We start from the raw sequence: 115343 nt of genomic DNA on the forward strand, positions 1-115343 counted from the left end.
GCGGGCGCCCCTGCTCGTCGACGCAATGCAGCAGGATGGGCAGGAGCAGGCCGTGATTGATATTGCCGATGTCTAGTAGTGGCGCCCAGGCCGATAGTCTCAGCCGCATGGCGGCATGGAATCCGCGGCACCACGGCCGCGCGTCGACATCGCCATTCGGCTTGCGTGCATGGATCGGCGTGAGCCGGTGTGGGGCGGTCGAAAGGGTGTTGCCGATCTCGTTGTGACGCAGCGCGACGGCGGAAATCGCGGCGAACTCTGGCGTGCCGCCGTGGTTGAATGCGTCGGTGTCGATGGCGAGTAGCGGGCAGATCCAGTCTGGCGGCCTCATCGACACCGGTCCGGCCACAATTGCGGCGATGTAACCGTCGAGCACGGGGAGACTGGTGGCCGTGGGATGCCGCTCGGCGCGAGCCCGCAGCCAGCGCTCGAGCTCGTCGAGCGGCATCGCGGCTATCGCCATCGAGGATGACGAGGATGATGACGAACGGCGGCGGCGGCTCATGCGGCCACCGGTGCGTTGAGCTCACGGGTAGCCTTCCAGTTCCAGGCCAGAAGCTCGTGCAACTGATGGCTCCTGGTCCGGCCGGAAACGATGCGCTCCAGCACATCGGCCAGATAGGCCTGCGGATCGAGCTCGTGGAGCTTTGCCGTGTTGACCAGCGATGCCAGGATGGCCCAGCTCTCGGCGCCGCCCTCGCTGCCGCTGAACAATGAGTTGCGGCGACCCATTGCAATCGGGCGCATCGAACGCTCGACCGTGTTGGTATCGACCTCGACGCGCCCGTCGTCGAGGAACAGCGTCAGGCCGTCCCAGTGATTGAGCGTATAGTTGATGGCCCCGGCGAGCGGCGACTGCGAGAACAGCTGATCGAGCATCGAGCTCAGTCGCGCCTTGAGCGCCTCCATCAGCGGTGCGGTCCTGGTACGGCGGGCCGCAAGCCGCTGCTCGGCGCTCGAGCCGCGGATCTCGGCCTCGATGGCGTAGACCGCTTGCAGGCGCTCGATCACTTCGTGAGCGAACGGTGACTGCGTCGTCTTGTACACCTCGACGAATTTGCGTCGGGCATGGGCGAGGCAGAAAGCCAGCCGGATCGTGCCGCCATGACCGCGCGCAAGCGCCTTGTAGGCGGCATAGCCGTCCACCTGCAGGATGCCGGAGAAGTCAGTCAGCTGCCCGGCGATCTCGTTGGTGCCGCGGCCGCCGGCGAACACGTAGGCGACCGCCGGCGGCGACGGACCGCCCCATGGTCGATCATCCGTCGCATGCGCCCAGAATTGGCAGGTCCGGGGACGATGCCGTCCGGGATCGAGAACCGGCATCGGTGTCTCGTCGCAGAACAGCCGCGGCGAAGCCTGGATTGTCCGCAGCTGAAGCTCATAGAGGCTTTTGAGCCACCATGCCGCACGCTTCACCCAGCCGGCGAGCGTCGCGCGATCGAGCTGGATGCCGTGGCCGGCCAGGATCTGCACCTGGCGGTAGAGCGGCAGATACCAGGCGAACTTCGAGACCACCACATGGGCCACGAGGGTCGTCGAGGCCATGCCGCCCTCGATCAGGCGCGGTTGCACCTTCGCCTGGACCACGCCGTCGGTGCAGCCGCGGCAGGCATATTTGGGTCGGATCGTGCGCAGCACGCGCAGGATCGCCGGGATCACGTCCAGCACCTCGCTGACGTCCTCGCCGATCCGGTGCAGAAGGCCCCGGCAGCACGGGCATGCCGTCGTGTCCGGCTCGATCACCTGCTCGCAGCGCGGCAGGTGTTTGGGCAGCGCGCCGATGTTACGGCGTGCTTTCTTGCGCGGCTTGCCCAATGACTGCGCTGCGGGAGCGTCGTCGTTGGCTGGTACAGGCAACGTGACGTCGGAGGCGAGATCGTCCAGCTCGAGCGCGAGCTGCTCGGCCACGATCACCGCAAGCCGCTCCGAGCGTTTGCCGAAGATCATCTCCTTCAGCGTCTGCATAGCCAGGCGCAGCTTCTCGTTCTCGGCGTCGAGCGCGAGCACCATCTCGGTGAGAGCCGCCGGATCGGTCGGGAGAGTGTCGGGACGAATCGACATGGTCAAAGACATACATGCACGCGCCAAGGGTTCCAGCCAAATCCTCAGCCGACAACAGCCGGTTGCCTCACAGGCTTTGGCGAGACCCGCGTCCAGTCGAGTCCGTCAAGCAGCATCGCGAGTTGGGTTGCGCTCAGATGCACGACGCCGTCGCGGATTGGCGGCCAAGTGAAACTCCCTTGCTGCAGCCACTTCGTCACCAGCACCATGCCGCTGCCATCCCACGCCAGAAGCTTCACTCTGTCTGCGCGTTTGCTGCGGAATACGAAAACATCGCCGCAATACGGGTTCGCGCGTAGCGCTTCGCTCACCAGCGCCGACAGGGTGTGCACCGATTTGCGGAAGTCGACCGGCTGTGCCGCCACCACGACCTTGAGGTCGGGCCGCAGCGCGATCATCGACCGTCTCTGAGCACCGACAGCACCGTGCAAAGCGTCACAGCATCCGCTCCCGGCTCGACCCGGATGCGTGCCCCGTTCACCTCGATCTCGATCGCACCAGCAGTGTCTGGTCGCGGCACGATTTGCGGCCGTGTCGAGACCGGCGCAGGTCCGACACTGCCGGGCTCGCCTGAAGGTCCGACGCTGTGCTCCGCCTCGATCCGCAACGGCACGAAACTCGGCAGCTTGGCGCCGGACGAGGCAAATTGCCGACGCCACGTCGTCAACAACCCGCGCACCACGCCATGGCGTCGCGCCACCTCGGAAATGTTGGCACCCGCCTCGAAGCTCTCGGCAACGATCCGGGCCTTCTCCTCCGCTGTCCAATGCCGCCGCCGGCGCTGACCCGTGATCACCTCGACACGACGATAGGAGCCGCCTTCATGCCTGGCATCAAGCATGGCTTCATGCATGGCATCTGCCATAGCCCACCTCCAAAAAACAGTTCATGCCTAGCTGTATCGCAGCCCAATCGCGCGATGCCCAGGTGGGGGGCTCGTGCCGCTTACGCTCATTTGCCGCGCGTCCATTTGACGAGCGAGCCGGAAGACACCGGCTGCCCCTGCTGTCAGGTGCCAATGCATGCGATCGGCGAGGAGACTTCGCAGCGGTTGGATGTGATCCCGGCGCAGTTCCGAGTCCTGGTGACGCACCGTGTCAAATACGCCTGCAGGGCTTGTGAGCAGGCGGTGCAACGGGCCGGCGCCCGCGCGGCTGATCAAGGGTAGGCTGCGGATGGAAGCGATGGTGGCTTCCCTGCTGGCAGTTGCCGCTCTATTGGCGAGCCCAGATGCTGGTCGCGCAGGGTCTCGACATCAAGCGGGCCATACTGGCGTTCTGGGTCGCTATACCGCCGCCGAGCTTAAGGCTGTCTATCTTCGCTTGCGCCAGCTCATCCTGGCCTCCGCCAAGGTGACGGTCGATGAGACGATTGCACCCATGCTCGATTCCGGCCGTGGCAGCACCAAGCAGGGCTGCTTTTGGGCGGTTGCCCGTGACGATCGCCCCCGGCGTGGGATCGATCCGCCGGCGATCGCTTTTGCCCCCGGCACGGCGCGGTTCACGGGCTCAAGCTGCTCGAGGGCTATCCGGCATCTCGCAGTGCGACGACTACGCCGCCTACAAGAAGATTGCTGCCACCCCGGGGGGCCAGGCCGTTACACTCGCCGTCTGCAGGACGCATCTGCGCCGCCAGTTCTACGACAGCGCCAGGGGACGACGCGCCGATCGCGAGCGAAGCGCTGGAGCGGATTGCGGCGCTCTATGCAATTGAGAAGACGATCCGCCGGGCGCCGCGTGCGCCAGGACCAGAGCAAGTCGCTGGTGCCATCGCTCAAAATCTGGCTCAAACAACAGCTTGCGTACGTCTCCGCTAAGGCGAAAATCGCTGAGGAGATCCCTTAGGGCCTGAACCACTGGGATGGGCTGACCCGCTTTCCGGACGATAGCCGCATCGAGCTCGATACCAACGTCGTCGAGCGCGCTCGTCGCCGGCGACGATCACAGAGCAGAGAACTGGGCCCGCATTGCTTGCTCATCGAGACCCGCAAGCTAACAGGCGTCGATCCGCAGGCCTATCTCTCCGAGTGCTGGCCCGCCGCTCGCATCAACGAACTCATGCGGTGGGCTGGGGCGCAAAATTCGGCCGCTAAACTCACCGGCTGACGCCTTCCGGCGGGAAATCAGGCCCTCGGCGATGCGCGGCCAGAGGCCGGCTAACCAACTCTCTAGCCAGGACGGCAGTCGACATCAAACGCATCTTATTCCAGGCTATTGATCTTCTGCGCATCGCGAGATGCGATCTCGAGTTTATCGATGAGCACAAGCGGCGGGCCGCGGAGCTTCTAGGGTCGAGTGGTCGCTGATCTGGTCGGTTGAAGGATGGATGGGGTCTCCGATGGCTCTCCAGCGACTTGCTTGCCCAAGGTTGAGCAATGAGCGGAACTCCGGGTCGAGCATTTTTTTGCGCTCATCACCGACAAGAAGATCAGGCCCGGAATCTACCGCAGCGTACCCGGCCTGAGGGCCGACATTGCCTCCTCCATCGAACGACAAGGCCGAGCGCCAGCCCTTCCGGTGGACCAAATCCGCCGATGACATCGTTGCTTCCACCGAGCGCTTTGCGTTTACATGTTCCAGTAACCCCACCCGATGTTGCAAACTTCTAGTTCGGGACGCTAGCTTGAACTCGTCTTGTCCGCCTTGACGATGGTAGCCCAGCAGCAATGCCCAAAGGTAAGATTGATTCATCTCTCCAATCCCGGATGCAGTACGCGTCGCCGCACCGTCGCACGGCCCTGTCGGCCGCCGGTATCGCCGCATCAATGAGCCGCAAAACAAGTGCTACGACAATGCCCTATGGAGAGCTTCTTCCATATCCTGATGGCCGGGCTCGTCCATCATCGCCAATACAACACCCTAGGCCCAGCGTGATGTCTTAGCGGTCATCGAGGGCTTGTAAATCGAACTCGGCTCCATTCCGCCATCGGATATACTGTCTTGATCGACATGGAGCAAAAAGACAGATCAAACCGGTGCGGGTCTTTGAGGCGAAGGTCAAGTTGTACGGCACATAGTCGGATTCCTGAGGAACTTCAGGTATTAAGGGTGCAGAACGCACCTGCAAGGCCGAGGTGATCGTCGTGTCACGAACTCTCGCCCTGAAGCGCGCGCGTTCAGAAAGCCTTCCAGCTCGAGCGGCTCTCCTGGTTGGCGCAACGCGAGCACCTGGCGCGCTTCAAAATCGAGGCCAAAGGATTGATGCGCTGCTGAGACCCGCCGACAGATGTTTGACTAGATCGATCACGCTGTGCTGGCAGCCGCTGCCGGCGGGCGTTCCAACGTGCAGAGAGCCTCAAGCTGAGGGATCCGCCGAGCCGCGCGCGACAATTCGAGACGTTGTGTGAAGCCGGCGTGCCGATCGGCGTCATTCGGCTTGGCGCTCTGCAGAATCGTGGCGGTCCGGCCAGGCTGGCTGCTCGAGTTGAGGCGGTGTTTTGCAACGGCAAGGGACCTTCCTTGCAGTCCATGTTCCCCTTTCAACAACGACAAGTGTCATGTCCGGTTCAAAACAGATCAGATTTTTCGCGGGACAGCGAGTTTTCAAAATATAATCAGTATGTTACGCGATAAGGATAAGGCTGGCACAGCGATTGCTGTAGGGAGCTGCAACGCTGAGTGATGCTATAGTTAGATCCCGACCCTCACACCGGCCGCAGATCGTCGCGATTAGCGCTGATGTCGACGTGATCGCCTGGACCGTGCCACTTCATAACGAAGGGAGGATACCGCTCTCGACCTATCAAAGCTCTGACGTGCAGCTAATCGCCCCTTGGCAATCTATGTAGGAGAAACGTGATGCGACTGCTGATACTCATAAACAGTCTCGATTGCTTAGGTGAAAATGATGCAGCTCTTAGCAGTGCATTCCGTGGCCTCGGTTGGGAAGTGATTCTCGGAGAGATCAATACTATTGCCGCAGATGACTACCGGTATTTCACACGAGGAGTGCTAGTAACTGAATCGTACTCTCCCGGTTCCGTCGCAGCTGGGGCTCGACAGTCATATCTTCTTGACGAATGCCAACTGATCTGGGTCCTAGGTTCGCCGCAGCCTCGCGTGTACCGAGATGTCTGGCGAATGCTGTGGCTAGCTTCCCAGCAGACGCGCTTTGTCAACAGTATTGAAGGGTTGGTGTTTCTAAATAGCAAGCATGCAATGGGCTATCTCGTCCCAAGAGAGAACCGAGCTTGCTCATACGTATCGAATGATTTCTCGTCGCTATGGGAGCGTTATCAGCAAGACCCGAGTCAGTCGTGGGTGGCCAAGCCGCCAAATTCCGGTTGCGGGCAAAACGTCTTCTTACTTCCTCAGAACGGACCAAACGTTCGAGCAATCCTCCAATGTCTTACCGGAAACACTGTCGCGCAAAGCGAGATGGACTATGGCGGACTAGGCGGCTTCAAAGCTGATTATGCAATTCTTCAGAAGTTCATCCCGGAGGTCGCGCAGGGCGAAAAGCGCATCGTCGTTACTTGTGGGAAGGTTGTTGCGTGGCATGGCCGGCAAGGCCATCCAAGTGATCACAGATCAAATATAACACAAGGAGGAAGGGCGATCCAAGTCGATCTCAATACAAATGAAGTGGCCCTTGCTGAGTTGATTGGCCAAAAGCTGATGGCACATGGGATCAATTTCGGTGCGATGGACATGGCTTATCCGTATATCATTGAGTTCGATCTTGGTTTTCCTGGCGGGCTATGGGACGCGAAGCTAGTTTCTGGGGTGGATCGCTCGCATCAGGTTGCGGAGCTAATCATTGCTCGGTTCAAGCAGCATTGATCTTCATGATACGACAGAGCTATCTGATACAGTTCGCCCGTATCGAAAAGATGCGTCATAATCTCAAACAGACGAACAAATAACCTCGGCCGAGAAGTCGTGCCGAGCGACCACAGGACGGGGCGGCGTTCGATGGTAGGTGCTTTGTACGGCAAAGCCCCATTTCTGTCGGAAGCCGTTCTATGGAAGCCATAAGTATCCGAGCTAACGCATGATGTTCGGGTACGCTAAATCGTCGTGCGTGAAGAATTGGCGAGCCATCGAGCGAGAGTCGATTTTCCGGACGAAAGAGATTTTGAGATTGCAAGCTTTGGAGGTCGGTCGCTACCGACGCCTGCAATTTGATTTACGGGATTCCCTCCGATCGCCCCGGCATGATTCGGTGGTTCGCAGGGAGGGGACCACGCGACCGAAGAAGCCGGAAACGACGATAGGGGACCTGTTTTCGGGCAAGGCTCCAGTGATCGAGATTGCCATTGGCAAGGTCGTGCGTGCCGGCGTGGACGTCTACGAGGCCACTTGTAGCGGTCATCCGGGGCGGTCCATTCGGCACGATTCCCCCTGGTGTGAAGGTGTACCTGGCCAGCCATCCAGTCGATTTCCGCAAGGGTATCGATGGGCTTGTTGCGCTGGTGCGCGATGCGGGCTCAGATCCGTTTGACGGTGCGCTTTATGTAAGCGGCAAGGAGACCCGGCGGATTGGGTGAGCGATCGGCTATGGGCTGCTGAGTTTGTAAGCCGATGTGAGCTTCTATGTCTGCGCCTAGTTCTGGAACTAGAACCTTCCATATGATCGAAGCGGTCGCCGACCGTCTTGAGGGAGCGCCGCGGCAGCTTCGTCGACGTTGGTCGGACGAGTTCAAAGCCCAAGTTGTGACAGAGGCGCTGGAGCCTGGCGCCAGCGTATCGGCGATCGCCCGCCGGATCGGCATTCACCCGTCGCAGCTGTTCACCTGGCGACGTGATGCTCGGGCCGAGCGGCATTATCGCTCGCGGCCCTTCGAGTTGCGAGGGCGTGGCGGCATCTGTGGCAGGCGCAGTGATCGAGATTGCCATTGGCGAGGTCGTCGTGCGTGCCGGCGTTGATGTCGACGAGGCGCACTTGCAGCGGGTGATCCGGGCGGTCCGTTCGGCATGATTCCCGCTGGTGTGAAGGTGTTCCTCGCCAGCCATCCAATCGACTTCCGCAAGGGTATCGATGGCCTTGTTGCGCTGGTGCGCGATGCCGGTTCAGATCCGTTCGACGGTGCGCTTTATGTGTTCCGGGCCAAAGAGTCGATAGAATAAAGATCGTATGGTGGGACGGCTCCGGCGTGTGCCTCTATTTAAAACGGCTTGAGAAGGCGAAGTTCTGCTGGCCGCGGATCGGGCATCATCGGGTGCAGCTTAATCCTGCGCAGTTGATGGCCCTGGTGGATGGGATGGACTGGAAGCGGGTCCGGACCGCGGCGGTCAAGCCGCCGGAGATTGTTGGGGAAAAGCACTGCGGCGACGCGCTTATGCCATGGAACTACGCCGCCTGTGGCCTCAACTTGCCGCTTACCGCTTTATGTCTTCCGGGCCAAAAGAGCCGACAGAATAGAGATTTTATGGTGGGATGGCTCCGGCGTGGCCTCTATTTAAAACGGCTTGAGAAGGCGAAGTTCTGCTGGCCGCGGATCGGACATCATCGGGTGCAGCTGAATCCTGGGCAGTTGATGGCCCTGGTGGATGGGATAAACTGGAAGCGGGTCCGGACCGCGGCGCTCAAACCGCCGGAGATTGTTGGGTAAAAGCACTGCGGCGAAGTGACTCAGTGAGCTGAAAGGACAAGAGAAGCGCGGCAAAATGTGCTCTGGTCGGGTCAATGACGCCGCCGGATCCAGCCTCCCGAATGACATAGAGACGCTGAAGGCCATGGTACTTGCCATGGCCGAGAAGGCGGCCCTCGCTGATGCTCTGGAGAGAGGTCGCCGATCTCAAGGCCTGCAACGCCGATGCCGATGCGCGCATCGAGCGGCTGACGCAGATCCTGAAAGCCTTCGACCGCGCTCGGTTCGGCCGACGATCGGAAAAGCTCGGCACTGCGAACGGCGACGATGAACAGCAGCCCTTCGTCTCGAGGAGATCGAGACCGGCATCGCCGCGATCAAGGCCCAGGTCCGCAAGGGCCGCCCGCAAGCGGATGGCAAGCGTGCACAGCGTCGGCGCAAGGGCTTTGCGCCCCATCTGGAACGGATCGAAACTGTCATTGAGCCGGAAGAGCTGGCTGAGCATGCCGGCAAGCAAAAGGTGCTGATCGGCGAGGACGTGTCGGAGCGCCTGGATGTGGTGCCGGCGAAGTTCCGTGTGATCGTCACGCGCCGTCCCAAGTATGCGTTCAGGAACGCGGACGGCGCATCCAGGCCCATATCATTGAAGTACGCATTCCGACGGAAGCGCTTCTAGCCCAGATCGCCGTCGCCAACTATGCCGATGGGCCGCCGCTCGTTGACCGGTTTTAGGCGTAACGTTGATACTGGTGCACGGCGGCCGCCTTGCTCAGTTCTCCATCAGCAACTCTGCGGACCATAGCCTCTCGACCTTTAGGCGTCAGAGGAGCATTCTTATGCGTGTCCATTGGGGTCCCCCCGAATCAATGCGTGTTTGGCGACATCAGCGTTCACGGCCTGGGCCGAATGTGGCGCAGATTGTGCCCATCCCGGGAATGGGCACTAAGCGAGAGGCCACCTCGTCCTGTCTAACCCGCACCCACAGTCCCTCGTTCAGCTCTGCAATCTGCTCCAACAGGCATTCCAGGTGCTTCAACAAACTCTGGCAAAGACCGCGGGCAAGATCGGGCAGGTCCGGATCGTTGCCAGGAGATCATGAAATCGGGGGATATGTCTGTCGCCCTGAGCAACGATTAATCCGTATTCCGCAAGATGTCCGCGCAAAGGATTGATCGTCGATGTGCGCTGTCGACTAGGAGATCACGAAGCCTGAATGCCATGGAAGAGGCTTGCTCCTCGGCGCTCTGACTACGACAAAGCGCATCGTTGGTCGAGACGCGGCTTCGGCGATCGCTTCCGCATCCGCGGCATCATTCTTCTGACGCTTAAAAAAGGGTTTCACGTAAGAGGGATGGATCAGCCGGACCTCGTGACCGAATTTTACCGATCTCCCGCGCCCAATAATCCGCGCTAGCGCAGACCTCCATCGCGACCACACAGCTTGGCAACTTGGCGAAAAACTCGAGCAATCTGCTACGGTTGAGCTTCTTGCGCAGAACGGGCCTTCCGTCCTGCCCAGCGCATGGAGCTGGAATACGTTCTTGGCCAAATCCAAACCATTGATGCTAACCTCGTCCACGAATGCCCTCCTTGCTGGGTTGAAACACCACACTTCGGCACAATCGATGCCGTCGGGGGGCGTCCACTCCATCGGCTACGCCCCCTAACAAGCTCGCGCGATCCGATCGCCGCAGTGATGGCATCACATTGGCCGGCTGCTGGTCACACACTCGCCGCGAGTTCTAAGGTAAGCGCGTAGGTCACCCCACGTAGCGGATGATGTTCGATTGTCAGAGAATCTCCTGGTGATTTGTCCGAGGAGTTCATGAGAGCGAACATATGTCTGATAGCAAGAATTTCGAAGTTGTCATGGCTACAGCTGAGCGGCTTTCGGTCAGTCCTGGGCGGAGCTACCGCACCTGGTCGCGGGAGGAGAAGGAATGGATCGTCGGCGAAACGTTTGCACCGGGAGCGAACGTTTCGGCGATCGCGCGCTCCCACGGGCTCGATCCATCGCAGTTGTTTGCGTGGCGACGCAAGGCGCTGGCCTCGGGGCTGGTTGCGCCGGCGTCTGGGGCGCGAGCGCAGGCGGTCAAGTTCGCGCGGTTTGAAGCCGTGGCGGGCGAAATGCTGGAAATTGTCGTCGGCGATGTTGTGGTGCGCATTGGCGGAGAGGTGGAGGCAGAGCGGCTTGCCACCGTGATCCGGGCGGTTCGGCAGGCATGATCCCGGCGGGTGTTCAGGTTTATGTGGCCAGCACGCCGGTCGACTTCCGCAAGGGAGCGATGGGGCTGATGGCGCTGGTGCGGGATGGTGGCATCGATCCGTTCTCAGGGGCGCTCCAGGTCTTCCGCTCGAAACGAGCGGACAAAATCAAGATCGTGTGGTTTGATGGAACTGGGGTTTGCCTTTTTGCCAAGACGCTTGAGGAAACAAAGTTCTGCTGGCCGAAGATTGCGCCGACCCGAGTGCAGCTGAACCACGCGCAATTGCTTGCTCTGATCGACGGCTGGACTGGACGAAGGTACGTCCGGTGGCGATAAAGCGCCCGGAATCGGTGGGCTGACGAGCTGCGGCGAATTGAATCAGGGTGCTGAAAAGTTTGGGAGATTGGCGGCGACTCTGCTGTGATGGCGGCGATATGACGACGCCTGATGCAGAGCTTCCGACGACCCTTGCCGAAGCCCACGCGCTGATCCTGGCCTTGGCCGCGGAGCGGCAGGCGATCGAAGCCGAGAACAGCCGCATCGCCTCCGAGATTGCAACACTGACTGCGGCCAACGCCGATCTTGCTGCGGTCAACCAGACGGCCGACGCGCGGATCGTGGAGCTGACGGCGATTGTGAAGATGTTGGAGCGCACGCTTTACGGCACGCGCTCGGAACGCTTGCGTAGCGACATGCCGAGCGATGAGCAGATCGCCTTCGTATTTGACGAGATCGCCACCGGCGTGGCGGCCATTGAAGCCGAACTGGCCAAGGCAGGCGGCCCGGACAAGCCGAAACGCGCGCCGCGGCCGCGCAAGGAGTTCGGCGCGCATCTGGAGCGGGTGGAGATCGTCATCGAGCCCGAGGTGCCCCCTGGTTGCGAGGGGTTGGAGAAGGTCCTGATCGGCGAGGACGTGTCGAAGCGCCTGGACGTGACGCCGGCCAAGTTCCGCCTGATTGTGACGCGCCGCCCGAAATACGCGTATCGCACCCGCGATGGCGTGGTTCAGGCGTCAGCGCCGCCGCATCTGATCGAGAGCGGCCTTCCGACCGAAGCGCTTCTCGCCCATATCGCGGTGGCCAAATATGTCGACGGGCTGCCGCTCTACCGGCAAGAGGCGATCTACGCGCGTGACGGCGTCGATCTCGACCGATCATTGATGGCGCAATGGATGGGCAAGGTCGGCTTCGAATTGCAGCCGTTGGCCGACTACGTGCTGGAGAAGATCAAGCAGGGCGAACGGGTCTTCGCCGACGAAACGACCCTGCCGACACTCGCTCCCGGATCCGGCAAGACGCAAACGGCCTGGCTGTGGGCCTAGGCGCGCGACGATCGGCCATTTGGCGGCATCGGTCCACCGATGGTCGCTTATCGCTTCGAGGACAGCCGCAGCGGCGAATGCGTCGAGCGCCATCTGGCGGGCTTTACTGGCATCCTGCAGGTCGACGGCTATCCCGCCTACAATCGGCTCGCCAGGTCAGCGGGTGCCAACGATGAAGTGAGGCTGGCAGCGTGCTTTGCCCACGTCAGGAGACGGTTCTACGAGCTTCACGTCAACGAGAGCTCGCGCCTGGCGACCCAGACCGTCACCACCATGACCGGGCTGTGGGAGATCGAGGCCGACATCCGCGGCCAGGATCCTGAGACGCGGGTGAAAGCGCGCCAGGAAAGGTCCGCCGCGATCGTCGCGGCGCTGTTCGATCTGTGGGACAAGGAGCTGCCGCGCCTGTCGGGCAAATCCAAACTCGCCGAGGCGACCCGCTACGCCACATCCAGACGCGCCGCGCTCGAGCGCTTTCTAAGCGACGGCCGTATCGAGATCGACTCCAACACCGTCGAGCGGGCAATCCGACCGCAAACCATCACAAGAAAAAATGCGCTCTTTGCGGGTAGCCATGGCGGCGGCCGGACCTGGGCGACCATCGCCACGCTTCTGCAGACCGCGAAGATGAATGATGTCGATCCGTACGCCTGGCTCACGCAAACTCTCGAACGGATCGCGCAGGGCTGGCCGATCTCTCAGATCGATGCGCTCATGCCCTGGCACTTCAAAGCCTGAACGACCTCAGCTTCGCGCTTACGTTCTAAGAGCTGCCCGTTGCAGGGCGCTCGAGCGTGGCAACGACGACGCTCGTGCCGACGGCGAAGCTCTGGCAGATCGAAAAGACCGTGCGCAGTCAAAGCGGCCCGACTCCCGCGTTGCCGCGCGCCAGCAAGCCTCGACCGCGCTCGTCTCAGATCTCTTCGATCTCCGGCAGCAGACCTTGGGGCGGATCTTCGACAAATCAAAACTGGCCAAGGCGATCCGCTATGCCGTCTCGCGCCGTGCCATCCTCGAACGCTTTCTGACCGATGGCCGCATCGAGCTCGACTCTAACGTCGTCGAACGCGCCATCAGGCCACAAACGTTTACAAGAAGAGATAGCCTCTTCGCGGGCATCGATGGCGGCGGACGAACCTGGCGACCATCGCTGCACTGCTGCAGGCAGCGAAGATTAACAACGTCGATCCGTTCGCCTGGCCCACCCTAACACTTCAGCGCATCGCCAACGGCTGACCAAGCAGCGAAATCGACGCTCTTATGCCATGGAACCACGCCGCCTGATGGCCTCAGCTTGCCGCTTACAAACGAGAAGCCATGAGGCCGACTCTATCACCGCCCCGGCCGGAGCCGCCTACTCACGATCGTCTAAATTGGGCGCTCATGATTGCGCGAGATCGCTGTGCGGCTCGGCGAGAAGCTGCAGCTTTGGTGGTCGAGAGCTCGAGGGTGTCACACGAGACTGCGCGCTGCGAAGGCGCGATCTCAAGCGGGTTATGGCAAACCACCGTGCAGCCGAAGGCCATCACCCTCCTGCGCGATCGAGCGCGCCTATGGTCGATGGCTATCGCGGCCACAAACTTCATCTCCGGCCAGACGCGGCGCCTTCGGGGTGACCGAATGCGAGTTCCCGCGCTGCCCGTAATTGGTCACATGAACACTGACGGACACCTCGGCTGGTCTCACCTCAAAACGGCCGCGAAGGCCATGCCGCTGCCAGTACCATCTCTCCGGAAATGCTCGGCGAGCGGCTTCGTTCAATCCCGAAAACGATCGCAAGCTTTTGAGGGTTGGCGCCCCAAAATCTTGCAGTTTTAAAATGCCGCTGCATCCGCAAAATCAACTCCCGCCCAGTGGTTTGCCAGGTACTTCATGGCAACTACATACGGCCCTCTGCGCCTAGGGTCTATATCCGACCAATGTCGTGACATGGCCTCGTTCCACGAACGAACCAGATGGTGAATAGGAAAGCAACAACTGACGAATACGTCTCGTAAACTCCTCACGACGAGCTCCAAGAACGTGCGGCGTAGCGAAAGACATTGAGTGGAGATACCCAAGAACGTCATCAACATTGCGGTGACGTTCGAAGTAATGACGAAGCTCTGTGATTTCGCTAAATTCGGAAGCACGAAGGACTTCTCGATCAGAAGCTACCAATGCCGACCGAACTGCTCGACCCGGCGGCAAGCTTCCCTTCCAGAACTCCTCGACGGCGCTCCACATGCCGTCCCGCCAATCTCCAGGTTCTGATTCATCATACTCGCTGTTGACGATTGCAATGCAGCCATCTGGTGTAAGCATTTTTGCTAGCTTTGCCAACACCGTTGGTCGGTCCATCCAGTTGAATGAGTTTGCTATTGTAGCGATATCAAATGACGATGCTGTTTCGATCAGGTCCTCAGATCTTGAGACCAGGAAATCTATGTTCTTGATTCCCAAAATTTCCGCCCTGAGTCTTCCTTCCTGGAGCATTTCGTCGCATGGATCAACGGATAGCACGTTCCCAACCGAGCGCGCCAGGGGAATGCTAAACAATCCCGTGCCTGCCCCAAGATCTAGTGCGCGACTGCTGCCGGCAAGCCTGCAAACGCGAGCTAATGATCGAAAGATTTCGTGTGAAAATGGTGTTATGTGCGTTGCGTAGTACCGCGCGGCGCCACGATATATTTCACCTGCTGCAGTCATACCTGCCTCCGTAGATCCGACCTCAAAGGAAGCGACCACTTAAAGCCGCCAGCGACTGGACGCGAACAACGCCCATCACCGCATTAATTTTCAGCGGTTCATAAATCTTAAGAACAGGCGATACGGCAGGCGATCTGCGCCGAACACCCCAAGCTCTCTTAAATAACAACGCACTCTGGGATCGCGCCGGCGCTCTATTGCGGCGAAGAGGTTGCTTGGAGCAGGCCTGACGAGCGCAGCATCTCCAGCGCCAGAAAGTCGACGCATCGATTAAGGCTGGTCGCGAGGGCAGTTGTTGTCGATCATACATACCGAATGCCATTCAGCGGCAATGGATCAGCGCTGATGCTCATCGATCATTGTCATCGGTTTTCACGTCCGATCAATTACCTACGTTGATAGTTGACTACAGTAAAGATCGTTCAATAAATCAGCCAATCAAGTTCATCTGCTGCATTAGCGCTTGTAGTCTTCCGTTTGTTGTGGTGGCTCCGAGAGCGGTTGCCGGTACTAATACGTGTCACTTGACCCATCTCGAACCGTTCTGCACTGCTGCAGCGACAACGCCCTAGTCTCACTGAGTCAGAGTGTCGCGGCCTTTGCCGAGAAGAATCATATAATTGAGAAGGCTCATCTTTTCGGCACACGGAGAGGCTGAAATGGGCCAGGCAAAATCGGGGGACGTCGCGTCGCGGTTTTCGGCGTATGTTGAGGGTCTTACGAGCGTCATCGGGCACGCGGGTCGAGCTAAACCGCTTCGCGATTACTGCACCGGTCTGATGATGCCTTGCGATCGCAAGAGTGTCGAGCCGATGGCGGCGATCACGGCTCCTGAGCGGACAGGAGCGCAACACCAGTCGTTGTTGCATTTTGTCGGTCAAGGCGACTGGTCGGACCAGCAGGTGTTGACCAAGGTCCGTGAATTAGTGCTGCCGAGCATCGCACGCCACGGACAGATCGAAGCCTGGATCATCGACGATACCGGCTTTCCTAAGAAGGGGCGGCATTCGGTCGGGGTTGCACGGCAATATTGCGGCCAACTGGGTAAGCAAGACAATTGTCAGGTCGCGGTGACCCTTTCGATTGCGAACCATCACGCGAGCCTGCCTGTGGCGTATCGCCTTTATCTACCAAAGGAGTGGGCGACCGACCGTCCGCGTCGGCGCAAAGCCGGTGTGCCCAAGGAGATCACCTTCAAAACCAAGCCGGCCATCGCGCTTGAGCAATTGCGCTGGGCCTGTGCGGCGGGCTTGCCGCGTGGCGTCGTGCTGATGGACGCCGGCTATGGCACTGATACCGATCTGCGTACGAGCATCACAGATCTCGGCTTGAACTATGTGGCCGGCATCCAGCCGCAAACGTCCGTATGGCGCCCTGGCACTGGGCCGCGGGCGCCGAAGAAGTGGTCTGGGAGCGGGCGACCTCCGAAGTTGCTGCGACGTGATGGCAAGTATCAACCGATCTCAGTTAAGAAGCTTGCGCTTGGCCTGCCAATGGATGCTTGGCGCAAGATCACGTGGCGTGAGGGGGCGGCGGAACGCTTATCCTCCCGCTTTGCCCGTGTCCGCATCCGTCCGGCCCATCGAGATTACTGGCTCGCCGAAAGCCGGCCGGAGGAATGGCTGCTGATCGAGTGGCCAGAGGGCGAGGAAGCACCCAGCAAATATTGGTTCTCGACGCTTCCGGCCAACATTGGATTCCGTCAGCTGGTCGACACCGCCAAACTGCGCTGGCGCATTGAGCGCGACTACCACGAACTCAAACAGGAGATCGGCCTTGGCCACTTCGAGGGGGCGAGGCTGGCGCGGCTTCCACCATCACGCAACGCTGTGCATCGCGGCCTACGGATTCCTGGTCTCCGAGCGGGAGACGATTTCCCCCTCAGCAACAGCTTCCACCGGGCTTTTCAAAGAAATTACAATTCCCGAAACTTATCGCCCGAGGGGGGCCGCCATTGCGGCCTGAACGGCACGTTCCAAATTCGATCGCGACCGTTCGGCGAAGATTGAGCGCCGCTCTGGCGTCCACACTATCTCGATGCCCTTGTTGTATCAGGGCAGTCTCAAGTCAAAGTAGCTACCGAAATTTATGACGCAGTAAGACTAGCAGGCTGTTGAAAAAGGCGCTCGCCGCCGACCGGCGACCGTGATTCATTGGTCCGATGAGATTCGGAGATGGTGCGTGCGCGGCGGCGACAATCGAACGGGCGAACTGTTCAGCTACGTCGACCTGGAGGCGCGGGTGCGGCGTAATCATCCGCTGCGAGCGATCCGGACGATTGTGAACGAAGGCCTGTCGGCGCTGGAGCGAGAGTTTGCCGCGCTCTATTCGCCAATTGGGCGGCCGTCGATCCCGCCGGAGAAGCTGCTGCGGGCGATGCTGTTGCAGGCGTTTTATTCGATCCGCTCGGAGCGGCTTCTGATGGAGCGACTGGAATACGACCTGCTGTTCCGCTGGTTCGTCGGAATCGGCGTTGACGACGCAGCCTGGGACCATTCGGTGTTCTCGAAGAACCGCGACCGGCTGCTGGAAGGCGACATCGCGGCCAAGTTCCTGGCGGCGGTGCTGGCGCAGCCCAAGGTGAAGAGGCTTCTGTCGAGCGATCACTTCTCGGTCGACGGTACGCTGATCGAGGCCTGGGCCTCGATGAAGAGCGTCAAGCCGAAGGACAGCTCCGGCGAGCCGCCAGCGCCAGGCGGCGGGCGCAATGCCGAAGCGGACTTCCATGGCCAGAAACGCTCGAATGACACCCATGCTTCAACCACCGATCCGGACGCCAGGCTCTACCGCAAGGGCAAAGGCAAGGAGACGAAGCTGTGCTTCATCGGGCACGGGCTGATGGAGAACCGCCACGGCCTGCTGGTCGACGCCTGCCTGACGCAGGCCGGCGGGCATGCCGAACGGGTGGCCGCGCTGCACATGATCGAGCCTCGTGCCGATCGACCGACAGCGATCACGCTTGGCGCCGACAAAGCCTACGACGCAGAAGACTTCGTCAACGAACTGCGCAGCAGGCTGTTGAAGAACTCAGCCGCGTTCGCAAACGAAGGCTGAATCGTCGCCATTGTGGATGTAGAAGTGGCCGACGAGCCTGCCCGCAGTGCCGATCATAGCCCATCCGCGACCGCAGGACGGATCATTCTCGTCGTGCCCTTCCCATGAGAACTCGGCGCAGGCCGATCCGTCGCGGGCGCCGTAGCGCACGTCCAGGAAGCCCTTGAGAGCCCCAAAGGCGATTTCGCCATCGGACTTGCCCTGGAAGGTGAGATGCGCCTCTTCGGCAAGATCGAGGAACTCGCTGTCCCAGACGTCCATCTCGACGATGCGCCAGCGGCCGACAAAGGCCTTGGCGAAGCCGGGCACCTTGGCCATCAGCCAGTCTCCGCAATCAGCTTGGGCAGCCGCACCAGATTGTAGGCGGCGGCAGCGAAGGTAAAGGCCCATGCGACGCGATCACGGCCACGGAAGCTGGTCTTCTCTTGCCCGGCGACCGTCTTGATCCAGCCGAATGCCTCCTCGATGCGCTTGCGGATGCGCTGACTGATGGCATAGCCGCCGTGCCGGGTCGTTCGTCCGTCAATCGCAGAACTACGGCCGCTGGTGTTCTGTGCAACATGCGGCGTCACGTTCATCGAGCTAGGACGAGAACACGCGGCTGAAGTGGCTGCTGGCGGATGCCATAGTGGACAAAACGAACTGTTTGGAAAGAAGTGGTGACGCCAGCAGCCAAGCGGCAAGCTGTCGCGCATCTCATCGATACCCATGGGATGAACGAACGGCGGGCGTGTAAAGCCATCGGGTATTGCCGCATGATCATCCGATACCAGGCCATCCGGGCGGTGATACCGCCCTGCGCCAACGCATGAGGGCGATCGCCCAGGAGCGCCGTCGGTTCGGCTATCGGCGCCTGCATGTTCTGCTCAAGCGGGAGGGCTATCTGATCAACCACAGAAGCTCTTCCGACTGTACCAGGAAGAGCGGCTCGCGGTTCGTTGCCCCGGCCGCAAGCGCGGCGATTGGACCCGGGGTCGATGAATCTGCCGTTCGTGCCGGACGATCGCTGGTCGCTCGACTTCGTCTCGGACCAGCTCACGGATGGCCGCCGCTTCGGCATCCTGACCGTCGTCGATGATTGCACGCGCGAGTGCCTGGCGCTGGTGGCCGACACCTCGCTCTCGGGCACCCGGATGGCGCGGGAATTGGAGCGGCTGGTCATTGAGCGCGGCAAGGCGAAGATGCTGGTCAGCGATAACGGCAGCGAGTTCACCAGCAACGCCATCCTGACCCTGGGCCGATCAGAGTCGTCTCGCATGACATTACATTGCGCCGAGCAAGCCCATGCAGAACGCCTTCATCGAAACCTTCAACGGGTCGGCTGCGGGATGAGCTGTTGAACGAGAGCTGTTCACGTCGCTGGCTCAGGCCCGCGTCGCACTCGGATTTGGCCGACCGACTACAACAACACACGACGCCAGTCGCAGATCCTATGGGGTGGCGGGTGGTCAGGGGTAAGTTGGGTTTGCGACCACCAACTCACCCTGAGGATCAATCATGCGCGCTAATCACACTGACTCACCCGCCGGAAGGAAGTATGCCACGATTTATGTGGCTTTCGAATTGAGCAAGTCGAAGTGGCAGGCTGGGGATAATGCTCCCGGGCACCGAAAAGCTGAGCCGTTACCGGATTGATGGCGGCGACATGCGACACTGTCTGGTGTGCTTTCGCGGGTTCGAGCGAAGGCAGAGCAGATGGGCAAGCCGGTTCGCGTGCGGTCCTGCTACGAAGCCGGGCTAGTGTCCTGAACCAGAAGTTCGCAACATCTCGTCCTGTTGTGCCGGGGTATTGTAACGGCAGAAGCGCTCGATGGAAGCAAGGATGTCATCGGCGGATTTAGTCCACCGGAACGGCTTGGGATTGGCGTTGTGTCGGTCGATGAACGAAGTGATGTCGGCCCTGAGGGCGGCGACGCTGCGATAGACGCCGCGCCTGATCTTTTTGTCGGTAAGGAGCGCAAAGAAGCGCTCGACCTGATTGAGCCATGACGAACTGGTCGGGGTGAGGTGCACATGCCAACGCGGCCTTTTAGCGAGCCATTTCCGGATCAGCGGGGTCTTGTGCGTGGCGTAGTTATCCACGAGGAGATGGACGTCGAGGTCGCGCGGCACAGCGGCCTCGATCTCGTCCAAGAACTTGCGAAACTCGGCGGCACGATGGCGTCCGTAGCACTTGCCGATGACCCGTCCGGTCGCAATGTCGAGGGCGGCGAACAGCGATGTGGTGCCGTGCCTTTTGTAGTCATGGCTCCTTCGGGCTGGCTGGCCGAGGCGCATCGGCAGCATCGGCTGGCTGCGGTCCAGTGCCTGGATTTGGGACTTCTCATCCACACACAGAACGATAGCGTGCTCTGGCGGCGAGACGTAAAGACCCACGACGTCGCGCACCTTGGCCACGAAGTTCGGATCGCTCGAGAGCTTGAACGTCTCCAGCCGGTGCGGCTGGAGCCCGAAGGCCCGCCAGATGCGTTGTACCGTCGACACCGACAGGCCGCTGGCCTTCGCCATGCCGCGGGAACTCCAATGGGTGGCGTTCTCGGGGCAGTTCTCCAGCGTCCGCACGATCACGGCTTCGATGCGGGCATCATCAATCGTACGCGGCGCTCCGGAGCGCGGCTCGTCATGCAGCCCATCCACGCGCCGCTCCACAAAGCGCCGCCTCCACTTGCCTACGGTCTGCCGGTCCAGCCCCAGCTTGGCTGCCACTTCCGTGTTCTGACCGCCTTCCGCGCAGGTCAGCACGATCCGGGCTCTCAAAGCCAGCGCCTGCGCCGTCTTCCGCCGCATCGTCAGCGACTGCAGTTCGGCACGCTCGTCATCGCTCAATATCAGGGGTGCTAGTTGCTGGGCTGCCATCAGATCCTCCGTCGCTGTTGCAGCCGCCATCTCTGGCACAGCGACGCGAATCTACGGCGAATCTACGATTGCGAACTTGTGACTCGGGACACTAGACGGTCATTGGCTGCATCGCTGGCTGACGAGCAACGGGATCGCCAACTACGAGATCGATGCTTCGAGCATCGAGGTTAACCGAAGAGCGCGGCGAGCCAAGACCGATCGGATCGATCTGGCGCAGCTGATGCGTTCGTTCCTAGCTCATCTGCGCGGCGAGGTGGGCGTCTGTAGCATGGTTCGGGTTCCCACGCCTGCTGGTCACGCGAGTTGTTCGTCTCGCGCTTCAGGTACTATTACGTTCTCCGACTCCTGCCTGTGCATCACTTCCCATTTCGCTTCCGCTTATAGGGTTGCTTGCCCGGTTGCTGGCCGGGACACAGGCAGGTCTCCTGGGGTCACGCATGAATCTTCCGTATCGTGCCGTCAGCAAACACCTTGGTACGATGGGTGAATGAGTAACGCCTTCGCCCCCATAGTGCGGGCTCGACCTCGCCCCATCTTTGGCCAACCTGTTCATCGGTAGGCCGAAGGCTCCGCGCCAGCTCCCGTCGCTCCCACCGCCGAACCGGGCAAATCCAACAGCCGGGGCGAACTCAGGACTGGATAAAACTTGATGTGGTGGAACCGCCCGCTCCAACGCTCCAACAGCATCGAACTGCTAGAACGTGGTCGTTCTTCGAACGCCACAAAGGAGGGACCGTTCCAGTGAAACAGGTTAGCACCATCGGGCTGGATTTGGCCAAGCACGTTGGATGCCGAGGGCTCGCCGGTGTTCAACCGGAAGCTGCGACGCAGCGAAGTTCTGCGTTTTTTCCGCGATGCCTGGTCGGGATGGAAGCCTGCGGTATCGCTCACTATTGGGCGCGCGAGATCGCAGCTCTCGGTCACGAGGTGCGGCTCATTCCGCCGGCTTATGTCAAGCCGTTCGTCAAACGAGGTAAAACGGATGCGGCGGACGCGGAGGCCATCAGCGAAGCGGTGACCCGCAAGACCATGCGTTTCGTGCCGATCAAGACGGCCGAGCAGCAGGCTGCCGCAATGGTGCTGAAGACCCGCGCGCTTCTGGTCCGGCCGCGGACACAAGCGGTCAACGCCCTGCGCGCGCATCTGGCCGAATTGGGCATCATCGCCACCGCCGGCCGGGCAAAGCTCGAGGCGCTGATCGCGATCGTGCGGGACGCAACGGATGCTCGCCTGCCCGCGGCAGCGCGCTTCGCTTTGATGGCTATTGCCGACGAGATCGAAGCCTCAGCCGACCAGATCGACAGGCTCGAGCGCGCAATCATCGCGGAAGCCAAGCGCGACGAGGACATGCGTCGGTTGACCACGATCCCGGGCGTCGGCGCTATTACAGCGGCGACCATCAAGGCGCTTGTGCCGGATCCTGGCGGGTTCAAGTCGGCTCGCCACTTCGCGGCCTGGCTGGGATTGACGCCACGGTCTCATTCAAGCGGAGGCAAAGAGCGGTTGGGGCGGATCTCAAAGATGGGGAATCTGGAACTCCGCTCTCTCCTCGTCGTCGGGGCAACAGCCGTCTTGCGGGTTGCCCGAAACGACGCGCTGAGACGGCCGTGGCTGAGGGCGCTCCTCGCCAGACGGCCCTTCAAGGTTGCAGCGGTCGCGCAGGCCAACAAAACCGCGCGGATCATCTGGGCGCTTCTGAACAAGGGCGGGACGTACCGGCGTCCCGACCCACGAGCCGTTACCGCGGTCGTCGTCCGATCAATGCAGTGACCGCTCAAAGCGGGCGAGTTTGATTTGAATGTCGGCGAGGATTAGCCCGGGAGAATGAGCGTACCCGTCGGACTAAAAACCTCGGTCGAAGCGCGCCGAAGCAGGCGCCCTTCCGTCTCGCAAAGCTCATTCGGAAGTTCGCGCGCAAGCTCACATAGCGAGCGCGGAGGCATTCACCATGCTTCTTTTCCTGCCCACCATTCTTTCCAGGCCAAGCTCAATTTGCCGCCGATAGTCGCAAATGGCTCGGGAGGTATCCGCTTCGGAGACTCGAGATCGGCGAAGATCCGCGTTAGCTCGGAAGTTGTGTGAGTTATCATTTCTGCTACGACAATGCCGTTCGCTGTAGAGTTCGTTGCCCCCACGCCATTACAGCCGACGGCGGCCCATACGCCGCGCTCAACCTCCTCGACCGCCGGAACGCTGTTCCAAGTCAGAGCCATTCCGCCTGCCCAAAGGTATTCCATACCAATTCCTTCCAGGCTGGGGAAACGCAAGCTCAAAATTTTGTCATGCCCGCGGCCCGCGCTGCGCACACTCGCCTCACTAACCGATATGCTCGGGTTATAACTGTAGCGCGAACGGATAAGGACTCGATCGCCCGTTTTCCCCCTGATGCGACGGATCGTCGTGCCTGTATGCAGAGAGGGTGTTGCCCCCCACTCCCGTTCTCCGCCCAACCGGTTCGGCTCGAACTCCCGCGTGAGCGATGCATACGTAAAGACATGCATTAGCTGTCTTTGGAGGAAACCGAAGCTCTGCGCGTGTCCGTTGTTGGCAAGGACGATGCGATCCGCCGAGACTGAACCCGCGGGTGTTTTCACCACCCAGCCTCGTCCGGCCCTCTCGAATGCGACGGCGGGTGAACGTTCGTAAATTCGGACGGGCTCTCGCAGGCTATCAGCGAATGCGCGAATATAGGCTGCCGGCTGAATCACCACCGTGCCTGGCATGAACAGCGCGGAAGTGAAGGCAGAACTGCCTGTGAGCGCTGCCGTCTCGGCAGCACTAAGAAAACGGTGCGCTTCACCGAGACTAGCCAACTCTTGAGCATATTCGACGAGATGACGATCGCTCTTTGGCCCAGTTGCAATGCTGTAGCGTCCGCAAGCATCAAGAATTTCCGGCCCCCACCCATTTTCTTCGGCCATGCTCTTGGCAAGAGCTATCGCGGATCGTTTCTTAAAGATGTCCCGCCTTGCCGGTCCTTGCGGGTCAGTTCCGGCGCCTTTCGATGACAAGTCTCGCGGCAAGTCTATCATAAATCCGGAATTGCGGCCTGCAGCTCCGTGCCCGACATTTGCAGCCTCCAGAATGATGACCCGCAGCCGTCGGTCGATTTGCGAAAGCCGTCGGGCGGCCGCCAGCCCCGCAAATCCTGCGCCCACAATCACGATATCGGCACGGACGGCGCCGATGAGCGGAGGATGTTCCGCTCTCTCGGCTAACATTGCGACCCAGCCAGAAACACCCGTATCGCGAGGAAGCCGTGAGGCCGTAAAGGACGTCCTCCGGGGCATCATGCATTCCTCGCTTCAGCCGCGACCAGGTCATTGAGACTGTCGCGGATCATGGCGAGACGATCTGCCGGCAGGCTACGGAGGGGCTTGCGCGGAGTGCCGGCGCTATAGCCGATCAGCTCTGCGGCCGCATAGACGGATTGGACATAGTTGCCCGAGCACAGCAATCTCATGATGGGGGCAAGCGGCGCCCAAAGCTTGCGCGCTTCATCCCAGCGACCGGAGCGCGCGGCCGCCGCCACTCCAACGCAGGTTTTGGGCGAATAGTTAGCGCCGCCTAATATCAAAGCGCTGCATCCGGCGTAAAGCGAGTACGGAATGAGCAGATCCGACCCATTCATGACAGGAAGCCCAGTCTCAATCAGGGCAGTCTGCCGCCGCAGGTCCCCGCAGCTGTCCTTCACCGACACAAATCCCGGGATCTCGGCCAACTGCCGGAACAGAGAGGGGGTGATTTCCATGCCGATGGAGGGAACATTATATCCGATGACAGGCACGCCAACGCGAGCGATCTCCGCATAGAAGTCTACGATGCTCTGGCTGTCGCTCGGTCCCTCAAAAAAGGGAGGCAACACCATCACGCCGTCAGCGCCTGCGTCCGCGGCGCGTTTCGTTCGCTCGACCACATCCTCAACCATTAACGCGGAGGTTTGAGCGATGACTTTTGCTCGGCCGTTGATCGCCTTCGTCCCGCGCACAATCACCTGATGCGATTCTTTGGGTGTGAGATAGACGTGCATTCCAGTGCCCGAACTCAGCACGAAACCATCGACTCCAACGGAAATATACCGTTCAATGTTTTGGTCGAGCCGGTCAAGATCGATGCGACCGTCTGCGAAAAACGGCGTCGCAATGGCAATGTTAACGCCAGAAAACTGAAAGGTCGTCGCCATGGAATTCCTCTACTTGGGCTTGGTTGGGTGGTCCGGTACCTGAACTGATCATGAGCGTGGCCAGTGTTTCTCCCCTGACGGACTCGAACTCACGCAGAATGGCTTGGTGTTGTCGATCTTCTGGCGTTCGCTATCCATCCCGCACGAATAAAACAACGGCCCCTGCTGGCTTCTCTAAGACTTCAGCAAGACCATGTCGCTTTCGGCCCAGCTAAACGCCACTGGATCACCGGGCTTTGCATCAGCAGCGCCTTGGTCAGAAATTCGCTTTGCATGAAAGAGGCTACCATTAGCCCTGCGCAAGGTAAGCCGAGTCATTCCCCCGAAGAACGATACAAACTCCACCGCTCCACGCACTACGTTGGCTTGGCCGGCTGCTGCCGTGTCTGGCCCAACCGGCCTTAATTTTTCAGGCCGGATCAGAATCTTGAACGGCCCGCCGCCTACAGGTGGCGCTGGAAGGCGGATAAGGACCTCATCACCGGTTCTGAGAAGTCCTTCCGTTCCCGTCGGAGTAGCCTCAAGTATGTTCGATTCCCCGATGAACTCGGCGACGAATTGATGCTTCGGGGCGTAGTACAGCTCTTGCGGCCGTCCGATTTGAACAACCGAACCGTGGTTCATCAGACACACTGTATCGGAAAGATTAAGCGCTTCTTCCTGATCATGCGTCACGTAAATGATGGTCGTGCCCAACTCCTTATGTAGGCGCTTAATCTCTTCCTGCATCTGGTCGCGCATGTTTTTGTCAAGCGCACCAAGCGGCTCGTCCATGAGGATGATCTTCGGGGAATAGACAATGCAGCGCGCTATCCCCACGCGCTGTTGCTGACCTCCCGAAAGCTGCCGAGGCTTGCGGGATTCAAAGCCTTTCAGACCGACCCGCTCAAGAACATCATAAACCTTTGCTTTAATCTCCTTGGAGGGGAGCCGGCGAATGAGCAAGGGATAGGCAACGTTCTCAAATACGGTCATGTGAGGCATGAGCGCATAGTTCTGAAACACCATCCCAATATTGCGATCTCTTGCGGGTTCGTTCGTAACGTTCCTGCCGCCCAGCAAAATGCGGCCGGTTGTCGGGCTTGCAGAACCGGCCGTCAGATTGAGTATCGTCGTTTTTCCTGAACCACTTGGACCTAGCAGCGTCAAGAATTCACCCTTGCGAATCTCGAAGCTTGTCTGCTTCAGCGCGATGAAGTCGCCGTATTTCTTGCACACATTATCAAGAGTGATCATCGCACTCATTATATTGTTCCCTCTGGAAGTACGTTTCTTTTTGCGCGCGACAATCTAATGGATCACGTCGACCGCGCTCGATGAGCGTTGAAGAAAGGCCGCCGGCAAGCAGATGAGAAAAGATAGAACCGTCAGCATGGTCGAGACTGCCGCAATAATCGGCGAGATTTCCCATTGAATGCTACTGAACATTTTAACGGGCAGAGTCATGGTATTAGGCCCGACTAGGAACCACGCCAGAACCACTTCGTCGAAGGAAATCAGAAAGGCGAACAGCCACCCTGAAAGGATCGAGGGTAGGAGTTGCGGCAGCACAACAGTAAAGAACATGCTCCGGCGTGTAGCTCCCATCAACGTTGCAGCGAATTCGAGATTGGGATCGAGCTTCACCACCCCAGCCCGGATCACGATCATGACGAACGGCGTCGCATAGACCACGTGCCCTGCCAGAAGCGCAGTGTTTGTGCCGTCGATCCCAAGTACCGAGAAGTACAGATAGAGGCCAAGCGCGAGAATGATTGAGGGTATAAACAAAGGACTGAGAATCAATCCTCCGACGAAGCGCTTCAAAGGGAAGTCGAATCGAGTTAGGCCATACGCAGCCGGCACTGCAAGAATCATTGAAATCGCGCTGGAACAAATAGCGATCTTCAGGCTTTGCAACAATGGCCCTGTCCAATTGGGATCGCTGAAAAAGGCGCGGTAGAGCTCCAGCGATAGCTCCCGCGGCGGGAAGCGCATGCTGTCAATGGTCCCAAAAGAAATGACCATGACGATCGCGCTCGGCGCGAGAAGAAAGACATATATGAAAAACGCTGAGATCGAGCCAAAGCGCCGATAACCCTTACTCAGTTTATCCTTCTGATCAACCATGACTGGCTACCCCTCGAAGCGCATTGCGATGGCGGATCCAGAGGCTTGGTATGGTCAATAAGAGCACCATGAGCAGCAGCAGGACGCCGATCGCGGCGGCTGCAATCCAATCTAACACCTCTCGCGTGTAGAAGTCGACGAGGTTCGCTAGCATCGAGTCTTTACCGCTACCCAACAGAGACGGGATGATGAACATCCCAAGCGACATAACAACTACACTGAATCCTCCTGCGATAACCCCTGGTAGACTGAGAGGCAGGGTGATTGTCCAGAAGATGCGTGGAGGTTTCGCACCCATGATCTCTGCCGCTTTGTAAAGAGAGGAGTCTATCGCAAGTAGGCTAGCAAGGACTGGAAATACCACAAACGGAATGAATTGATTGATCATGCCGATGATAACGCCGAAGCTATTCAAGATCATTGGCAGAGCGATCGTATGCCCCAAGAGCCAGGATAAGAACGAGTTGATGATTCCCGTGCGTCCAAGAATGACGGTGAACGCAAAGCTCTTTACCAAAACACTGGTCCACATGGGCAAGAGCACTAGAATTGTGTAAATCGCCCGTCGACCCGGTGTTTGTCGTGCGAGATGAAGAGCGATAACCCACCCCAGCATTAGACTTGCGAGCGTTCCTATCAGGCTAATCTTGATGGTCGTTGCTACGGATTGGAGGAACAATGCGCTGCCAAATAATTTGGCATACGCATCAAAAGTAAAGTGCGCGCCTCCCAAACTGATGTAGATGATATACAGCAAAGGGAGGCCTGTAATCGCGACGGATGCCACGACCATTGGCCCTATGAAAGCCACAGCGGCTTTTGAATTCTTCTCTAACATTTACTTTGCGGAGGAAAGAAAGGTGCAACGGTTCTTCAGAGACTTAGAGCAGTACCCACTCCTTGAAGCGCCGGTCGATCGCCTCCAGGTTCTCGCCCCACCAGGCGCCGTTAATCAGCGCGTTCGACGGAGAGTCCACGGGGTGAATCCATTTGCGAGCTTCGGACGATAACATATCGAAACCTTTCTTGCTGACGGGAGCAAGGACGAGCTTCTCCATCGTCGCCGCCTGGATGTCAGGCCGCACCGCCCAAGAGAGAAATTTAAATGCGTTCTCCTTGTTTGGAGCTCCTTTCAGAACCGTGAGGTACTCCTCTTGGCTCAATGTCTGATCGAATGAACATGACATCGGATCGCCGGCAGCCTTCACGCGGCTAGGATAACTGTAGGTGAAATCCGCCTCACCTGTCTGGACGAGTGAGATTGTCTCTGGCGTGGCCGTAACCCATTTCACGACGCTGGGCCGGATAGTTTCGAGCTTCTTGAAGGCGCGATCGATGTCCAATGGATAAAGCTTAGCCGCAGGTACGCCGTCGGCAAGCAGCGCCATCTCAAGCGTCTCCGACGCGCGATTGCGCAGCGTACGGCGTCCAGGAAAGTTTGCGATATCGAAGTACTCGACGAAATTTTTCGGGTGCTTGCCATCAGGTGTACGCTTGGAGTCCCAAGCTACGACACCCATTGCATTATAAAGCGGTGCCGCATCCGGGCGCGCCGGAATGGTGAGATCGGTGGCGTCGAAAAGTGCGGGATCCAGTGGCTCCCATAGACCGTGATTTGAGCCGAAGAACGCTTGCCAATTGATTGCGTCGAACACGTCCCATTGGACGTTGCCTGTCTGCACTTGCGCTTTGATCTTGGCTAGGTCGGGCGTGTCAATAATCTTGACGCTGATTCCCGTTTCGGCGCTAAACGGCTTAACCAGCCCCTCCTCTAGGGCAGTGCGGTAAGTGCCGCCCCAAGTAACAAAGACCAGCTCCTTCGACGCCGCCCTAGCCTGCCGAAGAACAAGCGGCGCAGCGACTGCAGCTGTCGCCGCCGTTGTCAGGAATTGCCGTCGCGAAGCGCGCGTTGAATTAAGAATGCTGTGCTCCTTCATACAGATCTCCCTGTTTGCTCATTTACGCACCCAGCGGAACAGCGTCGGCTGATGGGCTCGTCAATCTCAGTCTTCCGAACGGGCTCGCCTTCGAAGGTTCCGCGAACTAACGAGCGCATGACGCCGGTACTGGTGGGTCGCCCCTCCGAAAGCCCTAGCATCGTTCCATTGAGACGACTTGCAGTATTGGGACACATTCATGTATGTTTGAGCCATGCCCGAAAGCGCTACTTCTACCGAAACCTATGGCTTCATTCTAATTCCTGGCTTCTCGCTGATGTCATTCGCGTCAGCGACAGAGCCGTTGAGAGCGGCTAACCTGATCGCAGGTAGAGAACTTTATCGGACGGTCTTCCTGTCGCCTGACGGTGGTCGCGTCTTGTCGTCAGGTGGACTGTCAGTTGAGTGCAGTCGATATGACGGCGGCACTTCGCTGGATACCGTTTTTGTCTGCGCAGGCGGCAAGCCTTCCGACTGGCCGATCGCCGAAACCACCCCACTGCTGCGCCGATGCGCAAGGCTTGCGGCGAAAGTCGGCGGCATCAGTGGCGGCCCGTACCTGCTGGCCGTGGCAGGCTTGCTCGATGACCGAGACTTCACAATTCATTGGGAACATGCACCAGCGTTAATGGAAGCCTTTCCTCAGCTAAAGCCACGGCAAACGCGTTTCGTCATCGATGGAAACCATATCACTTGCGGCGGCGGTATCGCTCCGCTTGACATGATGCATGCTTTAATTGCCAGCAGGATGGGCCCGGGATTCGCCCGGCGCGTCAGCGACTGGTATCTGCACAGGGAAATCGGCGCGCCAGCGGATCCGCAGACCGCCTCGGTTAGAGACCGTTACGGCGTTACTCACCCGGCCCTGCTGCGAAGTCTGGCGCGAATGGAAACAACCATTGAGCGCCCCTTGAGTCGCTCGGCAATTGCACGTCACGTGGGTGTTAGCCCACGACATCTCGATCGATTGTTCCAGCAGACCGGCACAAGCTTTGTCGAGACTTACCATCAGCTCCGTCTAGCCCGTGCCCGGGTTCTCCTCCAGCAAAGCTCCCTATCTATTTTCGAAGTAGCCCTTGCCGTGGGCTTCTCAAGCGCCGGACATTTCTCTCGGACCTTCAAGCGTCACTTCGGCAGATCGCCCGGAAACCTGCGCAGCGGGACTTGCTCCTGATAGCCCAGGTCTCATGCAGCGTAAACGCCCATTTGCGGTGATTGATGACTGTGCGACGCGGACCCGGGGCGGGTCATCAGCGGACGAGAGACATCGCCTGGATGGACAACGTTGTGTCGCCATGATCGGCGGACGGTAGCCGTCGTTAGTTATTCGCTCATGCTGGCGCGACGGAGCGCCGAGTCGTCCTAGTCGACCAAGTGCGGATCTCCATGGCTGCTCTTGGAGTAATGCGCCGGAGACTTGGGAAACGGCGTATATGGCTATGCACGCGCTGAGCCAACGAGTGCGTGCCACCCTCTAGTTGGGGGATTCCAACGGGAGACAATGATTCGGAGCCCAAGCGGGCCATTACATTAGCCCGGTATCCCCGCATTCCTTGAATTTTGGGACTACATAGTCGACCGTGAAGAACCTCCCAAGCCCTGGAGTAGGGATCGATTTTCCGGGCGCGGCGGCATTTGAGATTGCAAGCTTTTGGGGTGTGAGGCCTCAAAAGCTTGCAATTTGGCTTTCGGGATTCCCTCGAATCGCTGCCCGTGATTCCCTCAGTTGCATCGGAGGGGACGATGCGACCAAAGGAACGACGCGATAGCGGACAGACCGATCTCTTGCGCTCGCGGCTGGACGCGATCATCGACATGGGGCACGCGCTGGTGAAGCTTTCGCGGACGATCGACTGGTCGTTCCTCGAGCAGAAGTTCGGCGCGGTCTACGAGGACAAGCCGGGTCGGCCGCCGCTGCCGACGCGTTTGATGGCGGGACTTGCGATCCTCAAGCACACCTACGACCTCTCCGACGAGGTTCTGTGCGAGCGCTGGCTGGAGAACCCCTATTATCAGTTCTTCTGCGGCGAGGAGTTCTTTCAGCACCGCTTGGTGTTTGACCGCTCCTCATTGACCCGCTGGCGCCAGCGCATGGGCGAGGAGCGGCTGGTTGCCCTGCTCCAGGAGAGCCTTTCGGTCGCTACCAAGACCGAGGCGATCAAACCGTCCGACCTCAACCGAGTCATCGTCGACACCACAGTGCAGCCCAAGAACGTGATGTTCCCGATCGATGCACGGCTTCTGAACCGGGCGCGCGAGATCCTGGTGCGGCTCGCCAAGGGAGCCGGCATCAGGTTGCGCCAGTCCTATGCGCGGCTGGGCAAGTTCGCGCTGATCAAGCACCAGCGCTATGCCCACGCCAAGCAGTTCAAGCGCGCCAACCGGGCATTGAAGACGCTCCGAACCTATCTCGGCCGCATCATCCGCGACATTGCCCGCAAGATCGGAGGCAGCGCCGCCTTGCTCAGTGAGAGCGCCCTTCTGCGCATGCTGGCACTGGCACGACGGGTTCTTGAGCAGAAGCAGCACCAGCGCGGCCCGAAGCTCTACTCGCTGCACGCGCCAGAGGTGGAGTGCTCGGCAAGGGCAAGGCGCACCGGCCCTACGAGTTCGGCGTCAAGGTCTCCGTCGCCACCACGTTGGCGCACGCCTGCGGCGGTCAGTTCGTCACCCATGTGAAGGCGCTGCCCGGCAACCCTTACGATGGTCACACGCTTGCAATCGTGATCCCGGAGATGGAGGCGCTGATCGGCAACATCATCGAGCGCCTCCTCGCGGACAAAGGCTACCGCGGCCACAATGCCCCGGCCGATTACAAGTTCAGAGTGTTCACCTCAGGCCAGAAGCGGCGGGTGACACCGAAGATCAAGCGCGAGCTGCGCAGGCGTTCCGCCGTCGAGCCGGTCATCGGCCACCTGAAGTCCGAACACCGAATGGGCCGCAACTACCTCTGGCACCGCCAAGGCGATGCCACCAACGCGGTCCTCGCCGCCGTCGGTTATAACTTCCGCCGCCTCATTCGGTGGCTCAGCCTCTTGTTGCGGCAAATCCTGGCCAGTCTCTTCCCCGGACCTTCGATCAATCCAGCCTGAAATTAGGCTTCTTCACGGACGACTACATAGCCGAAGAGTTGCGCGTGAAGATCAACGTCATTCGCGCATGGTAGCTTCCTGGATGACCGACGCCACTCAGCGTGCCATTTCGCTTAAAGATCAAGCCGCGCGCTAAGCCACGGTCGCCGTGCGAGCTGGGCGAATCTTTGGCGTAAAGCAGCCGGTCGTTGGCTCGAAACGGACGGTGAAACCACATCGAATGGTCCAGGCTTACCGTCAGTATGCGCCCGCCAGATAGAGCACGCCCATAAGGCGCCACTACCGCATTGAGCAGCGACCAATCCGATGCATAAGCCAGCGCGCACCTATGCAGGGCCGGATCGTCGGATAGTTTCTTAGCCGGCTTTATCCAATAATTAATGCGGGCATCGCGGATCTTCCGACCAATGTAAGGGTCCATTTCCACGGGTCGTAGTTCAATCGGCGGACCGACAAGCGCCATCCGACGATCGGGATAATACCACCGACGAATGCGTTCTGGCATCTCCGCCAACACCGATTGCTTCGATGGTTTCTCGATAGTGAGTTGTTCTGGAGATGGCACATCTGGCATGGCCACCTGATGATCGAAGGCGCCCTCTTCACTCCCGTGAAATGACAGCATAGTGCAGAAGATCGGGTTGCCATGCTGGATCGCGCTGATGCTCCGGATCGAATAGCTTTTCCCATCGCGGAGAGATTCGACCCGATAGAGAATCGGGACCAGCGAGTCGCCTGGCCGGATGAAATAGCCTTGGAGCGAATGCAGCATCCGGCCTTCCACGGTACGCGATGCCGTCACCGCCGAGTGCGCGATCAGCTGTCCGCCAAAACTGATTTCAATCCCCGATACGGACTGTCGCCCCGAAATAGATCCGGCCCGATTGATTCGAGCTCGAGAATCGCGAGCAGGACACTCGCATTGTTATCCATCGTGTGCTGGTTTAGTTACTTCATTGCCAGACAGGCACATCCATGAGAATATTTCCAAATGACGGGCTCATTATTAATCGTGCGCGAACATTCGTGTAGCGAACGTGCCGCCAGGTTCAGTTCACCCTGGTAGCACAGTCGGCCGTTCAATCACCCCACTTTAGATCGCGATGATGTGCTCGGTTGGCGACGCTCGAAACGTCGCATTTGCAGGTCTTGCCGTCTTGTTGCGTGAGGACGCAGAAGCACTGACCTTTGTTCATGACGATGGTGATACACAACGCGCCTGGGATTTCTTGCAGACGGTGCACAAGTCTCAACCTGCGACAGGAGCGGCTCACTCATTACGGATACCACGTAGACGCTCCGAGCGTCGCCGCAGTAGCTCGATCGTGGTCAGCATAATGATTGAAAACAACGTCAGTACGGTCGCAGCCGCGGTGATTGTCGGACTTATCTCCTCGCGGAGGCCGGAAAACATGACTTTCGGCAGAGTGCGCTGCTCGGGGCCAGCAACGAAGAGAGTGACCACGACCTCGTCGAATGACGTAACAAAGGCGAACAGCGAACCGGAGATCATGCCCGGAAGTATGAGTGGCAAGGTGACCTTAACGAAAGTCGTGACCGGCGGCGCACCAAGCCCGGCCGCCGCACGAGTCAGCGAATGATCGAAACCCGTCAGCGTCGCGAGCACCGTAACGACGACGAAAGGCGTGGCCAGAGTCGTATGCGCGAGTATCAGTCCAGCATAGCTGTTGAGCAATCCGGCATCGGCATAAAAGAAATAAACTCCGACCGCTGTGATCACGACGGGCACGACCATGGGCGAGATCAGCACGGTCATTGCCGCCGTGCGCCACGGGAAATTCGGTCGGCTGAGTCCGAGCGCGGCTAGCGTACCCAGGAACGTCGACAGCAGGGTAACCGATAGGGCGACGAAGATCGAATTGTACAGCGCGCCCTGCCACCTGACGGTGAGGAAAAATTCCTGATACCAGCGCAGGGACAAACCGGGTAACGGATAAGTGAAGAAAGGAACAGAATTGAATGAGAGCGGGATGACGACGAAGATCGGCGCCACTAGAAACAATAGCACCAATCCGCAGAGAAGCCGGTGCAGGTAGTACCAGCCCTTCTCCATTGGAGAAGCATAGGCGAACGCAGCCATCGTTCTTACCCCATCTTGATCCGGTCGACGCCGACCAGCTTGTTCAAAGCATAGTAGAGTAGCAGCGTAACAATGAGCAGGATCGCGCCGAGCGCCGAAGCCATGCCCCAATTGAGCTCCTCGTTCGTATAGTGAGCAACGAAAGAGCTGACCATTTGATCGGCCGGCCCCCCGACTAGAGCAGGAGTTATGTAGTAGCCTAGGCACAGTATGAAAGTCAGCAGGCAGCCGGCTGCGATTCCAGCCACCGTCTGGGGGAAGTATATTTTCCAAAAGGCGTAAAAGGGCCCAGCGCCGAGCGAACGAGCAGCGCGGACATAGTTCGGCGAGATCGTTTTCATGACGCTGTAGATCGGTAGAAGCGTGAATGGCAACTGAATATGAGTCATGGCCACGATTGTCCCGACCCGGTTGTATATGAGTTCGGCCGGTTGCGATATGATGTGCAGCGCCATCAACATGTCATTGACGACACCGTGCTGCTGGAGCAGCACGACCCAAGCGGTGGTGCGCACTAGCACTGACGTCCAAAACGGCAGCACGACCATTATCATAACAAGATTGCTGAACTTGCGCGGTAGGATTGCCAACAGATAAGCGACTGGAAAGCCAAGCAGCAGAGTTAGGATGGTTACTCCGAGACTGATGCCGAGCGTGCGGACGAAAACGTCGCGGAAGATTGCGTTCTCCGGTGGGGAGGGGACGATCTGGCTATCTGGCCCATACTGGTAGTCGATAGAACGTAGCAGGTAATAACCTGTATAGGCCGATGTTCCGCGGTTGAGCAGGCTCCACAGAGCATGCTGCCCCCAAAGCGGACTGATTTCGATTAGCTCCTCCTTGTAGGGGCCGTCGGAAAGCATGCTCGCCTTACGCGTGCTAGAGATTACCTCGCTGAGAGCACCGGGGATCTCGTAGTTCAGTCGCTTGCCGATAGCGCCCCCCGTCTTCTGAAGCCAAGCTTTTTTCAGGTCGCTTGTCAGCGCGGCATAGACGACCTCGTTCGGAAGGCCTTTGCCGTCCCACGCGTTTAGCGCCGCCATAGTTTGTGGCATCAGCGACAAAAGCGTATCATCGTGAACAGCGTTGAACATCATCCTGCCGATCGGGAACAAGAAGGCGATGAAGACAAACAGCAGGAGCGGAAGGACCAGGATGAAGGCCTTGAGTTTTTGCCGGCGCTGCACCCGCCGCAGCTTGAGACGCAGAGGCATGCCTTCTGTGTTGCCGGTGTGGACAGCTGTCGTCGCCATCAATACTCTCTGAGTTCGTCTGGTTGAGGATTGAGGCGGACCAAGAGCCCCCCGCCTTTTTATTCTTCCGCGCTACTTAGCGAGCCAGACGGTGAAGCGTTGGCGCATTTCGTCGCCCTTTTCACTCCAAAAGGTTGAGTCACTTCTCACGACATTACCCATGTGCTCGGGAGCGTTTGGAATGTCGGGCAGCATTGCGGGATCGATGAGCGCAATCGCGTCCTTATTCCCAACCCCAGTACCGGTGGCGTTTGCCATCCCGGCCTGCTCCTGGGGTGAAGCGGCGAATGTTATGAACTTGTAGGCCTCTTCTAATCGCGGCGTACCCTTGGGGATCACCCAGGCGTTCCCGCTCAACACCGCGGCGTCCCACATGATGCCAAAATGCTTGCCGGAGTTTTTGTTGGCGTCATAGACGCGGGTGGTCCAAGCGTCAGTCATCACAACCTGACCGTCGGCGAGAAGCTGAGGCGGTTGTGCGCCGGTCGTCCACCAGATGGTGTCCTTCTTGATCGTATCGAGCTTCTTGAAGGCGCGGTCAACGCCGTCCGGCGTGCGGAGAACCTTGTAGACGTCCTTGACTGGCACGCCGTCAGCGATCAGAGCCCATTCGAGAGGAGGATTGACCTTATACAGTCCTCTCTTGCCGGGGAATTTCTTGAGATCGAAAAAATCATCGATGGTCTTCGGGCCGTTCGGCAGCTTGTCCCTGTCATAAATAACAACAGTGGCAGCATCCCCGGCCGGCACTCCGCAATCTGTGTAATTGGCGCCCTCGTACTTATCTCGGTCGAGACCCAACCTCTTCCAGTCGATCGCCTCGATGATTCCTTCAGTGCATAATTCTCGGGTCCCCCTCTCGCTGGCGTAGACCACATCCCAGCTCACGGTCTTCGTTTCTACCATGGCCCGGATTTTGGCGAGGCCATAATCGTACTCGGTATCAGTGATATTGATCCCACTCGCCTTCGAGAAGGGATCGAAAATCACTTTGCGCAGAGCCTTCTGGAAGGACCCTCCCCCGCCGGTGACCGTGAGCTGATCGCCCGCGAGGGTAGCATTTGTTGGCGCGAGCATACCCGTCGTCAAGCCGATTACGGCAAGAGCGCTCATAAGTGACGTCCTCATCGTCCATTCTCTCCCTTTTATGCCGCCCCAGGATTGGAGGCGACGCCGCCGAAGACCCGGACCCAGCCTGCTCCGGCGGAGCTCCTTCATCCTCACCGCGCGTCGAGCGCCCGACAGTCTTCTATTTTCCAGCCGACCGTGATCACAGCACCGGGCTCGGCCTGTACCGAGCTGTCCGAGTTCGGCAGCTTGACCACGAAATCATCGTGGCCGCAGACCGAGATGCGGGCGCGCACGTGGTCACCAAGATAAATCACCTCTGCGACCTGCGCGGCGAAAACGTTGGACAACGAGCCTTGCGGCGGGTTCAGTTTTACTCGCTCCGGCCGCAACGAGAGCACAGTTGGCTGGCCAACCGCCTCAACATTGATAGCTAGCGCGTGTACGACGCCGCCCCCCGAAATTTCAACGCTGCAAGTCGCCCCACTTATCGACACAACCTTGCCGTGCAACCGATTGTTCTCACCGATGAACTGGGCGACGAAAGCGTTCTGCGGTTGCTCGTAAAGCTCGGCCGGTCCCGCGAGCTGCAGGATGGCGCCCTCATTGAACACCGCTATGCGGTCCGACATCGTCAATGCCTCGCCTTGATCATGCGTCACATAGACAACGGTCACGCCGAGATCCTCGTGGATGTGCTTGATCTCAAGCTGCATATGTTCGCGCAATTGCTTGTCCAGCGCGCCGAGCGGCTCGTCCATCAGCACGAGCTTGGGATCGAACACGAGCGCGCGGGCGAGTGCGACACGCTGCTGCTGACCGCCCGAAAGCTGGGCGGGCCGGCGGCTGCCATAGGCGCCGAGCCGGACCATGTCGAGCGCGCGCTTGATCCTGGCCTCCCTCTCCGCCCTGCCTAGCTTGCGAACCTTGAGTGGAAAAGCTAGATTCTCCTCCACAGTCATATGCGGGAAGAGAGCGTAGTTTTGGAATACCATGCCGATGTCACGCTTATGCGGTGGCATGTTTTCGATCGAGCGCCCCCCCAGAAAAATCGAGCCGAGGGTGGGCGCTTCGAAACCGGCGAGCATCATGAGGGTTGTTGTTTTGCCCGAGCCAGACGGCCCCAGCATCGTCAGAAACTCACCTCGTGCGATGTCCAGGTTGAGATTCTTAACAACCAGCGTGTCGCCGTCATAGGTCTTTTGAACGCCGGAAAACTCCACAAAACCATTGTTCGTGCCAGGCATAGACCTGTTTTCCTCCACCGCGTCTGCGGCGCCCGTCGAACATTCGACCTCAATGCCCTTCTTCCGGGATTGCAGATTCATGGGTACGCCGTCGACGCCGCGAGGATAGACCTGCATGACACTACTCAATATTTCCTCCCAACCCTGCGCTCCTTCCCAACAAGAATTTTCGCTCCGCGACCTGCGGGGCGAAGTATTTTTGTCATCGCCTAGTACTATCGGGCTCCTCAAACCGAATTCCATCGATGTGCGCCATCAACCCGCCGAATTCCTGCGTAAACCCGCCTTAATGAGGGGGTTTTTGTCGCGGTATTTCGTGCCGGGACGGCGGATCGAATGATCTATTGGATTGTCCGAGACAAGCCAGCGACTACTTCCGATAGAACTCGAGCACAGATTTCCAACTCAGCTGTTCCATTCCAATCGAAACCGCCCCGCTGATGAGCGGCCAAATATGGCTTCGTCAAGAGGTCGCCGGCTCTGAAGGACTGGCCGGTTGGACTGGGGCACGTCAATGCACTCCGAACCATCCTAGTGTGCAGAATGCTCCCGTCTGCGATCACGAAGATTGACATCGCAGTGACAAAACAGATGAGCGGAGCACGAATTTTTCCGTCAGCTGGCCACGCATTCCGAAAGTGCGATTACACCCACGCTTCCCGCAAGCAGCGCGGCAGGGAGAAACCCCAAGTGGCCAGGTAGGTTCTCCCGCGCTTGGTGCTACAGAGATCGGCTAGCCGACGCATCTTTCGCTTGACCAACTGAAAGTCGTTCTCCGCGATGGCGGTCGCAGAGTTTTCAACATCGCGAGCCCGGCGTGAGCCGCGATGTTATTTCCACGGAGATCTACAAGCCGAGCGCTTGAAGGGCTATACCACTCTCCTGGTGGTAGATCCAATGGGATCGCTCCCGATTTCCGCGTCGTGCTTGACTGGAGCGCGGGCGCTCCGTCGGATATTCGCGTTGCGGAAATCCGAGCGCCAATCGGTGGGCCGTTCATAGGGCGAATCTACGTGAATTTCCGCAGCCCCTTACATGTCTGTAATTCCGGACATCAGAGAAGCACGCCCATACATACCAGCCTCCTTTTTTTGGCGCCACACGATTTACGTCGCACCTGGTTTGGTCGTTTGCTTTCTACGTTCTCGTCTGTAGCGCGATCGGGCGCGTCGTCTTTCCATCGTATTGATCCGAACGGCCGCACGCGAACGGGATTAGGACCAATGTGGAAAGCCGTTGCCTGCCTATCCAGCGCGCGCTCCGACTGCGTCGCCCGGCTTCGCTGGCGTAAGTAGTCAAGCCATGTCGGGCAGTGATAACTGCTTGGTCCACAGTTCGGGATCCGCAATGTCCCGAGCAATCGCCCAACCATAGGCTCCATTGCGCTGACGGAACAATTGGACCTCCTGCATCAAGCTGCGAAAGGACCGAGCATTCCGTCGCGCGACCCGATACTCGATCTCTACGACACGCGCTCCGCTGCGTTCTGTCAATGGCAGCCGTACTTCGGGATCTTCAAGCATGTCACCTTTCTCGCCGCGTGCGCTGACGCGCGGCATGGGCAGCCAGAGACCGAGCAGCGGAGAGGCGACCAACAAGGCTGCCGCCGAGAGGAACGCCACGCTGACCCCAGCAGTATCGGTCACGTGACCCCAGCCCCAACTGCCCATGGCGATGCCGCCAGAACTGGCCCTTGATAAGCGGCGAGTGATCGTCCAGCCACCCAGCGTGGCGACCCACGCCATGATCCACACGGCTCCGGCGAAGACGTGCGCAGCTGCCGTCACAACCGGCTCGCGACTCAGTGCCGCTGCAGCAAATGCCCCGCCCATGGACAGAGCGCATGTGCGGATCGCTACCTCGCCGCGCTCATGCGTTTGCATATTTCCGTGATTTTTAAAGCTCCGATCACCGCGCCAAGACCAAAGGAGCTGAGCATGATGCCGTAGATTTCGGCGCCTCCATGCAGCAGATCACGAGCCACCAGCGGCATTACAGCGACAATCGCGCCGCCGAATACACCCATAACCATGGAGCGGATCAATACGGTCCTAATCGCCGGCGAATGCATGATATAGCGCACGCCTGGTACGATGGCGCGGTGCAGCCTTTCGGGCGGTAAGCGCGCTGGTTCAGTGGTGCGCTTCCACAAAAGGAGAGCGAGCGACAACGGCAGATATAACAGCGCGTTGATTGCGAACGCAGCCACTGCGCCGGCAGCCGCGACGACTATGCCACCAATCGCCGGCCCAACGCTCCGCGCGATGTTGTAGCTGATGCCGTTAAGCGCAACCGGCGCCGGCAAGGCCACCGACAATACCTGCTCGCTCACGAACGATTGCCATGCCGGGTCGAATAGGGCCATACCGATGCCTGCCGCAAAGCAGAAGGCCAACAACAAGTTTGGCGTGATCAGACCAAGCCAAGCGAGCGTGGTCAGCGCGGTCACACCTGCGAACGAGATCGCCAGTGAGCACAGCATCACTATACGCCGATCATACATATCGGCCACCGCTCCGGCGGGGATCGAAATCAGCATTACGGTCAGCATCAGCGCGGTCTGAACCAGGGCGACCATATCGGCCGCCGATGTCATCTGAGTCATCGCCCAAGCGGCGCCGACGCCCTGATCAAGGCGCGGAGGTTAGAGAGCAGGCCTGCGAGCCAGATGCGACGGAGCGCCGCATATCGAAATGGTGCAGTGATTCCGTCGGCCTTGCACGTCTGCGGCTTTAGCTTATCCGTCATATCAATTTCTGTCTTGCCTCGCAGACTGCGTCTCAACTGTAAAGCACAGTTCGATACACGCGCTCTCTCAACCATCCAAGCAGCTTGCGGCCATTCGCCGTGCGGCGCGACTGCTGGCACCGGACACGATCATTTCGCCTGGCTGAACAACAATAAGCCGACGGCTCAGCTTGATCTCAACGATACCGCCATTTGGATGATTCGATGGAGCGCGCCTGCTCTTCGACAAGCTATTGAACGGACGGGTCTTCTCACCTGAAATTTTGGCAAGGCCATAGTATAGAGAAACGACGGTGGGGATTTTGCGCGCAATTTGCGAGTAGACGGTGAAAAAGCGCATAAGCGCGGGGCTACGAGAAGGATTGGGATCACTGCGCCAGCCGCGCCGATAGGACGGAAAGTCGTGTTCACCTTGGCCCACACTTCCGTAAGCCAACTGCCCAGTCTCTATTGGCGTGGGTTGCCGCACCCAGTCCGAGGGCGCACCCAAGAGAGACTGCTTGCTCTTGCAGGTCCACGAAGGATAGGAACGGAAATGCCGGAACGCATCGAGACATCGGGCCTCGCTCGTCATCCGCTATCAGGCATCTCAACGGGAATCGCAAACCCTGTCTTTACCCGATTCATTACGACCATCGTTTTGAAGTTTCTGATCTCTGGGTTCTCATGGAAGAAGCGCCTCGCGAACAGTTCGTAGTCTTCCATGGTGCGCGCAGTAATGTAGAGAGCGAGGTCGGCGTCGCCGGCGATGTAAAATCCGTTGACGACATCAACTGACGCTTTGATCGCTTTGTTCAATTTTTCGATAACATCAGAACGCTTGCGTTCTAGCGTCACCAACACCAGCATTTGGATAGGCCGTCCCACGGCCCTCGCCGAAACGATGGATACGTCGGCCTCGATGATCCCTTTCGAACGAAGGCGTTTCAACCGGCGTTGACACGCGGTTGCAGAAAGTCCGGCGGTCTCGCCGATTACCTCTGAAGTTAGACGGTTATTCCTTTGTACGATCTCAAGGATGCGGGCGTCTGTCCGGTCGTATAGCATATCGAGGCTCCGGTGAACTTCGGACGGTTGGCTCTTTTGTCGCGGTCACGAACTGGGCCGAGGCATAAGTGTCTGAAATAAGCCTGTAACAACAGCATGCGTTCTGCTCGAGGCACTTGCGCTCATTGATCTGCAATACGCCCCGGTTCATGCGTATCAACCCTTGATCCTCGAACCGAATTAAAGCTTGTGTTACCCCAGCCCGGCGCAGCCCCAGCACGGACGAAAGATAGTCATGAGTAACGGGGAGCGACTCAGCGTCAGCGGCATCACTCGCCAGACAGAGCCATGATGCCAGTCTCTTTTCTCGGTCATGTCGAACGCCGCACAACCCCGTCTGAGCGCAATGCAAGTTCAGGGCTTGGCCATGCCGAGCGATGCGTTCTCGGATTTCGGGCCGTTCGTTCATGATCCGACGCAAATCCTCGCTGCGGATCCTGTGTGCTGTTCCGGGAAAGCGGACAACAGCCTGATGCGCAGAAAGATATCCTTCCAAGACCAACAGAGCGCCGACCACACCGCGGTAACCTATCACAGCCATCTCGAGTATGCTCCCCTCAGCAACGATCCTGAGCGAGACGAGGCCCGACTCTATGAAATAGACATAATCAATATGCCTTCTCGGTTCTTGCAGAATCATGCGCTCTCTGAGAGCGATGGGCTCAATGAAACTACCTACGGCAGCGAGGTCTTGTAGCGGAAGACACGCCAAAATCGCGTTCTTGACGAAGGATCGGGTATTAGGGCGGTCGTTGTCAGACCAATCAACCATACGCCGTCTCCCTGGCGCCTGGCCGGCCGACAAGTAGGTAGGCTTTGATGCGCGCCTCGCGCCCCGTATTGGTCTTCGAACGGCCTGTCGATCGGTCCAGGGCCACTCTGCCCGGCTAAATAACCGTCGTTTTGCCCGGCATGCTCTTAGACACTTCAGCGATTGCGTGGAATACCAAATCCAGCTCGCACTTGCCTCTTCGAGAAGTGCGTGTTCCGAGATCCACCCTAGAAATTCAGAGAGATGAGCATGCTGCTTAAGAGCAAGGCAGGTAGCGCGCATCATCCGCATGCTCCATCAGCTGGTGAAGACGACGCATTTTCTTCCGTTGAGCACCACGCGATCCTCGAGGTGATGGCGAACGGCACGGGCGAGTACACGCCGCTCGATATCGCGCCCCTTTCGTACCAAATCGTCAGGCGTATCTCGATGCGAGATCCGCTCGACGTCTTGCTCGATGATCGGCCCCTCGTCGAGATCGGAGGTCACATAATGCGCCGTTGCACCGATCAGCTTGACACCCCGCGCGTGAGCCTGGTGATAGGGCTTCGCTCCTTTAAAGCCCGGCAGGAACGAGTGATGAATGTTGATGCATCGCCCTATCAGCTTGGCCGAAAAGCCCTCAGAAAGGATCTGCATGTAACGGGCGAGAATAACCAGATCGGTATTCGTCTGCTGCACTAGCTCCCAAATCCGAGCCTCCTGCTCCATCTTCGTCTCTTTGGTAATTGGCAAATGGTAGAACGGCAAGTCGGCCAAATCTCTGGATGCCAGATGCTCGCGACCATGGTTCGAGACAATCGCCGTTACCTCCATCGGGAGTTCGCCGATACGCCAACGATACAGCAGGTCTGCCAGACAATGATCGAACTTGGAGACCAGCAACATGACGCGTTTTTTCACGACATTCTGCCGCAGAGTGAACGTCATTGCGAGGCTCTGCGCGAGCTCGCCAATGGCAGCAGTGATGTCTGCTTCTGATTTCGCGTGATCAAGTCGATCGAAGACCACGCGCATAAAGAAGCGTCCCGTCTCGGTATCATCGAATTGCTGCGCATCAAGGATGTTGGAACCGGCTTCGAACAAAAGAGCCGAAATTGCCGACACGATGCCCGGGCGATCCGGACAGGACAAAGTAAGAATCATCGAACGATCGGACATACCAGTCACCGCTAAGTTGCGGCCCCTCGCAAACTGCACTTAGGAAACTAAAGGCGAAAACAGCGCGGCAGCATTGGGTCACCTTTGGGAGATTCTAATGTGACAACCGAACTCAGATGCGGAGGCGGCAAACCAGGACCAAAAGCTGCCAGCCATGCTGCGCGGCGCGAGAATTTCGAAGACTGGACCATCTGGCCCGTCCTCGGTTCGCCACAGCTGCACAAAAATATGGGCGAAGCTCGTCAAAGCGGCCGCACCAACTGGAAAGACTTTTGGGTGAAGATCAATCATCGCTCCCTTGGCGAGAACCTCACGTGCCCGCGCTCCCGACACGCACAGTGCCGCACGAGCATGGCTTTGATCGCTCACGGCAGCTTGGTCTGAAAAGAAGCTGAGGAGATCCGAGAAACCCGCTCGTTGTCGAGCAAGAAGGAGCCACTGCTCCGGTCCAGACCAAATCAGTCCATGTCTCGCCGTGAGCGCGACGGAAGACGCTTGTGGTAGATCGAGATCAATCAGCTGCTTGGCGAGACGCCGCAGACCAGTCGCCTCAGGCTTCGCAATCAATGTTGCAAGCTGCAGGTCCATCGGGATCAGCACGGTGACTCCAGGCTCACCTGCGGCTCCAATCCGGCCAGCCGTGACGATGCCTGCCCAAGCGTTGCGCGCGCACCAAGTGGGAATCGTTTGCTCAACCATGCAGACGAACACCTTCGGGATCCAGAAATACGGGCGAGCAAATCTCGACCTCGATCTCGCTGTCGCGAATCGGATCTACAGCACGAACGCGCTCGCCGATGCGAGCCGGTCCATTCTTAAGTAGGCCCAAGCCGATCCAGTGCCCCAGACTAGGCGAGAAAGCCACAGAGGTCATGTAGCCCTCGTCATTATCCGTATTGGCGGTGCGTCCCGCGGCGATGAAATGCGCGCCGGCCTGCAGCCGCTCACCGGATTTTACTGGCCGGAATCCCGCCAGGGTCGGACGGTCGCCTTCCACAAGAGCCTCTCGTTTCGCCATCAATCGTCCAATGAAATCCTTCTTTGATGACATCATCTTGCCGAGCCCAAGATCGCGGGCCGTCGTCTGTCCGTTGATCTCATTGCCCGCTACATGCCCTTTCTCGATGCGCATGACCCCGAGTGCCTCGGTACCGTAAGGCACGATCCCGAACGGCTCGCCCGCGATCATCAACGCGCGCATCATCGCATGACCGTAGTCAGCAGGTACTGCGAGCTCGTAGGCGAGTTCCCCAGAAAACGAGATCCGGAACAGCCGGGCCGGTATGCCTCCATCAACTGTGATTGCCCTCGCGGACAGATAAGGAAAGCTTTCGTTTGAGACATCATGAGCAGCATCAACTAGGCCGCGCACGACCTCGCGCGATCTCGGACCGGCGATCGCGGCTTGCGCCCACTGTTCGGAGACGGAAACCATCCGAACATCGAGCTCCGGCCAAAGCACCTGATGGCAAAATTCGAGATGCTGCATCACCTTGCCGGCGTTCGCCGTCGTGGTAGTCATGAGGAAATGATTCTCGCAGAGGCGCGACGTAGTGCCATCGTCCATGACGAAGCCATCCTCGCGCAGCATTAGTCCGTACCGCGCCTTGCCTACTGGAAGCGCCTTCCAACTATTGATGTAGACGCGCTCCAAGAATTCGGCGGCATCTCGGCCTTGAATGTCGATTTTGCCGAGCGTCGAGACATCACAGATACCGACCCCGCTGCGAACGGCAAGCACCTCGCGATTGACCGTGGTCAGCCAATCCTGCTCGCCGGACCTTGGATAATATCGAGCTCGCTGCCATTGTCCGGCAGTGACGAAGACTGCACCTTGCTCTCGCGACCAGTCATGGGTCGGTGCCAAACGAACGGGGCGGAAATCCTTGCCCCTATGATGACCAGCGAGAGCACCGATCGCGACCGGAGTATAGGGAGGCCGGAAGACAGTAGTACCAGTGTCGCAGATCGCCCTACCCGTCTGCTCGGCCATGATGGCCAGACCGGCGATGTTCGAGGTCTTACCTTGGTCGGTGGCCATACCAAGAGTCGTGTAGCGCTTGAGATGTTCGACTGAACGGAAGCCTTCCCGCGCTGCAAGCTCAACATCTTTGTCCGTGACGTCGTTCTGGAAATCGACAAAGGCTTTACCTTTACCTCCAGTCACTCGCCAAATCGGCTTGAGGCCAGTCGTCTCGACGTCAGTGGTGGGAACGGAATCGATCGACGCTGGGCTGAAGCCGAGCTCGATCGCTGACTCACAGCCCAGCCGAGCACCATCTCCAAGGGCCTCGGCCAGGGAGAAGCGCCCGGCAGCGCTGCCCGCGACGGCTAAGGTTGGCGGCAATGTTCCAGGCACGAATGCCTGCGCCGTCTCGCTCCACATCGGTTTGCCGCCTTGGTGGGAAGCAATATGAAGCGCCGGATTCCAGCCATTTGAAGTGGCGAGCAGATCACAAGCCAGTGTCGTGCGCTTGCCAGAGCTGTCTCTTACTACAACACTCCGCAGCTGGCGCGTCCCCATGGTTGCCTCAATAGCGCCGCCGACGAAAACTAGCGCACGGGCACGCTCCGCGAGCGCTTTGAACCCCGGATCGATTTCATCGCGGGTATCGACGATCGCTAACAAGCGAACGCCGGCCGCCACCAGATCGCGTACTGTGGTCCAGCCATTGTCACCGGCCGTATAGAGTACAACATCTTTACCGGGTAGGACACCAAATCGATTGACGTATGCGCGCACGCTGCTTGCGAGCATGACACCAGGCCGATCATTGCCGGGAAAAACGATCGATCGTTCGATCGCACCCGAAGCGAGGATCGAGCGCTTCGCATAGATTCGCCAACCGCGCTGACGCGGTTGATGAGCTGGCGGAACGGCAACGTGGTCGTTGACACGTTCGACCGCGCCGAAAATACCGTGGTCGTAGAGCCCGAAGACCGTTGTCCTCGGCATGAGTCGCACTTCGGACAGAGAGGCGAGCTCAGCCAATGTAGCCGCAAGCCAGTCAGCAGCAGGACGCCCGTCGATCTCTCGGTTCTCGGCGAGCAGACGGCCTCCCAACCGAAAGTCCTCATCGCAAAGAATGACGCGCGCGCCACTACGGCCCGCTGCTAGTGCTGCGGAGAGACCCGCCGGCCCACCACCAATGACCAAAATGTCGCAGAAAGCGAAGGCTTTCTCGTAATGGTCAGGGTCCGCAACTCGGGCAGCGCGCCCAAGCCCTGCTGCATGTCGGATCAGCGGCTCGTACAGTTTCTCCCAAAACGACGCTGGCCACATGAAGGTCTTATAGTAGAAGCCAGCGGCCAGAGCTGGCCCAACTAGGTGGTTGATTGACCGGAGATCGAAATCGAGCGAGGGCCAGCGGTTCTGGCTCGTGGCATCGAGTCCATCGAATAGCTCAATGATCGTCGCCCTTGTATTCGCTTCGCGCCTTGCGCCAGTGCGCAATTCGACCAGCGCGTTTGGCTCCTCAGAGCCGGCTGAGAGAACGCCACGTGGACGGTGATATTTGAAGGATCGGCCAAAGAGCCGCAAACCGTTTGCAAGCAGCGCTGAAGCCAGGGTATCGCCAGGATGTCCCTCATAGCTCTTTCCGTCGAAGCGGAAGGACACCGTCTGATTGCGATCCACCAGCCCAGCCTTTGCGAGACGGAATGGCTGTGTCCTCATGCCGCCGCTCCCACTCTCGCGTCCTTGGCCGTTGTCACCGACTCGATCGAATGGGTGAATGTATTACGCCGTACCACAAGCCAACAGTGACATCCGGCGCCGTGATACCAGAACTCTTCATGGAGACCGAGCGGGTTGGCACGCTGATAGACATATTCGAACATCGCAGCTTCCGTTGCAGCGAGCCCACAGGGGCGCTCTGTTCCAGCGGCGCCCAAAAACGCAAATTCCTGGATATCGCGCGCACCACAATGAGGACAGGGAATTAGCATCGGATTTGCTCGACCTCTCAGTGGAGATTGGGCTGGGCGCCAACGCCCTTTTCATCGATTAGACGGCCGGTCGCGAAACGATCCAGCCTGAAAGCAGCGGCCACCGGATGAGGCTCGTCAAAAGCTATGAGATGCGCAAAGCAGAAACCCGACGCCGGCGTCGCCTTGAAGCCGCCATAGCACCAGCCGGCATTGAGATAGAGCCCCTGGATCGCGGTGCGATCAATAATCGGCGAGCCGTCCATCGACATGTCCACAATGCCGCCCCAGTGACGCAACAGCCGCACTCGGCCTAGGCCTGGCCACAGGCCCATTGCCGCTTCCATCACATCTTCGATCATCGGGAGGTTGCCACGCTGAGCATAGGAATTGTAGCCATCAACATCGCCACCGAAGACGAGACCGCCTTTGTCGGATTGACTGATGTAGAGATGTCCCGCGCCGAAGGTCACCACACAATCGATCAAGGGCTTGAGGCCCTCGGAGACAAATGCTTGCAGCACATGGCTTTCAATAGGAAGCCGCATGCCGGCCATTGCGGCCACGCGAGAGGAATTGCCTGCGACCGCAATCGCGACCTTCTTTGCCTTGATTGGGCCGCGGGTCGTCTCGACGGCAGTTACGCTGCCGTTGACGATGTTGATTCCGGTTACTTCACAATTCTGCACAATGTCGACCCCGCGAGTGTCGGCCGCCCGCGCGTACCCCCAAGCGACGGCATCGTGACGTGCCGTGCCACCGCGTCTCTGTAAGAGACCACCCTCGATTGGGAAGCGACTTGTCTCGTAATCGAGGAAAGGCAGCATGGAGCGTACTTGCTCGCGACAGATGAGCTCGGCATCGACCCCGGCGAGGCGCATTGCATTTGCTCGACGAGCGAAGGCATCGCGCTGAACGTCGGAATGAAACAGGTTGAGCACCCCGCGCTGGCTGATCATCGCGTTGTAGTTCAGGTCCTGCTCCAGCCGCTCCCAAAGCTTCATCGAAAATTCGTAAAATGCCGTATTTGCAGGCAGGAGATAGTTCGATCGAATGATCGTTGTATTACGGCCGACATTGCCAGAGCCGATATAGCTCTTTTCAAGCACGGCGACGTTACCAACGTCATGCTGGCTGGCAAGGTAATAAGCGGTCGCGAGTCCATGACCGCCGCCACCGATAATCAGAACGTCATATTCGGCTTTGGGGGCAACATCGCGCCAAGCGGGTTGCCAATCACGATGCCCTTTCAGGGCCTGAGAAATAAGCGAGAAGATGGAATATCGCATCGGCAAGGCGGGCTACTAGCTTCTTCAGAACTTCATATCCAGAGCACATTGAATGGCGCGGGCGGGGTCGCTTGACTACTAGCGACCTCAAATTGTCTGAAAGCGACGCGAAGCGAATAGTAGTGTCGGGGGGCTCCATCCGATTGAGCCACGCTCTCAATGTGTGATTATGGAGCGCGGGAAATCCAGCATCGCGCCACATTCATATATCTATCGATCTAAGATCGGCCGATAATGCTACTGGAGAGAAGGTCGCACGACGGTTTGTGAGTCGAGGTGAGCCGTTAAGAAGCGCAATGGCATGTTGGCTCAGTTAGGAATGCCTGGCATGAATCCAGCACGCTCGACGTGTGTTCTTCAAACGGGTCACCGCGACCTCGTTCGCTCGCTGCGAGCATTAGCAGACGTCCGGTCTGCCAGTGAGTCCTATGAATCTGACGCGTGCAAGTCCGCTCTGAGCAGCAATCGTTAAGGCTGTTGGCACCTTGCAGCGAACCCACGAGCGGACATTTTATGGGAAAAGCCCACGTGTATCCTTTGCTCCGCGTACGCGCTCAACGCCAATGGCCATTGCTGCGGTCCTATTAAACACGCCTTCCCGCTTACTGCGGGCGCTCACTTCGTGGAAGGCTCGATCTAAAACTTGATACTCGCGCCGCATTACCTCATCCTCCTCCCAAAACAATCGTTGGAGGTCTTGTACCCACTCGAAGTAGCTAACTACTACTCCTCCCGAGTTGCACAAAATGTCTGGGACTAAGAAGATTTCCTTCCGACGCTTTCCCAGGATTTGGTCCGCTTCGGGTGTGGTCGGCCCGTTAGCGCCTTCAGCAAGTATACGACAGCGCAGATGGGCGGCCACTCTGGCGTCTATCACGCGCTCGACTGCAGCCGGAACAAGAATGTCGCACGGCAACGAAAGTATCTCCGCCGGATCGAAACCGAGCTCTGTGGAATAACCCTCTAAGCTACCTTTGGAAGCAGCATGTTCAACCAAGTTCGGGATGTTGAGCCCTGCCGGCCGATAGAGTGCACCCGTATGATCGCTCACGGCGATGACTTTGACTCCGCTGTTGTGCAGTTCGAGTGCTGTGATCGAACCGACATTGCCGAATCCTTGGACGACTGCAGTTGCATGACTGAGGTGTATCTGCAGTTCATCCGCGGCGCGTCTAACCAGATGGGCAACGCCCCTACCGGTTGCTTCACGCCTTCCCAGCGTTCCCCCGGCGCTGACCGGTTTGCCTGTGACGATCTCAGCGACTGTCTGCCCCTGATACATGGAGTAAGTATCCATGAACCAGGCCATGATCTGCTCGTTTGTGCCCATGTCAGGCGCCATCACATCCGTGTGCGGCCCAACAAATGGGATCATTTCCTGCATATAGCGACGAGAAAGCGCTTCAAGTTCACGCCGGGACAAGCTTGATGGTTCGACGCTGATGCCACCCTTCGCGCCACCGTAAGGCAATCCGACCAACGCACATTTCCAACTCATCCAGATCGCGAGCGCAGCGACCTCGCCAAGGTCTACGCTCGCAGCGAACCGGGTGCCGCCCTTAGTGGGTCCAAGCGTGAGGTGATGCTGTACCCGGTACCCCTCAAAAACAGCGGTTGTGCCATCGTCACGATGAATGGGGCAGCTCACCGTGACAGCGCGCTTCGGCATCAATAGCCGCGCCCTTGCGTCTTCCGGAATTGATAGATGGTCTGCGATCACCTCGAATTGCTTTACGGCCATGTCAAACACTGGCCCGCTGTACGCGGTCACGTTAGCCCCTTTTCCGGACGTTGATTTGGCAACTGCATATCTGCTTGAACTAGAGATACTCGCGTATCCAGAAGCGAATGAGATACAAGTCTGGCTTGTCTATCCCACATTGAACGGCGTAGTTTCACAGGCATGACCGCTAACGACCGTCGAATGTCTGAAAACGACTGTCCGGACCAGCCGCCCGCTCATGTCGGCTTCCTGCTCATTCCCGACTTTGCAATGCTGCCGTACGTCTCGGTTATTGAGCCTCTACGTGCTGCAAATCGGCTATCGGGACGCACGCTATATCGCTGGAGCCATATCTCAATTGATGGTCAACCGGCTGCAGCTTCCAATGGAGTACGCATTCAGACCGAATTTCGTATCGGAGCGGACGCCCATTTCGACTACGTTTTCGTCTGTGCGGGGGGCAATCCAGCTTTGTTCGCAGATTCCGCGACCCTTGCCTGGCTAAGACAGATCGCTCGGCGCGGCGCAAAAATTGGCGGCGTGTCCGGCGGCCCCTACATTCTTGCGCGGGCGAATTTACTCAAAGGGTACCGGTTCACAATCCATTGGGAGCATGCGCCAGCGTTTTTAGAGGAGTACCCCGAGCTAGATCTGCGGCGCTCTCTCTATGAGATCGATCGTGACCGACTGACATCGGGCGGCGGTACCGCTCCGCTCGATATGATGCACGCCATCATTGCACGCGAACACGGCACCGACTTGGCGATGGCAGTTAGCGAGTGGTTCCTGCAGACGCACGTTCGCGAAGGGACGGGTCCCCAACGGATGCCATTGCGGGCACGGCTCGGTATTGCGCACGCTCCCCTTCTTCGAGCGATCAGCCGGATGGAGCAAACCGTAGAAACTCCAGTTTCTCGGGACGAGTTGGCGCGTGTTGCAAAGGTATCGTTACGGCACCTAGAGAGGCTTTTTCGCCAGCATTTGGGACGTTCGCTGGGCGAGCATTATCTGGCGTTGCGCCTAGATCGTGCACGCGATCTCGTTCGACAAAGCAGTTTATCGGTACTTGAGATCGCGCTAGCTTGCGGTTTTACCAGCGCAAGCCATTTTTCCCGCACCTATCGCGCACGCTTCGGTCAAGCGCCGCGAACAGAGCGATTGAGCGAAACGACCGCTAAACGGCGCTGACGCCTAGAGCCCTGCATTCTCGTGCTGCAAGCTTGCATGTGGAACCTTGCAATGCAATGCGGTGGTTGAGGAACGCGCAATCGAGTCCCTGCCATGAATGGCCAAAGAAGAGGACAACCCTCGACGCGAAATCGTCGCTTCGACGGTATTAGCGAGCAAGTAGGCGACGGTCATGGGACCAACACCGCCTGGCACCGGGGTAACGTAACTCGCACGATCAATCGCTTCGGCGAAAGCTACGTCTCCTACAAGTTTCGCACCGCCCGTCGAGTCTATCGTGCGGTTGATACCGACATCGATTACAATTGCGCCGGGTTTGAGCCAGTGACCCCGAACGAGTTCCGCGGAGCCTGCGGCCGCGACGACAATATCCGCCTTTCGACAAAGGTCTGGCAGGTTTCGAGTCTGGAGCTGCGCGCCTGTGACTGTGCATCCGGCATCGCCAAGCAGAAGTGCCAAAGGCTTTCCAACGATGTTCGAACGACCGATGACAACCACATCGAGTCCCGTCAAATCGCTTACGGCCGTTTTGATGAGATGAACAACCCCCAACGGGGTGCAAGGGGCAAGCGCGGGCTGCCCTACCGTCAATCGTCCAACGTTATAGGGGTGAAAGCCATCCACATCCTTGGCGGGGTCGATAGCTTCCTGGATACGCCCGCGATTGACGTGCTCAGGTAGAGGAAGCTGAACTAGAATGCCATCAACAGAATTGTCCGCATTAAGCGTTTGGATCAGCTCCAATAGCTCGGCGTCGCCAACGCTAATCGGCAACTGATGCTGCTGAGAGTTGATTCCCACATTGCGCGCGTGTTTGGCTTTCATCTTGACGTACACCGAACTCGCCGGATCGCTACCTACTAGAACGACGGCTAAGCCGGGGGTGATGTTGCACTTGGCCTGGAGCATCGCGACATCGCGCGCAACACTGGTCCGAAGGACCTCAGCAATGGTCTTTCCATCGATTAGACTAGCGGTCATCAGTTATTTTCCGAAGACATCAGTTTGCCGAACTCCGTGCTCCCAGAAGATTGAGGCCAGGAAAGACGTTCCTGTTGTTGAATGATGCCGTTGGGAAGGCAACAACTCGCCTAACAGTTCCGTAGATCAATTATCGACGAGCAATGGTTGCCGCGCGGACTGCGTTTCCTTCACGCTACTAGACGATGCAGCCGGGCGGCCTTGACGAGATGCGTCCCTAAGATGACTACATGCGACATTTGATAAGTACGACATCGCTATTCGCGCCGCAAAGAGCGAAGCTGGACGTTAGCGGCCACTGGCAAGTGTATGGATGCTAGGCCAACGGGCGTTGACGGAGCTGCTGGTGTTCGGCCAACCTCGGCTAACCTGCCTAAGCCTTCCTGTGCAGCCGTTTCAGATCTGCCGGGAAGAACACAGAGGGTACGTGAGCCGCAACGTCCTGTGCGGTGTACGATCCTTCGGGATGGAAACCCTCGGTCATCAACATCCTGACCTCTGCTACCTCTTGGCCCGAGACGGCCAGAACCTTGCCGGAATGATCTGCCGCCAACTCGGAGGCCATAAACAGCACGCCAGGAGCCACGTTCTCCGGACGCAGGATAGAATCGAGTTCTTCGTCCCGGATACCTGAAACGTCCGCCCACATCCGAGTGACCGCGTTTGGCGCCACGCCCATTACTCGGATGCCGTATTTTCGGCCCTCGATAGAAAGTACTCGTACCAGGCCGTAGATGCCAGCCTTTGCCGCTCCGTAGTTAGCTTGGCCGAAATTCCCAAAGAGACCCGAGGTTGAGGACGTCATAATGATGACGCCCGGCCGACCGTTGTCCTTGAGCCACTTCCAAACCGGTAGCGTACAGCAGTACGTCCCTTTGAGATGAACCTTGTTAACGAGATCCCAATCCTCCTCCGAGGTGTTGGCAAACGTTCGGTCGCGCAGGATTCCTGCATTGCAGATCAAGATGTCGACTTGGCCGAAGGCGTCGATCGCGCTCCTGAGGATATTCTCTCCGCCAGCCGGGTTGGATACGTCATCGGCATTGGCCACCGCGCGCCCGCCGACCATTACGATCTCGGCCACGACTTTTTCGGCAGCGGCGCTCGTGCCCAAACCATCCACCGTGCTGCCAACATCATTCACGACGACGGACGCCCCCTCTTTCGCAAACAGCTTTGCATAAGCCTCACCGAGCCCGCCGCCAGCCCCGGTAATTATCGCGACCTTGCCATCCAACAATCCCATCGCATCTTCCTCAACCGTCCGCATCGTGGTGCATCGCGGCACTAAAGAAGCACCGCTACTCAATTCTCATTAGTTAAGTATTGCGCAGAGGCAGCGGCTGGCCTAGGGGCGACAAAATAGATCACGCCGAGCTTGCGCCTTGATCTTGGGACTCTTTCTCAGAACGCTGAATGACTAACGCCGAAAGTGAGCTTCGTCCGGTAGTTGCCGTCAATCTGCGATTGCGTCAAGGACAGCGCTATCGCCCGGTTCGCTGCTGCCGCCCTCCTTATGGATACACGACCACTGATTAAGCTTTTATCTGGCGGTGCTTCATTCGAGCGATACGCTCGTCGCGCAACCGAGTGCGGCGCACCTTCCCCGCCTCGTCACGCAAGGGTTCCTCAACGAACTCGATAGTGCGGGGCAGCTTGTAGCTCACTAATCGCTCAGCCAAATGCGTTAGAAGCGCTTCAGCCGTCAGGCCCGGACGCGCTTGAACGATCGCATGGATGGATGAACCCATGTCCTCGTGTGGCAGACCAACCACGGCGCTTGAGATCACCAGCGGATGTTCCTCGATGGCAGCCTCGACCTCGGCTGGATAAACGTTCGCGCCGCCGACCAGGATCATATCGGTGCCTCGGTCTGCCAGATAGAGGTATCCATCGGCATCGAAATAGCCGATATCGCCAAGACTTTCCCAGCCCCCCTCCAGCGTCCGGGCCGTGGCTCCCCGATAGCTGTATGTAGGCTGCTCGCCTTTGGGGCGGCGCATGTAGATCTCGCCCACCTCACCAGGCTGGAGCATGTTTCCGTCATCATCGACGGCCTTCATTTCACCTGCGACCACGCGTCCGACTGAACCACGATGCTTGAGCCATTCGCTTCCACCGATGACGGTCCAAGCTTGGCCTTCGGTGCCGCCGTACATCTCCATTACCACGTCGGGCCCGAACCAACCGATAAAGGCGTCCTTGAGCCAAGGCGGACAAGGCGCAGCCAAGTGCCAGAGAGTCCTTACTGACGAGACATCGTAGCGGGCTCGCACTTCTTCTGGCAGGCGCCAGATCCGGCTCATCATGGTGGGGACTAGATAAATCCAAGTGGCCCTACGCCGTTCAATCTCGCGCAGCACACCCTCCGCGTCGAATTTCTGCATTAGTACCAGATGCCCATCGTGAATAATCGTTTTCATGGCGCAATCGAATGGGCCATTGTGATAAAGAGGCCCAGGAACCAGAGACGTCGGGCTCCGCCCGAAGCGCCAGCCGCCCGGGTAATCAGCCGGCACAGCCGGCGCGATCCCGGACAAGCCGGAGAGGATCAGCTTTGGCCGACCCGTCGAGCCGCCGGACGCCACCGCCTTCAATATCGGCGCCACGCGCGGCTCCAGCGGTCGGCCATCATCGGATAACGCAAGCAGTTCGTCGACGGTGACACGCCTCCGGTTGGCTTCCATGCCTGGCTGAGCGATCACGAGGCGCGAGTCGGCCAGATTGACAATGGCTTGCAGTTCGGCAGCCGGTAGTCGGGAGGATACCGGTTGCGGCGTCGCGCCCAACTTCCAGACGCCCCAACAAGCCTCGATGAAGTTGAAGCCGTTAGCGAGACCGATGGTGACAAGATCGCCGAGTTTGACACCCAGCCCCTGTAGCGCACGAGCAATTCGGTTGGCTCTGACTTCCAACTGGGCACAGGTCAGGGTTTCCTCGCCGCAAGTGACTGCCGGTGCGTTGGGCGTCGCCTTTGCACGGCGGTACAACTTCTCACCTAAGGGAATCATATGTTCAGCCATTTTCGGCGCAGACCTTGCTTTCGTTCAGCTTAACGGCTTGCATGAGGCACTTACTTCACCAAGTGTGGTCCAGGCGCAAAACGTCACAACCGCACCAGCGGCGAGAAGCAGCACCGTTCGGCCGCAGCCGTCGAGCAGTGCTCCGCTTCTTGAATGGCGAGGTCGGCGCCGGCCACGCAGATACGACTTATCGGATGCTAACGCACAACGAAGAGCGGAACGAGGGCTCCTGTAACGGCGGGCTTGAATACCACCTTTACCCTCGTGCCGATCGATAGCTTGTCCGGATCAGCATCGATCACATTGGTCAACATTATTGGCCCCTCGGTGAGCGCCACATAGGCCAGCACGTACGGCTCCTTCATGCGGTTTACAGAGAACGAGTAGATCTCGCCTTCGCCAAGCGACTCCTGCCAATCGATAATCATCGAGAGACAATGCGGGCAGAACCCTCGCGGATACCAGTGGGTTCTGTGACACTGCTGGCAGCGTGGCAGCACGAAACGGCCAGCTGCTGCGGCATCCCAAAAGGGCTTGGTCTCTGGACTGTGCGCGATAAAATCCGTGCCAAACATTGGATTCACTCCCGCTCCAAGATCAGCGTGGCGCAGCTGTGCCGAGCGCCCATCAACCACCCTGTCCCATGCGCTAGTGCCAGCGAGCAATCGTTGACCTGAACGGCCGGATGGGCCTCGCCGCGCAATTGGCGGACGGCCTCGATCACCTTGGTGATTCCGCCCCTCATCGCTGGATGGTTACTGCAAAGGCCACCGCCATCAGTATTGAAGGGCAAGCGACCAATACCGGAGATCAGGTTTCCGTCGGCGACAAAGCGACCCCCCTCTCCCTTTTTACAGAAGCCAAGATCCTCCAAGGCAATGAGCACGGTAATCGTGAAACTGTCGTAAATCGAGGCGTAGCGAATATCGCTCGGCTTCACACCCGCCTCAGCAAACGCAATAGCACCGGACTGTCTAGCCGCTGAGGCGGTCAGCTCGACCCTGCCAGCTGACTGTCCTTGAATGCTCTCGCCCGCCCCGATCACCTTTACTCGCGGTCGCTTGAGACTCTTGGCTATCTCTGGTCGGGCTACCACAACGGCTCCGCCGCCGTCCGAAATCACACAACAGTCAAGCCGGTGCAGGGGTTCGGAAATCATGGGAGAGGCCAGTACATCTTCAGTAGTCACAACCTGGGGTAACATAGCGTATTGATTGTGCTGCGCATGGTGAGACGCAGCCACCTTGATCCAGGCCAGCTGCTCGCTGGTGGTCCCGTACTCATGCATGTGACGGCGCGCGCACAAGGCGTAGCTATCTAGTAGGCTCGTGCGAAGCGGCCACTCCCACAATAAGTCCGGCTCAGTGACATCGGGTGGGGGCTGCACTAATGCGGTGCGTGGGCGTCCAGCCAAGGTAACCAAAGCAACGTTACATTTGCCCGCGGCGATAGCCTGGGCGGCATGAGCAATGTGCTGCAAAGGCGCGGAGCCGCCGATGTCTGTAAAGTCACAATGCCGCACTTTTAAGTTCAAGAAGTCGACTATTGGTGGGGCGCGAAAGCCTCGTTCGTCGCCAGCGGAGAAGTAGCCGTCGACGTCATCTTTGGTTAGCCCGGCGTCGGCCAACGCCCCGGCGGCGCATTCGGCGTGAAGCTGCACCACCGACTTATCAGGCGCTTTTCGCGTGGGATGCTCGTACGCACCGACTATGTAGGATTGTTCACGAGCCATCGCATTGTCCTTTTGTCCGCGTGAATTGTCAGCTTGTGATCACGTTGTTGTCGTTAAACCCGTTGAGTTTATACTCTGCTCAACTCCTTCCTTGACGAGCCCTCCGAGACTTCGCGAGCGATGATCTGCGCCTTCAAACAAGAACATCGATCATGCTGACGGACTTTAAGTAGTGACCGAGCGCCGCATCCCCATCGTCGTGCCGACACGGGTATGCATTTGACCGATTGCTTGAGGATGGCCCTTTGCCGAGTTGACCTATTCGGATTTTCACTGCTGAGAGTGCTCTCGCGCGCTCGATCATATCACCTTCATTCGCTATCTGGCGCGTACATGGCGATGGAGCGTAACTGCTCCGATTCGATGGACATGTCGGTGGCCCGGAGCACTTCGAACCCCACACAACTGTCTCTCCTGCTGGCGGTCTCTCTTCGTAGCGACAGTGACAGACGTAAAGCGGGTCAACGCACAATTGCCGCAAAAATAGCCCAACATCGGAGAATTTATGCGAATTGAGGGCGTTCGTTGCCTCTTTAAGCCGGATGCTTAGATTCCGTTCTTCACCGATTCGATTCTCTGCGCGAAGCGCCCGTGCCCGATGGAGCTTGGCCTGGCACCCTCATCAGGTTAGCTCGACCGCTCGCAAGGCAAGCACGCCTATGGTTGATCCGCTCGCCGTTCGCGGCACCGGACTTTTTCAGATCGCTCGAAAGCGCGGAATCGACGGTCTCGTCAGGCAGTCGCCGCCGTGCATCCTGCTCCGCCATCGTGCGCGCGACAATCTCGATGTGGAACGAAGCAGGCCCAGATGGCGAGTAGAAGCGGTAGCGCGAGGATGGCGATCTTCAATGCCTTGCCGGCGCTCAACCGTGCGGCCGATTCCGCAGCATACGCTTCGAAGCCGCCCGGGCGAGCTATTACGCCTGAAGGGGGCGGTCATGGCGCTGTCGAAGCACCCCGCTCGCGCACGACTGTCCGTTCGGTACGAAGTTTTTACGTCGATGGTCAACCAAACGTGTAAACAAATCGGAGGCGGTACCGTCGCTTCGTTCGCCAGGACAGCTCTAGCAGCTAAGGAGGATCGATGCTTCCAAACCAAGATCCGATCTGGAAGATAGTTGATTCCAAGAGTGCCCCGTTTTTCCATTTGAGTGATAGAATCTGGGATTCGCCGGAGCTTAGTTATCAGGAGTTCATTGCCGCGCGCCTGCACGAGGAAGCCCTCCGGCAGGAAGGCTTTTCGGTTACCCCAGGCATCGCAGGGATTCCCACCGCTATTATGGGCGAAGCGGGCAAGGACGGCCCGGTCATAGCAGTGCTTGGAGAGTACGACGCCCTGCCGGGGCTCAGTCAGGAGGCCGGGGTTGCTCAAGAGCGGCCGATCGTGGCGGGGGGCTTGGGGCACGGCTGCGGCCACAACATGCTAGGTGCGGCGGCCCTTTTGGCCGCCTGTTCAATCAAACAATGGTTGGAGACGAACGGCATTGCGGGCCGGGTGCGCTATTACGGCTGCCCCGCTGAAGAGGCTGGCGCCTCAAAGAGCATAATGGTGAAGCAGGGTGCATTCGATGACGTCGATATCGCAATCTGCTGGCATCCGGCCGCCTTTACCGGCGTGTTCGAGGCGGGATCACTGGCCAGCGTTGGAGCGGAGTTCACCTTCCATGGCCGGGCTTCGCACGCCGCGGTAGCTCCCGAGTTCGGCCGCAGCGCCCTCGATGCTGTCGAGCTGATGAACGTCGGCGTGAATTATATGCGAGAGCATATGCCCTCAACTGCGCGCGTTCACTACGCTTTGATCGATGGCGGTGGTAGCCACCCGAATGTCGTTCAGTCAAAAGCTGTCGTTCATCATCGCGTGCGTGCGGCAACGCTGGGGGAAATGTGGCAGCTCCTGGAGCGCATCAAGAACATCGCACGAGGTGCGGCACTGATGACCGAAACCACTATGCACATGAAGCAACAATCCGGCGTTGCCAATCTCATCGGAAATGCTCCGCTAGAAGAAGCAATGCATCGTAATCTCGTAAAACTCGGCGGACCAGAGTTCGACGATGCTGACAGGCGTTTTGCCAGCGAGATTCAAAAGACCTTCTCGCGCGCAGACATCGTGGCGTTCTACGCCCGCTACGGGTTGCCTGCAAAGGATGAGGCTCTATCCAGCCACATCCTTAACTTTTCACCGGGGCAGCAAAAATGGACGTCGCGTGGCTCGACGGACGTCGGAACTGTAAGCTGGGTTGTGCCAACCGTGCAATGCATTGTGGCGTGCTTCGCTCCCGGAACGCCATTTCATTCTTGGCAGCTCGTTGCGCAAGGAAAGGCGCCGGCGGCGCACAAGGGCACAGTGGTGGCAGCCAAGGCAATGGCGGCACTCGCAAAGGAGCTCTTTACCGATAAAGCCCTCCTATCTGCAGCGAAGTCCGAGCTACAGAGCTTCAGAGCCGAGAACGAATTTAGAAATCCCATCGGTCCGGAGATGGCTACCGTGCCCAACGCGGCGGCACACGGTAAGGGCTAATTTCTGCCAAGAAAGCCGCCTGCGCCAACGCGAGCAACACGTTTGATTTGCAAACGAGCGTCCGGGACGGCTCACGTCCAAAGCTTCAATTGGCCGGCCCCGGCCGGCAGTTTGGCGCCCGGAGCTTTCTAACGTTTGGACGGCCTTCTGATCCAACAAGTCAGTCCCAACGTAGTCAATGGCTTCCACCTTGACCGCGGTGCGCCTCTGGTGTTTTTCGGTGAAAGTCGGGAGCGCGACTTGGAGGGTCGAGATACTGTTGTTCAAGTCGCACGAGATGCGAAATGATTCGTGGCAGTAAGCTCGGGTTCATTTTCGTTGAAGAATATCGGGCAGCCTCCGCATCTTGCTTGAGGTTCGTCCAAGGACGTCTGGTAAGGATCTTGGTCGTGTAAAAACGGCCTTGCAGGGCCGTCAGTCTTGAAGCCAAAACCAGGCCGGCCTCATGCCGCGATCGCGGCGATCAGCGGCCTGATCCCGAGGATATTCATTGCTCGGGTCAGATTATAGGCCAGAACCGAGAGGGCCAACTCGGCGGCTAGCTTTGGGAGAGTTTTGGTCAGGAAGTGCGTCGCTCCCATGCGTGCCTTCATCGTGCCGAACGGATGCTCGACAGTCTCGCGACGAAGGCGCATAGCGAGCGGGTTCGCATCGAGCCGCTGCTGCACGGCGTCGAGCAGATGCTCGTGCTCCCATCGTGTGATCCGCCGCTCTGACCCGGGCGTGCACTGGGGTTTGATCGAACAATTCTTACAGGCGTTGGTCCAGTAGCGCCGCAGCATCTTGTCGGCTTCTTCGTTTGTATAGCGATACGGCAATCGCTCCCCGGCCGGACAACGATAGGCGTCTTCCTCCGGCAAATAGACAAAGTCCTGCTTACCGAAGCGTCCGTCCGACTTGGCGCCCGAAGTCATCGGCTTGGGCAGAGTTACCGTGATGCCGGCCTCGTGACAGGCGAGGATCTCCGGGCTGCTGAAGTAGCCGCGATCGGCAACGGCCTCGAGCGTCTCTGTCTTCAGAACAGCCTTCGCCTGCCTGGCCATATTGGCAAGTTGTGCCCGATCTGAGCCGCTGTTCGTCACCTCATGCGCGATGATCAGGTGATGGTCGGTATCGACGGCGACTTGGACATTGTAGCCGACAACGCCGGATCCGCGGCCACTGGTTGCCATCGAACGGCTATCCGGATCAGTCAGGGAGATTTGCTGATCCGGCGACGCAAGCATCTGCTTCTCGTAGGCAGCAAGCTTGCCCATCTCCCCCTTCAGCTTCGTCAGCTTCTCGGTAAGCCTCGTCACCTTCGCCGCCAGCGCCTCGCTCGGCTCCTGTCGGTCGGCCGTGTCAAGTTGGCTCAGATAGCGCGCGACGCTCTCCTCCAACTGAGCACGCCGCCGCTCCACCTTCGCGCGCGTGAAGTTCCTGTCCCGGTTGTTCACGGCCTTGAACTTGCTCCCATCGATGGCGACGCTCGCCGTCGTGAGAAGACCCATCTCGCGGCAGAGCTCGACAAAGCGCGCACAGACCTTACCCAGCCCCAGGCTGTTGTCCTTGCGGAAGTCCGCGATCGTCTTGTGATCGGGAGCAAGCCGACCCAGCAGCCACATCACCTCGATGTTGCGTCCGGCCTCTCGTTCCAGCCGCCGGCTTGACTGCACCCGGTTCAGATCGCCGTAAATGTAAAGCTTCAGGAGCACCGAGGGGTGATACGACGGCCGGCCAGTCGCCGCCGGCGTAACTCCACCGAAGCTCATTTCGGCCAGATCGAGCGCATCGACAAACTCGTCGATCACCCGAACAGGATTGCTCTCGTCAATGAAATCATCGAGGCATTCAGGCAGCAGCGTCCGCTGCCCACGATCCGCCTCTTCAACGAAGCGCCTCATCGATTCCCCCAAAGAATCACAGGAGAATCATAACAGCAGCCCAGCGTTTTCACACATGGGGTAATTCCGGTCAGAGCCATACTGAGGCTCTGCGAATCAGCTCTCCAAGCCAATCGATGAGGCTCACCCCTCGGGCCTGCAATGAAGGAGAACTGCAATCGAGCATTATGTTGGACTGGACGTTTCGCTGAAGCTAACAACGATCTGCATCGTTGATCGGGCGGGGAAGATTCAACGTGAGGGAGTTGTTGATTCCGACCCGGAGGTGATCGCGGCATTCATCCAGTCAAACGCGCCGTATGTCGCGCGGATCGGGCTCGAAACAGGGGCAACGTCGACATGGCTGTGGACCGAGTTGAATAAGCTGGGGCTGCCCGTCATCTGCATCGATGCCAGGCACGCCAAGGCGGTGTTGAAAATGCAGGTCAACAAGAGCGACCGCAACGATGCCGCAGGCATCGCCCGCATCATGCAATGCGGATGGTATAAAGAGGTGCGCGTCAAAGACCTCGACAGTCATGCGGTGAAGGCTCTGTTGGTCAGCCGGGCTCTGCTCGTCAAGATCAAGCGGGATCTCGAGAACGAAATCCGCGGGCTTCTAAAGAACCTCGGGCTGGTTATTGGCCAAGCAAAGATGAACGTGTTCGCATTGCGTGCTGCGGAGCTCACCAAAGATCGGCCGGAACTCGCCGTGGCGGTAACGCCGCTACTCACCGCGCGAGTTGCCATCGAGCAGCAGATTGCGGATCTCGACCGTAAGGTTATGAAGCTCGCACGCAGCAATGCTCAAGTGCGACAGTTTATGACGGCACCTGGCATCGGACCTGTCACGGCTCTTTGCTTTCTTGCAACGATCGACGACCCTATGCGCTTCAAAAAGTCAAGAAGCGTCGGGGCCTATGTCGGACTAACGACCCGGCGATACTCCTCCGTCGAGATCGACTGGACGGCTCGAATCTCGAAGTGCGGCGACAAAATGTTGCGAAGTTATCTCTTCGAGGCAGCCAATGTGCTGCTCACACGCGTGGCAAAATGGTCAGCGCTCAAAGCCTGGGGCATTCGGCTGGCAAAGCGAAGCGGGCTGCGCAAAGCCAAGGTTGCGGTCGCGCGAAAGCTCGCGGTCATTCTGCATCGGATGTGGATCGATGGTACCGAATTTAGATGGTCGTCAAAGGAGACCGCCATGCAAACAATATAGCAAACCAGCGAATTCCCGCCGACCACCGGCGGAATCCAAGGTCCCTGCCGGGACGCTGGCGTTGGTGCGATCGCCCCTGGCTTTGCGATGCTCAAAAGGCAAGCCCGCTTCACACATTGATCCGCCAGCGTCATCCTACGCCATCATGCGGAGGGCATGCCCCTACCGCGGAGAGAACCATGAACCCGGCAAGGACGTCTTTGGAGAGTCTTGACCGCAGGCCCGGAATTAGAGAACAGCCAGGATCATCTTCAACAATGAGCCGCGCGACCGTGGTGCTCCTCCTTCTCGGCTGCTTGTCGCGTATCGCCCCGCTCTTCGCGTTGTTCGGGTCCAAGCACTTGACAACCTCGCCTGCGGCGATGGTGGCGGCCTTGCACGCGGCCTTCTCATTATATTTGGGTCGCGGGCCGAGGGTCTTGCGCTGGGTCCGCCTCACCCCCGGCTTGGTGAAGAGGAAGACTCGGGTCCGGCGTCGGTAGCGCGCATGCGCAAGGCGACGCCGGGCAGGTTGTCGTCGTGGGAGAGATAATACTGCGCCTTACCCGGCGGCGTTGGATTGCGGATCACCGCATGGGTGGAGTGTTAACTGGTTCCTCCGTCAATGATTCCTTCCCTCTCTCTGTGCCTCGGTGTGCCCCACAAGAAGGGGCGGTCAGCCTCGAACAGAACCGGGTCTCAGACTTGCGCCAAATTCTACGGTGCGCACGACGGGGGCATACAAGTGCAGTAAGTCAGTTAGAGACCTTATGTCGCACAAGACCAAAACTCACATCGATCGCGTTCTGGACATTTTACTGGTGACGGGCAGCCTGGCCTTACTGGACACCAAACCCATCTCGCTATGGAGCGAGTGTGTTATGGTTGCCTTACCGCATGACCATCCGCTCAGCGCGTGAGACGATCTTCTGGACCGACTTGCACGGCGAGACTGTTCTACTCAGCCAATACGATCCCGGAAAGGAGTTGGAGGAACTTTTGGTCTCGAACCTGGTTTCGCCCGCTGATCGCCCCAAAATCGAGCGTCACGACGTCAGTCGAGGTATCATCGAAGAGTCTGATCCGCATGGGCGCGGGCATCAGGTCGTGTTCGAGTCTGACGTTGGCGCCAACGTTTCAGGCCTTGTCCACCGAGAATTGCGGGACGGCGGCGATATAGCCGGTTCAAGTTCTTGGCGTACTGGCGAGTCGAAAGTGAAAACCCCGCGCTAATGCACTCCTTAAAATGCTCTCCGAGCGCCATCCCTCGTTTTGCCGGACTACCTTGTCGGCGGGGCGGTGCAGAAATTCGTCTGAAGAGGCCCTCCAGCGCGCAATTTAGGCGATAGTAACGGGATCGTTGCATTAATTGGCATCGGCAGATCGCTACTGTCTACTGTCGTCCAACCCTGTTTCAGGAGACGAGCCGGGGGGCCGGCAAGCATAATGACGCGGCCAACCTCATCTCAACCTGCTGAAGGCGAACCATCATTGTTGCCTGCGCATGAGTACACATCTCAAGTTGACAGCGAGTCGCATTACGAGATGGGCCGGCGCCCATTTTGCCCGGACACTCGGAGCGCCGCCGCCGCCGGACGAGATGGGCTCTACGGCCTAAACAGACCAGCGGCAAAGCGATTCGCGCGTTCAAGTGCCTGTCGCGCGAAAGCATGATTGTCACTCAGAAGGAAATGAGATGTCCTTGATACAGCGCTCCGAACACCTTTGGCAATTTCAGGACACGTGCAACGTTTACGTGCTGAAGAGTGGCGCGGAATGCCTCCTCATCGATACCGGGTCCGGCGCTATCATGCAACATCTTGCTGCTATCGGTATCCAGCGGGTCGACTGGATTCTACATACCCATCACCACAGGGATCAGTGCTGGGGAACACCTATCTTTCAGAAGACCGGCGCGAAAATTGCCGTGCCAGAATACGAACGGCACCTGTTTGAGAACGTCGAGTCCTATTGGCAGGCGCGGCGCATCTATGACAACTACAACGACAGTAATACGTTTTTCTCGTTGGGAGAAAATATTCAGGTTGATGCTGTTCTCGAAGATTACAGGACCTTTGTGTGGAAGGAGTATGATTTTCGGGTCCTGCCGGCAAAGGGCCACACATACGGCATGGTCGCCCTAATCGCACAAGTGGATGGCAAGAAAGTTGCCTTTACGGGCGATCTGATGACGAGCGGCGGAAAACTCTATCAGCTTCACGCAATGGAGTACAATTACGGCGATCTACTTGGAATTGAATTTACGATGCAGTCGATTCTCGCCTTGAAAAAGGAAGAGGTCGAGATTGCTTTTCCGTCGCATGGAGCGCCAATCGGTGAAGTGAACGCCGATATCACAGCTCTCGAATCGCGCCTCGAGGCACTCGCTAGCATTGGCAGGCTTTTTACATCGGGCCGAAACAGCGGCTTCAGGGATCTGGACACCATCCGTGAGAGCAGGTTGCAAAGAATTACTGAGCATCTGCTGTGGGCAGGGCCCTATACATGTTCTAATTTTTACATCGTTCTAAGCGGAAACGGCCACGCAATGCTGGTCGACTACGGATTTCCCTCCATGGGGCACCTCCATGCGTCCTCCGATCACGAGAGCCGGCAAGCTTTGCGATTCGTTCAGCACCATATCGATCAGCTGCGCGAGGGCTATGGAGTGCGAGAGATCGAACTTGTGCTTCCCACCCATATTCATGACGATCACACCTGCGGAATACCATTCCTGCAACGGCATTTCGGCACGCAATGCTGGGCTCTCGATCGAATAGCCGAGGTTATCGCCGATCCCGCTGCCTGGGCAAGCACGCCTTGCTTATTTGACAAGCCGATCGAAGTGCAACGGATTCTAGGCGATGGCGAGGCATTTCAGTGGAGAGGGTTCGACTTCGAAGTTCACTATGCTCCGGGCCAAACCGAATTCCATGCGATCATCTTAGGCAAAATCGATGGTAAGCGGATTGTATTTGGAGGAGACAATCTGTTTCTCGTCAATCCTCACGCCAGAGGAATTGAACGCGAAATCCTTGTCCAGTCTACGGTCATGCGCAACAGCTTTCAGTTGAACATGCATCAACACTGCGCGAATGGGATAAAGGCGACGATGCCTGATCTCGTATGCCCTGGCCACGGAGAGCTGATTCGCGTGGATCAGTCGAGGATCGCGGAGTACGTGGACTACATCGAACGTAAGGAAGCAGCATTTCGCGATGTAGTAGGTGAGCCTGCAAACCATTTTATAGATCTATTCTGGGCACGAATGCTGCCATACCTTTCCGAAGTCCGACCGAAGAGCACGGTCAAATATACGATCAAGGTTCGCAACAACTTGGAACGCGCAGCTGTCTACACGGCCCGGATCCTACCGGCATTTGGTTGGACATCAGATGGAGAGCCGGAAAGCGTCACGCTTGAGCCGACGCACGAAGGTGAAATGACCATTACGGCGACTGCGCCGTCTCAGCTCGATCCGCGCCGAAGGCTCCTGACTGCCGAGATTCTGATAGACGGTGTATCGCAGGGACCTGTATGTGAAGCTCTCGTCTCTGTTTCTGGTGATCCCAAAACTCGCTCTTAGCCTCGTAGTTGCTTACGCCAACGGCGTTGCGTGTGGGCGCGCCGCCGCACTGGCCGTCATGGCAGGCCAGCCTGGATCTCCAGCGCCTGGTTTTCCGCAACGAGAGCTGGATCAAAGCGAGTTGGCCCCGATACGGAACAGCACGTCCGGCGCGGATGGACGCGCCGAGTTCGAGTGGTCTTTTCATCGGATCTCGCTTGGCCACATGCGCCGCCACGCCGCCCGGCGTGGCAATCCAGACCCGATCCCGGTGCGCGGCGGTATGAGTACGCCGCAATGGCCGCAGTGACGGCTCGACGGATGTTGCGATAGCTCGTCCAGCACTATTGGATTGATGCGCTCCTCACCCAGCTGGTTCGGAGCCTTGCCCAGCTAATTGCAACCGAGATGTGGGACAAATTCGGTGGTGAGCCGGGGTATACTGCTCCCGCACATGCAGCACCTAAAGCGTAAGCATGCGGCGTGGGCCGCTGGCCAACTAGATTATTCTGATTGCCAGCGCTTGAGCCATTCCGGATTTTCTTTGTACATCCGGATGAGCTCGATCAGGTTTTCGATTCCGAAGTCGGTGAACGCCTGGATGCCGTCTTCGCCGACGCCATAGACCCAGATCACACCGCCCTCGATTTCCATTTCGATGGCCGCAACCATTCTTCGTCTTCGCCGAGGTCCTTGGCGACCTGACTGATGGTGGTGACGTGATGGACCTTGTTGACGTGCGTGGTCATGCCGCTCGAGCGGAGATCGTTGCTGTCGCTGGCTTCCAATTCCAGGGCAGCAGCTCGTCCAGCCGATGAGCCGGATGGGAGGCGATGCGGGCGAGGACGTCCGCCAGCCAGGCCTGCGGGTCGACACTGTTCATCTTGCAGGAGATGATCAAGGTATACATGGCTGCGGCACGCCGTCCGCCGCGGTCAGAGCCGCAGAACAGCCAGGATTTTCGCCCAAGAGCTATGCCTCTTAGGCCTCTCTCGGCAGCGTTGTTGGAGAGACAGATACGCCCGTCCTCGAGGAAGAAGGTGAAGCTCGGCCAGCGCTTCAGGACGTAGGTGAACGCCTTCGCCAGGTCGTGCCCGCGAGAGAGCTTGGCAAGCTGCTCCCGCATGTAGATTTGAAGATCCTCGACAATGGGCCGGCTCAGCGTCTGCCGAACCTCCAGGCGCTCTTGTGTGCTCTTGCCATTGATCGAGCGCTCGATCTCGAACAGCGCATCGATCCGGCGCACGACCTCGATCGCGATCGGCGAGATCGGGATTTCCTTTTTGCCAGCGGCCTTGCGCCGCGCATTCTCTTCGATGTCGGCCATGGCGAAGAATGGACGTCGCGCATGCGCCCAGCAAGCAGCCTCCCGGATCGGTCCGGGCTGGCGCCCAGCCAGATAGAGCTGGTTGTACCCGTCAAAGGCATCGGCCTGCAGGATGCCGGCATAACGGGCCAAATGCGCCTGAGGATGCTCGCCCTTGCGGTCGCGTGAGTAGTAGAACATGGCCGCCGCGGACCCGCGCCACCAAAGGGTCGGTCGTCCCGGACGTAAATCCAGCACCGTCCCGTGTCGGTCTTTCCCTTGGCCAGCACCGGCACCGTCGTATCATCGGCATGAAGACGCTCGGCCGCCATGACATGGGCTTCGATGAGGCGCAGCAGAGGATCCAGTACCGTGCAGACCGATCCCACGGCGTCGGCCATGGTCGAGAGCGCGATCGGCACGCCCTCCAGGGCGTAGCGCTCGGCCTGGCGGTTCAACGGCTGATGCTGGCCGAACTTCTCGAACATGATCATGGCCAGCAGGCTCGGACCGGCCCAGCCTCGTGCGACAGCATGGAACGGCGCTGGAGCCTGGCTGATCTTCTCACAGTCGCGGCAGCTAAACTTCTCCCGCACCGTCTCGATCACTTTCCACTGGCGCGGCACGGATTCCAGCGTCCGGGTCACGTCCTCGCCGAGCTTGCGCAGGCGCTTGCTGCCGCAGCACTCGCAAGCCGTCGGTGGATCGATCACCACCCGTTCGCGTGGAAGATGCTCGGGGAAGGTCTGGCGCTCGGCGCGCTTGCGCGTAAATCCGCGCACCGTCGTCGTCTTGGCCACGGCACGTTCGGCTGCCAATTCGTCTTCAGTGGCGTTACTTTCCAGCTCTTCGAACGTCAGCGCTAACTGATCCATCAGGCGGGACGATCGCTCTGACCGTTGGCCGTAGATCTGATGCCTTAGCTTGGCGATCTGCAGCTTCTGCTGGGCGATCAGCGCCTCGTCTTCTGACGCTTTGGCGCGGGCGACCGCAAGTTCGGCCGCGATCACCAAGCCGTTCGCGCGCTCGATCGCCAGCGCCTCTTTCAAGGCGGCGACCTCATCCGGAATCCCGTCGCGACCACCATCCATGCGACGCAATGAATCACAGATTGGACGCGTTGGGACTCCCTAAAATGGAAACGCTCGCAGATTTCTTCGCTCAGCCCGCGCTCTGCGGCCGCCAACTTAGTTGTGGATTTCTCCAGTCGATGCCCTCGAGCATATAGGCCATCTGCGCCGCCGAGATCGACACCGCACCGCCCGATGCCGAGGGCCAGATGAACTTGCCGCGGTCAAGACGCTTGGCATAGAGCGACATGCCTAGCACTACTTTGGCGGATCGTTGATTTTGCCGTGCGTTATAGGATTCCCGAATCAATTTTTCAATGATTCATGGGTGGTCGGCTCTTGGAGGGCTGACCATGGCGGGATGGGAAGACGAACTCGAACGCTGGCTGATGCCGTTCTTGGACCGGCTGGGTCATAAGTCTCGGCAGCAGATGTGTCCCCGTTACGTTGCGGGATTGATCGGTCCTGGCGATCGCAAGAGCGTTCAGCCGATGGCAGAACGCCTCGCAACCGGCAACTACGATCAGCTGCACCATTTCATCGCCGATGGTGTCTGGGACGCGACGCCGCTGGAGACAGAGCTGCTCAGCCAGGCGGACCGGCTGGTCGGCGGCAGGGATGCGGTGCTGGTTATTGATGACACCGCACTGCCGAAGAAAGGTGAACGGTCGGTTGGTGTTGCGGCTCAATATGCGTCGGCTCTCGGCAAAACGGCAAATTGCCAAACACTGGTGTCGTTGACGCTCGCGCGCGGCGAAGTGCCAGTGATGGTCGCGTTACGTCTCTTTCTGCCTGACAGTTGGACAAGCGACGTGTCTCGTTTGAAGCGCGCTCGCGTGCCAGTCGAATATCGAACGCCACGGTCCAAGCCGGAGATTGCTTTGGCCGAGATTGATCGCGCGATGGCAGCCAACGTGCGCTTTGGATGTGTGCTGGCGGATGCGGGATACGGACTTAGCGCACCGTTTCGACAAGGGCTGACAGAGCGCGGGCTGGCCTGGGCTGTCGGTATCCCTCGGCACCTGAAAGTGTATCCGGTCGATGTGAAGCTCATTTGGCCGATTACCAAGGTCCGCGGGAAACCACGAAAGCACCACGTGCCCGATATCTTATCGATTGCGGCAGAACAAATGCTGGCCAGCGCCAAATGGAAAACCGTGAGTTGGCGCAGCGGGACGAAAGGTCGGCTGAAAGCCCGATTTGCTGCTCTCCGTGTCCGCACCGCCGACGGCCCTCCTCAGCGGATCTGGGATAAGGGTCAGCAGCATCTCCCGGGCGACGAAGCCTGGCTCATTGGCGAGCAACGTGCCTCAGGGGAGAAGAAATACTATCTTGCCAATCTCCCGGCGGCGACAGATCTGCGCACACTGGCTGCCACCATCAAGGCACGATGGATTTGTGAGCAGGCGCATCAGCAGTTGAAGGAGGAGCTTGGACTTGATCACTTCGAGGGGCGATCATGGCAGGGCCTTCATCGCCACGCCCTAATGACAATGATTGCCTATGCCTTCCTACAGCATCGTCGCCTCGCACACGCGGGGCGGAAAAAGAATCAACGGACCGCCGCCCCAGCCAACGATGCCCGCCGTACGTCACGCCATCGTCGATCTCATCCTTCGGCCGCCGCCTCAACGGTGCCCATACTGCCGAAGACAAATCCTTGAAAACCACTGGCGCAAACAGATTCTGCCAAAGTAGTGCTAGCCCGTCATGCCATAAAATCTTGACCAGATCGCCGCGGCGGCCCCGGAAGATGTAGAGATCACCGGCATGAGGATCGCGCTTCAAGCTCTCCTGAACCGTAAGAGCCAAGCTTTGCATGCCGCGGCGCATGTCCGTGTGACCCGTGGCGATCCAGACCCTGACGCCGCTCGGGATCGGGATCATCGCCGCCTCAATAGCTCAAGAACCCGCTGCAGCGCCTCGCTGTCTACGTCACGGTCAACCCGCACCCGACAGCCGCCAAGCTCGATCTCGATGATTCCAGCCCTTGCACGCTGCGCAGGAGGCGAACACGACGGTTGCGGCGCGCATGTCGATGCTGAAGCCGGCGTAGAAGTGATCTCCACCGGAACGAGCGCCGGAACGGTCTCGCCGCCTAGGTAGCCCTGGCGTGCCTGTCGGCGCCACGTGAACAGCAGGCTTTGAGCCATTCCATGTCGGCGGGCGACGCCGCAGACCGTCTCGCCAGGTTGCAAGGTCTCCTCAACTAGGCGGACCTTCTCGTCGTAACTCCATCGGCGCCGACGTTCAGCACCTAAGACCTTGACCTGCATTCGCTACATGACCTTAAGGCTAGACTTAAGGTCACATCCTCAGAAAGGCCGCGGAATTGCACAAGGTGGCCGCCGCCGCAGGGATACCCTAAAGCGTATCTCGTCTCATGAAGTCGCCTTCTGATAGCGATATAGATTGCATGTGTCTAGCAAGCTGAATTTCGAGCTCTCACTCGAACATCGAAACTGTTGCTGGCAGCCATCTTCCATAGGCCTCCGGCGTAGGCCGCAGGCTGGTTGAATTATTCGGACGGCCAGCGCTTAAGCAATCCCGGATCTTCTTTGTACATTCGGACGAGTTCGATCAGGCTTTCAATGCCAAGGTCGGTGAACGCCTGGACACCGTCTTCGTCGAGGCCATAGACCCAGATCACGCGGTCCTCGATCTCCATTTCTTGGCAACGTCAGGCAGCCAATCCTCATCTTCGCCGAGGTCTTTCGCGACTGGGTAATGGTGGTGACGTGGTGGGCCTTGTTGAGGTGGATGGTCATGCCGCTCGGGTAGAGATCGGAGACGCAGGGGTCCAAATCCATGGCAAGAGTTCGTTGAGCCTGAGCCGGATGGGCTCCGATGGACATCGGGGAGCCAGACCTGTGGATCGACGCCGTTCATCTTTGCCGTTTATGCCGCCCGCCGAACTATGCCGACCCGGGTCGTTTTCCCCAGATTCTGGCTGACCGGCGTTTGGTCGGTCCGGCATAGTTCGCTCTGTGCCTCAGCTGTCAACGGCGGAGAACAGGAAGATGGAGCTTGAACAGTACTTGGGCGGAAGCCGGCGTACGGTCTGACAAGCGGGACGCACGGGCGGCTCGTCGAGTGCTACGCCGTTCGTTTCGCCAAAGAGAGGCTCGTTCGGCACGGCGTGTGGCGTTGTGTCAACGTAGTTGAATCCCGGCTGTCGCTGTACCCTGATTGATCTCGACGAGCAGAACCGTACGTGACGCTCTCAAGTCATACGGCTCTCAACAAGTAACGAAGCAGAACTCAACATCGAGCGAACAGCTTCGCCCTACGGCGGCGGATGCATCTGAGCCAAGGTGGAGGCGCTGACCTTTTCATTCTTCAGCACTTTGTATTTGCGTCGCGCCCAGCGGTTAAGGGATTCGTCGACGTATCGATACAGGTTGTGCATTTCTGACTGCCAGTATCTGCCGTGGTACTGCATCCAGTTCACGAAGGACGGGGTTCAGTTCCAAGGCGATTGCGTCGATGTCCGTCTCCGAGCGAAGCCTAAGCCGGAGCTGCCGGACCGTCATACGCATAGACTTCATCGGGGCCTGCTGGCCGCTGGCGAGAGCGCACAGAAGTTTTCGTTCTTCTGATGGTTTCTTGGTACGCGTCCGGTGGCGGCCCCTGGTTAGGTCATCTTGAGCAGATGGCTGACCGCGCTTATGCGGCCTGGGCGACGTTCTGAGGTCGCCAATTCCAGGGCATGAGTTCGTGGATGCGCTTGGCAGGGTGATCCGGTAGGCGCGCCAGCACGTCGGCAAGCCAAGCCTGCGGATCGATGTCGTTGAGCTTGGCGGTGGCGATGAGGCTGTAGATGGCGGCCGCACGCCGGCCGCCCTCGTCGGACCCGGCGAAGGTCCAATTTTTCGTCCCACAGCGACCGCCCGTAGCTCGCGCTCGGCAGCATTGTTCGACATGCAAAGCCGTCCGTCATCGAGGAAGCGGCTAAATGCATCCCAGCGGCTGAGGCAGTAATTGATCGCTTTGGTCGTGTCGTTGTTCCTGGAGAGCTTGGCGCGCTGTTCGCGCAACCACGCCTCCAACTCGACGATCAGGTGGCGGCTACGCTCCTGGCGCACACGTAGGCGCTCCTCAGGAGCAAGACCGTTGATCTCACGCTCGATGGCGAACAGGATATCGGATGCGCTTGACCGCCTCAGCCGCGATCGGCGCCTTGGTGAGCCGTGCCAGATCCAAGAACTTGCGTCTGCCGTGCGCCCAGCACGCGGCCTCGATGATCGGGCCGCCCTTACGATTGGCCTCGTAGAGCCTGCCAAAACCGGCGTAGGCGTCGGCCTGCATCAGTCCGGCATAGCCGGCGAGATGCTGCTCCGGATGCGCACCGCCACGATCGGGCGAGTAGAAGAACACGGCCGCCGGCGGATCTGGGCCGGCAAACGGACGGTCGTCGCGTACGTAGGTCCAGAGCCGACCGGTCCGGGTCTTGCCCTTGGCCAGGACCGGCACCGTGGTGTCATCTGCGTGGATGCGCTCGGCTGCGAAGACGTGGCTCCGGATCGCATCGACCAGAGGCATCAGGGTTGCCGCGGAGGCACTGACCCAGTCCGCAAGCGTCGAGACGTCGAGATCGATGCCTTCACGCTGGTAGACGTCGCTCTGACGATGAAGCGGCAGGTGCAGGCCGTACTTGGCGAACAGGACATGGGCCAGCAGCTTGGGCCCTGCACGACCGCGCGCAATCGGATGCGAGGGAGCCGGCGGCTGGGTGATCGCTTCGCAGGCCCGGCAGACGAGCTTCTCGCGCACGTGCTGGATCACCTTCCACTGGCGGGGAACGAGCTCCAGCGTCTCGGTCACGTCCTCGCCAATCTTGCGCAATCGGCTGTCGCCGCAGCATGGGCAGATGGCAGGCACCGGATAAACAATGCGCTCCCGCGGCAAATGCTCCGGCAGCGGCCGACGGGCTGGCTTGCGGCGCTCGAACGATGGCACCGCAATCTTCTCGGCTGTCATCTGCGCCGCGGTCTCAGCTTGCGCTGCGGTCTCCTCCAGGTCGGCGAGCTGGAGCTCGAGCTGGTCCAGCAATGCGCCTCGCTCGGAGGACTGTCCGAACTGCTCGTGCCGGAGCTTCTTGATCGTGAGCTTGAGCTTCTCGATCAGCAAGGTCCCCGCCTGGGCTTCCGCCTCCGCGGCCAACCGGGCCGCTCGCTCGGTGCGCAGCATCGCCTGCCGCGTGGTCACATCGTCGGGAAGAGAATCATCAGCGCCCATCGCCGACCAGAGAAGCACAAGACGCGATCTCTGTCCGAACCGCAGATCCTGCCACCGATTCAAATCCCGGCGATCAGCCCGCCGCCTGCGGTCGCCAGGTATGTTGCGGCAGCCGCCAGTCGATACCCTCCAGCGAGGGCACATCGAAATATCCCCTCGGGGGAGTCTGACGAATCACCCGCCATCGAAGTTACAGTGTGCGAACCGACGCATCCGTTGTTCGGCCGCACGTTCCGCGTCATTCGCCGTTCGGTCCATCGTGGCGGCGGCTTTCCGCTTTCGTACGAGGTGGAATATCGAGATGGTGCCAGCCTTTTGATTCCGGTCGCGGCAACCGAACCACGGATGTCGATGGAGAATCGAACGAAGCTGAGCGTCGAGGCACTACACGATCTGACTTCTCTGGTTGAGCAGCTCGAACACGATGCCGATCGATCCGAAAGACTTTTGGGCCACGCTGCCAACAGCACTGCAGCGCCAAATCGTCAACGAGGTCGCCGCAGTGCTGGCGGAGGCAAGTCATGAAATCCGAGCTGGTCAAGCCGATACACTTGGCGCGACGGGCGGTCGTGTACATACGGCAGTCGACGACCCATCAGGTGGTGACCAACCAAGAGAGTCTGCGATTGCAATACGCGCTTCGCCAACGCGCCATCGAGCTCGGCTGGCACGAAGCTGGCATCGACGTCATCGATGCTGATCTCGGCATCAGTGGGGCGTCGGCGGCTCAGCGCAGCGGCTTCAAGGAGCTGGTCGGACGTGTCGGGCTCAAAGAGGTTGGTCTGATCTTGTCGATCGACATGACGCGCCTCGCCCGCAACTGCTCGGATTGGTATCCGCTGCTCGATATCTGCGGGCTGCACGGCTGCCTCATCGCCGACCGTGATGGCGTCTATGACCCCGGCAGCGCGAATGGCCGACTGCTGCTCGGCCTAAAAGGGACGATATCGGAGCTCGAGCTCCATACGATACGCAGTCGATTGACGGCGGGTCTTCTCGCCAAGGCGGAGCGCGGTGAGCTTGCGCTCACCTTGCCGGTCGGCCTTGTCCGCGATCCCTCTGGCGTTGTCGTCAAGGACCCGAACCTGGAGGTGCAGGAACGGCTCGAACTGCTGTTCGAGACCTTCCTGAAGGTGCGCACCATTGCCAAGGTCATGCGTGAGTTCAACGACCGCGGTCTGGAGCTGCCGCGCCGAGATCGTCACGGCGATCTGCATTGGGCGCGAGCGACGACATCCGCGGTTGCAACGATTCTGAAGAATCCCGCCTATGCGGGTGCCTTCGTCTACGGACGGACACAACTGCGCAAACCGTCGGACGGAAGATTACCGGCACAAGCGCCGAAGCCGATCGAGCAATGGCGGATCATCGTCAAGGACCGCTATGCTGCCTACATCGCTTGGCAAAGCTACGAGAAGATCAGGGGCATCGTCAGCGACAACCGAGCAGAATACATGCGCAACAAGACCAGGGGTGCTCCACGTGAGGGCGAACTACTGCTGCAAGGCATCGCATGGTGCGGAAGATGCGGTCACAAGATGTACGCTCGCTACAAGAGGGGCGCCGAGTACGTCTGCAATCACCTGCGTTCGCATCAGGGGCTGCCGGCATGCCAATACATCCGTGCTCCCCGCGTCGACGCCGCCGTGGCGCAAGCGTTCCTCACGGCGCTGGCGCCGGCCGAGATCGACGCGTTGTCGTGCGCTCGTCGCGCTCAGCAACAGACGTACAAAGCAATACGGAGCAATGCCGAGCAGCAGCTCGAGCGCCGGCGCTACGAAGCAACGCTCGCCGAACGTCAGTTCAACCGCGTCGATCCTGACAACCGGCTCGTCGCCGCCGAGCTCGAGCGCCGTTGGGAGGCGGCTCTGAAGGAGGTCCGAGCGGCAGAGGAGGCCCTGGCCCGTTTGAAGTCTCCCCAGGCTATCGCTCAGATCACCGTCGGCAACAGGGCGCTGAACAACAAAGTCCGCCTCTCCGGCCGTCTGCCTGAGATCTGGACGGACCCGAGCACGACCGACGCGAAACGCAAAGCGCTGCTGCGCTGTCTCATTGACAAGGTGATCCTCGACCGCGGCGAGCACGACGTTGCCGGGGTGAGGATCGTCTGGCGCGGCGGAGCCGTCACCGAGATCGAGGTCAAGATGCGTGTCAACTCAGTAGCGAATCTCACCCAAGGCGCGGAAATGCGAGAACGCGTGCTCGAGCTCGCCCGCACCAAGATGCACGAGGACGAGATCGCTGCCATGTTGACGAGCGAAGGACATCGGTCGCCAAATTGCCCCGACAAAGTGCTGCCGATCACCGTCCAGCGCATTCGCTTGCACGCCGGCCTCAAGGGGCTTACCGAGCAACGTACGCGATGGCAGCATTCACCCGACTTGCTCAGCGCACAGGAACTCGCCGGCGTATTGAACATTCCCGTGAACTGGCTCTACGTTCAGATCAGGCAAGGGCGCCTTTTGATCGATGGTCACCCTTCCGGCGCGCACCTGTTCTCCAATACGTCGCGCGTGATTGAGGCTGTTCGAAAACTACGCAATCACGAGCTCGATCATCTCGATCTCAGAATCACTGAGCTTCACGAGGAGGAGCTTTCGCATGGGTAGTCGAGCAGGTAGCCAAGCTGGGCTGGGGTGATGGTCACCACGCCATCAGCCGACGACGGCCACACGAAGCGGCCGCGCTCCAGCCGCTTGGCGTAGAGCGACATGCCCAGTCCATCGTGCCAAAGGATCTTGATCAGCTTGCCGCTTTTGCCGCGGAACACATAGAGGTCGCCGCCGTGCGGGTCTCGCTTGAAGGCTTCCTGCACCAGCAAGCCCAGCGAGTTCATTCCGCGACGCATATCGGTGTGGCCGGTCGCAATCCACACCCGCACGCCCGACGCAATGGGGATCACCGGTGGCGTCCATCTGCCAGCGCCGCCACGGCGGCCTTCAGCGTCGCCGCGTCGACCGCGCCCGTGATCCGCATCCGAGCCCCGGCCGCAAACTCGATCTCGATCGACCCGCCGCTGCTGGCCGGCGCGACTGGACCAGGCGTCGGCCCTGATTCCGAGACTATCGCCGGTACGAAGCCAGGTTGATCGGCGGCATCCTTCGGCTCCGGCCGAAACGAGCGTCGTCATCGCAGCAGCAATGAGCGCGAAACGCCATACCGCTGCGCTGTTTGCCGCGACCTGGCGCGGCGCCTGTAAGCTCTCCAGGACGATCTTGAGCTTCTCATCCTCGGACCAGCGCCGCCGCCGGCGCGTGTCCACCACCTCAAGCCGTTCGACTTGGGCACTGCACCTATCACTGATGGGGTGGACGCCCCCTTACGGCTTCCCTGTGGCAGTGGCGGTGTTCATCATTCGAAACGGAGGTTCTCATGTCAGGCGTTGGTACAATTGGGTTGGATCTTGCGAAGCACGTGTTTCAGGTACATGGCTCGAGCGTTTCAGGAGCCGTAATCTTCCGCAAGAAGCTGCGACGAGATCAGGTACTCAAGTTTTTCGCCACGCAGCCGGCCTCTACGGTTGCCATGGAAGCCTGCGCGAGCAGCCATCATTTGGGGCGAGAGATCGCAAAATTGGGGCGTCAGATTCGCCTCATTGCACCCGCTTACGTCAAGCCGTATGTGAAGCGGCAAAAGAACGACGCAGCCGATGCGGAAGCGATCTGTGAAGCCGCACAGCGGCCAACCATGCGTTTCGTAGCAATAAAAACAGAAGAGCAACAGGCAGCGTCTCTAGTATTTCGTGCTCGCGATCTTCTGGTTCGCCAGCGAACCCAAATCATCAATGCAATACGAGGCCATCTGGCTGAGTTCGGGATCGTCGTCGCAAAGGAGCCCTGTCACGTCGCCAAACTCCTGGATAGGATAGCAGATATCCCCGCGATGGCCCAATCGATCCTACAATTGCTCATCTCCAGTTGCAGTCCCTGGATGAGAAGATCGCCCATTTAGACCAAGAACTCGCCCATCGTGTTAAAGCGGATACGGAAGCCAAGCGATTAATGACCATTCCCGGGATAGGGCCTGTTACCGCGACAGCGCTTGTTGCGTTAGCCCCGACTGCTCAGGCCTTCAAGAAGGGCCGCGATTTTGCAGCTTGGCTCGGTCTAACACCGCTGCAGCGCTCAACCGGGGGAAAGCAGAAGCTTGGTGAGACCTCTCGAATGGGTGAGCGAACACTACGCAGACTACTGATCATCGGCGCAAGTGCTGCGGTGCGGTGGGCAAAGGCGCAGGGGCTCTTCCGACCCATGGCTCACGAACATGTTGAATCGTAAGCCACCCATGCTGGTGATTGTGGCGCTTGCCAACAAGATGGCGCGCATAGTCTGGGCATTGATGGCAAGAGGCGGAACGTATCGAGCTCCGGCTATGGCGGGCTAGCTTCACCACTGCCCGCGGTGCGAGAAGGTCGAACGGAGAGTATGGCGCAACGGTCAGAGACGGGATCGGGAAAACCAGGTTATGGACACGCGCCCCGAGCGCGCATCACTGAATTGGACCCGCTCCGCGAACTCCCATACGGGCCGGCGGCAAATAACGGCCGCATCAGAGGCCGGACACATGTCAGCACCCGACCGCGCTCCTTGCTCGTTCCAGAGATTCTTCTTGCATCACTGGGGGCGTCCACACATGTCCATAAGGACAGTTCTCAACAACATGCCTCACTCGACAAGGCGGCCGTCACCGGATGCGTACGTTTCTTGCCCTACGCGGGCGAAAGGTAAATCCCAGAGACTCAAATGACTGGCTGGCATGGCTACCCGGGCGATTGCTGTCTTGTAGACGATCTTGGTCCTGTCGGGATGCATTTCGACTTCGCATTCCTCAAAACTTGCTTGCAGCGCCGCTTAATGGCTTCCGCGTCAGCCTTGGTTCGGCAATGGACGAGCCGATCGTCCACATATCGACACGAGGGCGACTGCGGGAAGTTCCGCGCAATCCATGTATCAGACCTTGTAAGGTTGCCCTTCAAGTCCTTCTCAAAAGCTTCGAGCGATACCTTATCGCACGCCGGCGCGCCCGCATTGGCTTTGATCAGCTTGTAGCCCTTCATCACTGTCTGCTTGTCGATATTGTACTGCTTACGTCAGGTTACACTCACATGTCCTCCTGCTCATTACAAAACGACTGGTTCCTGCAGTTCCCTACAAAATACTGTGTCCAGATCGCGTCCCCTAAACGCCCATCGCCAAAGGCACAGTAATCCAGGCGTCTCAGGGATTGATCTCAGGGATGGCACGCGCCCCTGATTTTGGCGACGTCTTAGTAAGTTTTCGAGATCATCGGAACATTCGCTTTCGCTCGCCTTCTGAATACCTATTTGCCCCGTAAACCCGAGACTTTTGCAACACTGATCGCGCCGTTTAAGCGAAGCCACAGTGTCGTGGTTTTGCACCTGCGCGGGAACGCCGATGCAGGAGGGCGTCCTCCATCTCTCATAAAACTGTCCGCATTAACTCCGGTTATTCACGTCTTTCATGCTCTGCAGCACACCACGCCAAAGCATCTTGATCAGATCGCCGCGGCGCCTCCGGAAGATGTAAAGATCGCCAGCATGGGGATCGCGCTTCAGGCTCTCCTGGACCGCAAGGGCCCAGGCTTTGCATTCCGCGACGCACGTCGGTGTGGCCAGCGGCGATCCAGATCCCGACGCCGCTCGGAGGAGGATCATCGCTATTTCAGAAGCTCAAGAACCCGCTGCAGTGCCTCGCCGTCCACGTTCCGGTCAATGCGCACGCGACAGCCGCCGCCAATCTCGGTCTCGATGATGCCGGCCCTGTGCTGCGACCAGTTGCGGCGCGTCAAGGGTACTGCAGCGGCGCAGAGGTGATCTCAACAGGAACAAGAGCCGGCACGGCCTCGCCGCTCAACTGCCTCTGGCGCATCTGCCGGCGCTAAACCGCAAGCAGATTTGGGGTGAAATCATGTCGGCGCGCAATTTCGACAACACTCGCCCCGAGTGCCAAACTCTCTTCCACGATCCGACACTTCTCGGCAGTGGTCAAGCGCCTTCGCGCTCCGGACCGGTTAGAACAGTCACTGTCGTCACGTTGCTCATTTGCTGGCAAATTTATCAGCAAATCATCTCACGCTCGACCGTATTCCGGGAAGGCGGCTCTCGCCGGAGCGATACGCCGGTTTCGGCGCTTCTTGGGTTTCACTCCGTCGACACGCTCACACTGTCCACCGAGAACCGCACCATCCCGCAGCGATCAAGAGAACCTCGGCGGCGGCGCTGGGTGTGGTCCTGTGATAGTCTCGGATCGAGAAATATCGGAAGAGTCAGCGCGATCACCTTGTGCGCTCCACAGTGAGCTACTTTTTATCCCGTCCCGCCTGCCAGCTCGCGACTGCGCGATTTGCCGTCTATTATCGAACAGGTCTCCAAAATGGAAAGGCCCCCAGTGGGCATACCGGGAGGCCTTTCTTGGAGGTCTAGATGAATAGAGCCGGTTTGTCTCTCCTTCCGCTAGTTTGATAATGAAATCAGAAGTTGCGCTGAGCGCGAAGCAACAGCGTCAGGGCGCTCTGGTCCTTCAGCTCATAGGTACCAGCCGGCTTCGCGATAGACGTCTGGAGGGGCAGAGTTACAGTGCTTCCGCTCGCATGCTTCTGATCGAGTATCGTGTACGCCAGTTCTGCCGAGAAGGTCAGGTTTTTGACCGGAGTCCAGCCCGTCCTCGTACCGATAACGGAGTAGTTAAAGCTAGGGTTGCACCCAGCAACTCCAGTGGAGAGCGCGAGGTTTGCTACGAACCCGCCGCAGATATAACCTCTAGCTGTGTCGTTGTAACGCACCGCTGAAAACGCGCCGAAGATGCTGCTTGCCCACTGTGGATCCCAGTTATGGGTATAGCCGCCCTGGAAGCCAAACGTTGTCGTTAGCTGCTGGCCGGAGCCGGCCACGAACACGGAATCAGAGACACCAGCGAGGGCGAGGCTCTGGTAAGCCCCAGCAACAGTCGTAGCTCCGTACATAGCGAAGGCGGGCGCATCCGTATAGTCGTGGAAGTTGTAACGGCTTGCACCGTACGTATATACACCTGACATGTTGATCGTATCGCCTTGCCCGGTCGGAACGTTCTTGATTGACAATGCCAGCTGACCAGCCCAGCCCCACTTATCGTCCGGATGCCCGGTGAGCTCGGTGGCGCCATAGTACGCGGCATGGTTGTCGTGCGCAGCCAACGAGGCCTTGAAGAAGCCCCATATCTGATCAACAGTTACCGACGCGATCAGGTCGGGAGCTCGCGAACCGCCGAAGTCATTCGCTCCATACGCACCTGTAGCCAGCCCAGCAGCTGTCGCTCCGCTCACGTTCCAAATGGCGAGCTGATTGTGGGCAACCGGATCCTCAGCAGAGAAAGAGGCCGAGACGCCTTGCCCCAAGGCGATGGTATATGCGACCTGGTTGATGGGGTCCCAACCTCCAGCGCCTGGCAATTCGAAGGCATTTGCGGGGTACTCGGCCCACGGAGTGCTGAACTGGGACGTAGCCCTGCCGAATGTGAAGCCTGCGAATTGCATGAAGGCGTAGTAAAGTGCGGGAGTGCCCTGCGAGATCTGGTTACCGGGCGACGTCGGATACGACGTCCCGCCAGCGCCGGTCCCGCTATAGGTCCCGCCTGTATAGGTCCAGGCCACCTCAGCGAACGTGCGGACCACGCCGTACTCGGTTGCAGTACGCGTATCGACGGAGAGGTCTATACGAGAACGCGCACTGAAATAGTCGCTCAGGCGATTGCGAGCGCCACCCAAGCCGCTATCTGGCGGAGTGTAATGTCCGCTCGTGTTAAACGTCGTTTCAGCGCGCAAGTATCCGCCCAATTTGATGCAGGTATCAGTGCCCGGGATGTAGTAAAATCCAGCGCCATAGAGGGTGCAGACCGTCACGTACTCGACTGTTTTAGCTTTAACAGGCAGATCAGCCGCCTGCGCCCCCCCCAAGGCGATCAGAGACGCCGCCGAACCTAGAAAAAGGCGCTTCGTCATCTTCATCAAAGAATCTCCAAATGCTTCACATGAACAGTGGCCGCCTGCCCCTCCCCTCTTGAAGAGACTGGCCACTTGCGCCCCCAATCATTGTCGACCTGAAGGGCCTTCGTCGAACGCCAGCTAATCGCTCAATCAGTGACGTCGCGGTGCGGACCATTCCGCTCCTCGCATCCCTAAATTTACAGATTGCTTTGGGTAGCGGGGCGCGAACTTTGTACACAATGAACCAAACTGCGCGGGCGCTTGGTTAGCGTGGCGCGAAAGCGTCAGAAGCGTGCGCTGCGTACTGTTTGCTGCTTAAGATGCACGTTTCCCGCTCACGACAGTTTCCCTCGATGTTAAACTCAGCTCAGAACAAAGATGGCTCCTTGACGCAAGCATGCCCGTCTACTCCCAAGCCCGTACTGAGCAGATAGCCCCGCTAACCGATCGTAACAACGTTGGGCCTATCTACTTGCGGAATGCGCTCAAGCTCGCGCTTAGGCCAGGCTATTGAGCGATGTCATCAGGAGCTCTCTCGTGCCCAGTCTTCCATGTAACCTGCTTTGAGCATTTCTTCGATCTGCAGTAAGCGGCTCGTCGCGATGATCCCGTTCTTGCTCCCGGCACCGCACATTGAAGCTTTCTGCTGATGAGCGGTCGCTCGTTTTGAAGTTGAGCGGCGTCGATCGACCGCCTGCTGAGCGACGTAAAGATCGCAGCAGCCGGAGGAACCGACGGCGGGCTTTTCCAGTGCCGTACGGCGGCAGGTCCCGGTGCGCACATTCAATCACTGGGGATCACCTCCGCCGGGTTACTGCGAAGCGTATCTGGTTGCGCACGGTGGCATGTCCGTATCCGGCGCGTTCATTCAGACGCTGGTGGATATCGCAACGGGATGGACCGAATGCTTTCCGCTCGTCGTACGTGAAGCAGCTCTTGTGGTCGAGGCTCTTGAACGCGCGCAGAACCTATTTCCCTGGCCCGTTCGCGAGCTCGATTTTGACAACGACAGCCCTTCATGAACGACACGGTCGTGTCGTGGTGCCGCTCTCAGATGTCGAAGTAACTCGTTCCGGGCCTACAAGAAGAACGATCAAGCATTCGTTGAACAAAAGAACGGAGCTATCGTTCGCCGCCTGGTGGGCTACGGCGGTTTCCTTCGTTTAAGCTGAAGGAGAAGCACTGCGAAGCCGCCAAGGTGATCAAGCGCTATCTTCCTCCGGCAGCCGTACGAACGAGCGTTCGTCCATACGAATTGTCTATGAGGCATTCAAACGCAGGCTGCGAGAGATCTATCGCTCGCTTGATCCGCTCGCATTGCTGGCGCAGATGCGGGATGCCCAAAATGAACTGGGCAAGCGCGTCGATCGGCGGCTGGAATGCGCCACTCCCGACAGGTGCCTTCGCCTAATCACCGCAAACCGCTCGCTCGCTACAGCGCATGGAGGGCGCGCTTCGCGAGGCTTGCTCGGACCTGCGGTAAGCCGGTCTAGGACGAAACGGGGATCCGCTTCGGTAACATTCAATATGAGGGGGCAGTTTTCCGTGACGCGCGACACCCGTTCTTCTTTCGCGGCCTCAGTCGTTTTCGACACCGGTCAGTCGGGCAAGTAAGAATTAGTGGGCTCCATTCTTTCGAACACTCCCTTTGATTCGCCGGAGATCCGGTGATCCTCCCCCGAAAAATTGACAAGGTTAAGCTGCTTTTAGCTCCATCTCGATCGGGCCGATATAGCCGATGGCGGAGTGACGACGAGTTCGATTGTAGAAGCCCTCGATATAGGCAAAGAGGTCCAGTGTGGCTTCTGGCCGTGTTGCATAGTGCCGGTGGTGGACGAGCTCCGTCTTGAGCGTGTGAAAGAAGCTCTCCATCGGAGCATTGTCATAGCAGTCGCCCTTGCGGCTCATCGACGCCCTGAGGCCGGCGGATTGCATCACCTTGCGGTAATCCGCCGAGGCATATTGAACGCCGCGATCGGTGAATCAGGCCGGCACCTGGCCGCTGCGCCGAGATCGCCATCCGCAAGGCTGCCAAGGGCAGGTCGGCGCGCAAATGATCCGCCATCGCCCAGCCGACGATCCTGCGGCTGTACAGATCCATGACGGCGGCCAGATAGAGCCAGCCCTGATCGGTCTCGATGCAGGTGATATCGGCCAGCCAGATCTGGTTCGGAGCAGCGGCGATGAAGTTGCGGTCGAGCAGGTTCGGGGCGATCGGCAGGTCGTGGCGGCTGTCGGTGGTCCGCACCCGGCGGGGCCGCGCCATGATGGCCCTGATGCCGTGACGCCGCATCAATCGCTCGATGCGACCACGGCTCGCCGCGCGGCCCAGAGCCCTCAACTCGACATGGATACGCGGGCTGCCATAACGCCCGCGGGCGTCGCGGTGGACTCGCCGACTCGCCTGATGTCGTCGACGAGGTCACGATTGGCCGCAGATCGTCGGCTCTCCGGGCGCGAGCGCCAGGCATAATAGCCGGCCGGCGAGACGCCGAGCACGTCGCACAGGAGCGTCACCGGATAATCGGTGCGGCGATCTTCGATGAAACGGAATCTCATGTCCGTGTTCCAGCAAAGATTTTAAAATGTCGCGCTCCATGCGCAGCCGCTCGTTCTCTCGCTGCAAACGCGCGATCTCTGCCGCGTGGTCCGCCGACGGCAGCGCCGCCAGCGTTGGGGGGCGCCGCGCCGCTGCCGTCGGCTCCAGCCGAGCCCCTCGCTGCTCCACCCACCGCCGCAGCACGGAATCGCGCAGGCCAAGCTCCCTGGCCACAGACCCGATCGAGCGCCCGCTCGACGCGACGAGATCAACCGCTTGCCGCTTGTAGTCGCCCGTAAACGAGCGACGTTGACGTCCTTCCATCCGAGACCTCCTGGCTCTTCGAGCCTACTACAGGTGCCCCATCAATTCGGAGGAGGTTCACCGGCGCAAGGTCTGGTGCCAGAGATGGCACAGATCTGCTACGACCGCAGTGGAGGCTTGCTGACGCGCGGCAACGCGCGTCGGTGCTTTGACCGCGCAGGTCTTCTCGACCTGCCAGAGTTTTGCTATCCGCTCGAGCGTCGTTACCACTCTCTAGCCCGCTGCGACATGCCGCTTGTCGAACTTGCGCCTGCGTGTGAGCAGAAGCCAGCAAATGTGATGGCATCATTGACGCAATCCGCCGCGCCAAATGGAAAACCGTGAGTTGGCGCAGCGGGACGAAAGGTCGGCTGAAAGCCCGATTTGCTGCTCTCCGTGTCCGCACCGCCGACGGCCCTCCGCAGCGGATCTGGGATAAGGGTCAGCAGCATCTCCCGGGCGACGAAGCCTGGCTCATTGGCGAGCAACGTGCCTCAGGGGAGAAGAAATACTATCTTGCCAATCTCCCGGCGGCGACAGATCTGCGCACACTAGCTGCCACCATCAAGGCACGATGGATTTGTGAGCAGGCGCATCAGCAGTTGAAGGAGGAGCTTGGACTTGATCACTTCGAGGGGCGATCATGGCAGGGCCTTCATCGCCACGCCCTAATGACAATGATTGCCTATGCCTTCCTACAGCATCGTCGCCTCGCACACGCGGGGCGGAAAAAAAGAATCAACGGACCGCCGCCCCAGCCAACGATGCCCGCCGTACGTCACGCCATCGTCGATCTCATCCTTCGGCCGCCGCCTCAACGGTGCCCATACTGCCGAAGACAAATCCTTGAAAAACACTGGCGCAAACAGATTCTGCCAAAGTAGTGCTAGGCGGCATAGCCGATGGAGCGGACGCCCGGCGACGGCATCGATTGTGGCAAGGTGGCGGTGCTTGGTGCGACTGCTGTCGTGCGATAGGCAAGGCAACATGGATCGCCAGCAGGACTGTCGCGTGGAATGGTCCGCGGTGGCGGTTGCAAAGATCCAGCGTCTGCTGCTGCGTAACGCAACGCCAGAAGCTCGGAGACGTGGGAATGTGGTAAGCTCTAACTGAGGATTATGGGCAGTCGGTGAGGGACCGGAATCGAAGGAGTCAAGAGGTGGATGACGCGCAACCGAATTGGATCCGTTACACGCATTCCATAAGGGCCCGCGACGTGCCGAGGTCGCATCACGGGACAGAACACAGGTCAGCATCCGACCACATACCCGTTCCGAAGTTAAACTTTCCTTGCATTTACTGGGGGTCCACACACACCCATCTGCAGGATACCGCGATAACCACTGAGATGCCGGATCGCCCATTCGCCGGAGCGGCTGTTTTCGAAGCGATAAGCCACCTTCGGGGGACCGTTGCGACTAAAGGTTCGGTCATCTCGGGCGTAGGTGCATAAGTAGGCCCCTTCGTCGATCCGGAGCCGCGAGCGAGCATCGGGAAAGTGGTGTGGTCGCCAAAGACCCGTTCGGCCCTTTTTGATCTCGCTGAAGATGTAGTCGGCCACGATCGCATTGCGGCATCAGCTTGCGGTCGAGTTCGACCTTGTCGCGGGCGTAGATAACCGCTGCCGCTAGAGCGGCTGGCCATCGGCATCTTTGGAAACGGCGATCTGGGCCAAAAGCGCTTCTGTCGGAATGCCTCTCCAAGGACATGGGCCGGTGCCTTGATACAACCTCCGCGTTCTTCATCTGCGCGGGTTTGAGCTGCAACGAGCGCGATGCAAATGCAACGCTTGGACGTACCGGAGAAGATGTTCTCGGACTTCAGCGCGGTCATTCATCACTCGCCTTAAATTCTCGACTCGGATCCTGAGTGCGTTTCCCGCAAAGAGTACTACAGATTCATATGTCGGAAGATGAGGTCCTACCAGGAGAGAGGCTCCGACTACTCCCCGATATCCGATGATGGCCATTTCTAGCGAGCTTCCCGCGGCGACGATCCTTAACGACACCAGTCCCGATGATAAATAGACCTGGTGGAGACTCTTTTTTTGAATCATGCAGGATGATGCGTTCTCTAAGCGCGATCGGCTCAAAGAACTTCCCCATTGCGGCGAGGTCTTGAAGAGAACTCCTCGCGAGAATCTCGTTTTTCACAAACACGGCGCATTTGGCCGCCCCGTCGCAGGGCGGTTGACGGTCGGCTGCGTACTGGACGCGCGCCTGAGGGCTGCACCCGCGAACTTCTCTGGAATGGCGGCTGTGTATTCGGACATAGTACGCTCCGTCTCCCCAGTGCGCGGATTCCATCTGGTCAATGCCGCTGACCGCCACGAAATGTTAACTTCTGACCCTGGCTGTTCTCTAATTCCGGGCCTGCGGTCAAGACTCTCCAAAGACGTCCTTGCCGGGTTCATGGTTCTCTCCGCGGTAGGGGCATGCCCTCCGCATGATGGCGTAGGATGACGCTGGCGGATCAATGTGTGAAGCGGGCTTGCCTTTTGAGCATCGCAAAGCCAGGGGCGATCGCACCAACGCCAGCGTCCCGGCAGGGACCTTGGATTTCGCCGGTGGTCGGCGGGAATTCGCTGGTTTGCTATATTGTTTGCATGGCGGTCTCCTTTGACGACCATCTAAATTCGGTACCATCGATCCACATCCGATGCAGAATGACCGCGAGCTTTCGCGCGACCGCAACCTTGGCTTTGCGCAGCCCGCTTCGCTTTGCCAGCCGAATGCCCCAGGCTTTGAGCGCTGACCATTTTGCCACGCGTGTGAGCAGCACATTGGCTGCCTCGAAGAGATAACTTCGCAACATTTTGTCGCCGCACTTCGAGATTCGACCCGTCCAGTCGATCTCGCCGGAGGAGTATCGTCGGGTCGTTAGTCCGACATAGGCCCCGACGCTTCTTGACTTTTTGAAGCGCATAGGGTCGTCGATCGTTGCAAGAAAGCAAAGAGCCGTGACAGGTCCGATGCCAGGTGCCGTCATAAACTGTCGCACTTGAGCATTGCTGCGTGCGAGCTTCATAACCTTACGGTCGAGATCCGCAATCTGCTGCTCGATGGCAACTCGCGCGGTGAGTAGCGGCGTTACCGCCACGGCGAGTTCCGGCCGATCTTTGGTGAGCTCCGCAGCACGCAATGCGAACACGCTCATCTTTGCTAGGGCGTCGAGGTGGGCGGTTATCTGTCGTCCCTGTTCTGGCCGCGCCGGCCGTGCCGCCGCCACCACCGCCGCCTACGGCTTCGACCACTGCGCAGATCAAGCCGGCCGAAGGCACATGAGTCTGGTTCGACGTGAAGACGGATAATTGACCTTGGTCGCGGCCCTTCGGATGGCCCATCCAGCGGCGGATCGTCTCGTTGTCCTCCGCATCGCGGCGCGCCGCTTCCTTCGCGGCGTTGTCGACACTCGCCTGGTCGGCGAGGTCAGGCGTCAGATCGTCCTGCGGCATCAGTGCGTATCGAAGGCCTGCCAATAACCAGCTCGAGGTTCTTTAGGAGCCCGCGGATTTCGTTCTCAAGATCCCGCTTGATCTTGACGAGCAGAGCCCGGCTGACCAACAGAGCCTTCACCGCATGACTGTCGAGGTCTTTGTCGCGCACCTCTTTATACCATCCGCCCTGCATGATGCGGGCGATGCCTACGGCATCGTTGCGGTCGCTCTTGTTGACCTGCATTTTCAACACCGCCTTGGCGTGCCTGGCATCGATGCAGATGACGGGCAGCCCCAGCTTATTCAACTCGGTCCACAGCCATGTCGACGTTGCCCCTGTTTCGAGCCCGATCCGCGCGACATACGGCGCGTTTGACTGGATGAATGCCGCGATCACCTCCGGGTCGGAATCAACAACTCCCTCACGTTTCCGCGCCCGATCAACGATGCAGATCGTTGTTAGCTTCAGCGAAACGTCCAGTCCAACATAATGCTCCATTGCAGTTCTCGTTCATTGCAGGCGCGAGGGGTGAGCCTCATCGATTGCTTGGAGAGCTGATTCGCAGAGCCTCAGGATGGCTCTGACCGGAATTAACCCCATGTGTGAAAAGCCACATTCCTCCGTTTCCTGATAGGGGATACGGATGGGACGCCTCGTTGAAGGCGCGGACAGTCCCAGCTGACGCTTTTGCCGGAATGTCTGGAGGATTGGGTAAGCGAAGACAACGCCGTCCATGTGATGACGTGTTCGTCGAGGCGCTCGATCTGCATGGAATGGGGGTTGAGCGTGTGATCGCCAAGGAGACGGGCCGGCCTTCCTATCATCCGGCAGCCCTTCTGACGCTTTTACATTTACGGTTATCTCAATCGGGGGCAATCCAGTCGTCACCTGGAACGTGAGGCATGCCGCAATATCGAGGTGATGTGGCTGATCGGCCGCCTGGCTCCCGATCACAAGACGATCGCCAATTTCCGGAAGGACAATGGTGTGGCGATCCGGAAGGTTTGCGCGAAGTTCATTGCACTATGCCGGCAAATGGGCCTGTTGCAGACCCCGAGCGTCGCAATCGACGGCAGCAAATTCAAGGCGGTGAACAACCACGACCGCAACTTCACGCATGCGAAGGCGGCGAGGCGGATGGCGCAGAGCGAGGAAAGCGTCGGTCGATATCCGCGTCAACTCGATAGCGCGGATCGGCAGGAGCCACCGGAAGCGATCAGCATCAAGACAGCGAGGATCAAGGAAAAGATCGCTCGGCTGAAGCAGGAGGTGAGCCGCCTGGAAGTGCTTGATGCGCAGATGCGCAACACGCCGGATCAACAGATATCGCTCACCGATCCGGATGCCGGTTCGATGGCTACCAGTGGGCGCGGATCGGGTGTCGTCGGCTACAATGTCCAGGTCGCGGTGGACACCGAACACCATCTGATTGTTACGCACGAGGTTATAAACGTCGGCAACGACCGTGGGCAGCTTGCTCGGATGTCGAAAGCAAGCCAAAGAAGTGCTCGAAGTGGACAAACTCGAGGCGGTCGCCGACCGTGGCTACTTCGACGGAGAAGAGATACTAGCCTGCGAAGAGGCTGGCGTTGCAGTCACCTTGCCCAAGCCCATGACGTCGAACGCCAAGGCGGAGGGCCGGTTCGGCAAACAGGACTTCGCCTACCTGCCTGATGAGGACGTCTACCGCTGCCCATCCGGCCAGCTGCTCCCCTATCATTACACCAAGATCGAGCACGGAATGACGCTGCGCCGTTACTGGTCGACAGCAGCGTGCCCAGGCTGCGCGATGAAGAGCCAATATACGCCGTCAAAGGAGCGCCGCATCACGCGCTGGGAGCATAAGCATGTGGTCGAGGAGGTCCAGCCATGCGGACGCGGCGCGAGACGGTCGAGCATCCCTTCGGCACGATCAAAGCCCGTATGGGTGCGACCCACTTTCTGATGAAGCGCCTACGGAATGTCGCCGCTGAGATGGCGCTGCATGCTCTCGCCTATAACCTCACACGGGTGATGAACATCCTCGGCAAACCGAGCCTGATTGCAGCCATCCGCGCCGCCTGAAGACCAGAAAGTGCGTCCAAAGCGCAATACCGCGTCGCGATACCCACTTTGGCCGGGCATGGACGATCCGACGCGAGAACGTCGGCCGGCGACCGCGGCCGCGTGCCGACCTATGCGTTTGCACAAAACAATACCATAACCAGACTTCAGTCTCGATTTGCGCAATGGGGCTGTTATCAACGATGAGTCCCCGCGTTCAAGTGGCGCTTAATGACGGATTTTAGATCCGCATTGGTCGCTCAGTCATACCGACACCTCCCGTGAGCGACATCTGCTCGGCCCTTGATCGAGTCAAGCAGCATCGGCGGACATTCAATGAGCTAGCTGCGACTGTGCGCACGTTTTTGCCAAGTCCGTCGTACGCCGCATTGATTTGTTCAATGGGCCATCTCGACGCCGTTCTTTGATCTGGCGGCGAAGGCGGATTCGGTGACGGTCCGGCTACTGCGACCGCGATGTCCTCCGCAAATGCCGCTGTCGAAAGCGCGATCGAGGCGCCAACTGCCAGGCCCGTGCATGTGCTTGAGTTCATGAAGCCTCTCCGCAGTGATTGCCTTTGTGTTACTCAGGCCATTTTCGTTTCGATCGCGACTTCCATAGTTTTGATCAACACGATCTGCGTTGCTCCTTTTACAGGGGCCTCCGCCCCCGCTCTTGACCTCCGCCTTGATTCGTCCTTAATTTCCAATGCGGAAGCGCACCAGTCGTCCAATTCGCCCGAAGGCGTACACGGGATTGATGCCGCAAAAAGTCTCGGTGCCCGATTCAGTCGATCCGGACGGGTCATAGGTCGAAAGCTGACACTGCGCACCCCGATGCCCCTGGAGCGAATAGCGGCCTTATTGAACGCTGTCGCGCAGCCGCGGCTCCGCTCCAAAGCTGGGCACCACGGGGCTTTTCTTCTCTCAAGAAAGTGGACTGGTTGAGATGCTTTTAGCTCCATCTTGATCGGGACAGTATATCCGATGGCGGAATGGAGGCGGGCTCGTTGTAGAAGCCCTCGGTGAAGGTGAAAATGTCGCGCTGGGCTTCGGCTCGGGTGTTGTATTGGCGATGATGACCGGCTCGGTCTTGAGGGTATGGAAGAAGCTCTGCATCGGGGCATTGTCGTAGGTGCCTGTGCAGCTCATTTCAGCGATTCCGGCGGCCGTGTCAGGACCGCGCGATAGTCCTGCGAGGCAGACGCACGCCGCGAGCGGACTGATGGATCAAGCCCGCCCTCGAGTGCGGCTGCTGGATGGCCATCTTAAAGGCGGAACTTCGACCTGCGTGTGATCCCGCATAGCCCAATCGACGATCTTGCGGCTGAAGAGGTCCATGATCGCCGGCAGATGGAGCCGCCCCAGCAGCAGGAATGTAGCCGGTACGGCGAGCAAGTCCGGTTCGCCACGGCTGAAAAAATTACGTTCGATGACGTTCGGCGCGATCGGCAGGCGATGACTACCGTCCGTGATCCCAACGCGCCGCAGTGGCTCCACAACCGGCGCGTATGCCATGTCATCAGCCGCTCGCCCCCCACGACAGGCGCCACACCCCCGCACTCGCAGTACGGCATGAACTCACGGGCCGCCATAGCGTCCACAACTGTCATCGACGCACCTGCCGAATTTCAACCAAGAGCATGGCATTGGACCTTCCCTCTCGCTCGCCGGGCGATCACGTCACGCGTAATGGCCTGCAGGCAAAATCTCGAGCGGCGCACATCAGCCCCGCCGGATAAGCCCAGCAGTGATCTCCTATGAACCGGAGCGCATGTCCGGGTTCCGACAAAAGATCGCAATCCACTTTTTTAGACGTCGCGCTCGATGCGCAGCCACTCGCTCTCCTGGCGCAGCATGAGCTTCAAGCGACTACAGGCATCGACATGAAAACGGTCACCGCCGATGCCGGCTATGCTTACGCTAAGGTCTACGGCGCTCTCGAATCGCGCGGCATCGACGCGATGACCCCAGCTAAAGCGGGACCAAAGAAGATTGGCGTACCTCTCAGACGCTCCCGGCACGACGCCAAGCGCGACTATTGAAGTGCCTGCGAGGACGTCTCTTGCGCCTCGCGCGACCCATCAAGCACGGCCGTTTCTTTTTTAAGGCGAAAGGATTGTGCCCCGGTGTCCGCTAAGGCGACTGCCTATCGGAGGTGGAAGTTAATAAGGGAGTTGTTGTGGATAACGATTATCCTGCACTGCTCCGAAGCCGTCGCAGGTTTTGCCTCCATAGTAAACGGACGCATCAAGTGGTACGCCTCCGACTTCGACCACCATTGGTTCTCCCTCGATGCTTCGATCAATCCTTCGTTCGCGAGAGCTCTGGGTCAGCTTACCTGGCATGGTTTGTCATCCGCGCCGCCGTGTCCATTATCGCTCTGCAACCAGCAGCTCCGTAGGAAAGCGTCCGCTGCCACGACATTCGTGCGCTGATACGAACGGTTGCGCGCCTGAGGGCGAAGACCTGCTGCCCTCGAGCAACTTGCATTTCATGCACAGCCTAACACCCATGCTTACCCGGTTTAAATCCTGCATGGATCGCTTCTAATGAATTGGTAACTCGATGCGCGGCCGGAGCACTCTGAGCATAGTCATCCAGCCATGTCCAAATTCGGATTCGATGGACTACATTTTTCTTGGCCGAAGAAACACACAGCGCGGATTGTAGCACGATGACGGGCGCCCAGCTTCCGATTGGACCGGTGAAAGAAGCCGAGACGACGACCATAGTTAGGAGCCTCATGGTCGAGTTTCCCCAGCATTCTAAGTTGCCTAACTGCTAGCGCATGTTGTTTTCTGGCTGCAATCAGATGCCAATTAGTTCTAGGCTCGGTCGCATTGAGCCCTGCCGCGGAGCGAGCCCTCTTCATCAATTTCTACCTTGTTACCTACTGTCTCACTGTCTTGTCCGATAAGAGCCGCCCGCCCGGTCGGAAGCTCAAGGGGCAAGGCTTTCATCTCGCTTATCACGAGTCAAAGCACCGCTACCAGTTTAGCAACGAGCACGGCAAACCGCTGCTACGATTTCCGCGTACCGTGGATCTGCGCGCAGATTGCACAGACCTGATCACCGCTAGAGGCCGGAGAACCTCATGTACTCTCCTCCCCTTACAGTAACGCAATCAAGGGCAGGTTGACGCCTAAATTTCGTGCCGACCCACTTCACAAGCCGTGCTCCTGGGCCCGCGTCAACGACGGCGTTGCCGGCGTCAACCGTGAGCTCCTATCGTTTTATTGCGAGCCGTGCGGTGACGTATCACCTTAGGGCCAGCTACGTCCCGCGTAGACCTGGCTGCTCTGTTCTTGAGAACCCCGCTTTGACAACGGTCCATTCTGGTCATCCAGCAGCCAATTCGACAAAGCACCACGTGAGATATCTTCAACAATTGTTCTCGCGAGCGATACGCAAAGGCGCAGTCACCAGAAATTCATTTCGATGTTTTTACCCGATCCTCTCTCCGCTTTAAAAGAGAGGGAGCCAGGCAGCGGCACGCACACATAGTCCGATCAGCCCGTTCGGCCGCGCGCCATCCAGCTCCAAGCCATCAGCACCTTGCACGCGAGCATATCGCACGAGCATCCGGCCAAACTTGACCAGGAGATATACTGCCCTGAGATCGAGTTGACGCATCAGCGCTCGGATATCGAGGTACATCAGCGTTTCGATTTCATCACTGTCTTGATGTTTCTTCTGCAGTTGCAGGTCGATAGCACCTATTTTCTCGTAGAGCGATGCGAGCTTTGGGATCGCGTCGAAAAGGAGATAGCGACTATCCGACATCAGGGCCAAACGGGCCACCTCGCGAAACAACACGATGCGAACGGACAATCCTTGATAGTCGGGATGGACAACCATGCGCGAGACTTCGGCGAACCCTTGTTGCCACAAGAATTCGGGCAGGTGCACAATTTGTGCCATTTCACTAAGGTTGGGATTCCCTCCATTCAGCACTAGACGGGCGGATGCGACCGGCTTCTGGCCGAGCCTGGCGAGAAGGACAATCGCGGATTGATCGAGCGGATCTGTCCAACTGGCAAGGTCGACGGCATCCGGCCGACGGCCGAAGAACACGTTGGCATCCCGACGGAGCCTGTAAACCATGGCCAGGTCATTTCGATCCACTACTTGCGATACCGTGAGCCAATCCTTCAACTTGTCTGCCTTAAAACCCAGTGTCCACACCCCATGGGCCGTAAACGTGGGACTGACAGCAAGCGCCCAATGCGCGGCCTTCTCTGTCGAGGTCTGCCCGATGACATTAACGTACGCCACCGTCTCCGATTCACTGCGTTCAATTGCGCTCACCTGAGCGACGATCGATCCAAGATTGCCCGATTTCGTCCAACCGTCCATGACTATCCGGGCCGCCGGAACGAGCCGCCGTTCTGGATCGTCGACGATCGCTAGTAGCTTAAACGGCGACAGCGCCTCGATTTCCCCGAGGAGCCTGCACCCTTCCAGCACTGGCCCAGAAATACGGACCCAGAGAGTATCCGACGTCTGATGAAGGCGTTCTCCCCAGCCATCAGGTATCCCCCTCCCGAATAAGATCCGCTTCTCTCCAGGAAGATGCTCGAAGTCGCGGAGCGGAAGCACACAACGAGCGCGGCCCAATGTAAACGAATGGTCCGCCGCCACACTTAAGCCGATCCAAGCTGCGTTGATAGTTTCTGGTGGACTTGGCTGGGCGTCAAAATTGAACGCCCATCTGCCGCCATCGACTTCATCCAGATAACCCGCATAACGCCTGGATGCGATCCAGAGTGCCGCCCTGGGCTTCCTAGCCACGCGCGGCATCGCCGGCAATTTCGACATCTGACAGTCCTGGTGAAGGACGGGCACGAGATGCTCCCCACAGCAGTCAGTCTTGACCGTCTTTCATCCGAAAACAGCCGCGAATTAGTGTAGGCGGTAGCCTTGCAGAAGGGGCTGCGAGTACACGGGACAAAATTCATCACGGCCTACCTTCGTCGAGTAAAACTGGGACGGCACTTCACGTCTAACCACCTGTGTGAAGCTACTCGGCTCGTTTCGAAAAAACCAACGCTCATCGCTTACAATGCATTGCCATCCAAATCTGATGCACAGACGCCAGGCCAGCGCTCCCGCAAGGCGCGCGAAACGCTTGAAATCACTTGCATAGAGAAGACGCCCGAACGGCTCGTACCACTTCCTGCGCATGCTCTTCATCAACAGATACAACGGCGCTGACCCGGACCGATCCAGGATGACAAAATGGTGGCAGAACACGTCCAAATGATCTTGGAAAATCGCGAGATTTTCCGGATCCAGATAGCTGCCGATCTCCCACTTCCGTCGTATAATTCGAAGATTCATCGTGGCGGTCGGCAAGGGATAGAACAACCGCAGTTCTGTCTCGAGATCTTCGAACCCGAACTTCTTTCCGATCTGATGCACGGTTTCGGTTGGAGTGTAATTCACGACCGTATGTGTACGTCGGAGGCCGAGTACCGGCATAAGCAGGTCGAGGCTATTGTTTCGGTGGATATCATCGACGTACCAGCTGTGGATTTCACAGAACGGCTCTTGGCGGCCGCGAATGATCCTCAACGTGAACAAGGTCCCGAGGAAACCAACGACTTCTCCTCCATCTTCCATCAAATATCCGAAATATGATTGATCCCCGCCCCAGACTGGACTGAATAGGCGCCGTCTTGCAGCAAGCGGCAACGATCGATTGTTCAGCGTGGAACGGCGGAGCAGCCGATAGACAGCGTACATATCTGTAGCAACCGCACGGCGAACTGATGCACTCATCACACAATCTCCAAGCAACGCGTGTTTTCTCTGGCGCCTTTCGCCGAGGATGGGCCACGTTTCGCGAGCAAAAGCTGCAATTAGGTCAGTGACGGAGGCTGCGGAAAGTGGCGCGCCACCCATTCATCGTCGTAGATCGAATCGAGGTACCGCTCACCGGAATCCGGCGCGATAGCGATCGCAACCTCGCCAGCGGCCGGGCGGACCATTCGCTTTCTCAGTCCGCTCAAAACCGTTCCGCTGGAGCCGCCGAGCAGAATTCCATATCGCTGGACGAGCTCCCGGCACATCGCGATGGTCTCGCGCTCGGAGATGATAAGCACCTCGTCGACCTTCGTCGGATCGGCTACTTCCGGCCGACGGCTCGTGCCGAGCCCTGGAATTTTCCTCGGCCCAGGTCGTCCGCCGAACGTAACGGACCCCTCCACATCAATCGCAACAATTCTTGTGCTCGGAGATCGTTCACGGAAAACCTCGCTGCAGCCCATTGCCGTTCCGCATGTTCCGGTGCCGACGAACAGATAGTCGACGCGAGCAAAGTCGCGCAGAATCTCAAGCGCGGTCGACCGCGCGTGCGCGCGCAAATTGGCAGGATTCGCGTACTGATTGAGCCAGATCAGTGAGGGATCCGCAGCAAGCTCTCTCTGTATATAGTCAATTCGGGTTTGTAAGAACCCACCGTTTGCGTCCCGTTCCGTAACGACAACGACCTTCGCTCCCAATGTCCGCATCATGGCCGCCGCGTGCGATGTCAGGTTGGGGTCGCTGACGCAGGTGAAGTCAAGCTTCCGTGCGCGGCAGACCATTGCGAGAGCGACGCCCAAATTTCCTGATGAGGACTCAATGAGCCGCGCCCCCCTGTGCAGCCCTCCAGCGTTCTGCAATTCGTCAAGCATGTGGATCGCCGGCTTGAGCTTGATTGATCCCGCCACGTTGAAGGATTCGAGCTTTAAGAACGTCTTGGCCGGTCCGACGAACTCGTTTAGCTCTATGAAAACGCCTTCGGAGAGGTAGGCGATTGGCGAGGATAGGATCATGGAAGAGATCACATAGGTTACAGACGAGCGGCGTTTAGGTCCGATCCTTCTTCGAAGAAGAATTCCCGAATTTCGACCGCCTTACGGCTCAAAAGCGCGCGCTGATAAAGCACGGACCCAACCGCGACATCGAGAATCCCCATCCCGAACGGTGAGAACACAATCGGCCGCCGAGCGTCGGGAATGCGACCGCCGGAGAGGATCGAAGGCAGCGTAAAGCGAACAAAATTGCGGTGGCCCACCTGTTTCTCAGCCAGATGAGCTGACGTGTCCGCCTTTAGGCAGTGCTCGACATCGTCCACGACATTTTCGCAGGCAAGTATGATCTCCGGCGACAAGTCGCGAAGCGAGATATGAAGGATTAGCGGATTGTGTTCGACACTACGCTGGTCAAAAATATAGGGGCTTGCCGCTGTCGTCGCAAAGACAACAACTGTGCCGGAGCGCATCGCCTCGACTGGCGACTCGTGCAGCTTGATCGGTCCATGAACCACCGCTGTGAAGCGTTCACTTAAGGCTTCGGCGTTCTCTTTTCTGATGTCGTGAAGGTTCAGTTCGTTAATGCGCCATCCTGTTCTAACGAAGAATTCAAGTATGTAGCGCGCGATGAGGCCGGCACCGATGACGGCAAGTGCATCAATTTCCTTCCGGAAACGATTAAGCTGGAACGCTCCCACCACGGCGGAAGCCGCTGTGCGGGCAGCACTGACAACACTGCCTTCCAAGCAAGCTATCGGATAGCCGCTAGCGGCATCGTTCAAAATCATCACTGCCGATGCTCGTGGCATGCCATGATCGATGTTTTTCGGGAAACTCGATATCCATTTAATGCCTGCTACTGCGCCGCCACGAAAGGATTCGATATAGGCTGGCAGTGCAATAATCCGGTCGAGTGGCCGCATTGGGAAACGCAAAAAATGGCTGTCGGGATTGACGGTCAGACCGGCATGATGGGCCACATAGGCCGTCTGGACGGCATCCAAGATGGCCTCGACATCATCAAAGACGAAGCCGTGGACAGTTTCTCCTGTGATCACGTGGAAGGCACGACGCAACCCAGCTGCATTGGTCGACATGACATCCTCAAATTGTTGCGCGAGGCTCAGGCGAGGTATCCACTAAAGACCCGGATTAAACCTCATAGTCGACGCCGACGCCGTCGAAGCGGAGACGGTCTTGGATGTGAACTTGGAGACCGCTTGAATCGTATCCGGTCAAAAGACCCGCTTCAAAAAGCCGGACCACGATCTGCGAGCTGTTTTCGGCGCATCCCGCATCACTCAACAGCTTGATCAGGGTCCTGTAGCCGATCTCCTCCGATGCAAGTTTTCTAAAGATCGCTCCGACAGCTGGTTCTACGGCATATTTCGTCATTACTTTCCCGGCTTCGTTCGCAAGAATAAGCCGGGGCTTGAGGGTGAAGTCCTCAGGATCGACCTTGTAGTACGTTTCAAGTCGGACATCGTGGCCGATCCAGACTAGCTTGGTCACCGAATTGAGTTTCTTGGTGAGCTGGCTCACCCACTCAATTCGCCGAGGCACCAATTCTGCGTCAGAAAAGTCGCTGGATAGATCCTGCCTGCTGTGGCGACCGATCGCGATCATTGTCGAGGCCCGGTCACGGAAATCCTCGATTTTCCAATCCGCTTTCTGAGAGTCTTTGACGAGATTTTCAAACCAGTTGCGCCGCTCGAAACGCTGGTCGTCAGGCTCCGCGATACGGCGCTTGTTCCAGAATTCCGATTCCGGCTCGGTGAAAGAAGCGAAATTGTAAAATGATGCAAGAAACTCGTGGTATTGTTCGAACGTCAAGCTGTAGCTCTTGCCATACCAGCGATGAACGTCGTCCGCCTCGTTCGGGTACCGGGAGATCCGATCGATGCCCGCCGCCGCTGAAACTGCCGACTGCGCGGCCAAATGCACGCCTTGGGAAAATAGCGGGTCTGTGAAACATGCGGAGTCACCGACGAGGAAGAACCGCCCGCGCGAATGGATCGACGTATCATACGACCAATCGCGCACCACTCGGACCTCGTCGACCCTTTTGGCAGTACCGAGCAGTGCCTTTGCCCCGCGACAGGCGGACAGCGTTCGCTGATAGAAATTATCAAGGCCCTCATTGCGGATCTCTTCGGCTTTTGACTGATCAACAATGACCCCAACGCTGTAGACATCGCCCTTGAGCGGTATCATCCAGCACCAACCATGCTCGAAGGTGATCGAATAGGTCGTGCCGCGCAAATCTCCTCTGAAGGGATCGGGACAGCGGAAGTACGACCACACGGCGAGACTTCGATAGAATTCATCATAATTCCGGCAGCCCAGCTTGTTCACCAGGATGCTATCGGAGCCTGACGCATCCACGAGATAGTCGCCCGAAACCGAGCGCAGCCCGTCAGCATCGTCAATGTCGATTTCGACGTGATCCGGATGATCGGCCCGGATGTCGGTCACCGAGCAATCCTGCTTCACTTCTCCGCCGCGCCGCTTCACCTCCTCCAGCAGCATGGCGTCGAATTCGTCGCGTTTTACCTGAAGGGCATGGTCGTAGATCCAGCCGCTGACCTGAGGAACCGAGAAGGAGAACGTCCACGGCGCCTGATCAACACCCCATAGGAAGGTCGCCGAGGGCTTGCGGACGAAACCAGCGGCGTCGATCTGCGGTTTAAGCCCCAGTCGGGCGAGAATCGACATGGTTCCAGGCAGCAGCGACTCGCCAATGCGATAGCGTGGATGGTGAAAACGCTCATAGACGCTGACAGAATGCCCCAGCTTGATGAGAGCCAGGGCGGCAATCGACCCGGCTGGGCCGCCGCCGACGACAAGCACCTTACTGCTGGACATAAATATCCGTCCTTTGAATTGATTTCATGCGAGAGGAAGAGAATGCGAGCATGCCGCTAGCGAGGTTCTCCGTGAGGCACGTGCCCGCGAGAACATGAGCTTCGTGTCCGACCGCGACGCTAGGGCCGACAACGCAGGAGAGACCGAAAAAACATCCGTCGCCTATGACCGCGGAGTTGCCGCACTGGAAACCGGGTGCCAGGAATACCCTCTCTCCAATTCGGCTATGGTGACCCACACCGCACTGATAATTTAGAATCGTGAAGGCGCCGATCACGGTGTTCACCCCGACGTGGCAGAATGGTCCGACGAGCGCGCCAGCAGCTATTCTCGCCGAGCACGCAACATTGGCCGTCTCATGCACGAGCGGAGGAAAGCGATCGCGCAGCTCCGAGCCTATCCAGCTCCGCATGACGGCACGACGCGCCGGATCCGAAACCGCAAACACGAACGCAGCAGCACGATCGTGGAACCAGGAACGCTTAAAGGAGACCGTGCGAGCGCCCGGCGTTGCAACAAGCTCCCCTTCAAGGGACAGGAATCCAGCCACTTGGAACCGTTTTCGATCAGGAGAGCGTGCGCGCTCGACATAGCTGGCGACTTCGAGTGCGAATTTTTCGGCTCCGATGATGAAGATGTCGGTCATAGCCGGACCCGCTTTTTCTTAAAGCGATCCGACATTTGGATGTGATCAACCAAGGTTACGCGACTTGGAATCTTAAAGCGCGGCACTCGTTCAACCAAGAACTGGTGGATCGACCTTTGAAGTTCGGACTTGTTCATCGGCCCCTTTGGCAAGACATCCACCCACACAGCCTGACCCGTGATTGCATTTGGCATGCCATAGACCACGCAGTCCGCGACCTCCGGATGGCCCAGCAGGATGGTCTCGAGCTCGAGCGGGATGACTTTCTCGCCCCCCGCATTGATCACCTCCTTCAGACGACCACGCAGTCGTATGTAACCGTCATCGGTCAATTCGGCTGCGTCACCGGTGCGAAACCATCCGTCCTCTGTCACGGAGGCTTCGGAGGAGTTGAGATAGCCAATAAATTGATTGCTGCTCCTGAGCTGCAGTTCACCGTTGCAAATTCGAAATTCCTGCGAGTCGCTGTCTATCTTGAACAGCGTACTTGCCGAGCGAGAGCCCCTGGTCCTGGCAATGCCGGTTTCAGACGTACCGAACGTCTGAACAAAGCGAATCTTCGGAAATGTCGCTCGGAGCCGCCCAAGCAATTCCTCAGGCATAGGCTCTGTTCCGTAGGTGACGAGCCTCAGGCTAGACAGATCATGCCGCGTGTACGCGCCGCTGAGCAGGACGAGGTTCAAAAATGTCGGACTTGTCGGCAATACATTGACGCGCTGAGCCTCTATGGTAGCGCAGATCGCGTCTGGGTGGCGCGCGCCCGGGATGACTGCGGTGCCCCCGGAAAGCAAAGTCTTTATCAGTGTGTTGAGCCCGCCAATATGATCAAATAGCAGAAACAGCAGAACGGTTACATGGTTGTGGGCGCCTGCCTTTTTCCGGGTCTGAAGGAGCCGATCAAAATCATGCAGGATTGCCTTGGGCTTTCCGGTGCTTCCGCTCGACAGCAGCACCAGACCTGATGCGTTCCTCTGGCGCAGAGTACCGTAGAGCTCATGATCTCCACTCGCGCCAAGAGACTCGATTCGCCCGTCTTGGGACGGCGTGATGAGAAATCTCGCACCGCATTCCGACTTCAGGACAGGTATCAGCTCTTTCCTCAAATTGACGATTGGAATCGCAATCGCCTTGAGGCAGGAAAGCGCGAGCAGTGTGACTATTCCCGCAACCGAAAAGTCCGAGTTCAGGATCACCGGGTCTCCCGCGGAGACCTTATGTTGCCTCAAACTCTCAGTCTGCAATTCTATTTCGTTGGCCAACCACGCGAACATCACGCGATCGGCGCCCTCAACCAGGGCAACCTCCTTGCCGCGCGCGATGATTTCGCTCAACCAATTGACTGGCATCACTTTACCCCACCCAAAAACATGGTTTCGCCAGTAACCATTCTCGCGCCCTCGGAGAGAAGAAAATCGATCGGACCGACCAAGTCGGAAAACTCGCATACCCGAGGTATCGCTTGACGCGCGACGAGAGCCTCGATCTTTTCGGCAGGCACCGAGCGAGTCAGCGCAGTGCGGACGGGAGGTAGTCCGAGCGCGTTCACACGGATATTGAGCGGTGCCAGTTCATGCGCCAGCGTCCTCGTGGCCTGCTCGAGCGCCGCCTTGCTCGCCGCATAGGCCATCTGACCTTCCAGGGAATAGATCGTGGCGACAGTGGTCAAGTTGACAATCGAGGGATATGGATAACAGGACCGCCGAAACAGTTTGACGGCCTCTCGGATACAATTGAACGCTGAGAAGACGTTCAGCTCAAACATGCGGCGGATCTCTTCATCCCGAAGCAATAGGAACGGCGCCATCCGCGCCACAGCCGCATTATTTATCAGGGCATCGATCGACCCATATTCCTTTCGGATCTGCCTAAACATGCCCGACAAACCAACCGTATCGGCCAGGTCAACTTTAAAGTGGCGCCCACCGAAAGGTCGCCCTTCCGGCACTGTCCGCGAACAGCCGAGCACCTCGTGCCCCGAGTCGATCGCATGCTGTGCGAGCTTGCGACCAATACCGCGACTAACTCCCGTAATGAGGATACGCATCAGGTGGCTGACTGCGAGAAGGCTACGCAGCGCGCTCGCACGTCTCATCGAGCTCTTCCACAATGAAGTCGATGAGGTTTGCGATGCTCCGAAATGGGCTAACTTGTCGCGAGACGGCTCGTTCCGACGTCAGGCTAATCGTGCGGCCCATCTTCTCTTCCACTTCTTCCTCAAGGAGAAGCAGGAAATTGACGAGCTGCATAGAATCAAAAATTCCCTTATCGCCAAACAGCTGGATAAGCTCGGCTCGTTCGAGGTAGATCGGGTTAGAACGGCTAACGTCCATCATCACGAGGCATCTTCTGATCAACGGTACCAGTTCAGAGCGCATGCAGTTCTCCGTCTAGCGGTGACCGGTCTCTCTGCTAGTCAGTGCAGGAATTGGGCCACCCCATCTAGCCAGCAAATTGCTGCCTTCCCGTGCGCGGTGTCGCATTATCAACATGCGCGTGGCAGATCTAAAACGCGAGGCGGTTTGCTTTCAGACAGTTACGACCTCGCGCGCTTGCTTCGAGCCCAGCTGCGCCGCTCGCGTGCACGCTTTAGCGTCTTGTCGTGCATTCCTATAAAATGCGCAGCGCTATCTCTTCTTTTACGGGTGCAAAGAGACTTTTGCCCGACTCCTCGGGCAATCCATCCTACCGCGGCATTGATTCCTCGTTGAGGATGCCATCACCCGGAGTCGAATTGACCGCCCGATGAGTGGTTATTTATGCAACAAGAGTGTTGATGAGGCCCAGATGGATGCCGCTCACAGCAGCTGCCTTCCACGAAACTCAGTCGCCCAGATCAGAACTCGTTTGAGGTGCCGGACGGCTGTGTCGGCGGATGGAGCAGTGCGCGTGCATCCGATTTCCGAGCGCATGAAGGGGTGAATCGTACTCACTCGTCGCGGACTCTGCTGGTCGCTGAAACTCTTGACCATCATTTCTCTTTGCGAGAGCGATGAACACATTATGACCGGCACGGAACGATAGTGATCGGCGAGACTTTGGCCCTAATCTCACTGAGTCAGAGTGTCGCGGCCTTTGCCGAGAAGAATCATATAATTGAGAAGGCTCATCTTTTCGGCACACGGAGAGGCTGAAATGGGCCAGGCAAAATCGGGGGACGTCGCGTCGCGGTTTTCGGCGTATGTTGAGGGTCTTACGAGCGTCATCGGGCACGCGGGTCGAGCTAAACCGCTTCGCGATTACTGCACCGGTCTGATGATGCCTTGCGATCGCAAGAGTGTCGAGCCGATGGCGGCGATCACGGCTCCTGAGCGGACAGGAGCGCAACACCAGTCGTTGTTGCATTTTGTCGGTCAAGGCGACTGGTCGGACCAGCAGGTGTTGACCAAGGTCCGTGAATTAGTGCTGCCGAGCATCGCACGCCACGGACAGATCGAAGCCTGGATCATCGACGATACCGGCTTTCCTAAGAAGGGGCGGCATTCGGTCGGGGTTGCACGGCAATATTGCGGCCAACTGGGTAAGCAAGACAATTGTCAGGTCGCGGTGACCCTTTCGATTGCGAACCATCACGCGAGCCTGCCTGTGGCGTATCGCCTTTATCTACCAAAGGAGTGGGCGACCGACCGTCCGCGTCGGCGCAAAGCCGGTGTGCCCAAGGAGATCACCTTCAAAACCAAGCCGGCCATCGCGCTTGAGCAATTGCGCTGGGCCTGTGCGGCGGGCTTGCCGCGTGGCGTCGTGCTGATGGACGCCGGCTATGGCACTGATACCGATCTGCGTACGAGCATCACAGATCTCGGCTTGAACTATGTGGCCGGCATCCAGCCGCAAACGTCCGTATGGCGCCCTGGCACTGGGCCGCGGGCGCCGAAGAAGTGGTCTGGGAGCGGGCGACCTCCGAAGTTGCTGCGACGTGATGGCAAGTATCAACCGATCTCAGTTAAGAAGCTTGCGCTTGGCCTGCCAATGGATGCTTGGCGCAAGATCACGTGGCGTGAGGGGGCGGCGGAACGCTTATCCTCCCGCTTTGCCCGTGTCCGCATCCGTCCGGCCCATCGAGATTACTGGCTCGCCGAAAGCCGGCCGGAGGAATGGCTGCTGATCGAGTGGCCAGAGGGCGAGGAAGCACCCAGCAAATATTGGTTCTCGACGCTTCCGGCCAACATTGGATTCCGTCAGCTGGTCGACACCGCCAAACTGCGCTGGCGCATTGAGCGCGACTACCACGAACTCAAACAGGAGATCGGCCTTGGCCACTTCGAGGGGCGAGGCTGGCGCGGCTTCCACCATCACGCAACGCTGTGCATCGCGGCCTACGGATTCCTGGTCTCCGAGCGGGAGACGATTTCCCCCTCAGCAACAGCTTCCACCGGGCTTTTCAAAGAAATTACAATTCCCGAAACTTATCGCCCGAGGGGGGCCGCCATTGCGGCCTGAACGGCACGTTCCAAATTCGATCGCGACCGTTCGGCGAAGATTGAGCGCCGCTCTGGCGTCCACACTATCTCGATGCCCTTGTTGTATCAGGGCAGTCTCAAGTCAAAGTAGCTACCGAAATTTATGACGCAGTAAGACTAACAGGCTGTTGAAAAAGGCGCTCGCCGCCGACCGGCGACCGTGATTCATTGGCTCCGATGAGATTCGGAGATGGTGCGTGCGCGGCGGCGACAATCGAACGGGCGAACTGTTCAGCTACGTCGACCTGGAGGCGCGGGTGCGGCGTAATCATCCGCTGCGAGCGATCCGGACGATTGTGAACGAAGGCCTGTCGGCGCTGGAGCGAGAGTTTGCCGCGCTCTATTCGCCAATTGGGCGGCCGTCGATCCCGCCGGAGAAGCTGCTGCGGGCGATGCTGTTGCAGGCGTTTTATTCGATCCGCTCGGAGCGGCTTCTGATGGAGCGACTGGAATACGACCTGCTGTTCCGCTGGTTCGTCGGAATCGGCGTTGACGACGCAGCCTGGGACCATTCGGTGTTCTCGAAGAACCGCGACCGGCTGCTGGAAGGCGACATCGCGGCCAAGTTCCTGGCGGCGGTGCTGGCGCAGCCCAAGGTGAAGAGGCTTCTGTCGAGCGATCACTTCTCGGTCGACGGTACGCTGATCGAGGCCTGGGCCTCGATGAAGAGCGTTAAGCCGAAGGACAGCTCCGGCGAGCCGCCAGCGCCAGGCGGCGGGCGCAATGCCGAAGCGGACTTCCATGGCCAGAAACGCTCGAATGACACCCATGCTTCAACCACCGATCCGGACGCCAGGCTCTACCGCAAGGGCAAAGGCAAGGAGACGAAGCTGTGCTTCATCGGGCACGGGCTGATGGAGAACCGCCACGGCCTGCTGGTCGACGCCTGCCTGACGCAGGCCGGCGGGCATGCCGAACGGGTGGCCGCGCTGCACATGATCGAGCCTCGTGCCGATCGACCGATGCGGCCAGCCACGGATCCTGTGCATGCATCGTGTAGGTCGATGCCCCGGGAAGCAGTTCGTCCAGTCGTCGCAAATCGAGCAATGCGGCATTGCTGAATGCACAAACAACTATCGTGTCAATATCCAACATGGTGAATCTATAGACCATCCATTCGTGGTCATAACCAATCCGCCTTCCGCCCGTCAGCGTCACGTTTCGGCTCCCATCGCTCAGTGCCGGCTTATGCTCGGGGGAGCCCCCCGGGGTTGAGATGTGCTCAATTGTTGTAACCACAGCCAAGACAGTTACGAGCAGAACAGATGCAAGCGAAAACGAAGTACGTGTAACGCTGATCACCCATGGGTCCAACCTGAGACGGTAAAGACCCCATTCCTCGTGCTACACGCGACAGAGTCAACTGTTTTTAAGTCGAGCTGGCGCAAAGGGCTCGGAGGCGACATCCGAATGGGTGTTCTTCTTTTGTGATCATGTGCTGAGACGTTATTAACGCCGATCCCAGCTACACCCACACGCGCCACCCAATAGAAGACAATTGCAGAGCGTGGACGATTGGTCCGTTCCGTACAAAGTTTGCGCGGCGCACTGAACCCATGGTAGAGATCCCTGCTATTTTTATGACCAGACGCCTCCAGCCCTAGCTCAGCCGCTGTCACACAGACGATGTCGCGAGGATGTTAATGCCGCTATAGCATCGGGTGCGTCCTTGAAGCTCACTCAACGTTGTGGTGATGGTGCCAGTCCGAGGCACGGCTGCGAAGCGGCGAGCTGCGCTGAGTGGCTCAGTAGATTGGCGAGACCTCCGGAAAAGGGTATCTTCTCAATCCCAGTATCTGGTGCCAGTCACCCCGATGCGCCGGCTCATTGCGAAGCACCCCAGGTCTCTTCGACCAAGGCATCAAGCATATCGGATACATCGTCTTCGGTGACGTTCAGGGTTACGGAAATTCGCAACCGCGCCGTTCCCGCCGGAACGGTTGGTGGCCGTATCCCACGGATGTCAAAGCCGCGCGCCTGCAGTCTCGATGCGAGCCGCATCGCACGCGCATTATCGCCGACGATATAAGGAATGATTTGTGAGTTCGAAGGACTCGAGCGGCCGCGCAGTGCAATCTCCCGATGTGTGAATGCGACCAAACTCGTCAGACGCTGCTGCCGCTCGGGCTCGTCCCGCAACACCAAGAGTGCCTCGCGAACGGCAACGGCCATCAAGGGCGACGGGGCCGTCGCGAAAATAAATGGGCGACAGCGATTGACCATAAAATCGCGCAACACGCCGCAGGCCGTGACAAGCGCACCTGCAGCACCCAGCGCTTTACCGCAGGTATGAACGACCAAGAGATTTTCGCGCCCTTCATAGCGCGCGGTGAGCCCTCGTCCCTGCGCGCCATAGACGCCAGTGGCATGGGCCTCGTCTACGATCAGGAATGCATCGTAACGATCGGCCATCGCAACAAGCTCTTTCAGCGGAGAGAAATCGCCATCCATGCTGTAGAGACTCTCGACCACGATCCAGACCCGCCCGGTTCCGCCTCTGGCTCGCCAGTCGCGAATTGTGTATTCGACCGATTGGGGATCATTGTGCGCGCTTATCCGAAAGTCGGCCCGGCCGGTTCGTGCGCCTTCATGAATGCTCGCGTGCACGAGGGAATCCAGAACAAGCAAATCACCCCGCTGCGGCAGGGTGGTCAGGACAGCAAAATTTGCGACGTAACCGCCCCCAAAGAAGAGCGCGGTTTCCACCCCAAAGAACTTCGCAGCTTCCGCTTCGAGCGCTTCATGCTCCTCGCAATTGCCGCGCAGAAGGCGCGAGCCGCCGGCCCCGATCGGCGTGCCCGCCTCGAGCGCGACGCTGATCGCCTTTTTCATCCTCGGCGCACTGGCGAGCGCGAGATAATCGTTCGACGAGAAATCGACACCGGCGCGCGGCTTGAGGCCGCGCAGCCGATCATCTCTCTTCAACGCATCGAGGTCCGCGACATAAGGAGCAAGTTTGGCCGCATGAATGAATGAGCTCATTTCTTCAGTCTCGGACTCGTAATCAAATCGGACAAATTCTGATGACCGATAGGAGCGAAAGCTCCAAAGCCGCCCATAGTCTTCAGGCTGGTAGGACGCGATTTTCTCGGTCGACCAGCACTACGCGTGGTCTGAAGTCCTTTGCTTCCGCCTCATCAAATGAGGCATATGCAACGATGATGATCTTGTCTCCAACTATCGCAAGGCGGGCAGCCGCGCCGTTCAGGCCAATGATACCCGAATCTTTCCGGGCCTCGATGACATAGGTGGCAAAGCGCGCTCCGTTGTCGATGTTGTAGATTTCGACGCGTTCATTGATTAAAAACCCTGCCGCGTCTATAAGCGCACGATCAATCGATATCGAGCCCTCATAATGCAGATCCGCCTCCGTCACTGAGGCGCGATGGATTTTGCCTTTCATCAACGTAATTCGCATGGATCACCTACACTGGAATATGCGCACAGCGAGCTGGCTATCTGTTTAGTTAAGAGAAAGGATGGACGCGATATCGAGCCGGTCCAGCAATTTCGCCTCCCGATCCGCTTTCGGGTTGTTGGTGGTCAAGAGCGCATCGCCGAGGAAGATTGATTTCGCCGGCCAAAAAGCACAAACTCCGTAGCTCATCGCTCGTGCAGTGCCGTCCCGTGGACAAGCGTATCGCGCTCCTGGGAACCATGGTCCGAGCCATCGCCATCCGACGCGCAAACGCGTTCGGATTCGGACGCTCCGCGGTGTCATGGGCCGGCACGCTCTTGACCTCGTTCCACAAATTGATCGGCACGCTGTCTGGATACTGAGCAAGATTGGCGAGCAGCACGAGCATGCCGAGGCGGCCCTCTACGCCCTCGTCCATTCCGGTAATGCCGGCGCTGCACACCTTGATGTCGGCATCGCGTACAAGTGCAAGTGGGTCGATGCATGCGGTCCTGCAGCTCCAGCAGTCTGATGATTCTGCCCTAGCACTCCGGCGAGGTACCTAAAGGTTGTGACTGTAGAAGCCGAGCCCGGCCTCGGCGAGCCTTGCAGAGCGCATCAAGTTCAACATGCCGGGCGTAATGCAGCTTCCCATTCGAAGGCTTTTAACCGCGCTGACCATCTCACAGATAGAATCGAGATCTCGGTCTTTTGGACGGCGCCAGCCGCGGCCATGCAGAAGCGCGTCGCACCGGCGTGATTGGCGCCGCGTTGTGGCGACCAGATCCGCACAGTCCATCACCCGGGCGGCTTTCAATGCCGTCGCGTAATGTGCGATTTGTGAGCAGTAGCTGCAGCTTTGCGAAGAGTCGTCGGCCATGATGCTAACGAGGCTGGCTGCTTCCAGTTGGTTCGGATCGAAGTTCTCGCGATGGACGCTCTGCGCCCGAACGATCCACTCGGCGTATCGCGGTGCATAGAGCGCTTCCGCCTGGGCGTGCCCCCAATCACTGCGACCCCGCGCGCTATAGCCGCGTTCGCTGCCCACGTCCCCAGCAACAGTCATTCGACTTGCGTTCCCCTCCAGCGTCACCATAGATAACCACGAATATTATCTACGATCACGACTCTGGGTGATGCTAGCCAAGGCTAGAGGAAGATGCATCACGTTTTATAATAGATAATCTATGATGCCCACGAGAGCACGACGACTTCGGGCGGCACTGCAGAGTTGATGACTTGAGCGCCGTCAGCGGCGCGCTGCAGCCGGACGTCCCGTTGCTGCAGGAGCATCTCGCGCTTGAAGTCCATACAACGCACTTTCAGTGCGCGGCATTTTTGGCAACTTCAGGCCCAACTTCTTGTCCTGACCAGTCCCGTCGCGGTGTGCGGGGTTGCGCCGCTTGATACCAATTCAGTGAATGAGATCGCAAAGATGTGCGCCGTGCTCGAAGTGGCCGTCCTCCCAACGCTGCTCCCAAGCTTACCTCCAGCCAGTTGGTGCGTATTGAACTCACGCGGATGGAAGGAGATGGTGCGGCGACGATTCTCGGATTTTGAAATGACCAATGGCGCATTTTACCACGCGCTGGTAGCTCATTGCGCGATACCGCGCCCGCTTGCGAGCCTCGATGCATCACGCGCGCAATTCACGACTCGTATTCGCGATTGTGCGAAACTGCCGCTCGCAAACCGCGATCCAATCAGGATCACCGCCTAAACTGCAAAGCCGCAAGACGCGCAACGTTACCTACATCCTGCTCGCGCGTTCAAATGATTGAGCGCCTTGCGCTTCCCGCGGCTGACCGGGATAAACTCCAGCGGCTCTCATCGCAGAACAGACGATCGCGAAGGCTCAAACCGGCGGCTGTGAAGCGTGCGACACCGCAATCGGCTGCAGCCGTTGCAGTCGGCCCGATCCCAAGATAGTTATACGGCTCCTTGCGACACTACTCCTTAAGGGCCATCCATGATTCGTCACATCGTCTTGTTCAGCGCCAAGAATAAGGCCCATATCGAGCAAATCATAGAAGGCTTGTCGATCCTTACTGCCATCCCACATGCAGATCGGCTCGAGGTCGCTCGCAATCGCAAAACCGACCAGCTCGGCAACGATATTGACGTTGTGGTCTATGGTGAGTTCGACAGTGAGGCGGAGCTCGCAGCTTATAAGGCGCACGATCTATACCAGGAAGCGATCAGGCGGGTACGACCGCTAAGGGAGCTGCGATTCGCGGCCGACTACAATGTATCTACAGATGCACATTCGGCTTAGAGGGTGGCCATAGCCAAGGTGCCGGGCGCGGCGTGTCCACTCCCGGAGGTTTGAGGTGGCCAAGAGTACCAGGGCCTGGCGGGTTCCAGAGGAGCCGCCCTCTCCTCGGGTTAGAGCAGAAACGGATCGCATCTCTCACCACCTCAGTCAGTGACAGACAATCCGATGTACGTGCGCGAACTGCAGTGGATTGAGCCTGTCACAGCGATGCGACGTCTGGCGCATCGATCTCATCTGACATTTATCGACAGCGCAGCAAGGAACGAGCTCCTTGGGCGCTATTCATATCTGACCTGTGATCCGTTCGGCACATATACGGTCGCGAACGGACAAGCGAGTTGGAACGGAGAGGCTCTTGAGGGCGATCCATGGGGAGTTCTTCGCACCCTGCTCGCCAACTACCCGCAAGAGCATCACCCCGATCTCCCGCCCTTCCAGGGAGGTGCGGCAGGTTTCCATGCTTACGATCTGAATAGGACACTGGAGCGACTTCCCGCGCTGCCAATTCCGCGTCAGGCTTTGCCCCAAGCCATCCTTCATTTCTATGACGTGGTCGTGAGCTTCGACCACCGTGACGAGAGATCCTGGATCGTCTCGACCGGATGGCCAGAGCAAGATCCTTCACTGAGAAGCGAGCGTGCACGCCGCCGAGCGAATGACTTTGTAACACTACTTGCCAGCCCCATGTCGCCGCGGGTCGCGCTCCCTGGCACAGTAGGCGAATGGCGTTCGAACTTCAGCCGCGAAGGGTACATTGCGGCCGTACGGCGCGTGATCGACTTGATTTTGGCCGGCGACGTATTCCAAGCTAACATTGCGCAGCGCTTCAGCGCCAAGGTGTCGCCCCTCTTCGATCCGCTTACCTTCTACGAGCGGCTGAGGTCCTTGAACCCGGCGCCCTTTGCGGCCCTTTTGCGCTATGGCAAACTGACCGTTGCATCGAGCTCGCCGGAGCGATTCCTAAAACTTGAGGGACGACAGGTCGAAACCCGTCCCATCAAAGGCACGATAGCGCGCTCTGCGGACTCCAGGGAAGACCAGCGTCGCGCTGAGATCCTCCAAGCGTCCGAAAAGGATCGTGCGGAGAACACGATGATTGTCGACCTCCTGCGCAACGATCTATCTCGTGTTTGCACCCCGCATTCGGTCGAGGTTGCAAGACTGTGCGAACTCGAATCCTACGCCTCGGTGCACCATCTCGTGTCGATCGTCCGGGGCGAGCTTGCCGGGGACGAGGACGCCGTTAGCCTAGTTCGCGCTTGCTTTCCGGGTGGTTCCATCACTGGGGCGCCGAAAGTAAGATCGATGGAAATTATCGCGAAAATCGAGCAGGTGACACGAGAAGTCTATTGCGGGTCAATCGGGTTTATCGGCTTCAATGGGCACATGGACACGAACATTGCGATCCGCACTGTCACGATCAATGACGGCGTGGCGGTGTTTCATGCAGGTGGCGGAATAACGGCGATGTCGGATCCAGAGGCCGAATATGAGGAGACGCTCGCCAAAGCTCAGCGAATCTTTGATGCATTTCGCAGCCTAGAAGATGTGGTGCATTTTGATCGTAATCATCGATAACTATGACTCTTTCGTCTTCAACATTGCCCGTTACTTCCGCAACCTTAATGAAGCGACGGAGGTTATCCGGAATGACGCGGCTTGCGTCACCGATCTCGTTGACCTTCGACCGCGTGCAATAGTGATTTCTCCTGGCCCGTGCACTCCAAAGGAAGCTGGAATATCTACCGCGGTGGTCCGCGAGCTTTCAGGTCGTGTTCCAATTCTGGGAATCTGCCTTGGACACCAATGTATTGGGACTGTTTTCGGCGGACGCGTGGCGCGGGCACGTCGCCCTATGCACGGTCGCCCCTCGTACGTAACCCATGAGGGCCGGCGACTGTTCAAGGATCTGCCGTCCCCACTTCGCGTGGGGCGCTATCATTCTCTAATTGTCGAGCTCGACGAGACGTGCGCGCCCCTGATGGTGACAGCCCGGTCGGAGGAAGGCGAGATCATGGCCCTCGCGCATCGCGATCAACCAACTTATGGGGTGCAATTCCACCCAGAATCAATACTCACCCAACAAGGGCATGTGATATTTATGAACTTCTTGCGGCTTGCAGAGAATTTTCCGAGCGTGAGAGGGATTCCGGGAACGGAAATCGAATGAGCTGTCAGGTGCGCGCGCGATTGGGTCACGTAGCTGAGTCCCCCTCATCCTCGTTCGCATTATCGCGTTCCGCAGGCTACCTCGTCCCACTAGCTTGCCGCGACCCAGCGCCTGCCAGCGAGTAGCTTGGGCGTGGACTCTTATCGAACCGTAAGCTTCCAGACAATGCGAACGTGCCCGCCCAGGATCGATGGCCGAAATATATGCATGTCTCGAACACGGAGCCCACTTTCATCAATCAAGTTCATGACGCGCCCGACATCTCCCTGATCTGAGAATACCACATACATTACGCCATCGGCATTTAACCAGAGACGCGCGCCTTCGAGCGCTGAGGCAAGCACTTTATGACCTTCATCAAAGCAAGAGCGCTCGAGGTCATCCTTCGCTTTGCGATTCCAGTAGGGGGCTGCAAAGAGAATGACGTCAAATTGTTCTCCCGATTGCAGCGCGGAATAGACGTCGCTATAACGCACCTGCGCCTTGTCCGAGTAACCTAGTCGCTCGATATTTATCTTCGTCGCGAGGACGGCTTGCGGATTTATGTCGAGCGCCACTAGGCGTGCAGCCCCGGCACGGAGTGCTGCAAACCCTAGCACACCTGATCCGCACCCAAGATCCAGGACTGTTGCCCCAGGTTCGATGTGCCACTTCGAGATTAAGGCGTCGGAACCATGACTTAGCCGCGGTGACAAGACGCCAGGCAGGACGTGTAAGGGCATCCCGCTCACTTCCACATCATGCGGGCGTTCGCATGATCGAAGTTCGGTCAGCATCGCATCTACGTCGCTCGTTTGGCGCCGCACGGATACGCTTAGCGTCGCAGTCATGCAACTCTCCATATTTCGGTACCAGGAATGAAACGGCTAATTCGGTGACGGTGCTCGGCCATGGGCACGCCTGCTACCCCCTGCCGCCATGAGCATGTCCCGAAGCTCATCCACGGCGATCGGGCTGGCATGGTGCCCTGCACGAACATTGTGTGGATGTTGTTCATGCTGGTACCACAGCCGGACTCGCTTGGAACGTAGGCACTGCCCTATGACCGCGTCATAGGCCCCGCATTCTTGGCATCAAATCCGCTCGTGCGATCCGTCGTGAGCGGAATTGGCAAGGCTGGCCTCCACGCACCGGATGTTGGATCCGCGATCGTCCGCAGGTGCCGGGCGATAAGCATCGAAGCTCAGGACCAGGGCCTGCGTCTTCCTGTGCTGGAGTCCCCTCCTCTGGCGAGTCCGGAGGATCAGATCCTTCTCATAGAGTCTTCTCATATAGTGTGCTCCGACGGTTGTGCCCCGCCTATGTGATTTTCTCCATCAAACAGTCGCCGACACTGGACGGCTGGTCCCATCTCCATTTTTCACCTGAGTTATCAGACCGCACATTAGGGAAAGACACCGCTCCGCTGGGAGCGCGAGCATTTCTGCGGCCGAGGATTTAGCGCATGCTTCCGTGCCGCTGGCGGACATAACTGGAGTTGATGTACACATAGACTTTCTCGTGGCCTTTGATCCGCCTGACGATCATCGATCATCCGCTCGGTGGTCTGCAGCATTTTGCCGTGCGTCGCTCATCCAGACCAATTACCAACCCCGGTAGTTGACCGCTGCAAACTCTTGCATGTTGAGCAACACCGATGCGCTCGGCTGTCGTGGATGCTTCTTTTCCGTGAGCGTGTTCAGGCCCTCAGGGGACCAGTCGAGCTCTCTACTTCCGCACGTTCGGTGCGGAATGGCCGATCGCTTTCAACAGCGCTGAAGGCTTCGGCGCCTTCGAGCCGCCTTGTCGTGCCCGCCCCTCTTCACCACGCGATGGGCGCGCGCTTGGCAAAGGCGCTGCGTCGGTTCTGTGTCATGCGTACTCCCAAACAGCTGCCGCAATCATCTTTCCGCCACTCCTTGGGTCCGGCGGTCCGGCCTTCTTCCTGGCTCACCGATAAATGCACTTTCACCCGAGCAGCTTCTTGGCCCTTCTTTTCGATGAGACCGCTGAACTTAGAAGGCGATAGGGCCTGTGGCAGATGTTAACCGCGTCACGCGAGCCCAAGACGCACTCGGGACACTCAAGGATCTGGCTCGAGGTGTTCGCGGGCGATCTGATGCTGAGAGAGCGTTATCCGGGACTCACTTTCGCTGGTCGCTTGCGGCCTCGCAGGCGCTCTCATCTTTGCCCGTTGGCGCTCTTCGCAAGATTGCGTAAGACAATTTCAGAAAGCCGCACAACCAGCTGTTTGAGCTGGGCGATCTCTTGTCTACAGTGCTCCAACTCGCGCATTTCGTCCGTCGTCACCGTTAGCTGATTCCTACTGCTTGCCGTCATGTTCTTCTCTGATCGACCGAGTGTCCGTCGATGTAGCTCTCGCCAGGCC

Annotated in this window: 85 protein-coding genes and 26 pseudogenes (1 of these 111 running past the window's edge); 40 read left to right on the forward strand and 71 right to left on the reverse strand. The window is 58.6% G+C overall.

Annotated elements, in window-relative coordinates:
* The 4 genes in view from P6U23_RS27785 to tnpA (P6U23_RS27800) are tightly spaced (at most 53 nt apart) and all read right to left on the reverse strand, a layout consistent with a single transcriptional unit that may run on beyond the window.
* Positions 1 to 448 carry the 5' portion of a UPF0149 family protein gene (locus tag P6U23_RS27785; RefSeq protein WP_407175636.1) on the reverse strand. 128 nt of this gene lie to the left of the window's left edge, so only the first 448 of its 576 coding nucleotides appear in the window; it begins with the start codon at positions 446 to 448; the stop codon falls past the left edge of the window.
* A 53-nt stretch (positions 449 to 501) separates the two neighbouring features.
* Positions 502 to 2061 (reverse strand): IS66 family transposase, encoded by a 1560-nt coding sequence (gene tnpC / locus P6U23_RS27790; protein WP_407175637.1) that lies wholly within the window; start codon positions 2059 to 2061, stop codon positions 502 to 504.
* A gap of 44 nt (positions 2062 to 2105) precedes the next feature.
* A complete protein-coding gene (gene tnpB, locus P6U23_RS27795) occupies positions 2106 to 2459 on the reverse strand; it encodes an IS66 family insertion sequence element accessory protein TnpB (protein WP_407175638.1) in 354 nt (117 codons plus the stop codon).
* The gene (gene tnpA / locus P6U23_RS27800; RefSeq protein ID WP_407175639.1) at positions 2456 to 2926 is read right to left on the reverse strand and encodes an IS66-like element accessory protein TnpA; all 471 of its coding nucleotides are present in this window, start codon (positions 2924 to 2926) and stop codon (positions 2456 to 2458) included. The genes tnpB (P6U23_RS27795) and tnpA (P6U23_RS27800) overlap by 4 nt, the downstream gene beginning before the upstream one ends.
* Positions 2927 to 3079: 153 nt before the next feature.
* Here tnpA (P6U23_RS27800) and P6U23_RS27805 point away from each other — a divergent pair, with 153 nt between their 5' ends.
* The 12 genes and pseudogenes from P6U23_RS27805 to P6U23_RS27860 all read left to right on the forward strand — a co-directional run.
* Positions 3080 to 3229 carry an IS66 family transposase zinc-finger binding domain-containing protein gene (locus P6U23_RS27805; RefSeq protein ID WP_407175640.1) on the forward strand — a complete coding sequence of 50 codons (150 nt, stop codon included), beginning with the start codon at positions 3080 to 3082 and terminating at the stop codon, positions 3227 to 3229.
* Positions 3230 to 3245: 16 nt separating this feature from the next.
* A pseudogene (locus tag P6U23_RS27810) lies at positions 3246 to 3774 on the forward strand (transposase).
* 2084 nt (positions 3775 to 5858) lie between these two features.
* Positions 5859 to 6842, forward strand: a complete 984-nt coding sequence (locus P6U23_RS27815; protein ID WP_407175641.1) for a RimK family alpha-L-glutamate ligase — start codon at positions 5859 to 5861, stop codon at positions 6840 to 6842.
* 572 nt (positions 6843 to 7414) lie between these two features.
* A complete protein-coding gene (gene tnpB, locus P6U23_RS27820; RefSeq protein ID WP_407181605.1) occupies positions 7415 to 7549 on the forward strand; it encodes an IS66 family insertion sequence element accessory protein TnpB in 135 nt (44 codons plus the stop codon).
* A gap of 82 nt (positions 7550 to 7631) precedes the next feature.
* Positions 7632 to 7928: a transposase gene (locus P6U23_RS27825; protein WP_407175642.1), complete on the forward strand. Its 297-nt coding sequence runs from the start codon at positions 7632 to 7634 to the stop codon at positions 7926 to 7928.
* Positions 7929 to 7976: 48 nt separating this feature from the next.
* Positions 7977 to 8224 (forward strand): annotated as a pseudogene (tnpB, locus tag P6U23_RS27830) (IS66 family insertion sequence element accessory protein TnpB); the annotation flags it as partial.
* A 207-nt stretch (positions 8225 to 8431) separates the two neighbouring features.
* A complete protein-coding gene (tnpB, locus tag P6U23_RS27835) occupies positions 8432 to 8614 on the forward strand; it encodes an IS66 family insertion sequence element accessory protein TnpB (RefSeq protein ID WP_407181606.1) in 183 nt (60 codons plus the stop codon).
* Positions 8615 to 8688: 74 nt separating this feature from the next.
* Positions 8689 to 9310, forward strand: a pseudogene (locus P6U23_RS27840) (IS66 family transposase zinc-finger binding domain-containing protein); the annotation flags it as partial.
* Between the two features lie 1152 nt (positions 9311 to 10462).
* On the forward strand, positions 10463 to 10819 hold the full coding sequence (locus tag P6U23_RS27845) for a transposase (protein WP_407175643.1): 357 nt from the start codon (positions 10463 to 10465) through the stop codon (positions 10817 to 10819).
* Entirely contained in the window at positions 10816 to 11136 is a 321-nt protein-coding gene (gene tnpB, locus P6U23_RS27850) for an IS66 family insertion sequence element accessory protein TnpB (RefSeq protein ID WP_407175644.1), read from the forward strand. The genes P6U23_RS27845 and tnpB (P6U23_RS27850) overlap by 4 nt, the downstream gene beginning before the upstream one ends.
* A gap of 98 nt (positions 11137 to 11234) precedes the next feature.
* Positions 11235 to 12860: pseudogene (gene tnpC / locus P6U23_RS27855) on the forward strand (IS66 family transposase).
* 77 nt (positions 12861 to 12937) lie between these two features.
* Positions 12938 to 13358 (forward strand): annotated as a pseudogene (locus P6U23_RS27860) (transposase); the annotation flags it as partial.
* Positions 13359 to 14021: 663 nt separating this feature from the next.
* Here the strand turns inward: P6U23_RS27860 and P6U23_RS27865 are convergent.
* On the reverse strand, positions 14022 to 14810 hold the full coding sequence (locus P6U23_RS27865) for a class I SAM-dependent methyltransferase (RefSeq protein WP_407175645.1): 789 nt from the start codon (positions 14808 to 14810) through the stop codon (positions 14022 to 14024).
* A 659-nt stretch (positions 14811 to 15469) separates the two neighbouring features.
* On the opposite strand from P6U23_RS27865, the pseudogene P6U23_RS27870 reads away from it, so the two are divergent.
* Both P6U23_RS27870 and P6U23_RS27875 read left to right on the forward strand, forming a co-directional pair.
* Positions 15470 to 16775, forward strand: a pseudogene (locus P6U23_RS27870) (IS701 family transposase).
* A 216-nt stretch (positions 16776 to 16991) separates the two neighbouring features.
* A pseudogene (locus P6U23_RS27875) lies at positions 16992 to 17822 on the forward strand (IS5 family transposase); the annotation flags it as partial.
* Positions 17823 to 17837: 15 nt separating this feature from the next.
* Here P6U23_RS27875 and P6U23_RS27880 read toward each other — a convergent pair.
* Both P6U23_RS27880 and P6U23_RS27885 read right to left on the reverse strand, forming a co-directional pair.
* Positions 17838 to 18182, reverse strand: coding sequence for a hypothetical protein (locus P6U23_RS27880; protein WP_122402509.1), 345 nt, complete (start codon positions 18180 to 18182; stop codon positions 17838 to 17840).
* A pseudogene (locus tag P6U23_RS27885) lies at positions 18182 to 18442 on the reverse strand (transposase); the annotation flags it as partial. The pseudogene P6U23_RS27885 and the gene P6U23_RS27880, both read right to left, overlap by 1 nt.
* Positions 18443 to 18450: 8 nt before the next feature.
* On the opposite strand from P6U23_RS27885, the pseudogene P6U23_RS27890 reads away from it, so the two are divergent.
* Positions 18451 to 19300, forward strand: a pseudogene (locus P6U23_RS27890) (IS3 family transposase); the annotation flags it as partial.
* A gap of 301 nt (positions 19301 to 19601) precedes the next feature.
* Here P6U23_RS27890 and P6U23_RS27895 read toward each other — a convergent pair.
* On the reverse strand, positions 19602 to 20720 hold the full coding sequence (locus P6U23_RS27895) for an IS630 family transposase (RefSeq protein ID WP_407175646.1): 1119 nt from the start codon (positions 20718 to 20720) through the stop codon (positions 19602 to 19604).
* A 91-nt stretch (positions 20721 to 20811) separates the two neighbouring features.
* Here P6U23_RS27895 and P6U23_RS27900 point away from each other — a divergent pair.
* Together P6U23_RS27900 and P6U23_RS27905 are read left to right on the forward strand one after the other, a co-directional pair.
* Positions 20812 to 21012, forward strand: a pseudogene (locus P6U23_RS27900) (IS110 family transposase); the annotation flags it as partial.
* A gap of 452 nt (positions 21013 to 21464) precedes the next feature.
* A pseudogene (locus P6U23_RS27905) lies at positions 21465 to 22493 on the forward strand (IS110 family transposase).
* Between the two features lie 173 nt (positions 22494 to 22666).
* Here P6U23_RS27905 and P6U23_RS27910 read toward each other — a convergent pair.
* The 6 genes from P6U23_RS27910 to P6U23_RS27935 all read right to left on the reverse strand — a co-directional run bounded on the left by P6U23_RS27910 (position 22667) and on the right by P6U23_RS27935 (position 28952).
* Positions 22667 to 23944: an NAD(P)/FAD-dependent oxidoreductase gene (locus P6U23_RS27910; protein ID WP_407175647.1), complete on the reverse strand. Its 1278-nt coding sequence runs from the start codon at positions 23942 to 23944 to the stop codon at positions 22667 to 22669.
* A gap of 68 nt (positions 23945 to 24012) precedes the next feature.
* A complete protein-coding gene (locus tag P6U23_RS27915; protein ID WP_407175648.1) occupies positions 24013 to 24906 on the reverse strand; it encodes a dihydrodipicolinate synthase family protein in 894 nt (297 codons plus the stop codon).
* A gap of 174 nt (positions 24907 to 25080) precedes the next feature.
* Complete coding sequence (locus P6U23_RS27920) at positions 25081 to 26151, reverse strand: ABC transporter ATP-binding protein (protein WP_407175649.1); 1071 nt, start codon at positions 26149 to 26151, stop codon at positions 25081 to 25083.
* 45 nt (positions 26152 to 26196) lie between these two features.
* On the reverse strand, positions 26197 to 27015 hold the full coding sequence (locus P6U23_RS27925) for an ABC transporter permease (RefSeq protein WP_407175650.1): 819 nt from the start codon (positions 27013 to 27015) through the stop codon (positions 26197 to 26199).
* The gene (locus P6U23_RS27930; RefSeq protein WP_407175651.1) at positions 27008 to 27853 is read right to left on the reverse strand and encodes an ABC transporter permease; all 846 of its coding nucleotides are present in this window, start codon (positions 27851 to 27853) and stop codon (positions 27008 to 27010) included. The genes P6U23_RS27925 and P6U23_RS27930 overlap by 8 nt, the downstream gene beginning before the upstream one ends.
* Before the next feature lie 43 nt (positions 27854 to 27896).
* The gene (locus P6U23_RS27935; RefSeq protein ID WP_407175652.1) at positions 27897 to 28952 is read right to left on the reverse strand and encodes an ABC transporter substrate-binding protein; all 1056 of its coding nucleotides are present in this window, start codon (positions 28950 to 28952) and stop codon (positions 27897 to 27899) included.
* Between the two features lie 214 nt (positions 28953 to 29166).
* Between P6U23_RS27935 and P6U23_RS27940 the strand changes: the two genes are divergently transcribed.
* Positions 29167 to 30126, forward strand: coding sequence for a GlxA family transcriptional regulator (locus P6U23_RS27940; RefSeq protein ID WP_407175653.1), 960 nt, complete (start codon positions 29167 to 29169; stop codon positions 30124 to 30126).
* A gap of 569 nt (positions 30127 to 30695) precedes the next feature.
* Positions 30696 to 32044, forward strand: a pseudogene (locus P6U23_RS27945) (IS5 family transposase).
* 57 nt (positions 32045 to 32101) lie between these two features.
* On the opposite strand, the pseudogene P6U23_RS27950 reads toward P6U23_RS27945, so the two are convergent.
* From P6U23_RS27950 to P6U23_RS28000, 11 genes and pseudogenes are all read right to left on the reverse strand, one after another.
* A pseudogene (locus tag P6U23_RS27950) lies at positions 32102 to 32977 on the reverse strand (acyl-CoA thioesterase).
* Between the two features lie 337 nt (positions 32978 to 33314).
* Positions 33315 to 34145: an ABC transporter permease gene (locus P6U23_RS27955; protein WP_407175654.1), complete on the reverse strand. Its 831-nt coding sequence runs from the start codon at positions 34143 to 34145 to the stop codon at positions 33315 to 33317.
* A 5-nt stretch (positions 34146 to 34150) separates the two neighbouring features.
* Positions 34151 to 35398: an ABC transporter permease gene (locus P6U23_RS27960; protein ID WP_407175655.1), complete on the reverse strand. Its 1248-nt coding sequence runs from the start codon at positions 35396 to 35398 to the stop codon at positions 34151 to 34153.
* Positions 35399 to 35470: 72 nt separating this feature from the next.
* Positions 35471 to 36511 (reverse strand): ABC transporter substrate-binding protein, encoded by a 1041-nt coding sequence (locus tag P6U23_RS27965; protein ID WP_407175656.1) that lies wholly within the window; start codon positions 36509 to 36511, stop codon positions 35471 to 35473.
* Between the two features lie 107 nt (positions 36512 to 36618).
* Positions 36619 to 37713, reverse strand: a complete 1095-nt coding sequence (locus P6U23_RS27970) for an ABC transporter ATP-binding protein (protein WP_407181607.1) — start codon at positions 37711 to 37713, stop codon at positions 36619 to 36621.
* A gap of 1054 nt (positions 37714 to 38767) precedes the next feature.
* Positions 38768 to 39094: an MFS transporter gene (locus tag P6U23_RS27975; protein WP_407175657.1), complete on the reverse strand. Its 327-nt coding sequence runs from the start codon at positions 39092 to 39094 to the stop codon at positions 38768 to 38770.
* Positions 39009 to 39596 (reverse strand): MFS transporter, encoded by a 588-nt coding sequence (locus P6U23_RS27980; RefSeq protein WP_407175658.1) that lies wholly within the window; start codon positions 39594 to 39596, stop codon positions 39009 to 39011. Before P6U23_RS27980 ends, P6U23_RS27975 begins: the two co-directional genes overlap by 86 nt.
* Positions 39569 to 40309 carry an MFS transporter gene (locus P6U23_RS27985; RefSeq protein WP_407175659.1) on the reverse strand — a complete coding sequence of 247 codons (741 nt, stop codon included), beginning with the start codon at positions 40307 to 40309 and terminating at the stop codon, positions 39569 to 39571. Before P6U23_RS27985 ends, P6U23_RS27980 begins: the two co-directional genes overlap by 28 nt.
* A 219-nt stretch (positions 40310 to 40528) precedes the next feature.
* On the reverse strand, positions 40529 to 40897 hold the full coding sequence (locus tag P6U23_RS27990; protein WP_407175660.1) for a hypothetical protein: 369 nt from the start codon (positions 40895 to 40897) through the stop codon (positions 40529 to 40531).
* A 134-nt stretch (positions 40898 to 41031) separates the two neighbouring features.
* Positions 41032 to 41508: an Lrp/AsnC family transcriptional regulator gene (locus P6U23_RS27995; protein ID WP_407175661.1), complete on the reverse strand. Its 477-nt coding sequence runs from the start codon at positions 41506 to 41508 to the stop codon at positions 41032 to 41034.
* A complete protein-coding gene (locus P6U23_RS28000; RefSeq protein ID WP_407181608.1) occupies positions 41474 to 41917 on the reverse strand; it encodes a Crp/Fnr family transcriptional regulator in 444 nt (147 codons plus the stop codon). The genes P6U23_RS27995 and P6U23_RS28000 overlap by 35 nt, the downstream gene beginning before the upstream one ends.
* Between P6U23_RS28000 and P6U23_RS28005 the strand changes: the two genes are divergently transcribed.
* Positions 41855 to 42205, forward strand: coding sequence for a hypothetical protein (locus P6U23_RS28005; RefSeq protein WP_407181786.1), 351 nt, complete (start codon positions 41855 to 41857; stop codon positions 42203 to 42205). The genes P6U23_RS28000 and P6U23_RS28005 overlap by 63 nt on opposite strands.
* Positions 42206 to 42577: 372 nt before the next feature.
* On the opposite strand, the gene purU is transcribed toward P6U23_RS28005, so the two are convergent.
* From purU to P6U23_RS28035, 6 genes are all read right to left on the reverse strand, one after another.
* Complete coding sequence (gene purU, locus P6U23_RS28010; RefSeq protein ID WP_407175662.1) at positions 42578 to 43441, reverse strand: formyltetrahydrofolate deformylase; 864 nt, start codon at positions 43439 to 43441, stop codon at positions 42578 to 42580.
* A gap of 78 nt (positions 43442 to 43519) precedes the next feature.
* Positions 43520 to 44140 (reverse strand): sarcosine oxidase subunit gamma, encoded by a 621-nt coding sequence (locus P6U23_RS28015; protein ID WP_407175663.1) that lies wholly within the window; start codon positions 44138 to 44140, stop codon positions 43520 to 43522.
* Positions 44133 to 47117 (reverse strand): sarcosine oxidase subunit alpha family protein, encoded by a 2985-nt coding sequence (locus P6U23_RS28020; RefSeq protein WP_407175664.1) that lies wholly within the window; start codon positions 47115 to 47117, stop codon positions 44133 to 44135. Before P6U23_RS28020 ends, P6U23_RS28015 begins: the two co-directional genes overlap by 8 nt.
* Positions 47114 to 47389 (reverse strand): sarcosine oxidase subunit delta, encoded by a 276-nt coding sequence (locus tag P6U23_RS28025; protein WP_407175665.1) that lies wholly within the window; start codon positions 47387 to 47389, stop codon positions 47114 to 47116. The genes P6U23_RS28020 and P6U23_RS28025 overlap by 4 nt, the downstream gene beginning before the upstream one ends.
* Before the next feature lie 17 nt (positions 47390 to 47406).
* Positions 47407 to 48657: a sarcosine oxidase subunit beta family protein gene (locus P6U23_RS28030; protein WP_407175666.1), complete on the reverse strand. Its 1251-nt coding sequence runs from the start codon at positions 48655 to 48657 to the stop codon at positions 47407 to 47409.
* A 511-nt stretch (positions 48658 to 49168) separates the two neighbouring features.
* Positions 49169 to 50428, reverse strand: a complete 1260-nt coding sequence (locus P6U23_RS28035; RefSeq protein ID WP_407175667.1) for a Glu/Leu/Phe/Val family dehydrogenase — start codon at positions 50426 to 50428, stop codon at positions 49169 to 49171.
* A gap of 153 nt (positions 50429 to 50581) precedes the next feature.
* Between P6U23_RS28035 and P6U23_RS28040 the strand changes: the two genes are divergently transcribed.
* Positions 50582 to 51568, forward strand: a complete 987-nt coding sequence (locus P6U23_RS28040; protein ID WP_407175668.1) for a GlxA family transcriptional regulator — start codon at positions 50582 to 50584, stop codon at positions 51566 to 51568.
* Between the two features lie 3 nt (positions 51569 to 51571).
* Here P6U23_RS28040 and folD read toward each other — a convergent pair whose 3' ends face one another.
* The 5 genes from folD to P6U23_RS28065 all read right to left on the reverse strand — a co-directional run bounded on the left by folD (position 51572) and on the right by P6U23_RS28065 (position 57304).
* Positions 51572 to 52549 (reverse strand): bifunctional methylenetetrahydrofolate dehydrogenase/methenyltetrahydrofolate cyclohydrolase FolD, encoded by a 978-nt coding sequence (gene folD / locus P6U23_RS28045; protein WP_407175669.1) that lies wholly within the window; start codon positions 52547 to 52549, stop codon positions 51572 to 51574.
* A 373-nt stretch (positions 52550 to 52922) separates the two neighbouring features.
* On the reverse strand, positions 52923 to 53795 hold the full coding sequence (locus P6U23_RS28050; RefSeq protein WP_407181609.1) for an SDR family NAD(P)-dependent oxidoreductase: 873 nt from the start codon (positions 53793 to 53795) through the stop codon (positions 52923 to 52925).
* 289 nt (positions 53796 to 54084) lie between these two features.
* The gene (locus P6U23_RS28055) at positions 54085 to 55572 is read right to left on the reverse strand and encodes an AMP-binding protein (protein WP_407175670.1); all 1488 of its coding nucleotides are present in this window, start codon (positions 55570 to 55572) and stop codon (positions 54085 to 54087) included.
* A 197-nt stretch (positions 55573 to 55769) separates the two neighbouring features.
* A complete protein-coding gene (locus P6U23_RS28060; protein WP_407175671.1) occupies positions 55770 to 56147 on the reverse strand; it encodes a Zn-ribbon domain-containing OB-fold protein in 378 nt (125 codons plus the stop codon).
* Between the two features lie 5 nt (positions 56148 to 56152).
* Positions 56153 to 57304, reverse strand: a complete 1152-nt coding sequence (locus P6U23_RS28065) for a thiolase domain-containing protein (protein WP_407175672.1) — start codon at positions 57302 to 57304, stop codon at positions 56153 to 56155.
* A 1084-nt stretch (positions 57305 to 58388) separates the two neighbouring features.
* Here P6U23_RS28065 and P6U23_RS28070 point away from each other — a divergent pair.
* Positions 58389 to 59825: an amidohydrolase gene (locus P6U23_RS28070; protein WP_407175673.1), complete on the forward strand. Its 1437-nt coding sequence runs from the start codon at positions 58389 to 58391 to the stop codon at positions 59823 to 59825.
* A gap of 443 nt (positions 59826 to 60268) precedes the next feature.
* On the opposite strand, the gene P6U23_RS28075 is transcribed toward P6U23_RS28070, so the two are convergent.
* Positions 60269 to 61708, reverse strand: a complete 1440-nt coding sequence (locus P6U23_RS28075; protein ID WP_407175674.1) for an IS1182 family transposase — start codon at positions 61706 to 61708, stop codon at positions 60269 to 60271.
* 208 nt (positions 61709 to 61916) lie between these two features.
* Between P6U23_RS28075 and P6U23_RS28080 the strand changes: the two genes are divergently transcribed.
* The 3 genes from P6U23_RS28080 (at position 61917) to P6U23_RS28090 (ending at position 66471) form a co-directional block, all read left to right on the forward strand.
* Positions 61917 to 62906: an IS110 family transposase gene (locus tag P6U23_RS28080; protein ID WP_407181610.1), complete on the forward strand. Its 990-nt coding sequence runs from the start codon at positions 61917 to 61919 to the stop codon at positions 62904 to 62906.
* Between the two features lie 876 nt (positions 62907 to 63782).
* Positions 63783 to 64118: a hypothetical protein gene (locus P6U23_RS28085; protein WP_407175675.1), complete on the forward strand. Its 336-nt coding sequence runs from the start codon at positions 63783 to 63785 to the stop codon at positions 64116 to 64118.
* 463 nt (positions 64119 to 64581) lie between these two features.
* A complete protein-coding gene (locus P6U23_RS28090) occupies positions 64582 to 66471 on the forward strand; it encodes an MBL fold metallo-hydrolase (protein ID WP_407175676.1) in 1890 nt (629 codons plus the stop codon).
* A gap of 483 nt (positions 66472 to 66954) precedes the next feature.
* Here the strand turns inward: P6U23_RS28090 and P6U23_RS28095 are convergent.
* The 3 genes and pseudogenes from P6U23_RS28095 to tnpB (P6U23_RS28105) all read right to left on the reverse strand — a co-directional run bounded on the left by P6U23_RS28095 (position 66955) and on the right by tnpB (P6U23_RS28105) (position 69076).
* Positions 66955 to 67199, reverse strand: a pseudogene (locus P6U23_RS28095) (hypothetical protein).
* Positions 67196 to 68847, reverse strand: a protein-coding gene (tnpC, locus tag P6U23_RS28100; RefSeq protein ID WP_407175677.1) for an IS66 family transposase whose coding sequence is annotated in 2 segments (ribosomal slippage) — positions 67196 to 67965 and positions 67965 to 68847 — 1653 coding nt in all. Because the reading frame shifts where the segments join, the coding sequence is not laid out codon by codon here. Before tnpC (P6U23_RS28100) ends, P6U23_RS28095 begins: the two are co-directional and overlap by 4 nt.
* Positions 68848 to 68917: 70 nt before the next feature.
* Positions 68918 to 69076, reverse strand: a complete 159-nt coding sequence (gene tnpB, locus P6U23_RS28105; RefSeq protein ID WP_407175015.1) for an IS66 family insertion sequence element accessory protein TnpB — start codon at positions 69074 to 69076, stop codon at positions 68918 to 68920.
* 67 nt (positions 69077 to 69143) lie between these two features.
* Between tnpB (P6U23_RS28105) and P6U23_RS28110 the strand changes: the two genes are divergently transcribed.
* A complete protein-coding gene (locus tag P6U23_RS28110; protein ID WP_407175678.1) occupies positions 69144 to 70490 on the forward strand; it encodes an IS701 family transposase in 1347 nt (448 codons plus the stop codon).
* Between the two features lie 88 nt (positions 70491 to 70578).
* On the opposite strand, the pseudogene tnpB (P6U23_RS28115) reads toward P6U23_RS28110, so the two are convergent.
* The 6 genes and pseudogenes from tnpB (P6U23_RS28115) to tnpC (P6U23_RS28140) form a co-directional block, all read right to left on the reverse strand.
* Positions 70579 to 70713: pseudogene (gene tnpB, locus P6U23_RS28115) on the reverse strand (IS66 family insertion sequence element accessory protein TnpB); the annotation flags it as partial.
* Positions 70710 to 71102, reverse strand: coding sequence for an IS66-like element accessory protein TnpA (gene tnpA / locus P6U23_RS28120; protein ID WP_407175679.1), 393 nt, complete (start codon positions 71100 to 71102; stop codon positions 70710 to 70712). The gene tnpA (P6U23_RS28120) and the pseudogene tnpB (P6U23_RS28115), both read right to left, overlap by 4 nt.
* A 242-nt stretch (positions 71103 to 71344) precedes the next feature.
* Entirely contained in the window at positions 71345 to 71494 is a 150-nt protein-coding gene (locus P6U23_RS28125) for a hypothetical protein (protein ID WP_407175680.1), read from the reverse strand.
* A gap of 96 nt (positions 71495 to 71590) precedes the next feature.
* A pseudogene (locus P6U23_RS28130) lies at positions 71591 to 71724 on the reverse strand (transposase domain-containing protein); the annotation flags it as partial.
* A gap of 388 nt (positions 71725 to 72112) precedes the next feature.
* A complete protein-coding gene (locus tag P6U23_RS28135; RefSeq protein WP_407181611.1) occupies positions 72113 to 72268 on the reverse strand; it encodes a hypothetical protein in 156 nt (51 codons plus the stop codon).
* A gap of 224 nt (positions 72269 to 72492) precedes the next feature.
* A pseudogene (gene tnpC, locus P6U23_RS28140) lies at positions 72493 to 74064 on the reverse strand (IS66 family transposase).
* Between the two features lie 195 nt (positions 74065 to 74259).
* Here tnpC (P6U23_RS28140) and P6U23_RS28145 point away from each other — a divergent pair.
* From P6U23_RS28145 to P6U23_RS28155, 3 genes and pseudogenes are all read left to right on the forward strand, one after another.
* Positions 74260 to 74589, forward strand: a complete 330-nt coding sequence (locus P6U23_RS28145) for a hypothetical protein (RefSeq protein ID WP_407175681.1) — start codon at positions 74260 to 74262, stop codon at positions 74587 to 74589.
* A pseudogene (locus P6U23_RS28150) lies at positions 74586 to 75023 on the forward strand (recombinase family protein); the annotation flags it as partial. The gene P6U23_RS28145 and the pseudogene P6U23_RS28150, both read left to right, overlap by 4 nt.
* A gap of 72 nt (positions 75024 to 75095) precedes the next feature.
* Entirely contained in the window at positions 75096 to 76673 is a 1578-nt protein-coding gene (locus P6U23_RS28155; protein ID WP_407181612.1) for a recombinase family protein, read from the forward strand.
* Here P6U23_RS28155 and tnpB (P6U23_RS28160) read toward each other — a convergent pair.
* Positions 76646 to 76966 carry an IS66 family insertion sequence element accessory protein TnpB gene (gene tnpB / locus P6U23_RS28160; protein ID WP_407175682.1) on the reverse strand — a complete coding sequence of 107 codons (321 nt, stop codon included), beginning with the start codon at positions 76964 to 76966 and terminating at the stop codon, positions 76646 to 76648. The genes P6U23_RS28155 and tnpB (P6U23_RS28160) overlap by 28 nt on opposite strands.
* Before the next feature lie 470 nt (positions 76967 to 77436).
* Here tnpB (P6U23_RS28160) and P6U23_RS28165 point away from each other — a divergent pair.
* Positions 77437 to 78447 (forward strand): annotated as a pseudogene (locus P6U23_RS28165) (IS110 family transposase).
* Positions 78448 to 79519: 1072 nt separating this feature from the next.
* On the opposite strand, the gene tnpB (P6U23_RS28170) reads toward P6U23_RS28165, so the two are convergent.
* The 4 genes from tnpB (P6U23_RS28170) to P6U23_RS28185 form a co-directional block, all read right to left on the reverse strand.
* Positions 79520 to 79738 carry an IS66 family insertion sequence element accessory protein TnpB gene (gene tnpB, locus P6U23_RS28170; protein WP_407175683.1) on the reverse strand — a complete coding sequence of 73 codons (219 nt, stop codon included), beginning with the start codon at positions 79736 to 79738 and terminating at the stop codon, positions 79520 to 79522.
* Positions 79739 to 79961: 223 nt separating this feature from the next.
* Positions 79962 to 80045, reverse strand: coding sequence for a hypothetical protein (locus P6U23_RS28175; RefSeq protein ID WP_407181613.1), 84 nt, complete (start codon positions 80043 to 80045; stop codon positions 79962 to 79964).
* Between the two features lie 508 nt (positions 80046 to 80553).
* Complete coding sequence (locus tag P6U23_RS28180) at positions 80554 to 82065, reverse strand: porin (protein WP_407175684.1); 1512 nt, start codon at positions 82063 to 82065, stop codon at positions 80554 to 80556.
* Positions 82066 to 82567: 502 nt separating this feature from the next.
* Positions 82568 to 82831, reverse strand: a complete 264-nt coding sequence (locus P6U23_RS28185) for a hypothetical protein (RefSeq protein WP_407175685.1) — start codon at positions 82829 to 82831, stop codon at positions 82568 to 82570.
* Positions 82832 to 82889: 58 nt separating this feature from the next.
* Here P6U23_RS28185 and P6U23_RS28190 point away from each other — a divergent pair, with 58 nt between their 5' ends.
* Entirely contained in the window at positions 82890 to 83066 is a 177-nt protein-coding gene (locus tag P6U23_RS28190) for a hypothetical protein (RefSeq protein WP_407175686.1), read from the forward strand.
* 673 nt (positions 83067 to 83739) lie between these two features.
* Here the strand turns inward: P6U23_RS28190 and P6U23_RS28195 are convergent.
* Positions 83740 to 84907: pseudogene (locus P6U23_RS28195) on the reverse strand (IS3 family transposase).
* Positions 84908 to 85212: 305 nt separating this feature from the next.
* Here P6U23_RS28195 and P6U23_RS28200 point away from each other — a divergent pair.
* Positions 85213 to 85736 (forward strand): annotated as a pseudogene (locus tag P6U23_RS28200) (transposase); the annotation flags it as partial.
* Positions 85737 to 86204: 468 nt separating this feature from the next.
* On the opposite strand, the pseudogene P6U23_RS28205 reads toward P6U23_RS28200, so the two are convergent.
* The 3 genes and pseudogenes from P6U23_RS28205 to P6U23_RS28215 form a co-directional block, all read right to left on the reverse strand.
* Positions 86205 to 86605, reverse strand: a pseudogene (locus tag P6U23_RS28205) (transposase); the annotation flags it as partial.
* Positions 86606 to 87517: 912 nt separating this feature from the next.
* A pseudogene (locus tag P6U23_RS28210) lies at positions 87518 to 88042 on the reverse strand (IS110 family transposase); the annotation flags it as partial.
* Between the two features lie 272 nt (positions 88043 to 88314).
* Positions 88315 to 88821: a transposase gene (locus P6U23_RS28215; protein WP_407175687.1), complete on the reverse strand. Its 507-nt coding sequence runs from the start codon at positions 88819 to 88821 to the stop codon at positions 88315 to 88317.
* A gap of 180 nt (positions 88822 to 89001) precedes the next feature.
* On the opposite strand from P6U23_RS28215, the pseudogene P6U23_RS28220 reads away from it, so the two are divergent.
* Positions 89002 to 90387, forward strand: a pseudogene (locus P6U23_RS28220) (IS1182 family transposase).
* A 383-nt stretch (positions 90388 to 90770) separates the two neighbouring features.
* Here P6U23_RS28220 and P6U23_RS28225 read toward each other — a convergent pair.
* Both P6U23_RS28225 and P6U23_RS28230 read right to left on the reverse strand, forming a co-directional pair.
* Positions 90771 to 90919: pseudogene (locus P6U23_RS28225) on the reverse strand (branched-chain amino acid ABC transporter substrate-binding protein); the annotation flags it as partial.
* 676 nt (positions 90920 to 91595) lie between these two features.
* Entirely contained in the window at positions 91596 to 91883 is a 288-nt protein-coding gene (locus tag P6U23_RS28230) for a hypothetical protein (protein ID WP_407175688.1), read from the reverse strand.
* A 368-nt stretch (positions 91884 to 92251) separates the two neighbouring features.
* Between P6U23_RS28230 and P6U23_RS28235 the strand changes: the two genes are divergently transcribed.
* Positions 92252 to 92410 (forward strand): hypothetical protein, encoded by a 159-nt coding sequence (locus P6U23_RS28235; protein WP_407175689.1) that lies wholly within the window; start codon positions 92252 to 92254, stop codon positions 92408 to 92410.
* 1423 nt (positions 92411 to 93833) lie between these two features.
* Here the strand turns inward: P6U23_RS28235 and P6U23_RS28240 are convergent.
* The 9 genes from P6U23_RS28240 to P6U23_RS28280 all read right to left on the reverse strand — a co-directional run bounded on the left by P6U23_RS28240 (position 93834) and on the right by P6U23_RS28280 (position 103051).
* Positions 93834 to 95186: an N-acyl amino acid synthase FeeM domain-containing protein gene (locus P6U23_RS28240; protein ID WP_407175690.1), complete on the reverse strand. Its 1353-nt coding sequence runs from the start codon at positions 95184 to 95186 to the stop codon at positions 93834 to 93836.
* An 84-nt stretch (positions 95187 to 95270) separates the two neighbouring features.
* The gene (locus tag P6U23_RS28245; protein ID WP_407175691.1) at positions 95271 to 96149 is read right to left on the reverse strand and encodes a hypothetical protein; all 879 of its coding nucleotides are present in this window, start codon (positions 96147 to 96149) and stop codon (positions 95271 to 95273) included.
* A gap of 80 nt (positions 96150 to 96229) precedes the next feature.
* Positions 96230 to 97186: a 2,3-diaminopropionate biosynthesis protein SbnA gene (gene sbnA / locus P6U23_RS28250; protein WP_407175692.1), complete on the reverse strand. Its 957-nt coding sequence runs from the start codon at positions 97184 to 97186 to the stop codon at positions 96230 to 96232.
* A 17-nt stretch (positions 97187 to 97203) separates the two neighbouring features.
* Positions 97204 to 98262, reverse strand: coding sequence for a 2,3-diaminopropionate biosynthesis protein SbnB (gene sbnB, locus P6U23_RS28255; RefSeq protein ID WP_407175693.1), 1059 nt, complete (start codon positions 98260 to 98262; stop codon positions 97204 to 97206).
* Between the two features lie 55 nt (positions 98263 to 98317).
* Positions 98318 to 100030: a chloramphenicol-biosynthetic FADH2-dependent halogenase CmlS gene (gene cmlS / locus P6U23_RS28260; protein ID WP_407175694.1), complete on the reverse strand. Its 1713-nt coding sequence runs from the start codon at positions 100028 to 100030 to the stop codon at positions 98318 to 98320.
* On the reverse strand, positions 100017 to 100676 hold the full coding sequence (locus P6U23_RS28265; RefSeq protein WP_407175695.1) for a DapH/DapD/GlmU-related protein: 660 nt from the start codon (positions 100674 to 100676) through the stop codon (positions 100017 to 100019). Before P6U23_RS28265 ends, cmlS begins: the two co-directional genes overlap by 14 nt.
* Positions 100673 to 102022 carry an ANL family adenylate-forming protein gene (locus P6U23_RS28270; protein ID WP_407175696.1) on the reverse strand — a complete coding sequence of 450 codons (1350 nt, stop codon included), beginning with the start codon at positions 102020 to 102022 and terminating at the stop codon, positions 100673 to 100675. The genes P6U23_RS28265 and P6U23_RS28270 overlap by 4 nt, the downstream gene beginning before the upstream one ends.
* Positions 102022 to 102768, reverse strand: coding sequence for an SDR family NAD(P)-dependent oxidoreductase (locus P6U23_RS28275; RefSeq protein WP_407175697.1), 747 nt, complete (start codon positions 102766 to 102768; stop codon positions 102022 to 102024). The genes P6U23_RS28270 and P6U23_RS28275 overlap by 1 nt, the downstream gene beginning before the upstream one ends.
* Positions 102743 to 103051 carry a hypothetical protein gene (locus P6U23_RS28280; protein ID WP_407175698.1) on the reverse strand — a complete coding sequence of 103 codons (309 nt, stop codon included), beginning with the start codon at positions 103049 to 103051 and terminating at the stop codon, positions 102743 to 102745. The genes P6U23_RS28275 and P6U23_RS28280 overlap by 26 nt, the downstream gene beginning before the upstream one ends.
* 757 nt (positions 103052 to 103808) lie before the next feature.
* Here P6U23_RS28280 and P6U23_RS28285 point away from each other — a divergent pair.
* Both P6U23_RS28285 and P6U23_RS28290 read left to right on the forward strand, forming a co-directional pair.
* A complete protein-coding gene (locus P6U23_RS28285; protein WP_407175446.1) occupies positions 103809 to 105113 on the forward strand; it encodes an IS701 family transposase in 1305 nt (434 codons plus the stop codon).
* 217 nt (positions 105114 to 105330) lie between these two features.
* Positions 105331 to 106092: pseudogene (locus P6U23_RS28290) on the forward strand (IS5 family transposase); the annotation flags it as partial.
* A gap of 865 nt (positions 106093 to 106957) precedes the next feature.
* Here P6U23_RS28290 and P6U23_RS28295 read toward each other — a convergent pair.
* The 4 genes from P6U23_RS28295 to P6U23_RS28310 form a co-directional block, all read right to left on the reverse strand.
* Complete coding sequence (locus P6U23_RS28295; RefSeq protein ID WP_407175699.1) at positions 106958 to 108115, reverse strand: 8-amino-7-oxononanoate synthase; 1158 nt, start codon at positions 108113 to 108115, stop codon at positions 106958 to 106960.
* A gap of 82 nt (positions 108116 to 108197) precedes the next feature.
* Complete coding sequence (gene panD / locus P6U23_RS28300; protein WP_407175700.1) at positions 108198 to 108551, reverse strand: aspartate 1-decarboxylase; 354 nt, start codon at positions 108549 to 108551, stop codon at positions 108198 to 108200.
* 49 nt (positions 108552 to 108600) lie between these two features.
* Complete coding sequence (locus P6U23_RS28305; protein ID WP_407175701.1) at positions 108601 to 108969, reverse strand: hypothetical protein; 369 nt, start codon at positions 108967 to 108969, stop codon at positions 108601 to 108603.
* A 123-nt stretch (positions 108970 to 109092) separates the two neighbouring features.
* Positions 109093 to 109596: a hypothetical protein gene (locus P6U23_RS28310; protein WP_407175702.1), complete on the reverse strand. Its 504-nt coding sequence runs from the start codon at positions 109594 to 109596 to the stop codon at positions 109093 to 109095.
* A 234-nt stretch (positions 109597 to 109830) separates the two neighbouring features.
* On the opposite strand from P6U23_RS28310, the gene P6U23_RS28315 reads away from it, so the two are divergent.
* From P6U23_RS28315 to P6U23_RS28330, 4 genes are all read left to right on the forward strand, one after another.
* Positions 109831 to 110250, forward strand: a complete 420-nt coding sequence (locus P6U23_RS28315; protein WP_407175703.1) for a hypothetical protein — start codon at positions 109831 to 109833, stop codon at positions 110248 to 110250.
* A gap of 249 nt (positions 110251 to 110499) precedes the next feature.
* Positions 110500 to 110805: a Dabb family protein gene (locus P6U23_RS28320; protein ID WP_407175704.1), complete on the forward strand. Its 306-nt coding sequence runs from the start codon at positions 110500 to 110502 to the stop codon at positions 110803 to 110805.
* 165 nt (positions 110806 to 110970) lie between these two features.
* The gene (pabB, locus tag P6U23_RS28325) at positions 110971 to 112383 is read left to right on the forward strand and encodes an aminodeoxychorismate synthase component I (RefSeq protein ID WP_407175705.1); all 1413 of its coding nucleotides are present in this window, start codon (positions 110971 to 110973) and stop codon (positions 112381 to 112383) included.
* Complete coding sequence (locus P6U23_RS28330) at positions 112364 to 112975, forward strand: anthranilate synthase component II (RefSeq protein WP_407175706.1); 612 nt, start codon at positions 112364 to 112366, stop codon at positions 112973 to 112975. Before pabB ends, P6U23_RS28330 begins: the two co-directional genes overlap by 20 nt.
* Positions 112976 to 113115: 140 nt before the next feature.
* Here P6U23_RS28330 and P6U23_RS28335 read toward each other — a convergent pair whose 3' ends face one another.
* Positions 113116 to 113805 (reverse strand): methyltransferase, encoded by a 690-nt coding sequence (locus P6U23_RS28335; protein WP_407175707.1) that lies wholly within the window; start codon positions 113803 to 113805, stop codon positions 113116 to 113118.
* Positions 113806 to 115343 lie beyond the last annotated feature (1538 nt).

Source organism: Bradyrhizobium sp. STM 3562, from assembly GCF_045571435.1.
Classification (GTDB): domain Bacteria; phylum Pseudomonadota; class Alphaproteobacteria; order Rhizobiales; family Xanthobacteraceae; genus Bradyrhizobium.

Excerpts from the sequence above, each read along its gene's own strand:
- P6U23_RS28235 (WP_407175689.1), top strand. The coding sequence starts at position 92,252 with ATGAAAACGGTCACCGCCGATGCCGGCTATGCTTACGCTAAGGTCTAC.
- sbnB (WP_407175693.1), bottom strand. The coding sequence starts at position 98,262 with ATGTCGACCAATGCAGCTGGGTTGCGTCGTGCCTTCCACGTGATCACA.
- sbnA (WP_407175692.1), bottom strand. The coding sequence starts at position 97,186 with ATGATCCTATCCTCGCCAATCGCCTACCTCTCCGAAGGCGTTTTCATA.
- P6U23_RS28125 (WP_407175680.1), bottom strand. The coding sequence starts at position 71,494 with ATGGAGATCGAGGACCGCGTGATCTGGGTCTATGGCCTCGACGAAGAC.
- P6U23_RS28015 (WP_407175663.1), bottom strand. The coding sequence starts at position 44,140 with ATGGTTGAGCAAACGATTCCCACTTGGTGCGCGCGCAACGCTTGGGCA.
- P6U23_RS28190 (WP_407175686.1), top strand. The coding sequence starts at position 82,890 with ATGTCCGTATCCGGCGCGTTCATTCAGACGCTGGTGGATATCGCAACG.
- P6U23_RS27955 (WP_407175654.1), bottom strand. The coding sequence starts at position 34,145 with ATGGCTGCGTTCGCCTATGCTTCTCCAATGGAGAAGGGCTGGTACTAC.
- P6U23_RS27985 (WP_407175659.1), bottom strand. The coding sequence starts at position 40,309 with ATGACATCGGCGGCCGATATGGTCGCCCTGGTTCAGACCGCGCTGATG.
- P6U23_RS28070 (WP_407175673.1), top strand. The coding sequence starts at position 58,389 with ATGCTTCCAAACCAAGATCCGATCTGGAAGATAGTTGATTCCAAGAGT.
- P6U23_RS27930 (WP_407175651.1), bottom strand. The coding sequence starts at position 27,853 with ATGTTAGAGAAGAATTCAAAAGCCGCTGTGGCTTTCATAGGGCCAATG.
- tnpB (WP_407175015.1), bottom strand. The coding sequence starts at position 69,076 with ATGTCGCTCTATGCCAAGCGTCTTGACCGCGGCAAGTTCATCTGGCCC.
- P6U23_RS28230 (WP_407175688.1), bottom strand. The coding sequence starts at position 91,883 with ATGGCATACGCGCCGGTTGTGGAGCCACTGCGGCGCGTTGGGATCACG.
- P6U23_RS27940 (WP_407175653.1), top strand. The coding sequence starts at position 29,167 with ATGCCCGAAAGCGCTACTTCTACCGAAACCTATGGCTTCATTCTAATT.
- P6U23_RS28305 (WP_407175701.1), bottom strand. The coding sequence starts at position 108,969 with ATGGACGAGGGCGTAGAGGGCCGCCTCGGCATGCTCGTGCTGCTCGCC.
- P6U23_RS27970 (WP_407181607.1), bottom strand. The coding sequence starts at position 37,713 with ATGCCTGGCACGAACAATGGTTTTGTGGAGTTTTCCGGCGTTCAAAAG.
- P6U23_RS28075 (WP_407175674.1), bottom strand. The coding sequence starts at position 61,708 with ATGAGGCGCTTCGTTGAAGAGGCGGATCGTGGGCAGCGGACGCTGCTG.
- folD (WP_407175669.1), bottom strand. The coding sequence starts at position 52,549 with ATGACCGCTAGTCTAATCGATGGAAAGACCATTGCTGAGGTCCTTCGG.
- P6U23_RS28090 (WP_407175676.1), top strand. The coding sequence starts at position 64,582 with ATGTCCTTGATACAGCGCTCCGAACACCTTTGGCAATTTCAGGACACG.
- P6U23_RS28310 (WP_407175702.1), bottom strand. The coding sequence starts at position 109,596 with ATGACTGTTGCTGGGGACGTGGGCAGCGAACGCGGCTATAGCGCGCGG.
- P6U23_RS27960 (WP_407175655.1), bottom strand. The coding sequence starts at position 35,398 with ATGGCGACGACAGCTGTCCACACCGGCAACACAGAAGGCATGCCTCTG.
- P6U23_RS28320 (WP_407175704.1), top strand. The coding sequence starts at position 110,500 with ATGATTCGTCACATCGTCTTGTTCAGCGCCAAGAATAAGGCCCATATC.
- P6U23_RS27915 (WP_407175648.1), bottom strand. The coding sequence starts at position 24,906 with ATGGCGACGACCTTTCAGTTTTCTGGCGTTAACATTGCCATTGCGACG.
- P6U23_RS28240 (WP_407175690.1), bottom strand. The coding sequence starts at position 95,186 with ATGTCGAAATTGCCGGCGATGCCGCGCGTGGCTAGGAAGCCCAGGGCG.
- panD (WP_407175700.1), bottom strand. The coding sequence starts at position 108,551 with ATGCGAATTACGTTGATGAAAGGCAAAATCCATCGCGCCTCAGTGACG.
- P6U23_RS28270 (WP_407175696.1), bottom strand. The coding sequence starts at position 102,022 with ATGCCAGTCAATTGGTTGAGCGAAATCATCGCGCGCGGCAAGGAGGTT.
- P6U23_RS27925 (WP_407175650.1), bottom strand. The coding sequence starts at position 27,015 with ATGGTTGATCAGAAGGATAAACTGAGTAAGGGTTATCGGCGCTTTGGC.
- P6U23_RS28065 (WP_407175672.1), bottom strand. The coding sequence starts at position 57,304 with ATGGCTCGTGAACAATCCTACATAGTCGGTGCGTACGAGCATCCCACG.
- P6U23_RS27825 (WP_407175642.1), top strand. The coding sequence starts at position 7,632 with ATGATCGAAGCGGTCGCCGACCGTCTTGAGGGAGCGCCGCGGCAGCTT.
- P6U23_RS28085 (WP_407175675.1), top strand. The coding sequence starts at position 63,783 with ATGACCATCCGCTCAGCGCGTGAGACGATCTTCTGGACCGACTTGCAC.
- tnpB (WP_407175683.1), bottom strand. The coding sequence starts at position 79,738 with ATGATCCTCCTCCGAGCGGCGTCGGGATCTGGATCGCCGCTGGCCACA.
- P6U23_RS27980 (WP_407175658.1), bottom strand. The coding sequence starts at position 39,596 with ATGCAAACGCATGAGCGCGGCGAGGTAGCGATCCGCACATGCGCTCTG.
- purU (WP_407175662.1), bottom strand. The coding sequence starts at position 43,441 with ATGTCCGATCGTTCGATGATTCTTACTTTGTCCTGTCCGGATCGCCCG.
- P6U23_RS28050 (WP_407181609.1), bottom strand. The coding sequence starts at position 53,795 with ATGGGATTGTTGGATGGCAAGGTCGCGATAATTACCGGGGCTGGCGGC.
- tnpC (WP_407175637.1), bottom strand. The coding sequence starts at position 2,061 with ATGTCGATTCGTCCCGACACTCTCCCGACCGATCCGGCGGCTCTCACC.
- P6U23_RS28335 (WP_407175707.1), bottom strand. The coding sequence starts at position 113,805 with ATGACTGCGACGCTAAGCGTATCCGTGCGGCGCCAAACGAGCGACGTA.
- P6U23_RS28000 (WP_407181608.1), bottom strand. The coding sequence starts at position 41,917 with ATGAACGAACGGCCCGAAATCCGAGAACGCATCGCTCGGCATGGCCAA.
- tnpB (WP_407181606.1), top strand. The coding sequence starts at position 8,432 with ATGGTGGGATGGCTCCGGCGTGGCCTCTATTTAAAACGGCTTGAGAAG.
- P6U23_RS28040 (WP_407175668.1), top strand. The coding sequence starts at position 50,582 with ATGTCTGAAAACGACTGTCCGGACCAGCCGCCCGCTCATGTCGGCTTC.
- P6U23_RS28060 (WP_407175671.1), bottom strand. The coding sequence starts at position 56,147 with ATGTTTGGCACGGATTTTATCGCGCACAGTCCAGAGACCAAGCCCTTT.
- P6U23_RS27910 (WP_407175647.1), bottom strand. The coding sequence starts at position 23,944 with ATGTTAGCCGAGAGAGCGGAACATCCTCCGCTCATCGGCGCCGTCCGT.
- tnpA (WP_407175679.1), bottom strand. The coding sequence starts at position 71,102 with ATGCAGGTCAAGGTCTTAGGTGCTGAACGTCGGCGCCGATGGAGTTAC.
- P6U23_RS28215 (WP_407175687.1), bottom strand. The coding sequence starts at position 88,821 with ATGGAGCATTATGTTGGACTGGACGTTTCGCTGAAGCTAACAACGATC.
- P6U23_RS27965 (WP_407175656.1), bottom strand. The coding sequence starts at position 36,511 with ATGAGCGCTCTTGCCGTAATCGGCTTGACGACGGGTATGCTCGCGCCA.
- cmlS (WP_407175694.1), bottom strand. The coding sequence starts at position 100,030 with ATGTCCAGCAGTAAGGTGCTTGTCGTCGGCGGCGGCCCAGCCGGGTCG.
- P6U23_RS28275 (WP_407175697.1), bottom strand. The coding sequence starts at position 102,768 with ATGAGACGTGCGAGCGCGCTGCGTAGCCTTCTCGCAGTCAGCCACCTG.
- P6U23_RS28295 (WP_407175699.1), bottom strand. The coding sequence starts at position 108,115 with ATGAGCTCATTCATTCATGCGGCCAAACTTGCTCCTTATGTCGCGGAC.
- tnpA (WP_407175639.1), bottom strand. The coding sequence starts at position 2,926 with ATGGCAGATGCCATGCATGAAGCCATGCTTGATGCCAGGCATGAAGGC.
- P6U23_RS28285 (WP_407175446.1), top strand. The coding sequence starts at position 103,809 with ATGGGCCAGGCAAAATCGGGGGACGTCGCGTCGCGGTTTTCGGCGTAT.
- tnpB (WP_407175644.1), top strand. The coding sequence starts at position 10,816 with ATGATCCCGGCGGGTGTTCAGGTTTATGTGGCCAGCACGCCGGTCGAC.
- tnpB (WP_407175638.1), bottom strand. The coding sequence starts at position 2,459 with ATGATCGCGCTGCGGCCCGACCTCAAGGTCGTGGTGGCGGCACAGCCG.
- P6U23_RS28005 (WP_407181786.1), top strand. The coding sequence starts at position 41,855 with ATGCAAGTTCAGGGCTTGGCCATGCCGAGCGATGCGTTCTCGGATTTC.
- P6U23_RS28280 (WP_407175698.1), bottom strand. The coding sequence starts at position 103,051 with ATGCGCTCTGAACTGGTACCGTTGATCAGAAGATGCCTCGTGATGATG.
- P6U23_RS27935 (WP_407175652.1), bottom strand. The coding sequence starts at position 28,952 with ATGAAGGAGCACAGCATTCTTAATTCAACGCGCGCTTCGCGACGGCAA.
- P6U23_RS27865 (WP_407175645.1), bottom strand. The coding sequence starts at position 14,810 with ATGACTGCAGCAGGTGAAATATATCGTGGCGCCGCGCGGTACTACGCA.
- P6U23_RS27895 (WP_407175646.1), bottom strand. The coding sequence starts at position 20,720 with ATGGCAGCCCAGCAACTAGCACCCCTGATATTGAGCGATGACGAGCGT.
- P6U23_RS28245 (WP_407175691.1), bottom strand. The coding sequence starts at position 96,149 with ATGAGTGCATCAGTTCGCCGTGCGGTTGCTACAGATATGTACGCTGTC.
- P6U23_RS27805 (WP_407175640.1), top strand. The coding sequence starts at position 3,080 with ATGCATGCGATCGGCGAGGAGACTTCGCAGCGGTTGGATGTGATCCCG.
- P6U23_RS27815 (WP_407175641.1), top strand. The coding sequence starts at position 5,859 with ATGCGACTGCTGATACTCATAAACAGTCTCGATTGCTTAGGTGAAAAT.
- P6U23_RS27920 (WP_407175649.1), bottom strand. The coding sequence starts at position 26,151 with ATGAGTGCGATGATCACTCTTGATAATGTGTGCAAGAAATACGGCGAC.
- P6U23_RS28180 (WP_407175684.1), bottom strand. The coding sequence starts at position 82,065 with ATGAAGATGACGAAGCGCCTTTTTCTAGGTTCGGCGGCGTCTCTGATC.
- P6U23_RS28025 (WP_407175665.1), bottom strand. The coding sequence starts at position 47,389 with ATGCTAATTCCCTGTCCTCATTGTGGTGCGCGCGATATCCAGGAATTT.
- P6U23_RS27845 (WP_407175643.1), top strand. The coding sequence starts at position 10,463 with ATGGCTACAGCTGAGCGGCTTTCGGTCAGTCCTGGGCGGAGCTACCGC.
- P6U23_RS28110 (WP_407175678.1), top strand. The coding sequence starts at position 69,144 with ATGATTCATGGGTGGTCGGCTCTTGGAGGGCTGACCATGGCGGGATGG.
- P6U23_RS28030 (WP_407175666.1), bottom strand. The coding sequence starts at position 48,657 with ATGCGATATTCCATCTTCTCGCTTATTTCTCAGGCCCTGAAAGGGCAT.
- pabB (WP_407175705.1), top strand. The coding sequence starts at position 110,971 with ATGTACGTGCGCGAACTGCAGTGGATTGAGCCTGTCACAGCGATGCGA.
- P6U23_RS28135 (WP_407181611.1), bottom strand. The coding sequence starts at position 72,268 with ATGCAGTACCACGGCAGATACTGGCAGTCAGAAATGCACAACCTGTAT.
- P6U23_RS28020 (WP_407175664.1), bottom strand. The coding sequence starts at position 47,117 with ATGAGGACACAGCCATTCCGTCTCGCAAAGGCTGGGCTGGTGGATCGC.
- P6U23_RS28055 (WP_407175670.1), bottom strand. The coding sequence starts at position 55,572 with ATGGCTGAACATATGATTCCCTTAGGTGAGAAGTTGTACCGCCGTGCA.
- P6U23_RS28265 (WP_407175695.1), bottom strand. The coding sequence starts at position 100,676 with ATGACCGACATCTTCATCATCGGAGCCGAAAAATTCGCACTCGAAGTC.
- P6U23_RS27995 (WP_407175661.1), bottom strand. The coding sequence starts at position 41,508 with ATGCTATACGACCGGACAGACGCCCGCATCCTTGAGATCGTACAAAGG.
- P6U23_RS27975 (WP_407175657.1), bottom strand. The coding sequence starts at position 39,094 with ATGGAGCCTATGGTTGGGCGATTGCTCGGGACATTGCGGATCCCGAAC.
- P6U23_RS27880 (WP_122402509.1), bottom strand. The coding sequence starts at position 18,182 with ATGGCCAAGGTGCCCGGCTTCGCCAAGGCCTTTGTCGGCCGCTGGCGC.